This window comes from Cytobacillus sp. FSL R5-0569, from assembly GCF_038007265.1.
Lineage (GTDB): Bacteria > Bacillota > Bacilli > Bacillales > Cytobacillaceae > Cytobacillus > Cytobacillus kochii.
This window is the reverse complement of the sequence record NZ_JBBOWW010000001.1, coordinates 2710557-2825899: the sequence shown is the minus strand read 5'-3', so window position 1 is coordinate 2825899 and position 115343 is coordinate 2710557. Positions and strand designations below refer to the sequence as shown.

The 115343-nt window shown below is 36.3% G+C and carries 110 protein-coding genes, 2 pseudogenes, 3 riboswitches and 2 other annotated features (1 of these 117 only partly in view); of the genes and pseudogenes, 92 read left to right on the top strand and 20 right to left on the bottom strand.

Annotation, left to right across the window (positions count from 1 at the left end; genetic code table 11):
• Positions 1-140: 140 nt before the first annotated feature.
• Positions 141-626 (bottom strand): DinB family protein, encoded by a 486-nt coding sequence (locus tag MKX78_RS14310; RefSeq protein ID WP_095372926.1) that lies wholly within the window; start codon positions 624-626, stop codon positions 141-143.
• A 415-nt stretch (positions 627-1041) separates the two neighbouring features.
• Between MKX78_RS14310 and MKX78_RS14305 the strand changes: the two genes are divergently transcribed.
• The 4 genes from MKX78_RS14305 to MKX78_RS14290 all read left to right on the top strand — a co-directional run bounded on the left by MKX78_RS14305 (position 1042) and on the right by MKX78_RS14290 (position 3857).
• Positions 1042-1884: a patatin-like phospholipase family protein gene (locus MKX78_RS14305; protein WP_224937588.1), complete on the top strand. Its 843-nt coding sequence runs from the start codon at positions 1042-1044 to the stop codon at positions 1882-1884.
• Between the two features lie 164 nt (positions 1885-2048).
• Positions 2049-2819: a hypothetical protein gene (locus MKX78_RS14300; protein ID WP_341051439.1), complete on the top strand. Its 771-nt coding sequence runs from the start codon at positions 2049-2051 to the stop codon at positions 2817-2819.
• Between the two features lie 79 nt (positions 2820-2898).
• On the top strand, positions 2899-3471 hold the full coding sequence (locus MKX78_RS14295) for a TlpA disulfide reductase family protein (RefSeq protein ID WP_322909505.1): 573 nt from the start codon (positions 2899-2901) through the stop codon (positions 3469-3471).
• 74 nt (positions 3472-3545) lie between these two features.
• Complete coding sequence (locus tag MKX78_RS14290; RefSeq protein ID WP_341051437.1) at positions 3546-3857, top strand: hypothetical protein; 312 nt, start codon at positions 3546-3548, stop codon at positions 3855-3857.
• A 51-nt stretch (positions 3858-3908) separates the two neighbouring features.
• Here the strand turns inward: MKX78_RS14290 and MKX78_RS14285 are convergent, their stop codons facing one another.
• On the bottom strand, positions 3909-4655 hold the full coding sequence (locus MKX78_RS14285) for an SDR family NAD(P)-dependent oxidoreductase (RefSeq protein WP_341051435.1): 747 nt from the start codon (positions 4653-4655) through the stop codon (positions 3909-3911).
• A gap of 205 nt (positions 4656-4860) precedes the next feature.
• Here MKX78_RS14285 and MKX78_RS14280 point away from each other — a divergent pair, with 205 nt between their 5' ends.
• The 10 genes from MKX78_RS14280 (at position 4861) to MKX78_RS14235 (ending at position 12998) form a co-directional block, all read left to right on the top strand.
• The gene (locus MKX78_RS14280) at positions 4861-5481 is read left to right on the top strand and encodes a TetR/AcrR family transcriptional regulator (RefSeq protein ID WP_095372931.1); all 621 of its coding nucleotides are present in this window, start codon (positions 4861-4863) and stop codon (positions 5479-5481) included.
• 268 nt (positions 5482-5749) lie between these two features.
• Entirely contained in the window at positions 5750-6733 is a 984-nt protein-coding gene (locus tag MKX78_RS14275; protein ID WP_263624248.1) for a LacI family DNA-binding transcriptional regulator, read from the top strand.
• 23 nt (positions 6734-6756) lie between these two features.
• Complete coding sequence (gene rbsK / locus MKX78_RS14270; protein ID WP_095372932.1) at positions 6757-7665, top strand: ribokinase; 909 nt, start codon at positions 6757-6759, stop codon at positions 7663-7665.
• Entirely contained in the window at positions 7640-8029 is a 390-nt protein-coding gene (gene rbsD, locus MKX78_RS14265; RefSeq protein ID WP_307313342.1) for a D-ribose pyranase, read from the top strand. The genes rbsK and rbsD overlap by 26 nt, the downstream gene beginning before the upstream one ends.
• Positions 8029-9534: a sugar ABC transporter ATP-binding protein gene (locus MKX78_RS14260; RefSeq protein WP_307313344.1), complete on the top strand. Its 1506-nt coding sequence runs from the start codon at positions 8029-8031 to the stop codon at positions 9532-9534. Before rbsD ends, MKX78_RS14260 begins: the two co-directional genes overlap by 1 nt.
• A complete protein-coding gene (locus MKX78_RS14255) occupies positions 9521-10465 on the top strand; it encodes an ABC transporter permease subunit (protein WP_095372933.1) in 945 nt (314 codons plus the stop codon). Before MKX78_RS14260 ends, MKX78_RS14255 begins: the two co-directional genes overlap by 14 nt.
• A 39-nt stretch (positions 10466-10504) precedes the next feature.
• Positions 10505-11437: a ribose ABC transporter substrate-binding protein RbsB gene (rbsB, locus tag MKX78_RS14250; protein ID WP_341051433.1), complete on the top strand. Its 933-nt coding sequence runs from the start codon at positions 10505-10507 to the stop codon at positions 11435-11437.
• A 142-nt stretch (positions 11438-11579) separates the two neighbouring features.
• Positions 11580-12140 carry a hypothetical protein gene (locus MKX78_RS14245; RefSeq protein ID WP_341051431.1) on the top strand — a complete coding sequence of 187 codons (561 nt, stop codon included), beginning with the start codon at positions 11580-11582 and terminating at the stop codon, positions 12138-12140.
• A gap of 106 nt (positions 12141-12246) precedes the next feature.
• Complete coding sequence (locus tag MKX78_RS14240) at positions 12247-12444, top strand: hypothetical protein (protein WP_341051429.1); 198 nt, start codon at positions 12247-12249, stop codon at positions 12442-12444.
• Between the two features lie 89 nt (positions 12445-12533).
• Complete coding sequence (locus MKX78_RS14235; RefSeq protein ID WP_341051427.1) at positions 12534-12998, top strand: YxiG family protein; 465 nt, start codon at positions 12534-12536, stop codon at positions 12996-12998.
• 117 nt (positions 12999-13115) lie between these two features.
• Here the strand turns inward: MKX78_RS14235 and MKX78_RS14230 are convergent, their stop codons facing one another.
• Positions 13116-13538, bottom strand: coding sequence for a hypothetical protein (locus MKX78_RS14230; RefSeq protein WP_341051425.1), 423 nt, complete (start codon positions 13536-13538; stop codon positions 13116-13118).
• Between the two features lie 434 nt (positions 13539-13972).
• A riboswitch (FMN riboswitch) is annotated at positions 13973-14115 on the top strand.
• 260 nt (positions 14116-14375) lie between these two features.
• Between MKX78_RS14230 and ribE the strand changes: the two genes are divergently transcribed.
• The 4 genes and pseudogenes from ribE to dapF all read left to right on the top strand — a co-directional run bounded on the left by ribE (position 14376) and on the right by dapF (position 17250).
• Positions 14376-15017 (top strand): riboflavin synthase, encoded by a 642-nt coding sequence (gene ribE, locus MKX78_RS14225; protein WP_095373660.1) that lies wholly within the window; start codon positions 14376-14378, stop codon positions 15015-15017.
• A gap of 10 nt (positions 15018-15027) precedes the next feature.
• A pseudogene (gene ribB, locus MKX78_RS14220) lies at positions 15028-15618 on the top strand (3,4-dihydroxy-2-butanone-4-phosphate synthase); the annotation flags it as partial.
• Positions 15619-15664: 46 nt separating this feature from the next.
• Entirely contained in the window at positions 15665-16132 is a 468-nt protein-coding gene (gene ribH / locus MKX78_RS14215; protein ID WP_095372940.1) for a 6,7-dimethyl-8-ribityllumazine synthase, read from the top strand.
• A 128-nt stretch (positions 16133-16260) separates the two neighbouring features.
• A complete protein-coding gene (dapF, locus tag MKX78_RS14210) occupies positions 16261-17250 on the top strand; it encodes a diaminopimelate epimerase (protein ID WP_095372941.1) in 990 nt (329 codons plus the stop codon).
• A gap of 299 nt (positions 17251-17549) precedes the next feature.
• On the opposite strand, the gene ligD is transcribed toward dapF, so the two are convergent.
• The gene (ligD, locus tag MKX78_RS14205; protein ID WP_322909500.1) at positions 17550-18755 is read right to left on the bottom strand and encodes a DNA ligase D; all 1206 of its coding nucleotides are present in this window, start codon (positions 18753-18755) and stop codon (positions 17550-17552) included.
• A gap of 111 nt (positions 18756-18866) precedes the next feature.
• Between ligD and MKX78_RS14200 the strand changes: the two genes are divergently transcribed.
• From MKX78_RS14200 to MKX78_RS14155, 10 genes are all read left to right on the top strand, one after another.
• The gene (locus MKX78_RS14200; RefSeq protein ID WP_095372944.1) at positions 18867-19772 is read left to right on the top strand and encodes an ATP-dependent DNA ligase; all 906 of its coding nucleotides are present in this window, start codon (positions 18867-18869) and stop codon (positions 19770-19772) included.
• A 94-nt stretch (positions 19773-19866) separates the two neighbouring features.
• The gene (locus tag MKX78_RS14195; protein WP_233435229.1) at positions 19867-20121 is read left to right on the top strand and encodes a spore coat protein; all 255 of its coding nucleotides are present in this window, start codon (positions 19867-19869) and stop codon (positions 20119-20121) included.
• A gap of 195 nt (positions 20122-20316) precedes the next feature.
• Positions 20317-21177, top strand: a complete 861-nt coding sequence (ku, locus tag MKX78_RS14190) for a non-homologous end joining protein Ku (protein ID WP_095372946.1) — start codon at positions 20317-20319, stop codon at positions 21175-21177.
• A gap of 66 nt (positions 21178-21243) precedes the next feature.
• Complete coding sequence (locus tag MKX78_RS14185; RefSeq protein WP_095372947.1) at positions 21244-21885, top strand: phosphatase PAP2 family protein; 642 nt, start codon at positions 21244-21246, stop codon at positions 21883-21885.
• A gap of 15 nt (positions 21886-21900) precedes the next feature.
• Positions 21901-23391 (top strand): glycerol kinase GlpK, encoded by a 1491-nt coding sequence (gene glpK / locus MKX78_RS14180; protein WP_341051421.1) that lies wholly within the window; start codon positions 21901-21903, stop codon positions 23389-23391.
• Positions 23392-23428: 37 nt separating this feature from the next.
• Positions 23429-25075 carry a glycerol-3-phosphate dehydrogenase/oxidase gene (locus MKX78_RS14175; RefSeq protein WP_095372949.1) on the top strand — a complete coding sequence of 549 codons (1647 nt, stop codon included), beginning with the start codon at positions 23429-23431 and terminating at the stop codon, positions 25073-25075.
• Between the two features lie 729 nt (positions 25076-25804).
• A riboswitch (ZMP/ZTP riboswitch) is annotated at positions 25805-25887 on the top strand.
• A 39-nt stretch (positions 25888-25926) separates the two neighbouring features.
• Positions 25927-26769: a bifunctional 5,10-methylenetetrahydrofolate dehydrogenase/5,10-methenyltetrahydrofolate cyclohydrolase gene (locus MKX78_RS14170; protein WP_095372950.1), complete on the top strand. Its 843-nt coding sequence runs from the start codon at positions 25927-25929 to the stop codon at positions 26767-26769.
• A 241-nt stretch (positions 26770-27010) separates the two neighbouring features.
• Positions 27011-27211, top strand: coding sequence for a cold-shock protein (locus MKX78_RS14165; RefSeq protein WP_095372951.1), 201 nt, complete (start codon positions 27011-27013; stop codon positions 27209-27211).
• 183 nt (positions 27212-27394) lie between these two features.
• Complete coding sequence (locus MKX78_RS14160) at positions 27395-28858, top strand: DEAD/DEAH box helicase (RefSeq protein ID WP_095372952.1); 1464 nt, start codon at positions 27395-27397, stop codon at positions 28856-28858.
• 85 nt (positions 28859-28943) lie between these two features.
• Complete coding sequence (locus tag MKX78_RS14155) at positions 28944-29144, top strand: cold-shock protein (protein WP_095372953.1); 201 nt, start codon at positions 28944-28946, stop codon at positions 29142-29144.
• 140 nt (positions 29145-29284) lie between these two features.
• Here the strand turns inward: MKX78_RS14155 and MKX78_RS14150 are convergent, their stop codons facing one another.
• A complete protein-coding gene (locus tag MKX78_RS14150) occupies positions 29285-30103 on the bottom strand; it encodes a GNAT family N-acetyltransferase (RefSeq protein ID WP_341051416.1) in 819 nt (272 codons plus the stop codon).
• A gap of 131 nt (positions 30104-30234) precedes the next feature.
• Between MKX78_RS14150 and MKX78_RS14145 the strand changes: the two genes are divergently transcribed.
• Positions 30235-30630, top strand: a complete 396-nt coding sequence (locus MKX78_RS14145) for a cytosolic protein (RefSeq protein ID WP_095372955.1) — start codon at positions 30235-30237, stop codon at positions 30628-30630.
• A gap of 41 nt (positions 30631-30671) precedes the next feature.
• On the opposite strand, the gene MKX78_RS14140 is transcribed toward MKX78_RS14145, so the two are convergent.
• The gene (locus MKX78_RS14140; protein WP_095372956.1) at positions 30672-30965 is read right to left on the bottom strand and encodes a DUF6509 family protein; all 294 of its coding nucleotides are present in this window, start codon (positions 30963-30965) and stop codon (positions 30672-30674) included.
• A gap of 267 nt (positions 30966-31232) precedes the next feature.
• Between MKX78_RS14140 and MKX78_RS14135 the strand changes: the two genes are divergently transcribed.
• Positions 31233-31436 (top strand): cold-inducible protein YdjO-related protein, encoded by a 204-nt coding sequence (locus MKX78_RS14135; RefSeq protein WP_095372957.1) that lies wholly within the window; start codon positions 31233-31235, stop codon positions 31434-31436.
• A 224-nt stretch (positions 31437-31660) separates the two neighbouring features.
• A complete protein-coding gene (locus MKX78_RS14130) occupies positions 31661-33088 on the top strand; it encodes an alanine/glycine:cation symporter family protein (protein ID WP_322909498.1) in 1428 nt (475 codons plus the stop codon).
• 244 nt (positions 33089-33332) lie between these two features.
• Here the strand turns inward: MKX78_RS14130 and MKX78_RS14125 are convergent, their stop codons facing one another.
• Complete coding sequence (locus MKX78_RS14125; RefSeq protein WP_095372959.1) at positions 33333-33770, bottom strand: Rrf2 family transcriptional regulator; 438 nt, start codon at positions 33768-33770, stop codon at positions 33333-33335.
• Positions 33771-33943: 173 nt separating this feature from the next.
• Between MKX78_RS14125 and hmpA the strand changes: the two genes are divergently transcribed.
• The 11 genes from hmpA to MKX78_RS14070 all read left to right on the top strand — a co-directional run bounded on the left by hmpA (position 33944) and on the right by MKX78_RS14070 (position 46057).
• A complete protein-coding gene (hmpA, locus tag MKX78_RS14120) occupies positions 33944-35098 on the top strand; it encodes an NO-inducible flavohemoprotein (RefSeq protein WP_095372960.1) in 1155 nt (384 codons plus the stop codon).
• A gap of 263 nt (positions 35099-35361) precedes the next feature.
• Entirely contained in the window at positions 35362-35544 is a 183-nt protein-coding gene (locus MKX78_RS14115) for an H-type small acid-soluble spore protein (protein ID WP_095372961.1), read from the top strand.
• A gap of 143 nt (positions 35545-35687) precedes the next feature.
• The gene (locus MKX78_RS14110) at positions 35688-36023 is read left to right on the top strand and encodes a metal-sensitive transcriptional regulator (protein ID WP_095372962.1); all 336 of its coding nucleotides are present in this window, start codon (positions 35688-35690) and stop codon (positions 36021-36023) included.
• 13 nt (positions 36024-36036) lie between these two features.
• The gene (copZ, locus tag MKX78_RS14105) at positions 36037-36246 is read left to right on the top strand and encodes a copper chaperone CopZ (RefSeq protein ID WP_095372963.1); all 210 of its coding nucleotides are present in this window, start codon (positions 36037-36039) and stop codon (positions 36244-36246) included.
• Positions 36247-36329: 83 nt separating this feature from the next.
• On the top strand, positions 36330-38750 hold the full coding sequence (locus tag MKX78_RS14100) for a heavy metal translocating P-type ATPase (RefSeq protein WP_095372964.1): 2421 nt from the start codon (positions 36330-36332) through the stop codon (positions 38748-38750).
• 532 nt (positions 38751-39282) lie between these two features.
• Positions 39283-39460, top strand: a riboswitch (cobalamin riboswitch).
• A 164-nt stretch (positions 39461-39624) separates the two neighbouring features.
• Entirely contained in the window at positions 39625-41832 is a 2208-nt protein-coding gene (locus MKX78_RS14095; RefSeq protein WP_307313745.1) for a ribonucleoside-diphosphate reductase subunit alpha, read from the top strand.
• A 25-nt stretch (positions 41833-41857) separates the two neighbouring features.
• Positions 41858-42898, top strand: a complete 1041-nt coding sequence (locus MKX78_RS14090; protein ID WP_095372965.1) for a ribonucleotide-diphosphate reductase subunit beta — start codon at positions 41858-41860, stop codon at positions 42896-42898.
• Positions 42899-42993: 95 nt separating this feature from the next.
• Entirely contained in the window at positions 42994-43668 is a 675-nt protein-coding gene (locus MKX78_RS14085; protein WP_322909497.1) for a response regulator transcription factor, read from the top strand.
• The gene (locus MKX78_RS14080; RefSeq protein WP_341051411.1) at positions 43665-45047 is read left to right on the top strand and encodes a HAMP domain-containing sensor histidine kinase; all 1383 of its coding nucleotides are present in this window, start codon (positions 43665-43667) and stop codon (positions 45045-45047) included. Before MKX78_RS14085 ends, MKX78_RS14080 begins: the two co-directional genes overlap by 4 nt.
• Before the next feature lie 143 nt (positions 45048-45190).
• Positions 45191-45589: a hypothetical protein gene (locus MKX78_RS14075; RefSeq protein ID WP_341051409.1), complete on the top strand. Its 399-nt coding sequence runs from the start codon at positions 45191-45193 to the stop codon at positions 45587-45589.
• Between the two features lie 132 nt (positions 45590-45721).
• Positions 45722-46057 (top strand): hypothetical protein, encoded by a 336-nt coding sequence (locus tag MKX78_RS14070; RefSeq protein ID WP_095372968.1) that lies wholly within the window; start codon positions 45722-45724, stop codon positions 46055-46057.
• Between the two features lie 314 nt (positions 46058-46371).
• Here the strand turns inward: MKX78_RS14070 and MKX78_RS14065 are convergent, their stop codons facing one another.
• On the bottom strand, positions 46372-47367 hold the full coding sequence (locus tag MKX78_RS14065; protein WP_157733956.1) for an aromatic acid exporter family protein: 996 nt from the start codon (positions 47365-47367) through the stop codon (positions 46372-46374).
• A 305-nt stretch (positions 47368-47672) separates the two neighbouring features.
• Here MKX78_RS14065 and MKX78_RS14060 point away from each other — a divergent pair, with 305 nt between their 5' ends.
• The 8 genes and pseudogenes from MKX78_RS14060 (at position 47673) to MKX78_RS14025 (ending at position 58268) form a co-directional block, all read left to right on the top strand.
• The gene (locus MKX78_RS14060) at positions 47673-49481 is read left to right on the top strand and encodes a S9 family peptidase (RefSeq protein ID WP_341051407.1); all 1809 of its coding nucleotides are present in this window, start codon (positions 47673-47675) and stop codon (positions 49479-49481) included.
• Positions 49482-49560: 79 nt separating this feature from the next.
• Positions 49561-51237, top strand: coding sequence for a sigma-54 interaction domain-containing protein (locus MKX78_RS14055; RefSeq protein ID WP_340975274.1), 1677 nt, complete (start codon positions 49561-49563; stop codon positions 51235-51237).
• A 181-nt stretch (positions 51238-51418) separates the two neighbouring features.
• Positions 51419-52567, top strand: a complete 1149-nt coding sequence (locus tag MKX78_RS14050) for an acyl-CoA dehydrogenase family protein (RefSeq protein WP_095372972.1) — start codon at positions 51419-51421, stop codon at positions 52565-52567.
• Positions 52568-52588: 21 nt separating this feature from the next.
• On the top strand, positions 52589-54220 hold the full coding sequence (locus MKX78_RS14045) for a long-chain-fatty-acid--CoA ligase (protein WP_322909493.1): 1632 nt from the start codon (positions 52589-52591) through the stop codon (positions 54218-54220).
• Positions 54217-55107 (top strand): 3-hydroxyacyl-CoA dehydrogenase family protein, encoded by an 891-nt coding sequence (locus tag MKX78_RS14040; RefSeq protein WP_307313390.1) that lies wholly within the window; start codon positions 54217-54219, stop codon positions 55105-55107. The genes MKX78_RS14045 and MKX78_RS14040 overlap by 4 nt, the downstream gene beginning before the upstream one ends.
• A gap of 15 nt (positions 55108-55122) precedes the next feature.
• The gene (locus MKX78_RS14035; RefSeq protein WP_307313393.1) at positions 55123-56271 is read left to right on the top strand and encodes an acyl-CoA dehydrogenase family protein; all 1149 of its coding nucleotides are present in this window, start codon (positions 55123-55125) and stop codon (positions 56269-56271) included.
• Positions 56272-56282: 11 nt separating this feature from the next.
• Positions 56283-57476, top strand: a pseudogene (locus MKX78_RS14030) (thiolase family protein).
• A gap of 15 nt (positions 57477-57491) precedes the next feature.
• The gene (locus MKX78_RS14025; protein WP_095372977.1) at positions 57492-58268 is read left to right on the top strand and encodes an enoyl-CoA hydratase/isomerase family protein; all 777 of its coding nucleotides are present in this window, start codon (positions 57492-57494) and stop codon (positions 58266-58268) included.
• Between the two features lie 73 nt (positions 58269-58341).
• Here MKX78_RS14025 and guaC read toward each other — a convergent pair whose 3' ends face one another.
• On the bottom strand, positions 58342-59325 hold the full coding sequence (guaC, locus tag MKX78_RS14020) for a GMP reductase (protein WP_307313397.1): 984 nt from the start codon (positions 59323-59325) through the stop codon (positions 58342-58344).
• 339 nt (positions 59326-59664) lie between these two features.
• On the opposite strand from guaC, the gene MKX78_RS14015 reads away from it, so the two are divergent.
• Positions 59665-61650, top strand: a complete 1986-nt coding sequence (locus tag MKX78_RS14015) for an acetoacetate--CoA ligase (RefSeq protein ID WP_341051405.1) — start codon at positions 59665-59667, stop codon at positions 61648-61650.
• Between the two features lie 99 nt (positions 61651-61749).
• Positions 61750-62142, top strand: coding sequence for an acyl-CoA thioesterase (locus tag MKX78_RS14010; RefSeq protein ID WP_224938462.1), 393 nt, complete (start codon positions 61750-61752; stop codon positions 62140-62142).
• An 8-nt stretch (positions 62143-62150) separates the two neighbouring features.
• Here the strand turns inward: MKX78_RS14010 and MKX78_RS14005 are convergent, their stop codons facing one another.
• Positions 62151-62363 (bottom strand): hypothetical protein, encoded by a 213-nt coding sequence (locus MKX78_RS14005; RefSeq protein ID WP_095372981.1) that lies wholly within the window; start codon positions 62361-62363, stop codon positions 62151-62153.
• Between the two features lie 535 nt (positions 62364-62898).
• On the opposite strand from MKX78_RS14005, the gene MKX78_RS14000 reads away from it, so the two are divergent.
• Together MKX78_RS14000 and MKX78_RS24520 are read left to right on the top strand one after the other, a co-directional pair.
• Positions 62899-64734: a PTS fructose transporter subunit IIABC gene (locus MKX78_RS14000; protein ID WP_307313400.1), complete on the top strand. Its 1836-nt coding sequence runs from the start codon at positions 62899-62901 to the stop codon at positions 64732-64734.
• A gap of 127 nt (positions 64735-64861) precedes the next feature.
• A complete protein-coding gene (locus MKX78_RS24520; RefSeq protein ID WP_224938507.1) occupies positions 64862-64945 on the top strand; it encodes a putative holin-like toxin in 84 nt (27 codons plus the stop codon).
• 188 nt (positions 64946-65133) lie between these two features.
• Here the strand turns inward: MKX78_RS24520 and MKX78_RS13995 are convergent, their stop codons facing one another.
• On the bottom strand, positions 65134-66381 hold the full coding sequence (locus MKX78_RS13995; RefSeq protein ID WP_095372983.1) for an MFS transporter: 1248 nt from the start codon (positions 66379-66381) through the stop codon (positions 65134-65136).
• A 154-nt stretch (positions 66382-66535) separates the two neighbouring features.
• Between MKX78_RS13995 and MKX78_RS13990 the strand changes: the two genes are divergently transcribed.
• The 11 genes from MKX78_RS13990 (at position 66536) to MKX78_RS13940 (ending at position 77483) form a co-directional block, all read left to right on the top strand.
• Positions 66536-67189 (top strand): MOSC domain-containing protein, encoded by a 654-nt coding sequence (locus tag MKX78_RS13990; RefSeq protein WP_340975268.1) that lies wholly within the window; start codon positions 66536-66538, stop codon positions 67187-67189.
• Positions 67190-67221: 32 nt separating this feature from the next.
• Positions 67222-67468: a binding site (T-box leader), on the top strand.
• A 37-nt stretch (positions 67469-67505) separates the two neighbouring features.
• Positions 67506-67760 (top strand) — a binding site (T-box leader).
• Positions 67761-67842: 82 nt separating this feature from the next.
• Positions 67843-69228: an anthranilate synthase component I gene (gene trpE, locus MKX78_RS13985; protein ID WP_307313405.1), complete on the top strand. Its 1386-nt coding sequence runs from the start codon at positions 67843-67845 to the stop codon at positions 69226-69228.
• Positions 69225-69839: an anthranilate synthase component II gene (locus MKX78_RS13980; protein ID WP_095372985.1), complete on the top strand. Its 615-nt coding sequence runs from the start codon at positions 69225-69227 to the stop codon at positions 69837-69839. Before trpE ends, MKX78_RS13980 begins: the two co-directional genes overlap by 4 nt.
• Positions 69808-70833 (top strand): anthranilate phosphoribosyltransferase, encoded by a 1026-nt coding sequence (gene trpD / locus MKX78_RS13975; RefSeq protein ID WP_095372986.1) that lies wholly within the window; start codon positions 69808-69810, stop codon positions 70831-70833. Before MKX78_RS13980 ends, trpD begins: the two co-directional genes overlap by 32 nt.
• 4 nt (positions 70834-70837) lie before the next feature.
• On the top strand, positions 70838-71620 hold the full coding sequence (gene trpC, locus MKX78_RS13970; protein WP_095372987.1) for an indole-3-glycerol phosphate synthase TrpC: 783 nt from the start codon (positions 70838-70840) through the stop codon (positions 71618-71620).
• Positions 71617-72225, top strand: coding sequence for a phosphoribosylanthranilate isomerase (locus MKX78_RS13965; RefSeq protein WP_224938454.1), 609 nt, complete (start codon positions 71617-71619; stop codon positions 72223-72225). Before trpC ends, MKX78_RS13965 begins: the two co-directional genes overlap by 4 nt.
• A gap of 14 nt (positions 72226-72239) precedes the next feature.
• The gene (gene trpB, locus MKX78_RS13960; protein WP_341051403.1) at positions 72240-73442 is read left to right on the top strand and encodes a tryptophan synthase subunit beta; all 1203 of its coding nucleotides are present in this window, start codon (positions 72240-72242) and stop codon (positions 73440-73442) included.
• Positions 73439-74218, top strand: a complete 780-nt coding sequence (gene trpA / locus MKX78_RS13955; protein ID WP_328197855.1) for a tryptophan synthase subunit alpha — start codon at positions 73439-73441, stop codon at positions 74216-74218. The genes trpB and trpA overlap by 4 nt, the downstream gene beginning before the upstream one ends.
• 133 nt (positions 74219-74351) lie before the next feature.
• Entirely contained in the window at positions 74352-74951 is a 600-nt protein-coding gene (cdaS, locus tag MKX78_RS13950; RefSeq protein WP_095372991.1) for a sporulation-specific diadenylate cyclase CdaS, read from the top strand.
• 71 nt (positions 74952-75022) lie between these two features.
• Positions 75023-76624 carry a catalase gene (locus MKX78_RS13945; RefSeq protein WP_307313416.1) on the top strand — a complete coding sequence of 534 codons (1602 nt, stop codon included), beginning with the start codon at positions 75023-75025 and terminating at the stop codon, positions 76622-76624.
• 199 nt (positions 76625-76823) lie between these two features.
• Positions 76824-77483, top strand: a complete 660-nt coding sequence (locus MKX78_RS13940; protein WP_341051399.1) for an SOS response-associated peptidase — start codon at positions 76824-76826, stop codon at positions 77481-77483.
• A gap of 38 nt (positions 77484-77521) precedes the next feature.
• Here the strand turns inward: MKX78_RS13940 and MKX78_RS13935 are convergent, their stop codons facing one another.
• The 4 genes from MKX78_RS13935 to MKX78_RS13920 all read right to left on the bottom strand — a co-directional run bounded on the left by MKX78_RS13935 (position 77522) and on the right by MKX78_RS13920 (position 78589).
• Complete coding sequence (locus tag MKX78_RS13935) at positions 77522-77803, bottom strand: iron-sulfur cluster biosynthesis family protein (protein WP_341051397.1); 282 nt, start codon at positions 77801-77803, stop codon at positions 77522-77524.
• A 5-nt stretch (positions 77804-77808) separates the two neighbouring features.
• The gene (locus MKX78_RS13930; protein ID WP_157733958.1) at positions 77809-78003 is read right to left on the bottom strand and encodes a hypothetical protein; all 195 of its coding nucleotides are present in this window, start codon (positions 78001-78003) and stop codon (positions 77809-77811) included.
• 275 nt (positions 78004-78278) lie between these two features.
• Positions 78279-78416: a hypothetical protein gene (locus MKX78_RS13925; RefSeq protein WP_180316959.1), complete on the bottom strand. Its 138-nt coding sequence runs from the start codon at positions 78414-78416 to the stop codon at positions 78279-78281.
• Positions 78417-78442: 26 nt separating this feature from the next.
• Positions 78443-78589 (bottom strand): Fur-regulated basic protein FbpA, encoded by a 147-nt coding sequence (locus tag MKX78_RS13920; protein ID WP_224938446.1) that lies wholly within the window; start codon positions 78587-78589, stop codon positions 78443-78445.
• 182 nt (positions 78590-78771) lie between these two features.
• On the opposite strand from MKX78_RS13920, the gene MKX78_RS13915 reads away from it, so the two are divergent.
• The 7 genes from MKX78_RS13915 to MKX78_RS13885 all read left to right on the top strand — a co-directional run bounded on the left by MKX78_RS13915 (position 78772) and on the right by MKX78_RS13885 (position 85479).
• Positions 78772-79110, top strand: a complete 339-nt coding sequence (locus tag MKX78_RS13915) for a MerR family transcriptional regulator (RefSeq protein ID WP_095372996.1) — start codon at positions 78772-78774, stop codon at positions 79108-79110.
• Positions 79111-79422: 312 nt separating this feature from the next.
• Entirely contained in the window at positions 79423-80181 is a 759-nt protein-coding gene (locus MKX78_RS13910) for a threonine/serine exporter family protein (RefSeq protein WP_328197866.1), read from the top strand.
• A gap of 28 nt (positions 80182-80209) precedes the next feature.
• Positions 80210-80659 (top strand): threonine/serine exporter family protein, encoded by a 450-nt coding sequence (locus tag MKX78_RS13905; protein WP_095373663.1) that lies wholly within the window; start codon positions 80210-80212, stop codon positions 80657-80659.
• A 61-nt stretch (positions 80660-80720) separates the two neighbouring features.
• Positions 80721-82331, top strand: a complete 1611-nt coding sequence (locus tag MKX78_RS13900; protein ID WP_180316960.1) for a glycoside hydrolase family 3 protein — start codon at positions 80721-80723, stop codon at positions 82329-82331.
• Between the two features lie 73 nt (positions 82332-82404).
• A complete protein-coding gene (locus MKX78_RS13895; RefSeq protein ID WP_341051394.1) occupies positions 82405-84117 on the top strand; it encodes an ABC transporter ATP-binding protein in 1713 nt (570 codons plus the stop codon).
• A gap of 144 nt (positions 84118-84261) precedes the next feature.
• The gene (locus tag MKX78_RS13890) at positions 84262-85128 is read left to right on the top strand and encodes a carbon-nitrogen hydrolase family protein (protein ID WP_307313428.1); all 867 of its coding nucleotides are present in this window, start codon (positions 84262-84264) and stop codon (positions 85126-85128) included.
• 150 nt (positions 85129-85278) lie between these two features.
• Positions 85279-85479, top strand: a complete 201-nt coding sequence (locus MKX78_RS13885; protein ID WP_307313430.1) for a hypothetical protein — start codon at positions 85279-85281, stop codon at positions 85477-85479.
• Between the two features lie 180 nt (positions 85480-85659).
• On the opposite strand, the gene MKX78_RS13880 is transcribed toward MKX78_RS13885, so the two are convergent.
• Complete coding sequence (locus MKX78_RS13880; protein WP_307313432.1) at positions 85660-86136, bottom strand: hypothetical protein; 477 nt, start codon at positions 86134-86136, stop codon at positions 85660-85662.
• Positions 86137-86295: 159 nt separating this feature from the next.
• Here MKX78_RS13880 and MKX78_RS13875 point away from each other — a divergent pair, with 159 nt between their 5' ends.
• The 10 genes from MKX78_RS13875 (at position 86296) to MKX78_RS13830 (ending at position 102540) form a co-directional block, all read left to right on the top strand.
• A complete protein-coding gene (locus MKX78_RS13875; RefSeq protein ID WP_095373003.1) occupies positions 86296-89391 on the top strand; it encodes a DEAD/DEAH box helicase in 3096 nt (1031 codons plus the stop codon).
• 603 nt (positions 89392-89994) lie between these two features.
• Positions 89995-91257, top strand: coding sequence for a C40 family peptidase (locus tag MKX78_RS13870; RefSeq protein WP_095373004.1), 1263 nt, complete (start codon positions 89995-89997; stop codon positions 91255-91257).
• Positions 91258-91652: 395 nt separating this feature from the next.
• Positions 91653-92336 (top strand): FadR/GntR family transcriptional regulator, encoded by a 684-nt coding sequence (locus MKX78_RS13865; protein WP_307313439.1) that lies wholly within the window; start codon positions 91653-91655, stop codon positions 92334-92336.
• Between the two features lie 64 nt (positions 92337-92400).
• A complete protein-coding gene (locus tag MKX78_RS13860; RefSeq protein WP_233435389.1) occupies positions 92401-93720 on the top strand; it encodes an FAD-binding oxidoreductase in 1320 nt (439 codons plus the stop codon).
• Positions 93721-95061 carry a (Fe-S)-binding protein gene (locus tag MKX78_RS13855; protein WP_307313441.1) on the top strand — a complete coding sequence of 447 codons (1341 nt, stop codon included), beginning with the start codon at positions 93721-93723 and terminating at the stop codon, positions 95059-95061.
• Positions 95058-96515, top strand: a complete 1458-nt coding sequence (locus MKX78_RS13850; protein WP_307313442.1) for an FAD-linked oxidase C-terminal domain-containing protein — start codon at positions 95058-95060, stop codon at positions 96513-96515. The genes MKX78_RS13855 and MKX78_RS13850 overlap by 4 nt, the downstream gene beginning before the upstream one ends.
• Positions 96516-96624: 109 nt before the next feature.
• Positions 96625-98802: a malate synthase G gene (locus MKX78_RS13845; RefSeq protein ID WP_341051391.1), complete on the top strand. Its 2178-nt coding sequence runs from the start codon at positions 96625-96627 to the stop codon at positions 98800-98802.
• 116 nt (positions 98803-98918) lie between these two features.
• Positions 98919-99695 carry a fumarylacetoacetate hydrolase family protein gene (locus MKX78_RS13840; protein WP_095373010.1) on the top strand — a complete coding sequence of 259 codons (777 nt, stop codon included), beginning with the start codon at positions 98919-98921 and terminating at the stop codon, positions 99693-99695.
• 33 nt (positions 99696-99728) lie between these two features.
• Positions 99729-100499 carry an IclR family transcriptional regulator gene (locus tag MKX78_RS13835; protein ID WP_095373011.1) on the top strand — a complete coding sequence of 257 codons (771 nt, stop codon included), beginning with the start codon at positions 99729-99731 and terminating at the stop codon, positions 100497-100499.
• 265 nt (positions 100500-100764) lie between these two features.
• On the top strand, positions 100765-102540 hold the full coding sequence (locus MKX78_RS13830; RefSeq protein ID WP_095373012.1) for an L-lactate permease: 1776 nt from the start codon (positions 100765-100767) through the stop codon (positions 102538-102540).
• 50 nt (positions 102541-102590) lie between these two features.
• On the opposite strand, the gene MKX78_RS13825 is transcribed toward MKX78_RS13830, so the two are convergent.
• Positions 102591-102878 carry a hypothetical protein gene (locus MKX78_RS13825; protein WP_095373013.1) on the bottom strand — a complete coding sequence of 96 codons (288 nt, stop codon included), beginning with the start codon at positions 102876-102878 and terminating at the stop codon, positions 102591-102593.
• Positions 102879-103039: 161 nt separating this feature from the next.
• On the opposite strand from MKX78_RS13825, the gene MKX78_RS13820 reads away from it, so the two are divergent.
• Positions 103040-103768, top strand: a complete 729-nt coding sequence (locus MKX78_RS13820; protein ID WP_341051389.1) for a class I SAM-dependent methyltransferase — start codon at positions 103040-103042, stop codon at positions 103766-103768.
• Position 103769: 1 nt separating this feature from the next.
• On the opposite strand, the gene MKX78_RS13815 is transcribed toward MKX78_RS13820, so the two are convergent.
• Positions 103770-104198 (bottom strand): MarR family winged helix-turn-helix transcriptional regulator, encoded by a 429-nt coding sequence (locus tag MKX78_RS13815; RefSeq protein ID WP_095373015.1) that lies wholly within the window; start codon positions 104196-104198, stop codon positions 103770-103772.
• Between the two features lie 235 nt (positions 104199-104433).
• Here MKX78_RS13815 and MKX78_RS13810 point away from each other — a divergent pair, with 235 nt between their 5' ends.
• From MKX78_RS13810 to pssA, 5 genes are all read left to right on the top strand, one after another.
• Positions 104434-105579 carry an acyl-CoA dehydrogenase family protein gene (locus MKX78_RS13810; protein ID WP_307313453.1) on the top strand — a complete coding sequence of 382 codons (1146 nt, stop codon included), beginning with the start codon at positions 104434-104436 and terminating at the stop codon, positions 105577-105579.
• A 13-nt stretch (positions 105580-105592) separates the two neighbouring features.
• Positions 105593-106744, top strand: a complete 1152-nt coding sequence (locus MKX78_RS13805; protein ID WP_095373017.1) for a thiolase family protein — start codon at positions 105593-105595, stop codon at positions 106742-106744.
• 21 nt (positions 106745-106765) lie between these two features.
• A complete protein-coding gene (locus MKX78_RS13800) occupies positions 106766-108319 on the top strand; it encodes a fatty acid--CoA ligase (protein ID WP_341051387.1) in 1554 nt (517 codons plus the stop codon).
• Positions 108320-108345: 26 nt separating this feature from the next.
• Positions 108346-109380 (top strand): CaiB/BaiF CoA transferase family protein, encoded by a 1035-nt coding sequence (locus MKX78_RS13795; RefSeq protein ID WP_341051385.1) that lies wholly within the window; start codon positions 108346-108348, stop codon positions 109378-109380.
• 147 nt (positions 109381-109527) lie between these two features.
• Positions 109528-110223, top strand: a complete 696-nt coding sequence (pssA, locus tag MKX78_RS13790; RefSeq protein ID WP_095373020.1) for a CDP-diacylglycerol--serine O-phosphatidyltransferase — start codon at positions 109528-109530, stop codon at positions 110221-110223.
• A 144-nt stretch (positions 110224-110367) separates the two neighbouring features.
• On the opposite strand, the gene MKX78_RS13785 is transcribed toward pssA, so the two are convergent.
• Complete coding sequence (locus MKX78_RS13785; RefSeq protein WP_095373021.1) at positions 110368-110745, bottom strand: nucleotide excision repair endonuclease; 378 nt, start codon at positions 110743-110745, stop codon at positions 110368-110370.
• Between the two features lie 312 nt (positions 110746-111057).
• Between MKX78_RS13785 and MKX78_RS13780 the strand changes: the two genes are divergently transcribed.
• From MKX78_RS13780 to pstB, 4 genes are read left to right on the top strand one after another with little or no spacing between them, the layout of a single operon-like run.
• Positions 111058-111900, top strand: a complete 843-nt coding sequence (locus tag MKX78_RS13780) for a phosphate ABC transporter substrate-binding protein (RefSeq protein ID WP_095373022.1) — start codon at positions 111058-111060, stop codon at positions 111898-111900.
• Between the two features lie 43 nt (positions 111901-111943).
• Positions 111944-112849, top strand: a complete 906-nt coding sequence (gene pstC, locus MKX78_RS13775) for a phosphate ABC transporter permease subunit PstC (RefSeq protein WP_233435231.1) — start codon at positions 111944-111946, stop codon at positions 112847-112849.
• Position 112850: 1 nt separating this feature from the next.
• Positions 112851-113675, top strand: coding sequence for a phosphate ABC transporter permease PstA (gene pstA, locus MKX78_RS13770; protein ID WP_095373023.1), 825 nt, complete (start codon positions 112851-112853; stop codon positions 113673-113675).
• A 17-nt stretch (positions 113676-113692) separates the two neighbouring features.
• Positions 113693-114511: a phosphate ABC transporter ATP-binding protein PstB gene (gene pstB, locus MKX78_RS13765; RefSeq protein WP_095373024.1), complete on the top strand. Its 819-nt coding sequence runs from the start codon at positions 113693-113695 to the stop codon at positions 114509-114511.
• 380 nt (positions 114512-114891) lie between these two features.
• Here pstB and MKX78_RS13760 read toward each other — a convergent pair whose 3' ends face one another.
• Positions 114892-115343, bottom strand: the final stretch of a protein-coding gene (locus MKX78_RS13760) for a molybdopterin-containing oxidoreductase family protein (RefSeq protein WP_095373025.1). It continues 1594 nt past the right edge of the window; 452 of the gene's 2046 nt are visible here — the last part of the coding sequence; the start codon falls outside the window, past its right edge; it ends in the stop codon at positions 114892-114894.

Here is a 115343-nt window from a genome sequence, read left to right as displayed (position 1 = left end):
TCTTTTATCTGAAACAGTGACAAGAAAAAAGATCGACTTTAATGACGATCTTCTGATTCATTCGTATTCAATTAACCTGCCCCGTTTGTTAAACAAGAAAAAAAGAACGCTCCAGCAATCCTCATCTTTAACTCTTGCATCTATTTTGTCGAATGAGAGGAAAGTCCTCTCCCGATAAGGTTTGCAGAAACCGGTTTCCTTCCCAATTCTCTTGCCCAAATTGATAATTGTCCTATATGGTGAATTTCGTGAGCAATGGCATGGCGCATAACTTCACCCCAAGTATCTGTTACAATTCTTCCATCTGGTAGGGTATCGTAAAATAATTGATTTTCCATACTTGCATCCCAGTTGTTCACAAAGTTCTCTACTTCCATATGAAATTCTGCGTCCAATTTTCGAACCTTGTCCAAGCTGTTATAATAATCAAAACTCTCCTGAAAGTCCGCTTTTCCCTGTAATAGCCGTATCCAGCTCCACTCGACATCAACAATATGGAAAAGTGTATGTAATATACTGCCCATACCACCAGTTCGATTTTGCAAAAGCTCTTCCTCACTTAAATCTTCACACCAGTTATACCAATCTTTTCGTATCATCCAGTTATATTTAAAAAGTGTTTGCAATAAAACCCCTCCGCATTAAAAAATATTAACCTTAAAATATACGTTTGGAATATAAAAAAATTTACTTACTATATACTATTTCTTCAGTCATAGTTTAACTTCCTTGTTCAACTAACCTGCCCGGTAGTTCAAGAAGAACTGACAAGGTCACGATGTATGCTCTTCATTTTTAAATAACTTTATTATTTTTTAAATAACATTATTATTCGTGAACAGCTGACCGTGTGTAATAAAAGTTGTGGGATAGCTTCTTAGCAAACTTTTTTATATGCATTCACTAGGACAGAGCACACAATGCTATTTTCGTTTTTTCAGCATTTTTATCATTCATCGCGTACCTCTCTTTCGTAGAATAGACAACTCAAGCTTGTTATAATAGAACAAGGACTTTAATAAGAAAGGATTCGTTGTGAGAATGAATGTACATCAAACAGCCCTTGTATTAGAAGGTGGAGGAATGAGAGCGGCATACTCTGCTGGTGTAATGGAATTATTTTTAGATAAAGGTATTACTTTTCCATATGTAATTGGTGTTTCTGCAGGAGCCGCGAATGCTGCCTCATATTTATCGAAACAAAAGGGCCGTAACAAGAAGGTAAGTGTGGAGTATGTATCTGATCCTAGATACTTCTCCTTGCGAAATTATCGAAAATCTAAACAGTTATTTGGTATGGACTTTATTTTTGATGAAATTCCAAATAAGCTGGTTCCCTATGATTATGAAGCGTTCTCTCACGGGAAAAGTGAGTTTATTATTGGTACAACCGATTGTCTGAGTGGAGAAGCTGTTTATTATGGGAAGAAAGACTATGGGGAAAACTTGTTGCTTCTTTTAAAAGCGTCAAGTTCATTACCTTTTATTGCACCTGAAATTTCTTTTAATAATCGAATGTTACTTGATGGTGGTATTGCTGATTCCATACCAATAAGAAAAGCACAAGCAGATGGGTATGATAAAGCTGTTGTTGTTTTAACACGACCCAAAGGTTACCGAAAAAAACCATCAAGAATGAGTTTTTTATTGCGAAGAAAATATCCACAATATCCAGGGCTTCAAAGAGCAATGATGAATCGTTACAAAATGTATAATGAAACCGTTGAATATTTAGAGGAGCAAGAAAAAAAAGGACAAGTGATGATTATTAGACCTGAGAAGGTAGATGTGGGAAGAATGGAAAGAGATTTAAAAAAATTATCTGCCTTTTATGAGCAAGGCTATAAGGATGCAGAAGATAGTTTAACAAGGTTTATATTTTAATTGAAAGTTTGGTGAAAAAAGATCATTCTCTTCTCCCATAGAAGAGGAGAAATGTCTTTCTCTTTTGGTTTTTAGCGGTGAAAATGAATATTACTCATGATTTCCTTCGTTCTATAATAGATTGGTAGTAATACATTTATTGAGAGAATCGGGGTAGGAAGTTCATGAATATTCAGCAATATTATCAGCAATCAGCACAAGCCTCTCTTAATGGTAGTTTAGTTGCGTGTATACCACTATGGTTATTAGTCATATATCATAGTTTCTTTCAGGAGATTAGCGGGCTTCTTTGGTGGTGTTTACCCTTTGTTTTATATAGTGGGATGTCTTATCAAAGCTATGTGTTAGCAAATAATCAAGCAAAGATAAGTTCATATGCATCAACAAATAGCAAGCAAAAAAATATATTTTCACAAAGGGAATTTCTTATAGGTTTTTTACCAGCACCGAATTTAAGATTATTATTATTTAATAGAGATGGTAGAACGGCTGCTGAAATTCGTGATTTAGCTTTTCATAAGTGGCGCTGGTTTTTGCCTACATTTGTCGACCGCTGGATTTATAGAAATCGCTATGCTTTAGTTGTTGATCAAAGGGTGCTTGCAATAATTACAGTGCGAAAACACAATATCCAGATTGATTATAACAGTAATACGATTCTTCTCCACAATGACAATAATAAACGCTTTATTTGTCAAAAAGATAGCCGAGCTTATACGCTAAGGTATGAACGGACTTTTATGAATCTATTGGTTCAATCTGAGAATGGAAGGGAGCTTGGGAAATTACAAAAAGGATGGATTCCGAGAGAATGGATGGAATCGTTCAAGGTAAACAACACCCCCTTTTTAATGATGAATCAACCTTTGCCCGCTGATGAACAATTAATTTTTTATAGTTTATTGATCATGTATGTAAAAAACATTCAACATTGAAGTAAAAGATTCGCTAAAGTTGTCTCAACTATAGTATGATTAAGACAGTTTTGAAAAGTGTTCTAAGTTGAGGTGTTCTATGAGAAAGTTTTTAATCATTGCGGCTTCATTACTTATTATTTTATTAATCGTAGATCGGACCATTCTAAAGGACAAAGGTTTATTGTCACAAGTACAAATTGACCAATATGAGGAAATAGAAAACCCTGAAAATGTAGCTGTTGGCCTGGAAATTGGTCAGAAGGCACCTGAAATCCAGTTGGAAACACTGAATGGTGAGTCATTTCAACTAAGTGACTATGAAGGAAAGAAAATATTACTTAATTTTTGGGCAAGCTGGTGCGGACCTTGTGAAGAAGAAATGCCTTATATGGAAAAAGTTTATAAAGAATATAAAGATGACGGATTTGAAGTCATAGCTGTAAATATGACCAAAACGGAAAGAAACGAAACAAATGCCGCTGATTTCGTGAAAGCGAATGAACTATCCTTCATCATACCAATGGACCCTGAAGGCGTTGTCTTAGATAACTATGAGGTGATTGCCTACCCAACTAGTTACTTCATTGATTCGGATGGGATTATTCGAAATAAAGTATTAGGTGCGCTAAATGAAGACTTCTTGGAAAAGGAAATTTTACGTTTACCATAGAGGATGTTTTCTAAAACGAATGTGTGGGTATAAATGTATAATAATATTAGATTAAGCAATAAGGATGTGGCAAATTGAGTACATCAACAATACTAAAATGGATAACAGGTGCATGTGAAGCATTTCTTGGCATTCCTTTTCTAGGAGGAATTTTTATCCTCGCAAATGGATGGGTGCCACTTATTGTTATGTTTTTCCTTCATGTAATCACACTTGTACTATCCGTAAGAGCTGGAGAAAACAAGTACGGTAGTATCACAGGTATCATTACTTCTATTATTGGTTGGATTCCGGTAGTTGGAATGATTATGCATATTATTACAGCGGTGTTATTATTTGTAGATGCTGGTCTTAGTTCAAAACAAAATAAAACAAAAGTATATTAAATGAAACGAGCCGATGAAATCAGTCACGGCTCGTTTTTAGATTAGGCTTTATTATATGGCAGTCCAACCGCCGTCAATCACTAACTCTGTACCTGTAACAAATCTTGCCTCATCTGATGCTAAGAAAAGGACACCGTAAGCAACATCTTCAGGGTTGCCGAAATAAGGCAACTGCGTATAAGTTTGATAGAACGGTAAGGCAGATTCCATTGAAGGAGCTGTCATTGGGGTCGAAATAATCCCAGGATGTACAGAATTGACTCGAATATTTTCTTTTCCATATTCTATTGCTGCAGATTTGGATAATACTCGTAAAGCACCCTTAGCGGCTGTATATGGACTTGTCCCTGCCATGCCAACTATACCGCCGATGGAAGAAATATTGACAATGGAACCGCTGCCATTTTTCTTTAATTCGGGAATGACATATTTCATGCCGATTACACAACCATTTAAGTCGATATCTAAAATTTTATTCCATTCATCCATTGACATATCCTCTAGAGTTTTGGGAGAAGCGACACCAGCATTGTTAATCAGGATATCTAGTTTACCAAATTGTTCAATGGCTTCATTTATAACTGCTTGCCATTGTTCTTCAGACGTCACATTATGGGCAAGGGCAATCGCCTCACCACCTGCTTCTTTTATCTCTGCAACCACTTTATTTAAAGTTTCCATTTGTAAATCAGTCGCTACTACTTTAGCGCCTTCTTTCGCGAATAACTTTGCTTCTGCTGCACCCATCCCGTTAGCTGCTCCGGTAATAATGGCTACTTTTCCTTCTAACCTTTTCATGATATACCCCCATTTGGTAAAAACTTAGACAATATCGTACGATTTTTAATACAACTAGTTGCTTTATCAACAATCCGTTGATAATCTGATTATATCAACTGATGAAAAAATGAAGCAATGAACAAAAAAGTTGAGATCGTTGTATACTCAACAGTTCATACAAATTTGTTTAAAAATAAGAATAATTAATACAAGGAGCAGAAAAATGTCGAAAAAAGAAAAAGTCGATCCCCGTGTAGTAAGAACAAAGCGAATGTTAACTGACGCCCTTATTTCTTTAATAGAAGAACAAGGTTTTGAAAAAGTAACGGTGCAGGCAATTACAAAAAAAGCGATGCTGAACCGCGCTACTTTTTATCTCCATTTTACAGATAAATACGATTTGCTTGAGCAAAGTACAGATGACATGATTGATGAGTTAAAAGAAGCAATGAAGACTTCTTTTGTAGCAAGTAAAGGGACGTATGATACTGAATCACCAAATGAAAGCTTTATTCAATTATTTGCGCAAATTGGCACATATGATTACATATATAGAGTGTTGCTGTCTGAAAGTACAATGCCTCATTTTCGTGATAAACTAACAGCTGTGTTGAGCGAATTTATTGCAGATGGCATGACCGTTATGCAACCAGATGATGACTTATTGACTATACCAAGAGAAATGGCCATACGCTTCTACGCTTCTGCGTTTTTAGGTGTGATTATATGGTGGTTGAAAAATGATTGTCCGTATACCGCTAAATATATGGCTGCGCAACTCATGAAAGTTACCATTCAAGGACCGTATAAACAAGTGGTGATAGAACAGAAATCCTCTCTATAAAAAGGAGGGATAAAATAAAGTTGACAAAATTTTAATAGATGGTAAACTAAATTTGTGTAAACGGTTACAGATGAGTGTGTAACGCGTTACATATCAAATAAAATAGTAATTAATAGATTTTGTTTTTTTCTGAAATATGTAACCCGTTACATGCCTTTCCTAGTCATGAGAGAATAACGCTTCAGATAGTGAGTGTCTAATATGTAACGGGTTACATACTACCTTTTAATATAAGTTTAATAATAGCAGTATTAACAAATGTAAGGTGATGATTCATATAGCCACAATTAAAGAAGTAGCAAAGTATGCAAATGTTTCTGTTGCGACTGTATCGAGAGTGATAAATAAAAAAGGATATGTCCAAAAGGAAACGCAAACAAAAGTGGAAGAAGCGATCAAAGCACTTAACTACCGACCTAATAATGTAGCGCGTAGCCTATTTAAAAAGCAGTCAAAAATGATTGGGTACATTGTCCCTGATATTACAAACCCATTCTTCCCACAACTTGTCCGCGCTGTGGAAGATGTGACAGTAGCACAAGGGTATACTACTTTTCTATGTAATAGTGATGACAATTTAGAAAAGGAACTGATGTATTTAAATAAAATGGCGGAAAACTATATTGATGGCGTAATCATTGTATCCAATCATATGAATGAAAGCCATCTCGCCAATTTACAGATCCCGGTAGTTGCACTTGACCGTGTGTTCCATGAAAGTATTCCCTCAGTGACGATAGATAATTATCAGGAAGCGAGAAGGGCAGTTATGCATTTAGTTGAAAATGGCTGCGAGAAAATCGCCCATATTAGTGGACCAGAAAATATTATCAATTCCCAACTGAGGAAAAAAGCATACCAAGATGTCATGATGGCACTAGAAAGACCTGTGTATATAAGTGAAGGTCATTATCAAATGAAAACAGCCCAAGAAGCTACATTTCGTCTCCTGCACGAACAGAAGGACATTGATGCCATATTCACAGGTAATGATGTGATGGCAGTTGGTGCCCTAAAGGCATGCACAAAGCTCGGGATTAATGTACCGAAAGAACTTCAAATCATTGGTTTTGATGGAATTGAGTGGACGGAAACTGTTTCACCAGAAATTACAACCATCGCTCAACCAATATATGAGATGGGGAAAAAAGCAGCAACCATGCTTTTGAACCGTATCAACGGAAAGGAAGAAGGTCAGGATCATATTGTATTCCCGACCGAACTAAAAATAAGAGAAACAACAACGCATTAAAACAGAAGAAGGAGAGTGATTAGATGATTACAGTAATCGGAAGCATCAATATGGATCTAGTCACGGTAACAAGTATAGACCCGTCAATGGGTGAAACCGTGATGGGAGAATCATTTTTTACTGTGCCAGGTGGTAAAGGAGCAAACCAAGCAGTGGCTGCAGCTAAGCTTGGAGCGAATGTGAAAATGATTGGTAAAGTCGGCGATGACCCTTTTGGTCAAGAGTATATGAATTATTTTAATGACATGCATATCAATACGGAAAGTATCCAAATAGAAAAATCTGTACGTACTGGAACAGCAAGCATAACAGTGTATAACCATGATAATAAAATTATTGTTGTACCTGGTGCTAATCATTTAATGACAAGTGACGTTATAGAAGCATATCGCGATGATATTTTAGCGAGTGAATGGGTGCTTCTGCAATTAGAAATTCCATTGTCTGCCGTAGAAAAAGTACTAGAGATTGCGGCAGAGGGCAATGTCGGTGTCATTTTAAATCCAGCTCCCTTCCATCATATTCCTTCTCATTGGTTTGAGTTAGTAACTTACCTCACACCGAATGAATATGAAGCGAAACAGTTATTCGAAGCATATGCAAATGATACAGAGGCAACGGAACTACTGAAAAAAAAGCTTGTCATTACAAAAGGAAATGAAGGTGCCGCGTTCTTTAAAAACGGGGAACTTATGACCATTCCTGCTGTTAAGGTAAAGGCGGTTGATACGACTGGAGCAGGAGATACTTTTAATGGCGCTTTAGCGGTTGCCCTTGATGATGGCTTAACAATAGAACAGGCAATTACGTTCGCAATAAAGGCTGCAGGTTTATCTGTAACGAAAATGGGTGCACAAGTAGGAATGCCGACAAAAGCCGAAATTGAAAAAATGGAAGTGAATCATCATGAAGAAACAAGGAATGCTGAATAGTGATATAACAAAAGTCATCAGTGATATGGGACATACAGATACAATTGTTATTGCTGATTGTGGACTACCTATCCCAGATGGTGTAAAAAAAATTGACCTAGCTCTAAAGCTAGGGACACCTTCCTTTTTAGACGTCTTAAATGAGCTTGAAAAAGAATTAATGATAGAGAGTGTCACATTAGCAACTGAAATTAAAACAGATAATGAACCGTTATTTTTAGCAATTAAAGACAAGTTCTCTGATTGTAGCTATGTCTCGCATGAAACATTTAAGAAAAAAACGGAAAAAGCAAAGGCGATTATACGAACTGGAGAAGCTTCCCCTTACGCTAACATCATTTTAACGTCAGGAGTGATATTTTAATGAAGCAATCATCAATAATAGAAATGAAGAATATTCATAAATCCTTCTATTCGGTGGAAGTACTCAAAGGCGTTGATTTTGACTTGAGAGCTGGGGAGATCCATGCGCTTATGGGTGAGAATGGGGCAGGGAAATCGACCTTAATTAAAATCCTTACAGGCATTCATGAAAGCAATCAAGGTGAGATTTATTATAAAGGGAATAAGGCCGTATTTTCTTCACCGAAAGATGCAGAAAAAAATGGTATTGCTGTCATTCATCAAGAGTTAAATATTATTCCTTATTTAACAGTGGCTGAAAATATGTTCTTAGGTAAAGAATTAAGTACTTTCGGTTTATTAAAGACGAGAGAGATGAATGTAAAAGCAGAAAAGCATTTAAAGCGCTTAGGCATTGAAATGGATGTAAAACAGCCTGCTGGAGAACTTTCCGTTGGACAACAACAAATGATTGAAATTGCAAGAGCAATCGCTGCCAATTCTGAAGTTCTTATCATGGATGAACCAACAGCCGCTTTAACAGATAGAGAGATTGATACATTATTTTCCGTTATTGATCAATTGCGAAAAGAGAATGTGGCAATCATTTATATATCTCATCGCATGGAAGAGATTTTTAAAATGTGTGACCGTATTACGGTTTTACGAGATGGTCAATCAATAGGAACGAAATATACCACAGACACCTCATTCGATGAAATCGTGAAAATGATGGTTGGTAGAGAAATTGGTGAGCGTTACCCGGCTCGGACGGCAACAATTGGTGATGTTTTTTTCAAAGTCGAGAACTTAAGTGTGAAAGATCATTTTTCTAATATTTCATTTGATGTTAGAAAAGGTGAGATACTTGGCGTCGCCGGTTTAATGGGAGCTGGAAGAACGGAGATCATGGAAGCGATTTTTGGGTCACGAAAGAAATCGTCTGGGAAGATATTTTTGAATGGTCAAGAACTACACATTCGTGCACCAAAACAAGCAATTGCTGCCGGTATCGGTTTCATTACAGAAGACCGTAAAGATGAAGGTCTTATACTTGGATTAAGTGTAAGGGAGAATTTAGCCGTTCCTAATTTAAAAGCGCTTTCGCAAAGTGCCATTATGTCTACTAAAAAGGAAAAAGCTTTCTCCAAAGAAATGATAGACAAGTTAAAAATTAAAACAGCCGGTCCTGAACAAGAAGTTAAGAATTTAAGTGGTGGGAACCAACAAAAAGTGGTCTTTGGAAAATGGCTTGGAATCGATCCAACACTGTTAATTTTGGACGAACCTACTCGTGGTGTGGATGTAGGAGCAAAAAAAGAGATATATACGATTATGAATGAAGAAACAATGAAGGGCCATTCCATTATTATGGTCTCATCTGAGTTACCAGAGATACTAGGTATGTCAGATCGTATTATGGTGATTCATGAAGGGAAAGTAGCCGCCATTCTGGAAAAAACAGATGCGACTCAAGAAAAAATTATGGAAGCAGCAACAGGAGGGACAAAGCATGAACAAAATTAGTAAAGGCATCGGCTCCATTCAAAAGCTAGGACCGGTTTTAGGCTTACTGCTCATCATTATTATTTTATCGGTTATGAGTCCAAGCTTTACAACAGCTGACAATATACTGAACGTATTAAGACAAGTTTCAATCAATGCTTTAATTGCGTTTGGAATGACATTTGTTATCTTGACAGGGGGAATCGACTTATCTGTCGGTTCGATTTTAGCGCTATCTTCCGCACTTACTGCAGGTATGTTAGCTAGTGGTATGGATCCGGTAATTGCGGTTCTTCTCGGTTTATTAGCAGGTGCTTTAATGGGACTTGTCAACGGCGTAATTATTGCAAAAGGTAAAGTCGCTCCTTTTATTGCAACATTAGCGACAATGACAATTTTCAGAGGGTTAACACTTGTTTATACAGAAGGTCGACCAATAACTGGTCTATCTGATGCTTTTAGCTTTCAAATGATTGGTAAAGGTTATTTTCTCGGGGTACCATTTCCTGTTGTTACGATGCTGTTAGCTTATTTATTTTTATACTTCTTGCTAAAGAAAACAACTTTTGGTCGCGGTGTTTATGCGATTGGTGGGAATGAAGAAGCCGCTAAGCTCTCTGGTTTAAAAGTGGATCGCTTGAAAATGGGTGTTTATGCGATTTCAGGATTATTTGCTGCAGTTGCCGGAATTACGTTAACTTCTCGTCTTGACTCTGCACAGCCAACAGCTGGTACAAGCTACGAATTAGATGCCATTGCGGCAGTTGTTCTTGGTGGGACAAGTCTTTCAGGCGGACGCGGATGGATCTTTGGTACATTAATTGGTGCTTTGATTATTGGTGTACTTAATAATGGTTTGAATTTATTAAATGTATCATCTTTCTACCAACAAGTGGTGAAGGGCGGCGTCATTCTATTAGCTGTACTAATTGATAGAAAGAAAGCTGCTTAACATATATGATTTGCAAACCTATGAAGGAGGAATACTCAAATGAAAAAAATATGGAAGCTTCTTACTTTGGTTTTAGTAGTCGCTTTATTAGGTGCATGTTCATTAAATAATGGGGCTGATGATAATGAAGCAACTGATAATGATGAAAAAGCATCAGGAGAAAAAACAATTGGTCTATCGATTTCTACATTAAATAATCCTTTCTTTGTTACACTACGTGATAGTGCAGAGGCGAAGGCAAAAGAGCTTGGTTATGCGATTAAAACAGTAGATGCACAAGATGACCCAGCAACACAAGTAAGTGATATTGAGGATTTAATTCAACAAGGTGTTGACTTATTAATTATTAATCCAGCTGATTCAGCAGCGGTTGCTTCTGCCATTACATCAGCTAATAATGCAGATATCCCGGTTATTACTGTTGATAGAAGTGCAGAAGGTGGCGAAGTTGTCGCTCACGTAGCTTCTGATAATGCAGAAGGCGGTAAAATGGCAGGAGAATTTATCATTGAACAACTTGATGGCGAAGGAAAAGTAGTTGAACTTGAAGGGATCCCTGGTTCATCGGCAGCACGCGAAAGAGGTGCGGGTTTCAATGAAGCCATTGAAGCATCTGACAATGTGGAAGTAGCAACAAAACAATCTGCGAATTTTGATCGTGCAGAAGGCTTAACAGTAATGGAAAACATCATCCAAAGCAATAAAGATGTCCAAGCTGTATTTGCTCATAATGATGAAATGGCACTTGGTGCTTATCAAGCATTAACGGCTGCTGGATTGAAAGATGTCATTGTTGTCGGGTTCGACGCAACAGATGATGCCATTGCTGCAGTTGAAGGTGGCGATATGGCAGCAACAGTCGCTCAAAAACCAGACAGAATGGGCGAGCAAGCTGTAGAAACAGCCAAAAAAGTACTCGATGGTGAAACGGTGGAAGAATTTATCCCTGTTGAGTTAGAGTTAATTAAATAAGGAAATGATTGAATGAAGCACGTGTAGATTCTGCTTTAAGGTGGAATGAGCACGTGCTTTTTTATTTTCTAAGTGAACGCAGGTTAGGGAAAGAAGTGTGAAAGAAATATATAAGCGGTTAGTATGAAATGAGTGTATAATTATGGTAATCATTATATTTTGTGAAGAAGCGAGTGGTAGAATGATCCCTGCAAACACTTTCGGAGTTGATATGACGAACGCCGCAACGCCTTATTTTCAAGTAGTGAAAGACAATCGAATTCGGTTCGGTTTAGAGACATTCAGACAACATCCGGGTTTAGCGAAAAGCTTATTTCATCATCTATTTCCTATAGAGGAAAAGTTAGATATGACGTTTATTTCTGGTTATCAAGATATTGATAGCACAAGGGTAAGGAGAGAAAAGTTAAATTTACGACGGTTTTTTAAGATAAATAATTGGTCTAATGAAGTAGTTTGGGAAGAAGAAATGAGTGGTTATTTTGTCTTTTCAACAGTAAAGAACGTGAAATCATCTGCGTTTTTTCGCTATACCCTTAAAATGGTTGTTGGTCACACGTCACTCTATATTTGTTTTGTGCATCGTGATTTTTTATTTTATATTAGTTCTGATGTATTGGATATTGTTGCAAATGCGCATACGATAAGGAGATTAAAAGATCTATTCCCTGAAATGTATGATACTTTCTACGAAGATGAGTAATCTTCTGTAAGACGGATTAGCAAATAGTGTTACCGTCATCAAGAAATTACCGAAAAAACGGTAAATGTAATTCGATGTCTAACAATTAAAGGATAGGAGAAAAATGATGAATATAAACAGGAAAGATTTACTTAATGCTGCTTGGATTATTGGAATTTGCTTTATATTGGGATCCTGTACTATTGCTGGAGCGATTGAGAGTCTACTAGATAATAGTTTAGCGAATGATGGTCATTATGAACAACAAAGATTCAATGACAATTTTGAAAGGTATATTGAAATACTCGAAAACAAAGGGGAATAAACTGTCAAAAAGAAGATGTTTGACTGAAATATCGCCGGTAGATTGTGTGCTTTCCACAGGTAATAGAAAAAAGTAAACGGGGTGATCAGATGTCTAGCGGTCCAAATAGAATAAATACTTTGTTTGCCGAAAAAGCAGAATACTGGGATTTAGATGATTTACAGATTGATTATTTAAATGAATCCATTACATTAAAATTACTTAGTTGTCATAAACAACAAATTAAGAGAACCTACATCTTCATAAAGGAAGTGATGTCGTTCTTTGTTTATCAAGAGCCTAATATAGGAACGATACGCTTAAATGACCGTAGTTTTACTGATGCGAATTTATTAAGCGAAATTAGTTATCACAAGAATGGTTTTGGTCATATAAAAATTGAAAGTTTAGAATCAGATTTGAAAGAAATCGAAAAATTACATGCTAAAACTAATTTTTACTTTCAAGTAAATAATAAAGACACATTTTTTATTGAAGCCAATAGTGTGCAAATCAATGATGAACGGTTTGTAAACCTTCTTGCAGATAGTAGAACACTGAAATATTGTGAATGAAGCAAACTTTATGGAGTGTGATGAATTTACAATAGAAAGAATTGGAGCTATTTTCAGATAAAAATACTGTCAGCAATATTAATAGCGCTATTAGCTTTATGCATAATGTTAATATTGTTAAAACGGTAAGATGAAAAAGCGTTTCTTTCTTTCTAGTTTTATTTCCTCATCAAATTCCTTGTTTTCGTATGTCCATTTTATTTGTAAAGAGTAATTAGCATCTAACGGGGCGTCTACAATACTGACAAATTCAATAACATCTCCCTGAGGAAAATCATTTGGCTTATCGTATAAAGTGACCATTTCCTCTCCAGATTTAAATACCAAAAAATTCAGAGTAGGGAGATTGGTCCCTCCTAACCAAGTTGCCTCTCCTTTCCAAATCCCTTTAGGGTTAGGAGAATGATGAGGGCTATATTCCGCTCTCCAATTTCCATCGGAGCTCTTTCCTTTTAGTACAATTGGTTGTTTATAAGAATAAATCATCCAAGACACTAAAATTAAAGGAAAGATGAAAATAATAATTAATTTTCTATTCATAGATGGGCTTCCTTTTATAGTTGGATTTTGTAATTTTTATGTTATCTTTATGTCCTGATGAATAGTTATTTACAAAAACACACCTTCTTTTCTATGTAATTTAATAGAAATAATGTATTTAACTGTATTTAACTGTATTTTATATCATACATAGATGAATTGACAACTTTAAGGAGTAAAGAAAAAATTGAGGTAGGGTTTTGAAATATAATATTAGATATATAACTATTATCCTTTTTCTGTCTCAAATGTTAGGGTGATGGTTTATTTTAGTTTTCTTTATGTATAATCTCCTATTTAACACTCTTTCTATTGATTAATTACTTATTTACATTTATCCTATATTTAGATACTGTAATAAGAGCAGGGGAATCTTTATTTATTTTAAAAGTATTAGATACTGTCTGTTCTCTATAGTATCAACAATTTAATAGAATATCCTTCGGGGCAGGGTGAAATTCCCAACCGGCGGTGATGAGGGTGACCTCTTAGTCCGTGACCCGGGCTCAGGAATGAGAACGGTGGATTTGGTGCAATTCCAAAGCCGACAGTATAGTCTGGATGGGAGAAGGATGCGTGTGTGTAAAAACGTTCAAAAACAGTTGATTTTGACGTTTATTTGGCCATGATTACTTTTCCCGTATACGTATTCGTATACGGGTTTATTTATTCATGAGTATTTTAAAAAGGGTGGTGATGATATGGGATAACGATAAGTGTGAGTCCAACTCTTTTTGTAATTTTCAACAAACTCTCCCGATACCGCGTATTTGCCCCGAGCGGAAAATTTCAACTTTTACTTAAACGAATAAATCTTATGCAGAGAGGTTGATCATTCTGTTTACAGGTATTATCGAAGAAATCGGTACTGTACAAAGAACGATTCATCGTGGATCTACTATTCAATTAGTGTTCAATGCTACAAAGATTATGGATGATATCCATATCGGTGATAGCATCGCTGTGAACGGTGTTTGTTTAACAGTGACCGAATTCCAACAAAGAAGTTTTACAGCAGATGTGATGCCAGAAACTTTTCATGCGACATCGCTTTCCTCTTTAAAAGTAGGAAGCAATGTGAATTTAGAAAGAGCGATGTTAGCAGGAGGAAGATTTGGCGGCCATTATGTAAGTGGTCATGTGGATGAAACGAGAAAAATTTTAAAAAAACAAAGACAAGAAAATGCGATTTATCTTTCAATTTCACTATCAGAGAAGTATCAGCATCTAATTCTACCTAAAGGATCTGTTGCTATTGATGGCACTTCATTAACAGTGATGGAGGTAGGGGATGGTTATTTTACGATTGCGTTAATTCCTCATACAGCTGAAGAAACGGTGATTAGTGAAAAAAAGCCAAATGATACTGTCAATATCGAATATGATTTATTTGCTAAATATGTATTTGCCTTTTCAGACACATCGAAACGTGAAAGAAATTTCGAACAGTTATTAGAGAATAATGGATTCTTAAGTTAGGAGGGAATATATGAGTCACTCAATTGAAGAAGCGATTGCTGACTTGAAAATGGGAAAAGTGATTATCGTTTGTGATGATGAGAATCGTGAGAATGAGGGTGATTTTATCGCTGTTGCCGAGTATGCTTCAGCTGAAACAATCAATTTTATGGCGACAGTGGGAAGAGGGCTTATTTGCGTGCCGATTGAGCAGTCAATCGCCAAAAAATTAGACTTGCATCCGATGGTAACTAATAATACAGACAGCCATCAAACTGCTTTTACTGTAAGTATTGATTATAAAGAGACAACGACTGGTATAAGTGCATTTGAACGGTTTTTAACCGTAGAAAAAATGTTAGACGACAAAACACAAGCATCAGACTTCAATCGTCCAGGTCATATTTTCCCCCTTATAGCGAAGGATGGTGGCGTCCTTGAGCGTTCAGGCCATACGGAAGCGGCAGTAGATTTAGCAAAATTGGCTGAGGCAAGTCCGGTCGGGATTATATGCGAGATTATGAAAGAAAATGGTGAAATGGCTAGAGTAGCAGAGTTAGAGAAAGTAGCAGAAAAATATGATTTGAAGATGATTACGATTGAACAATTAATATCTTATAAGCAATCACAATTATTATTAAACTAATCTAATTTAGGAGTGAAGTAGAATGAATACAATACTAGAAGGACATTTAATTGGAACGGGAATAAAGGTAGCTGTTGTTGTATCACGTTTCAATGAGTTTATTACAAAAAAATTATTAGATGGTGCATTAGATAGCTTCAAGCGTCACGATGTGGCTGAAGAGGATATTACGGTAGCTTGGGTACCAGGAGCGTTTGAAATTCCTCTAGCTGCGAAAAAACTTGCGGAAAGTGGCGAATACGATGCGGTTGTTGCCCTTGGAACAGTTATTAGAGGGGCAACACCACATTTTGATTATGTGAATGCAGAGGTAGCCAAAGGAGTGGCAGCAACTTCATTACAAACTGGCATTCCAGTAATTTTTGGTGTGTTAACAACTGATTCTATTGAACAAGCGGTTGAGAGAGCGGGTACAAAAGCAGGCAACAAAGGCTGGGATGCAGCTGTTAATGCGATTGAAATGAGTAATTTTAATAAACATTTTCGTTAAAAATTAATTTTCTTTGCTCCCTCTTTCTTTTTCTCGTTATAATAATATTACGTTTATATTCACATGAACAATGGTAAAAACATGTATAGAAGATAAATGAAGAGCCTAAAAGAGAAAGAGGGTTTATGATGAAATTAGAATTAATTAAATGTCACGGTTCGGGAAATGACTTTTTTATTATTGATGAAATGGAGCAGTCCTTCGGGTGGAGTGATGAAGAACGAGCGAAATTAACGATTAGTCTTTGTAATCGTGGCAGTGAGCTCGGTGCGGATGGGATTTTATTTATATTAGCCAGTGAAGTTGCTGATGCAAAAATGCGCGTATTTAATGCAGATGGTTCAGAAGCTTCCATGTGTGGTAACGGTCTTCGTTGTGTCGCGAGGTATGTTTGTGAGAAACTGAAAATCAAAGAGGCGACAATTGATACGATGAAAGTAACCCTTCATGTTAGTAAAGAAAGCGATATTTATAAAGATATCCCTACTTACAAGGTAGAAATTTCACCGGTGTCATTTGATGTTGCTACTTTACCACTTCACATCAATCAGCACCAATTAGTCAATGAAAAGATGGAAGACCTTTCGGAAGATATCGCTTTTACTGCTCTTTCTGTACCTAATCCCCATCTTGTTGCTATTGTCGAAAAAGAACAGATGCAATCAGATATTCAAGAAGAAATAAGTTTGTATGTCAACGGAGAAAATGATTACTTTCCTGATGGTGTAAATGTGAGTTTCGTCAAACCACTACCAGAAGGTGGGATTTTTGTTCGTACGTATGAAAGAGGGGTGGGCTTTACGAATGCATGTGGGACAGCGATGTCGGCTTCAAGTTTAGTCACATGTCTGCAAAGTATCAATACCTATGAGCAGCCGATTGAGGTTTATAACAATGGTGGTAAGGTCCGTTGCATTGTTCATAAGCAAAATGATAGCTTTACAATCGACCTTATTGGTAATGCTAGCTTTGTCTATCAATGTACAATTGAGATAGATATAAATCATCCAGGGACATTTACCGTCGATAATAGCGAAGAATATATTGAAGAAATGATGCAATATGCGAAGTTGCAACAAGAAGCTTCTGCTTTTTTAACCAAGCAATTAAATGCTTAAGAAATGTTTAAGAAAAAAGGGTTTTGGACCGAAACGGCACTATGAGTAAATAGTGTTGGTTCGGTTTTTTGTTTTTTCATCTGAATAACGCGCAGGAATTGCATTAGCAGGTCGTTTCATATGTGTTTTCGCTCCTTGATGTCGTGCATGCTGAATGAGCAAAACGTTAGCTTTTGAGTGATACGTAAACTGAAAAGGCAATCGTTTAAATGCGTTTTGGCTTTGGATAACGTGCATATCAGATTTGCTTAGCTTTCACTTCCTAAAACACAAAAAATCGCATATGCTTGCGTATAGTTTTATCCTTTTAATGAATCTATAATTTTTGCAATCGTGTCATTTTTTGTTTCGAAAAAGGTTGCCATTGGGCAGCGATCAGTTAAACGATACTTGCGAATGTTGTCTAGTGAAAAATTCTTTCGTTGCAGTTGTTTATTTACTTCATCCCAATAGAGTGGGGCTGCTATTATCGCACCTTCTCTGCCTCTAGGAGAGTAAGGAGCAATCATCGTTTTTCCTTCTGCATGCTGTATATAATCGATATATAACTTTTTCCCGCGATTCTTTTTCATTCTTTCTGTCGTAAATAAATCTGGGTTTTTTTCAACTAAATAGGAAGCTATGAACGAAGTAAACAGTCTGGTATCTTCATAAGAAAAATGATGATGCATAATTGGGATATGTACTTGTATACCCTTACCACCAGTTAATTTTGGGAAGCCGATAATATTTAATTCTTCGAAAATCTTGTTTAGTTTCTGTGCAGCATCAACAGCTAGTAGAAAGTGTGTTTCATCTGGTGGGTCAAGGTCGAACACAATATCAAGCGGATGGTCGCTACCAATTGTTTCAAAAGGGGTATGATACTCTAGTGCTAATTGATTACCTAGCCAAACAAGAGTAGATAAATCATTACAAAGGATATAGTCGATTTCGTCTTTTGTAAAAGAATTCACAAATGACGGTGCATAATCAGGTTTATTCTTCTGATAGAAACATTCTTTCCCTATATAGCCATGTGGATAGCGAATGGTTGTTAACAATCTATTCTTCACAAACGGTAACAACCGTGGAGCGACGCAAACAAGATATGCAATGAGCTGCTCTTTATTGATTTTTGGGTTGTCCCATAACGGTTTTTCTGGGTGGGTCACTTCTATAGAAGAGTCGATATTTGCATTTTCTATCAGTAATCTCTCCCAAGTACATGTTTCCCATTGCTCAGTCGGTAAGAATTGCATAAATTGAGGGTGGATCAAGGTATCCTCAATTATGTCGCGAAAGCAAAGTTGAATACAAATGCTTGGGGAGATGCTGTATTTTACTTGACTTACTTTTTTTCCATTCTTTTGAATCAAGCTGACTAAAATAGCCAATTCTTGTTCATTTAGACCTTCGGAAAATTCGCCCATTGCCTTTACTTTATTTTGATATACGATACTATATTCAAACTGATTAGTTGTAACATTCCAGCCAGTAATAAAGAAACGACCTTTTTTCCTCATATGACCTTCAACCATCCTTTGACTAGATTTTGGTTTACATTCATAAAACCTATTACACATGGTCATAGTATGGTTAGATTAAAAAAAGACATACAAGTGAGGATCGATCCAATGAAGCCAATTATTCCTTTTGAACCAAAAATGACAAATGAGATTCCAAATGGCGATCAATGGATAGCGCAAGTAAAGTGGGATGGTACAAGGATATTGACTTATTATGAAAAAGAGAATTTAAGGATTTTTAATCGAAAAGGAAATGAGCGCACCATCCAATATCCGGAATTACATCAATTACCCTCATTAATTAAGGGGAATTCCTTCATTTTAGATGGAGAGGTAATCGCTTTTCAAGACGGTGTTCCCTCTTTTTATGATGTGATGAGAAGAGATCGGCGGAAGAATACGGTAACAATCAATCATTTACAGACAGAAATTCCTATTACTTATATGATATTTGACCTCTTATATTTTAACGGTAAATGGCTGATTGAAACCCCATTATATAGACGCCAGGAGATGTTGATGGAAATCATCCAGCCAACAAATGAGATTCAAATCGTCCAAAGTTTTAGAGACTGTCAATCATTATATGATGCTGTCATAGAGCAAGGATTAGAGGGTATTGTTTGTAAGGATTTATATAGTGCTTATATATTAGGAGGAAAAGATGAACGCTGGTTAAAAAAGAAAAAAGAACAGGACCTTATTGCTATTGTTGGAGGGGTAACTTATAATGGAGCACTTATTCGTTCAATTGATTTAGGTGTATATAATGAAAAGGGTGAGCTTATTTATATCGGCAGTGCAGGCTCGAGCAAGCTTACTTTAAAGGATTGGCGTGAAGTGACTGAAGTGACTAACCAAATACTTCAGGGAGCAAGTCCGTTTCATAATTATAGCGGATTATTGAAAAATCATGAATGGCTTTCTCCAATTTTAAAAGTGAAGGTTACTTTCTTAGAGTGGACAAAAGATCATACAATGAGGCAACCAGTCATTCAGTCGTTTGTTTTTTAAATCGTTTTCGGATAGGTTTTTGCCTACAGCAAATTTAGGTGTTTTACATAGTTTATAAGGAGTATATAAAGAGAACGACAGAGGAGGTTAAATGGTGAATCAACACTTTTACCCGGCATATACACAGACTCACTTATATAGAAGGCCTTATGGTGGTCGTCCTGGTTTTGGGGGAGGGCCAGGCTTTGGAGGCCCCGGCTTTGGGAGACCTGGTTTTGGTTTTGGTGGTCCATTTTTAGGTGGTGTAGCGGCAGGTTTATTAGGTGGCGCATTATTAGCACCTCTGGTGTACCCGCCTTATCCACCATATCCTGTATACCCACCATACCCACCTTATCCGGTTTATTAAAAAAATGGCTCAGATTTCACAAACACCACAGATTCAGCTGTGGTGTTTATTGCTTTTATTGCTTGTTTTTTTTGTAAAGACAGTGTTAGATGAAGACATATAAAAGAGATGTAGCTAATCTTACCAACATTGTACGTGTATATGAATAATCCTCAGAGAAAAAATACAATTAATAAGAATGGAGGAGGTTTTCTGATGCACACAATGTGGAAAGGAAGCATTAGTTTCGGTTTAGTCAATATCCCGATCAAATTGCATGCGGCAACTGAAGATAAAGATATTAAATTGCGTAATTTGCATAGTAAATGTCATTCGCCTATTAAGTATGAGAAAGTTTGTCCTGTATGTGATGAACCTGTGGAACAAAGTGATATAGTGAAAGCATATGAGTACACGAAAGGGAAATTTATCGTACTTGATGAAGAGGAATTACAAGCGTTAAAAAAAGAAAATGAAGATAAAGCAGTGGAGATTTTAGATTTTGTCAAAATCAATGAAGTAGATCCGATATATTTTTCTCGATCTTATTATATATCTCCAGGAGATAGTGGATCGAAAGCGTATGCCTTATTAAGGGAAGCTTTGAAGGAGTCTGAAAAAGTGGGGATAGCGAAAATTATCATTCGCGCAAAAGAACAGCTAGCTCTTCTTAGAGTTTTTCACAATACTTTAGTAATGGAAACCATCCACTTTCCTGATGAGGTGAGAAATTTTGCAGATGTGCCTAATATTCCTGCAGAAGAAAAAATAGCCAAAAAAGAATTAGACACCGCATTGTTATTGATAGACCAACTAACGACAACATTTGAACCTGAGAAATATACAGATGAATATCGCCAAGCACTTCTAGAGTTGATTGAAACAAAGAAAAATGGGGAAGAGGTAGTAATAACAAATCAACAGCAACCAAAGACATCCAATGTTACTGATCTTATGGCTGCATTGCAAGCATCCATCGATCAAACAAAACCACCACAACCGAAAAAAGAAAAAGCGACGACGAAGTCAAAAAAGAAAAAATCAACGAGTGCTGCAAAGACAAAGAAGGAAGCATAGTTTTGTTTATTCAATTGGAGAAGTCTAGACTTCTCCAACTTCCTAAAAAATATAAAGGAATGGGCAATGAAAAAATCAACCTTATACATAACGACAAACATCATACTATTCATTCTATTTTTAGGTATGTTTTTGTTTATCGTTTTCGATTACACAAACAATGATCTTGCTTGGTTTGATATGGAGGTCATTCATATTGTCCAGCAAAATGTAACTCCTGCATTAACCACATTTATCGATCGTTTTACTTTCCTAGGTTCTGTGCTGTGGTTTGTCATAGCCACAGTTGTTGTAATAGTCCTTCTTGTCTTAAAAAAGAAGTATGCATTAGCTATTTATATTTGTTTGACATCGGGAGTAGGGGCTCTTTTAAATTGGACTCTTAAGCACTATTTTAAAAGGGAAAGGCCAGATATCCTTCCATTAATTGAAGAAACTGGCTATGCCTTTCCAAGTGGACATTCAATGGGCTCGTTTATATTCTACGGATCGCTTGCTTTTGTCATCATTCATGTAGCTAAAAAGACAAGTATGAAATGGGCTGTAGCAATCATCATGGGGTTACTGATTTTGTCGATTGGGTTAAGTAGGATATATTTAGGTGTCCATTACCCTAGTGACGTAGCGGCTGGTTTTTTGGTCGGAGCGATTTGGTTAATGCTTTCAATTATGGTTTTTCATATGTATGAGCATATATTTAATAAATAAAAGGAGAGGAAAAGGTTGGAAAAATATATTCTTTCATTAGATCAAGGAACAACGAGCTCTCGAGCAATTTTATTCAATCATGAAGGGGAACCAGTACATAGTGCGCAAAAAGAGATTAAACAGTATTTTCCGAAACCTGGATGGGTGGAACATAATGCGAATGAAATTTGGGGAAGTGTACTGTCAGTGATTGCTAGTGTTTTATCAGAGGCAAATGTTACTCCCATTCAAATTGCCGGTATAGGTATTACGAACCAACGAGAAACAACAGTTTTATGGGACAAAGAAACGGGAGACCCCATCTACCATGCCATTGTTTGGCAATCTAGACAAACGAACGACATCTGTAAAGAGCTTAAGAAAAACGGAATGGAAGAGAAGGTGCGTCAAAAGACTGGTCTATTAATTGACCCTTACTTTTCTGGAACAAAGGTGAAGTGGATCCTAGATCATGTGGAAGGTGCACGTGAAAAGGTGAAAAAAGGGGAAGTATTATTTGGGACCATTGATACATGGCTTATATGGAAATTATCCGGTGGTAAAGCTCATGTCACGGACTATACAAATGCGGCAAGAACTCTAATGTTTAATATTTTTGACCTGAAATGGGATGAAGAACTGTTAGATTTATTTGGGGCAAACCATTCTATGATGCCTGAAGTGAAAAGTTCTTCAGAGATATATGCAGAAACGGCTCCTTATCATTTTTTCGGTCAGTCAGTTCCTATAGCCGGCGCAGCAGGTGATCAACAAGCTGCATTATTTGGTCAAGCATGTTTTACTGAAGGTATGGCAAAAAATACGTACGGTACGGGCTGTTTTATGCTCATGAATACAGGTGAAAAAGCAGTACATTCAGATAATGGTCTCTTAACAACGATAGCATGGGGGATAGATGGTAAAATCACCTATGCGCTTGAGGGGAGTATTTTCGTAGCCGGTTCTGCTCTTGGATGGTTACGAGATGGTTTGAGGATGTTAAAGCATGCGGAGGATAGTGAAGATTACGCAACAAAAGTACAATCAACAGAAGGTGTGTATATGGTACCTGCATTTGTTGGTTTAGGTACACCTTATTGGGATAGTGAGGTAAGGGGAGCTATGTTTGGATTAACTCGTGGAACGGAAAAGGAACATTTTATAAGAGCCACTTTGGAGTCACTTGCCTATCAAACGAAGGATGTATTACAAGCGATGATTGAGGATTCGGGGATTGATATCACTTCTTTACGGACGGACGGCGGTGCAGCAAAAAATAACTTTCTCATGCAATTCCAAGCAGATTTACTGGATACAGTTGTTGAACGGGCAAAGATTAATGAAACGACAGCTTTAGGAGCAGCATATTTAGCAGGCTTGGCTGTTGGTTTTTGGGAAAACAAAAAGCAACTTACCAAGAAGTGGGATCTAGATAAAGAATTTCAACCAGAAATGGATGAAAAAGTAAGAGATAAACTGTATCAAGGCTGGCAAACAGCAATCAACGCAACAATGGCATTTAAGTAAGGTACTTCACCATTTGAAAAAACAGGAGGGTACGAAAATGAAATTTTCTGTGAAAAATCGTTCTACTACCATTCAGCATTTAACTAACAATGAGTATGATCTCGTTGTTATCGGTGGAGGTATTACAGGAGCTGGAATTGCCCTTGATGCTGTGACAAGAGGGATGAAAGTAGCTTTAATTGAAATGCAGGACTTTGCTGCAGGAACGTCAAGTCGCTCAACTAAACTTGTGCATGGTGGTCTACGTTATTTAAAACAATTAGAATTTCATGTCGTTTCTGAAGTCGGAAAAGAACGGGCGATTGTGTATGAAAACGGCCCTCATATTACAAAACCAGAATGGATGGTCTTACCTTTTTATCAAAAAGGAACTTTCGGGAAGTTCACAACATCAATTGGGTTGAAGGTCTATGATTTCCTTGCGGGAGTTAAAAGAGATGAAAGAAGAGAAATGTTAAATAAAGAAGAGGTGCTAATAAAAGAACCATTATTGAAAGAAGAAGGTTTACTTGGTGGTGGTCATTATGTGGAATACCGGACTGATGATGCACGGTTAACTATTGAAGTGATGAAAGAAGCCGCTCATCGAGGAGCAGATGTGATTAATTATGCTAAAGTAACTGATTTTGTTTATAGGGATGGAACGATTATTGGTGTTGAGGTGCAAGACCAACTAAGTAATGAGTCTTTTCAAGTTTTCGGAAAAAAATGCGTGAATGCAACCGGTCCTTGGGTGGAACAGCTTTTAGATAAAGATGAGCAAATGAAAAATAAATCTTTAAAACTAACAAAAGGTGTTCATATTGTCATCGATCATTCTATTTTCCCATTAGAGCAAGCTATTTACTTTGACAGTGAAGATGGTCGAATGATTTTTGCTATTCCAAGGGAAGGGAAAACCTATGTTGGAACGACCGATACCTTTTATAAAGGTGATCCTGTGCATCCTTCGATAACAGATGAAGATAGACAATATTTACTGAACGCAATTAAAGGGATTTTTCCAAACGTGAAGGTGACAGAAGCAGATATCGAATCTAGTTGGTCAGGTGTGCGTCCACTTATTCATGAAGAAGGAAAGTCACCGTCAGAAATTTCGAGAAAAGATGAAATCTGGGTGTCAGAGCACGGTTTAATTACGATTGCTGGTGGTAAATTAACAGGTTACCGGAAAATGGCCGAGACAATTGTAGACAAAGTTTCGTTTATGTTAAAAGAAGAATATCAACTATTGTTTTCAAAAAGTATGACAAAACATCTACCGTTGTCAGGTGGAAGAGTAGGCGGAGCAAAATATTTCCCTACTTTTATTGAATCAAAGAAACAGGAAGGGATAAAAGCTGGATTAAATGGAGAAGAGTCTCTTTATCTCTTAAGGCGTTACGGTTCAAATGCGCCGGTTTTATTCTCTTTGGTTAAGCAATATCATAAAGGAGAGCATCTAATCCCACGAGTCTTATGGTTAGAGCTAAAATATGCAATTGAATATGAAATGGTTGTTTCGCCTGTAGACTTTTTTTTCCGCCGGACAGGCGCATTGTTGTTTAACATTAAGTGTGTGTTCACATATAAAAAGGCTATCATTGAGATCATGGAAGATGAGCTTGACTGGACAGTTGAACAAACACGATCATATACGAACGAACTAAATGAAGTAATTAAATGGGCGACAAACAAAGGGTGAAAAGATCGTGGGTGACGACGGGATATAGTGAGCCTCTCTCATATCCTGTCGTATAAAACCAATGAATTTGACATATATCTACCAAAGTACTATAATAGATTGTGGTATTTGAGATAGAAAGATAGTCGGTAGTCATACGGCTTTTCTTGATGTGAAAGTTACTCTTTAGAGTAAAGTTCGCTAAGCAAGGTTTATAATTAAGAACTATTTTGTGGACAACTTCATAAGTAAGTTGAAATTCTTCTTAAATCATCTTCTATTTACCCATAAATGAACTTTATATGGTTACTTCAATAATTAAACCCCAATATACAATTCAACAAAGAGTTACTTTTCTCAAGAACAAATGAAGATTTAACCTGATTCTCACTGGCGCAGCTTCGGGGTTGCAAGGATGGAAGAGAGGTAGGGCTTTCGTTGTTTTAGGTAAAGAACTTATTGAAATTTAATAATCTCAAATATAACCAGCGAACCGTCATTGAAGCGGTTCGCTTTTGATTTATTCTTTATAATAGAGATAAAGTCGTGTAGCGTTAATTAAGATAAATTCCCTTCATTTATGTAGTTCTCAGCATTACCTTTGATTCTCAACAAAAATTATGCAATAATCAACCAATAATCAAATGTAAAGTAATAAAATAGCCTATGACGTAAATTCAAAAAGGCGAACAATAAGCGTATTTTTTATTGAAACATATGTGTTTTCTGTTATAATAAAGAGGAAGCTGAAGAAATCGCAGTAACTGACGACATTGCGGAAATAACCGCTGGGGAGCTGCGTCTATGTTTAGCCGGTCGTCTGGGCAGAGGTAAGTTTTCCTTATCTCTTTTTTATTTCGGAGGGAATAGACATGGAAGAAAAAACGATACTAGACGGACAAAAAGTTTCGAAAGATGTAAAAGAAAACTTAAAAGAAAGAGTATTAAAATTATCGGCACAAGGAGTAACGCCTTGCCTAGCTACTATTTTAGTGGGAGATGATCCATCTTCTGCTACGTATGTACGTATGAAAGGTAACGCCTGTGAAAAACTGGGTATTTTATCAAAGAGAATACATCTAGATGCAAGTATTTCTACTGAAACACTCATAGAAACGATTCAGGATTTGAATAATGATAAAAATGTACATGGGATCCTATTGCAACATCCAGTACCTGCACATATAGATGAAAGAAAAGCATTTGAAGCGATTGACATCGAAAAGGATGTGGATGGTGTCACCAGTCTTGGCTATGGTCAAACAGCACTTGGTTTTGGTGTTTACCCATCTTGTACACCTGCTGCTATTATGGAAATTATTGATTTTTATGATATTCCTGTTGAAGGGAAAAATGCAGTTGTGGTTGGAAGAAGTCCTATTTTAGGTAAGCCTGTTTCTGCATTACTACTCAATCGTAATGCAACTGTAACGACTTGTCATTCTAAAACAAAGGATTTAAGTGAACATTTAAGCAAAGCTGATATTGTTGTTGCAGCTGTTGGGAAACCTAATTTTATTCAAGGAAGCTGGCTAAAAGAAGGGGCTGTTGTGTTAGACGCGGGATACAACCCAGGAAATATTGGCGATGCTCATTATGATAGCTGTTATGAAAAAGCATCTGCCATTACACCTGTCCCTGGTGGAGTGGGCCCTGTAACGATTTCTATGTTATTAAAACACACTGTAGCTTCCGCAGAGAAAACGGTTCAGTGAGAAATAACTATTGACATTTAGCGATAAAACAATGTATTATAAAATATACGCTGTAAAGTTCGTTATATATTATTTGGATAAGTGGTCGTAACTGCAAGAAATGTAGGCGATTGTACTCTTCATTTCTTTCAGTTACGGCCTTTTTAACTTCATAAGAAAATTAAAGTACGAGGCATTCCACTTTTCTCTATAAGCTTATATAATTATGACTTTTTAGTGATTATTTTTTGGAGGTATTATCATGAATAACGGTAAAGTAAAATGGTTTAACGCAGAAAAAGGTTTTGGTTTCATCGAGTCTCAAGAAGGACAAGACGTATTCGTACATTTCAGTGCGATTCAATCTGAAGGTTTCAAAACTCTTGAAGAAGGTCAAGAAGTTACTTTTGAAATCGTTGATGGCGACCGTGGCCCTCAAGCTGCAAACGTTGTAAAAGCATAATAATGCGGTGATGCATGGCCTTTCATGCATCACCTTTTTATGTGAACTACTCCCCAACCGTTCTTATACCGTTACAATGATTTTACTTTTATTGCTTATAAATTGATAAAAATTAATGGAAACTGGATACACTCATACTATAGATTATTTTGAAGTATGTTTGAAATACAAGGAGGATTTATCTTGGTAAAATTTTCGGATTTTGGTTTAAGTACAGAGCTAGAAAAAGCTCTTTCTAATATGGGTTTTGAAGAGCCAACACCTATTCAAGCACAATCACTACCAATCGCATTAGCTGGTGCGGATATGATTGGTCAAGCCCAAACAGGTACTGGTAAAACAACGGCATTTGGTGTCCCAATGTTAGAGAAAGTAACGAAAGAAGATGGCATTCAAGGTTTGGTTCTTGCTCCAACAAGGGAACTAGCTGTGCAAGTGGCTGAAGAATTAAATCGTATTGGACAAGTGAAAGGAATCAGAACTTTACCGATATATGGTGGTCAAGATATTGGTAGACAAATTCGCGCACTTAAAAATCGTCCGCAAATAATCGCTGCCACACCAGGCCGTCTAATTGATCATATTGAAAGAAGAACGATTCGTCTAAACAATATTAAATCAGTTGTTCTAGATGAAGCGGATGAAATGCTAAATATGGGCTTCATTGAAGATATTGAAAGAATTCTTGGTGAAATTGAGCATGAACGTCAAACGCTTCTTTTCTCAGCAACAATGCCTAGACGTATTCAAACTCTAGCTGAGAAGTTTATGAATGACCCACAAATTGTTCGTGTAAAAGCAAAAGAGTTAACAGTAAAAAATATTGAACAATCTTATATCGAAGTGCATGAAAAACAAAAATTTGATGTATTATGCAGCTTATTGGATATTCAATCTCCTGAACTTGCGATTGTATTTGGTAGAACGAAAAAACGCGTAGATGAAGTGGTAGAAGGATTAATTAAACGTGGATATTCTGCAGAAGGTATTCATGGTGATATTCCACAAGCGAAACGTGATCAAGTTATTCGTCGTTTTAAAGATCAAACAATCGATATTATGGTAGCAACAGATGTTGCCGCACGTGGACTAGATATTTCAGGCGTTTCACATGTCTATAACTTTGATATTCCTCAAGATCCTGAAAGCTATGTGCACCGTATTGGACGTACTGGGAGAGCTGGGAATAAAGGTTTAGCTGTTACATTTGTTTCTCCACGAGAAATCGATCACTTGAAAATTATTGAAAATGTAACAAAGACAAAAATGAAAAAAGAACCAGTGCCAACGTTTAAAGATGTTGTGGCAGGTAACCAACGTGTGACAATTAATCGTTTAATGAATACGATTGATAAGAATGACTACGATGAGTATAAGCGTATTGCAGAATCATTGTTAGAAGATACAGATTCAGTGACAGTATTGGCAGCAGCATTAAAATTATTAACAAAAGATCCAGATGTCACACCTGTAAAAATTACAGCTGTAGAGCCACTTCGTTCGAAAAAACCTAAAAATAGAGATGGACGTAACCGCAGTCGCTTTGGTGATCGTCCGAGATCTGGTGGAAGAGATCGTAAAGGGGGCGGACGTGACTATAAAGGTCGCGAAAGACGTCGTGTAAAAAATAATAAGGGCCGCGATTGATTAAAATAAAGTAAATTGTGGTATATTAGGAAATGCAGGAGATTATTCCTGTGAGTTTTTCAAATGTTTAGGAGGAAAAGAAAAAATGGCAACAGGTAAAGTAAAATGGTTTAACGCAGAAAAAGGATTTGGCTTCATTGAACAAGAAAGTGGAGATGACGTATTCGTACATTTCTCTGCAATTCAAACAGAAGGCTTTAAAACATTAGATGAAGGACAAGAAGTGTCTTTTGATATAGAAGAGGGGCAACGTGGACCTCAAGCTGTAAATGTGACAAAGCTATAATACAAATGTTCAATCAAAGAAAAAAGATCACTTCCATTGGGGAGTGATCTTTTTCTTTGATTCATGGTTATTAGTACTCCACCGCTGTATTTGAAGAGATTTATATAGAAACCCATTCAGATGGAAACGAATGTGATTGCCTATCTATGGTTTTTATTGAAATGATAATAATCCTGACTGCCACACTCTTTAAATCCGCACTTTTTATAAAGCATGAGTGCCCGGTTATTCTGAACCTCAACCTCTAGGTGAATGGAATAATGCCCTTCGTATTGTTCAATGATTTGACGCAATACTTCACTTCCTAACCCTTTACCTTGTTCATCGGGATGAATGGCGAAACCGTATATCCATAAATGATGATTCCTTATTTGAAGACGTATCTTACCGACTCTCTGATTGCCATCGCAAATGACTAGTAATTGATTATCTTGTTTATGTAAATTGAAATCACCATTGATCGCTTTAGCATCCTCTTCTGAAAGGTTAAAACATAGTTGATCGATTCGGTTGCAGAAAGTAGAGTCTGCTAATTCTGCGATTTTGAGATGAATATTTCGCTGCTCTTTTTTTGTCGGTTGGTCTCCTTCATAGACCATTTGATATTCTGTGTAAGCATACGGTTGTTTCCATGCAGACATAACGGTAGTACCCGTATGTGATTGACCTGGTATATTAATTAGTACTTCTTGATAGTGGTTAATCATCGGCAAAGCTTCTGTAAATAATGAAGAGAATATTCCTTTTCTACGATAATTAGGATGAACCATACCACATATTTCAAGTTTTGACCCGAATGGATAAAGTGCAACAAAACCGATAAGTTGACCATCAATAGAGTGCTTGTACAAAGGTGTTTCGGTTTGGGAATTTTCTATCATATCAAAGTTTAATTTAAGAATGATATCATCATGTTGTTCACAAATTTTTTGCAACTGATAGATCTCGTGAATATTCATATTCTTCACACTCCTTTAAGCTATTATATCTGTAAAAATTAAAATGAGAAGTTTCTTTTTTATTACGAAGGTAATAATAGGATAATACAGGTGTTTATGCTATCATCATATAGAGAAAGTGAGGGAGATGTATGCAATCATTTAGAGTACAATTCCATAAAGAAGATCAAGTAGATGAAATGAATGTAAACAAACTATCAGAGGAAGATTTTAATCGAATGACAGAAGGTGGAACAAGACACCTGTTTGAGTTAGATACGAATATTGGCTTTTTTGTTTACTTTGATGGTCTTAATAAGGATGGACAAGAGTCGTATATGGTTCTTCATTATGAAGGCGAAGAAGAAGAGCCAACCGCTTGTTACAGTTTTTCATTGCCGGATTTTTACCAGTTTGTTGCCTTGCATTTAAATGATCTAGAATTTAACGAAGAAGAGCAAGAGGATGAAGAAGTGTATGGTCCAATACATCACCTTGCCCATTTAATGTATCATATCATTGAAGAAGGTAAAGAAGTAGAGGAATAATCATAAAAATGCCTAGGAGCTAATCCTAGGCATTTTATGATTTATTCTTCATTTGCATTGAGATGTTGACTACAGAATTTAGTGATTAATATTTCTTCTTCTTCCTCTAATCCAAATTCCAAAATCTCTTCATTATTATTCTCTTGGAAGTGATAATTAAGTATCTTCATTTCGTCCTCACCTTTATAAAATAACACGCGCAAGCGAATACCTTGTTCTGAATATAATTCATCATCTTCATCAACATCAATATCTAAAAAGAATTCGTACCTCTCTCCAGACAGTATACCAGTTGGATCATTGATCTCTTCCACCGTATAACTAGAAATATGCAAATGTCTTCATCCTTTCTTTAAAGCAATCAGCGTCTCTATTATACACTTTTTCCACTATAATTCATACATAAAGGTTGTTTTTTATAGGACAACATGTTAAAGTGGAAGTTTCCTTGTTTTGACACGGATAAAAAAATGTGCTATACTAATATTTGTTAAGTAAAAAATATCACACACACTTGTTATAAAGGACCATACTGGTTTGGCATAGCGAGTGATTTTTATTTTTTTCGGATGATATGTTCTACCTTTAGGAGGTGCCTGATAATGGCAATGGGATTTGGAAGAAAGAACATGGAAGAAGTGAAGACTGAAGAGATTAAAATTTGGGAATGTTCCTCAGAAACATGTAATGCTTGGGTGAGAGACAACTTTAAAAGTACACCAAAATGCCCAATTTGTGAGAGTGAAATGGTAGCAACAACAAAAGAATTACAAGTAGTTAATAACAATAGTCTTTATAACAAATAATATTCTTCTGTTATTTTTTTGGCTTCCGTTAAGTCAAGGGTAATTGAATGAACAGGATAAGACGAGTGGTTGTTTGATAACCACTCTTTTTTATTTTATTTAAAAACTTTATCAATATAGGTTTATTTATTGTAAGAACGGGTATGTAGATATCTTAAGGGGGTGAAAAGACAGAATTTTTTAATAAATACAGTAAGTATTCATTTATATTAAAGGGGGATTTGATGGAGTTTATTGAAAACATTGTGAATATGAGTAATGAGGTATTATGGGGTTATGTTCTTATATTTGTGTTAGTGATTGCAGGGATGTTTTTTAGTATAAGAACAAAGTTTGTTCAAGTCAGGCATATTGGTGAGATGGTTAGGTTACTGTTTGTTAAAGAAACCGTTACAACAGAATCTAAAAAAACTATTTCGCCTTTACAAGCGTTTTTTGTTGGTGCAGGAACGAGAATAGGTACAGGTAATATCGCCGGAGTAGCTATTGCGATGGTATTAGGTGGTCCTGGAGCAATCTTTTGGATGTGGTTAATTGCAGTAATTGGTAGTGCTAGCTCATTTGTCGAAAATACGTTAGCGCAAACTTATAAGGTTAAGTCTAATGTAGGCTTCAAAGGCGGTCCAGCATATTATATCAAGAAGCAATTAAAACGTCCTTGGATGGCTGTGTTATTTTCCATTATGATTATCTTATCGTATGGTACGACATTCAACGCTGTACAAAGTAATACGATAGCTGTTGCAATGGAGAACTCATTTGGGATTCAGCCTGTTTATATTGGTATCATTCTTGTTTTCTTAACAGGATTAGTAGTATTTGGAGGAATTAAGCGAATAGCAGATATTTCTTCTTTAATCGTGCCGTTTATGGCTTTTGGTTATATTCTGTTAGCTTTATTCGCAGTTGCTTCAAATATTACTGAGTTACCAGCAATGTTTGCTCTTATTTTTAAAAGTGCATTCGGATTTGAGCAGGCTATTGGTGGAGGGATAGCTGCTGCTATTGTTAATGGCATTAAGCGCGGATTATTCTCCAATGGTGCAGGTATGGGGGGAGATCCGATTGCAGCTGCAACAGCGACTGTATCTCATCCAGTAAAACAAGGCTTTGTTCAGGCTTTAGGGGTATTATTTGATACTTTATTGGTTTGTTCTGCTACTGCTTTTATCATTTTATCCTCCGAAAGCTATGCTTCAGGCTTAACAGGTATCGAATTGACTCAAGCTGCGATGTCGGAACACTTTGGTACAATAGGTGGAATCTTTCTCGGTGTTGCTATTTTTTTATTTGCTTTTACTTCTATTATCGGATCATATTATTATGGTGAAGCAAACTTAAATTTCATTCATAAGAGTAAAGTATTTCATCATGCTTATAAGGTAGCCGCATTAGGAATGGTCATGTTTGGTGCAATTGCTAATTTAGAAATTGTTTGGGGAATGGCAGATTTAACAATGGGTATCATGGCGCTTGTCAATTTAACCGCCATTACGATGTTATCGCCTATCGTAGTTAAGCTGTTGAAAAACTATATGCAGCAACGGAAAGCGGGCTTGGAACCACAATTTTATCAAGAGGATATCCCTGGTCTAACAGGAGTAGAAGCTTGGCCTGTCAGAGAAAAGGAGAAAAGAAAGAAAGCAATGTAATCGAAATGAGCGAATCCTAATTTTTAGTGGTTCGCTCATTTTTTGCGTAAGTCAGCTAGTGGAGGAGGTGAGCCGATAATTGCGAATGTGCCTCGGACGCAATATGATTGAAATTGCTATCAATGTTAATTTCGCTTCAATTTAGCGTTAGGTTCTCGATTGTAATAAAAATAGCGGACTAAAGTCCGCTATCTTATTATTTCATCTCCCTACTTGGTAGGAAAGAATGCATTGCTATCTAAAATTAACTTTTAAACAAAAAGTCTGCTAATGCCGCTTGATTCTTCGTTAGATCAGCTAATGTATATTGATCTAGTACTTCTAAATACGCTTTTAATGCTTTATTTAATACATGTCTTAGACCACAAACAGGTGAAATGACACAATGATTGTTATTAGTATCAAAGCATTCAACTAAATGAAAATCTTCTTCGGTTTTTCTGACCACTTCACCAATATTAATTTCTTTAGGTGACATCGCTAAACGAATGCCGCCATTTCTTCCTCTTATCGTCTCAACATATTGATTTTTCCCTAATTGATAGATGACTTTCATCAGATGATTCTTAGAGATTTGATATGTGTCTGCAATTTCTTTAATATTTGTAAGCTGGTCTTTTTCAATTGTTGCTAAATATATGAGAACTCTTAATGAATAATCCGTGTAGTTGGTAAGACGCATTATGAATCACACCTTTTTTCTATTAATAGTTCTATTATACATATTGCTTGTTATGGAACCAATTGTGACAACTTTTTAAAAGATGTATTTAAAATATTGCTTTAAATTTGGAAACGGTATATTTTAAAGATGTATTTAAAATATTGCTTTAAAATTGAAGGGTGGAGATATTAATGTTAAAACAAGAGACGATTAAAATCATCAAATCAACCATACCCGTATTAGAAATTCATGGAACCGCTATCACCACGCATTTTTATAAACGATTATTTGCTGAACATCCTGAACTACTTAACATTTTCAATCATGCTAATCAAGAGAAGGGAAGACAGCCTAAAGCACTCGCTAATGTATTATTTCAAGCAGCTAACCATATTGAACATTTAGAAAATTTAGCGCCGGCAGTTGCTACAATTGCTCATAAGCATCGAAGCTTAGGGGTTAAGAAGGAGCACTACCCAATCGTCGGGGAACATCTATTAGCAGCGATAAAAGAAGTTCTAGGTGATGCAGCAACAGAAGACATTATTACGGCATGGGCAGAGGCTTATGGAGTGATTGCCGCTATCTTTATTTCCACAGAAGAAGAGCTATACAATGCATCAGCATGGGCTGGATTTAAATCTTTTAAAGTAGTAAATAAGGTACCTGAAAGTGATCTTATCACTTCTTTTTATATTGAGCCAAATGATGGTATTACTTTACCAACCCACCAACCTGGCCAGTATGTAACGATTCGGGTAAATATAGCTGGCGAAAAATACGACCATAACCGTCAATATAGCTTATCAGGAAAACCATCAGAAAAGACGTATCGTATATCTGTTAAAAGAGAAGAACATGGTAAAGTCTCTAACTGGTTACATGACCATGTGCAAATAGGAGACAGTTTGGATGTTAGTGCACCAGCTGGTGAATTTGTATTATCATCCCAAGCAGAGACACCAGTGGTATTCATCAGTGGTGGTGTTGGAACCACACCATTATTGAGTATGCTTCATACATTAGAAGGGACAAAGCGAGAAGTAAGTTTCCTTCATAGTTGTAAGAACAAAAACTTACATGCGTTTGGAGATGAAGTGAGGCCGTTGATAGCAGGAATTGAAAATGGGCGTTTCCTAGTAAAATATAGTGATGACGAGGGCAGATTAGATAGTGAGGATTTAAAGCAACATATTAGTGAGGAAGCAGAGTACTATCTATGTGGTCCTATCAATTTTATGGAAAATATGAAGGAACAATTATTGATGTTAGGTGTGGAAAATTCGCATATTCATCTTGAACTGTTTGGTCCAGCCGTTCCTCTAAAAGAAAAGATCAATATGTAAAAGAAGAGCTTTTGAAATATTTCAGTAGAAAAGAGATGAAAACTCATCTCTTTTCTGTTTATTCAATTTTGCCTTTTCCCTTTCAACTTACACGATATAAATGAATAAATTAAAATCAATCCATTGTTAAGACCTTTCATCTCTTAGTAACCTTAATTGTATATTGTCGAGAAGTCCTTCATCAACAAATGAGTTCCTTTCGAAATGTATAAAAAGGCTAAAATGTTAAAGAATATATTTATCAATTATGAGAGGTGAATCATATGGAAACAAAGAGGATAAAACAAATACTTTCATCATCGAGTGATGTAGAAGTTCAATACAATGGAACTTCTGTATGGATAGATAAGTTACATGAAGATGATAAAACAGTTACTGTTCATTTAAGAGGAATTCCTTTAGAAGAAAGAACAGAAGTAGATATTTCAGACCTTAATGAAGTGTAATTACAATTCAACATGTTAGAGTGTAGGTAGATACTGCTACCTACCTTTTTATTTATAGTGGAGAAATGAACCATATTTAAAATTTCTTTCACTTTACATAGGGTACCGGGGTATAATATAATATGTGTAAGGGAGGCGATTCAATGGGATATGAAGAAGATCAGGTAAGAGAAGAAACAATGTGCCTAGAGCATGCAGATAGACGAAGTCATCATTCAGATAAAGTAAAAAAGAATTTAGTCACTCGATTGAATCGTATCGAAGGACAAATTCGAGGTATTAAAGGTCTAATTGAAAAAGATACGTATTGTGATGATGTGATTACACAAATATCCGCAACACAATCTGCCTTAAATAGTGTCGCTAAGATTTTACTTGAAGGTCATTTAAAAGGGTGTGTCATTGATCGGATAAATGAAGGTGACGAAGAAGTGTTAGATGAATTTCTTATTACAATTCAAAAATTAATGAAAAAATAGGAGGATTTTAAACATGGAAAACGTAATTTTACATGTAGAAGGAATGTCTTGTGGTCACTGTGTGAAAGCGGTGGAAAGTAGTGTTGGTGAACTTAAAGGAGTAGACACGGTTAAAGTAGATTTAAATAGAAAAGAAGTCAAAGTTGCTTTTGATGCTTCATCTGTAAAGCTTGATCAAATTAAAGAAACAATTGATGATCAAGGTTATGAAGTTAAATCTTAATCGTGCAGCTTTGCACGATTTATTTTAAATGTTTATATAGGGTAGTAGGGTATAGTATTTAAAGAAAGGTGTGGTAGGAGCATATGTCTAATCAAGACGATTCTCACCAAAAAATTCATTTGCCAATTACGGGAATGACTTGTGCTGCCTGTTCTGCGCGAATCGAAAAAGGGTTAAGTAAAATGGATGGTGTAAACGAAGCGAATGTGAATCTCACTTCTGAAATAGCAACCATTTCCTATAACCCTCAAATAGTAGGAGAACATGCATTTCAGCAGAAGATTAAAGATCTAGGCTACGAAGTTGTTTTAGAGAAAGCTGAGTTTGATATTTCAGGAATGACTTGTGCTGCTTGTTCTGCGCGAATCGAAAAAGTTTTAAATAAACAGTCCGGTATTGCGCAGGCAAACGTGAACTTAGCTTTAGAAACAGGTACTGTAGAATACAATCCTGAACAGGTTTCAGTTGAAGAAATTATTGCAAAGGTAGATAAGATTGGGTATAGCGCTTCGCTAAAAACAACAGCCAGTGCAAATGATGTGAGGGAACAGCATATTAAAAAGCAGCAAAAGAAATTTATCGCTGCTGCTATCCTTTCTCTACCATTACTTTGGACGATGGTTGGGCATTTTGAATTCACTTCATTCATTTTTCTACCAGATTTTTTAATGAACCCTTGGATACAGTTAATTTTGGCGACACCTGTACAATTTATTATCGGTTGGCAATTTTATACTGGTGCATATAAATCATTGAAATCTGGTAGCGCGAATATGGATGTACTTGTTGTATTAGGTACTTCTGCAGCTTACTTTTATAGTTTGTTTCTAACATTACAATCGATGAATGCAACACATGGTCATCATGTTGAGCTCTATTATGAAACGAGTGCGATTATTATTACCCTTATTTTGTTAGGGAAATTATTTGAAGCACGTGCAAAAGGAAGATCATCAGAAGCAATAAAAAAATTAATGAATTTAAAGGCTAAAAAAGCCGTTGTATTAAAAGAAGGGAAGGAAACCATTGTCCCTGTTGAGCAAGTAATGCAAGGCGATATGGTTATCATTAAGCCTGGTGACAGAATTCCTGTAGATGCAGTAATCATTGAAGGGCATTCAGCAGTTGACGAATCAATGTTAACAGGAGAAAGCGTGCCAGTTGATAAGAAAGCTGGTGATGAAGTAATAGGAGCAACTGTAAACAAAAATGGCCATTTAACAGTTGAAGCAACAAAGGTTGGAAAAGATTCAGCGCTTGCGCAAATTATTAAAGTAGTCGAGCAAGCACAAGGGTCAAAAGCACCTATTCAGCGGTTAGCCGATAAGATTTCGGGCATCTTTGTTCCCATTGTGGTAGCTATTGCCCTTGTTACCTTCTGTATATGGTTTCTTTTCTTGCAACCGGGTGATGTAGCTAGTGCGTTAGAAAAAATGATTGCTGTACTCGTCATTGCTTGTCCTTGTGCACTAGGATTAGCGACGCCTACTTCAATTATGGCAGGGTCTGGCCGTTCAGCCGAGATGGGTGTTTTATTTAAAGGTGGAGAGCATCTCGAGATGACACATGAAATTACAACTGTTGTGGTTGATAAAACAGGTACTGTTACAAATGGTCAGCCTGTATTAACCGATATCATAGTCGAGCCTGGAACAAATGAGGCCCATTTCCTTTCCATTGTTGCTGCGAGTGAGAAGTCATCTGAACACCCTCTTGCTGAAGCCATTGTGAAAGGGTTAGAGGAGAGAAATATAGAAAAAGTAAAAAGTGAATATTTCGAAGCGCTACCGGGTTATGGTATCTCTGCGAAAGTTACAGGAAAAGATGTACTGATTGGTACAGTTAGATTAATGGTAGAGAATGGGATAGACTCCTCTTGGTTCTCGAAACAAATGAAAGAATTAGAAGGTGAAGGAAAAACAGCTATGCTTGTGGCTATTAACGGTAGAGCAAAAGGCCTCCTTGCTGTAGCTGATACGATAAAAGATTCATCAAACGAAGCGATTCAAAGGCTACATGATATGGGGTTAGAAGTTATTATGATGACTGGAGATAACCAGTTAACCGCACAAGCCATTGCTAAAGAAGTAGGTATATCAAAAGTCATTGCAGAAGTCTTACCAGAAACGAAAGCAGAAGAAGTAAGAAAGCTACAAAGTCAAGGGAAAAAGGTAGCGATGGTAGGAGATGGTATTAACGATGCCCCAGCATTAGCAACTGCCGATATCGGCATGGCTATCGGTACAGGTACAGATATTGCCATGGAAGCAGGAGACATTACACTTATGCGTGGTGATCTAAATAGTATTGCTGATGCAATCATGATGAGTAAAAAAACCATTCGTAATATTAAACAGAATCTTTTTTGGGCGTTTGGCTATAATACAATCGGTATTCCTATTGCAGCTGCAGGTTTCTTAGCACCATGGTTAGCAGGTGCTGCGATGGCGTTTAGCTCTGTGTCCGTTGTATTAAATGCACTTCGTTTGCAACGTGTAAGATAAAAATAACAAGTTCCGTATGAATTTCTATAAAACATTCTATACAATAAACTGAATGAGAAAAACAAGCTAATTTAAATAGTTAGTTTGTTTTTCTATTTTTATAGAAGACATGAAGAAGATTGGTAAAAAAATTTTGTCCTTTAAGATAAATTATTTTCTTTTAATATGGAATATACCTTTAATTAATTTTTGCCCCACAACTTTAACACCATTGATTTATTTCAACAATTCTATGATTTTTTAATTTATTTACCAAAAAACTATTACTTTTCTGGTTTAAGCATACTCGTTTGAAGGTAAAAAAGTAGAGTTGGTCAGCTTGAACAATTTTTAATGGATTTCAAGACTTTTTTACACAAATAAGAAATGCTATTATTTATTATGGTCTTAAATTTACCGCTAAAAGAACGAAATGTATATTTTAGATTTAGATAAAAGAAATAAATTGTATTCTATGAAATGATGTGATATGATTACTCATACAATCTCAGATACAATATATAGTTATTTTTTTACTTCTTAACAACTACATATAGTAATTGGTTGAAGGAGTCCAAATGGACTTAAAATGGGAATCCGGATAAGCCGGAGCTGTACCCGCAACTGTAAGTGTGACGAAAAGAGGAAACCACTGTTCTTTTGAAAGAATGGGAAGGCTCTTAGTAGATTGATACACAAGCCAGGATACCTGCCTTCTTAATCAAAAGTTTCAATTCTTCGGGGCTTGAGAAGATGAAACGACAGTTGATGAAAAGAGTGTATTGTACACTTGTATTTATACTGTCGTTTGATCCGCTCAAGGTGTAACTGGGGCGGTTTTTTTTATGCCTAAATTTGATAGAAATAGTTTGAAGGAGGAAGGAATTTGAAAACAATGATTGATACGACAGTCAATTTTGAACAATTATATCAACAATTCAACAACTTACCAATTAGTGCGTTAGAAAAGCGTGCAGATCAATTAAATCACTTAGAGTTAGATAGTTTCTACGATCAGTTAATACTAGAATGTCTTTCTTACATAAATGTTAATGAACCTGATTGGACATATGTGGCTGCCCATTTATATTTAAAGAAGATTTATCAACAAGCAGCTGAGAACCGAGGGTACAGTGGTCAGGCTTATGGTGATTTTCATTCTTTAATTCAACAATTAAGTGATATTGATATTTATAGTCCTATTTTATTATCTAGTTATACAAAAGAAGAAATTGATGAATTAGGCAAAGAAATTGTCCCTGAAAGAGATCAGCTCTTTACTTATCTCGGGATCAAAATGCTTACGGATCGTTATGTAGCAAAAGATCGCCAAAAGAGGATTTTTGAATTGCCTCAAGAACGCTGGATGGTTATTGCAATGATTCTTATGCATCAAGAAGAAAAAAATCGGCTGCAATTAGTAAAAGAAGCTTACTGGGCAATGAGTAACTTATTTATGACCGTAGCTACACCAACTTTATCTAATGCAGGTAAGAATTGGGGACAACTATCTAGCTGCTTTATCGAAACAGTTGATGATAGTCTAGATTCAATTTATGACAGTAATACAGACATTGCTGCACTATCTAAAAATGGTGGTGGAATCGGCGTTTATTTAGGTAAGATTCGTAGTAGAGGTAGTATGATTAAAGGGTTCAAAGGCGCTTCATCTGGGGTGCTTCCATGGATGAAACAACTAAATAATACAGCTGTAAGTGTCGATCAACTTGGACAAAGACAAGGGGCAATTAGCGTTTATTTAGACGTTTGGCACAAGGATATCTTCTCTTTCCTTGATGCAAAGTTAAATAATGGTGATGAAAGATTGCGTACACATGATTTATTTACCGGTGTATGTCTACCTGATTTATTCATGGAAAAAGTAGAAGAGCGTAGTAACTGGTATTTATTTGACCCACATGAGGTTCGACAAAAAATGGGCTTCTCACTAGAAGATTATTATGATGAAGAAGTTGGTGCAGGTACTTTTAGAATGAAATATCTAGAATGTGTCAATAATGAAGAGCTATCGAAGAAGGAAATTCCTGCTATCGATATTATGAAGTCTATCATGCGTAGTCAATTAGAAACTGGAACACCATTTATGTTCTATCGGGATGAAGTGAACCGTATGAATGCAAACGCACATGCAGGTATGATCTATTGTACAAATCTTTGTACTGAAATCGTTCAAAATCAAAGTGTAACAACAAGAGAAGAAGAGTATACAAAAGATGGTAAAATTGTCATCGAGAAAACACCTGGAGATTTCGTCGTATGTAACCTGTCTTCTATTAACCTTGCCAAAGCAGTGAATGAAGCAGTCATAGAACGATTGATTCCTATTCAAGTAAGAATGCTGGACAATGTAATTGATATTAATAAAATCCCTGTTATCCAAGGGCAGTTAACGAATAAAAAGTATCGCGCGATCGGCTTAGGTACTTTCGGCTGGCATCATTTATTAGCTACTAATAAGGTCGTTTGGGAAAGCCCTGAATCATTAGAATTTGCAGACCGACTTTACGAGAAAATTGCTTACTTAACAATTGAAAGTTCTATGAATCTAGCTGAGGAAAAGGGAGCCTACCCCGCATTCAATGGTTCAGATTGGCAAACAGGTGCCTATTTCGAAAAAAGAGATTACCTGAATGCTGATAGCGAACTTGATTGGCAAGGACTAATGGAAAAAGTGAGAGCAAAAGGAATTAGAAACGGCTATTTACAAGCGGTAGCACCAAATGCGTCAACTGCATTAATTGCAGGTAGTACACCGAGTATTGATCCAATCTTCAACAAGCAATACTCAGAGGAGAAAAAAGACTATCGTATTCCTGTAACTGCACCAGACCTAAACGCTCAAACTACGTGGTACTATAAATCTGCTTACCATATCGATCAAAAATGGAGCATTGCTCAAAATGCGAAACGTCAAAAGCATATTGACCAAGCAGTGTCATTTAATCTTTATATTAAAAATACGATTAAAGCAAAGGAATTATTAGATCTTCACGTATCGGCATGGAAAAACAGGCTGAAAACAACGTATTATTTACGTTCTACTTCCACAGATATTGAAGATTGTGAATCATGCTCTAGCTGATTTCACCGAGAGGAGAATGAAATAAATGAACACTTTAAATAAACGTCCCATTATGAATCATGAAGCACCAAACCGTTCAACAGGTATTATTAATGGAGAATGTTCGAACGTTTTAAACTGGGATGATGTAAGATTTTCCTGGGCTTACCCTAAATATAAAAAGATGTTATCTAATTTCTGGACACCATTTGAAATTAATATGTCTCAAGATATTAAGCAATTCCCTGAGTTATCTGAGGACGCACAAGAAGCCTTTTTAAAGATTATCGGTTTACTAGCGTTACTAGATAGCATTCAAACTGACTATGCTGGGAAGACAGCAGATTATTTAACAGATTCTAGTCTTTCAGCGTTAATGATTATTCTTGCACAACAAGAAGTTATTCATAATCACTCGTATTCTTATATTCTTTCTTCGATCGTTTCAAAAAGTAAGCAAGATGAGGTCTTCGATTATTGGCGTACAGAACCAACATTAAGAGAACGAAATGATTTTATTACAAATGGTTATAAAGATTTTGTAAAAGAACCGACGGCGGAAAATATGTTAAAATCAATCGTTTATGATGTAGTATTAGAAGGCTTATTCTTCTATTCCGGTTTCGCTTTCTTCTATTATTTAGCGAGAAATCAAAAAATGGTATCTACATCAACGATGATTAACTATATTAATCGTGATGAACAAATTCACGTTGATTTGTTTGTAAAAATCTTTAAAGAAATCTTAAACGAGCATCCTGAATTAAACACACCAGAATTGCAACAATTTGTAAAAGATACCTTTAGAAAAGCTGCAGATCTCGAAATTGAATGGGCACGTGAGGTAATCGGTGATAAAATGGATGGTATTCTTATTACTGACCTTGAAGCATACATCAAATTTTATGCCAATGTCCGCAGTAATCAATTAGGATTTGAACGACCGTTTGAAGGATTCCGTAAAAATCCACTCCGTTGGATTGTTGCTTATGAAGAGGTAGATCAAGGCAAATCTGATTTCTTCGAACAAAAATCAAGACAATATACAAAAGTGAATCAAGTCGATAATGGATTTGATGAATTATAAGTTTTATAATAAACCTTGCATATCATATGCAAGGTTTATTATTTCTTCTTAATAATTGAAGAAATGATAAGCTTTAAGAAGAAGAGGTGTTTCTTGTGAGAAAAATTTTAATTGTTGATGATGATCAACATGTTCGCTATTTAATGAAGGATAGTTTACAAAAAGAAGGCTATCACACCACTGAGGCAAAAGATGGACAGGATGCGATGGCAATATTAGAAACGGAAGTAGTCGATCTTGTTATTGCGGATATAATGATGCCGAACATGGATGGCTATCAACTAACAAAAACGATTCGTAGGGATTTTGACCTCCCGATTATCCTGCTTACGGCAAAGGGACAATTAGATGATAAAGCAAAGGGATTTTCAGTCGGTACAGATGATTATGTGGTAAAGCCATTTGAGCCGAAAGAGTTATTATTCCGTGTCAATGCTTTATTACGAAGATATGGTAAGGTAGGAACAACGAGTATCAAGCTCGACCGATTATATATCAATAAAAAAAGCTATGAAATTGAAGTGAGCAATAAAACCTATCTATTACCACTGAAGGAATTTGAGTTATTATATTTTCTGGCCGCTAACCAAAATAGAGTGTACAGTAGACAGCAATTAATTGAACAAATCTGGGGCATTGATTTTTCTGGGGATGAAAGGACCGTTGATGTACATATTAAACGTTTACGTAGCCGCTTATCTAAGTTAGAGGTGGATGTAATAATAAAAACGATTCGTGGTATCGGTTATTCATTGGAGATAGCCAAATGAAAACACTTTACTCAAAAATTGCTCTCACAACCATTTGTATTATGCTTCTAAGCAGTGTCATTTCATTTATTTTGAGCAATGCATATTATCAACAAACATTAAAGCCCAAAAACGATGCCAAAGTGACAGAAATGGCGAAAGCTACTATTACCTTCATGGAGGAGAATCCACAAATCAATAAGGAACTATATCTTACGCATATCAGCTCTTTTGGTTATCAAATATTTGTAACTGATGGTCTTGGAGAGGAATCTTTTTATGGAGCGGAGTATCGCGAACATAATTTAAGTAGTGCTGCTGTTCAACAAGTCTTGAATGGTCGGATTTATCACGGTATTAATCTCTTTCCACATGCTACATTTGTGACCGGTTTTTTTGCTAACGAACTTAAAAATACTGTCGGTGTACCATTTACTTATCAAGGAAGGGAGTATGCTCTTTTTCTCAGACCTGACATTTCCCTTTTATTTAGCGAAATGCACATTATGTTTGCTTGGTTATTGATTGGTATCCTCTTATTAAGTATTTTATTCGTGTTCATCAGTACAAAGTATATTGTAAAGCCGATTAGAAAGTTAAATGAAGCAACAACAGTAATTGCTAATGAAGAGTACAGTATTGAGTTACATACTAATAGAAAAGATGAAATTGGTTCTCTTACTCAAAGTTTTATGAAAATGACGAAAAAATTAGAAGCAGCAAATGAAATGCGCAAAGAATTTATTACAAATATCTCACATGATATTCAATCGCCTTTATCAAATATAAAAGGTTACTTACATCTTTTTAAGGAAAAGAAAAGAACAGATGAAGAAATGAATCAAATGACTATGATGGAAGAAGAAGTAACCCGTTTGTCTGTTTTAACAAATCAATTGTTATTATTATCTTCTATCGACTATAGGAAAGATATGGTGAATATCGTTTTATTTAATATGAGTGAACAAATAAAGTTAGTGATTAAACAATATCAGTGGCATTTAGAAGACAAAGGCATGATGCTAAGTTATTCATTGCCTGAATGTATGATCGAAGGGGACCCCTCCTTGCTTTATTCTGTTTGGGAAAATTTACTCACAAATAGCATTAAATATGGAAAGGAAAATGGGGATATTTCCATTATTCTTAAAGAAGAAGGGGGCTGGATAAAAGTACAATTTCAGGATAATGGTATTGGGATGAATCAGGAGGAAATGAAAAAGGTTTTCAATCGTTTTTATCGTTCCGACCTTTCTAGAAATCGTTCCATTGCTGGTTCTGGCTTAGGACTTTCCATTGTTTATTCAATCGTAGATCTTCACCAAGGAGAAGTGCGAGTTGAAAGTGAAGAAGGAGAAGGAACGATTTTTACAATTATGCTACCAAAACAATCGAATTAGTAAAACATTTCTATTGTAAACCATTGTTCATACTCCGTTCATATTCATTCTATAACCTTATTTTGTCAGTCATAAAAGGTGAGATAGGACATATGATGACAAAATAAAATCAAATGAATGAAGATGAAAAGGGTGAGTGTCAATTGAATAAATTTAGCAAAATATTACTCAGGTTTTCTGCTATCTTTGCAGTGATAGGTGCTTTTCTAGGATCACATATGGCCGGAGCAGGTAGTTATGCTTTCAAACCCATCCATGCTCATAGTTTAGTTGTTGGCTGGCTATCACTTTTCGCATGGGCGGTATATTATCAATTATTTACTCCAAAGATAAGATTCCTTGCAAAATTACATGTCACTAGTGCCATTATCGGCACCATTGGTTTAACAGCTGGAATGGCTATGTTTATCTTTAAGCCAGGTTTTATGCCAGAGATGATTAATACGGTTTTTTATATTGTTGGAGGAAGTATCCTATTGATTAGCTTTGTTCTTTTCTTATTACTTACTTTTACAAAACATGAAAGTGATATTAAAAAATAGCTTTCAGCTGTAGGTTTTAGAAAAAATAAATGACGCTTAGAAATTGATAGGTGGATGGTGAGTTCTTCTTGTTGACTTCATACCGATAGGGGTATAGAATATGAGGGTGAATATAACATCCTAGGGGGAAAAATGCTTACGTTTATTAGTATACTCTTAATCATTTTACTTTTGACTTTTATATATAGTAGATATTTGCCGGTATTAGGTGTGAAGGCACAAGTGTTACAAGACAATCATGATAGTGATGTTCGGATTGTTGATGTGAGAGACTATAATGAAAAAGTAGATCAGGCTCATCATCGTCTCCATATTCCAATTGCTTATCTCCATCGCTTTTATCATGAAATCGATGGAAAGAGCGTACACGTTATTGCTTCATCAAAAATAGAAAAAAACATGAGCATTCGATTTCTTAGAAGAAAAGGATATAAGGTGTCAGGATACACACTATGCAATGAATGTTGAACAATATAAATATAGAAAAGTAGTGCCACAGATTAAGTGATCTGTGGTTTTTTGTTGAAATGTAATTTCATTTGTTTCTAAAACTGTAAGAAGAGTGATATAAGGGCGAATTCTTGCTTTTAGAAAAAGCCCCCAGAATAAAAATATCCTAAATGAGAGAAACGCTGCTCTCAGACGAAACCCCAAGAATGAGAGCGCCGTATAAGTAATAGTTCCTTTGCAAAACAGAAAATAACAGTTAATAACCACAGCTCAAATTTTGAATAACGCTGCAAAATAAAATCCTCTTCTACACACTACGCTCAAAAAAATACTTAAATACTCGTATTTTCTACATTAATTATTCTCTCATTTAGTTTTCTTAACTTTTCTTCATTCATTTGATACTGCATGATGAGTTGTTGTATGGCGAGCATATTTTCTTCAATTTTAAGGTGGTTGTCATTCAATGTATATTGTGTTCTTAAATGAAAATAGTCCTCTTCATTAGGTTGCTTTGATGGCTGTTTCAGATGCAGTATAGTATCTTGCAATAATCTCATTAAGTAAGGTGATGGTGTAAGCTCTTTCAAAGAAAGGTTTACAAGCTGGAATAAGTGGATGAACGCTTGTTTTAGGATATTTAAATGCCTTTCTTTCTGCCTTAGGTAAAATACATCCTTCCTAGAAAATTTATGAAAGCGCCATTCATCTTTTTGATATTGTATCAGCTGTTGGTAATGTGCTATTTCTTCCTCAATCTTTGCAATGACTTGTTTGATCTCGTTTCTGCTGCTATTTCCTTGTTTGATGTTGTTCGTCACATATACAAGAATATTTTCCATACGATTCATTAACTGAGTAGACGTTTTGCTTATTTTTAGTAAATAATTCGGGGGTAAAATAAATATATTTACACAAGTTGAAATTAATAAACCAAGTGTTGTACCTCCAAGTCTCATTAACAATGTTGCCATATAAGCTTCTTGGACAATTGATATCATGGCCATACCGGTTAAAGCGGCAACAAGTAGGCCATCTTCTAGTTTTAACTTCGTACATATCATCAAAGTGAAAACGGCTGTTAGAGCGTAAGCCAACGAACTATCTGAAAAGATAAAGGTAAATAAAACGGCGAAAGAAGCTGCAATAGAAGAAGCTTGAAATCTAGCTGGTGCTTTGCGAATGGATTCTTTCGCCGTAGGCTCAATCGTAACGAGAGCGGTAATGACTGCAAAGGTTGGTGGCCATGTAAATAGCTGACATAGAAATGCAGTAATAAAGACAGAAATGCCTGTTTTGAAAATTCGTCCTCCAAATAGTCTGATCATAGTTAGTATCCTCTTTCTATTTGCCTTACATTTATAATGAAGGAAGTTTAAGTAAACACGCTGCATTAACAGAATGACCAATTGAACCTTTTTCAATCACAAGAAAGAAAAAAATATAAAAAAGAGAAGGCTCATTTGTAATTCCTCCTATCGGTATTTTGGGCAGTTATAGAGAAATTATTGCAAACAAGTAGATTTGAAATAAAAATGTCATACTATGTTCGCTTTTGTTTGGTTTTAATTGGTAAAACAGAGTATGGTATACTGAATAATAAGAATACTCTATTAATAGGGAGGGCAACTCTATGATTCAATTTCCAAAACCTGAGATGGATCAGTTTTTAAAAACGTTAAGCATTAATGATTTTGTCGTCAATTCCGATGAGTCCCAAGTTGTGTTTAGTACAAATTTAAATGGCTACTATAATTTATGGGCAATGAATTTGCCGCAACAATTTCCAGTTCAGTTAACATTCAAAAATCAAGTGTGCATGGGTCTCCTCTATGATAAAAATAGCAAGTTTATACTTGCGGGTTTTGATCATGATGGGGATGAGTGTGCGCAATATTATGCAGTCCATCCAAGTGGTGGGAAATTGAAACAACTAATCAATAATGAAAAAACGAGGAATTTTAATCCCTTATTATCAAAAGATAGCCAATATTTATATTATAGTTCGGGTAAAGATAATCCAACTTATTTAAATGTTTATAGATATCATATAGAAACGGAGAAAGAAGAACTTTTCCTAGAGGGTAAAGAAGGTATGACCTTTCTAGATAGTTGGAGTCCAAATGAAGAGAGTTATATTTCATCTACTGTATATGCCAATACGCATTCTCTCTCTTATGTACATACGGAAAGTGAAAAGCTTTGTTTAACTGAAAAAGAGGAAGAGGCGCATACTGTAACTGGATCTTTGTTTACTACGGAAGACACGATTTATTTGATCACCAACTTTAAAGAAAATTTCACTTATTTGGCCGAATTTAATATCATGACAAAGCAATTTCGTAAAGTCATCGGGCTTGACCATGAAAGTTTCTCTTCCATTCATTATGATAAGCGTAATCACATCATCTATTTAACTTCCGAAAAAGGAGTGGAGGATTTTCTTTATGCTTATTCACTAGATCATAATACCTTACAAAAGATAGAAATCCCTTGTGATATCATTGAAAAATTAGTTGTTCATGACTCAGGAAATTTATATCTTTTAGGAAGAAGCGCTATTAAACCGCATAATATTTATCAATTCAAAAAGGGTGAAAAGTGGAAGCAGTTAACTGAATATCACGTACCAGGTGTGGAAGAATCAGAGCTTGTCGAGCCGACAACGATTTACTATCCTTCATTTGATGGTTTAGAAATTGAAGCATTATGGTTTGAAGCAAATAAAGAGGTAAATAATGGCGAAGTTATATTTTGGCCACATGGTGGACCCCAAGCAGCAGAGAGAAAATCTTTTCGTTCCTATTTTCAGTTCTTTATCAATCATGGATATAGCATCTTTGCCCCTAATTTTAGAGGGTCAACGGGTTATGGGCTGTCCTTTATGAAAATGGTAGAGGGTGATTGGGGAGATGGTCCTAGGTTAGATAATATAGCTGGTATAGAGTGGCTCATTGAAAAAGGTTATACAAAGAAAGGTGACATTCTATTAATGGGCGGAAGCTACGGCGGATATATGGCACTACTTTTACATGGTAGACATCCAGATTATTTTAAAGTGGTGGTCGATATCTTCGGACCTTCTAATTTATTTTCGTTTATAGAATCAGTTCCAGAAGATTGGAAACCGATTATGGATCAATGGGTTGGAAATCCCATAAAAGATAAGGAAAAACTCACTGAATATTCCCCTATTACTTATTTGGAAGCTATGACTAAACCGATGCTCGTTATTCAAGGAGCAAATGATCCCCGTGTAGTGAAAGAGGAATCTGATCAAATTGTGCAAGCATTGAGGGAAAAAGGACGTGAAGTTAAGTATATTTTATTACAAGATGAGGGACATGGATTTTCTAAAAAAGAAAATGAGCAGCTTGTGTTTGAAGAAGTTCTCTCTTTTTTTGATCAGCACACAAAGAAAACCGCCGATACGAATAGTTAATCCACGTTCCAAGCTAGGAGGAAATATAGTGAAATTATTTCCTCTATTTTCTTACCATGTGAAGAGGTGAAGATAGTAGATGATTGTAAAGAATCGTAATCTTTTATTGACAGTAGAGACAACGCTCACTGGTGAGATTATTTCGATGAGCGAATCATTACGTATCTTGATAAAAGGGAAGCCTTCTACATATATTGACGACCTATTTCCTAGATGGAATGCGTATGGTAATGAAAAGATAAAGGTTGCCTTTTTAACGGATGAAGATTTTCTTCTGTTTATCAGAAGTCAATCAGGACAACATCACTACTTATATATAGGGATTCTATCTTCCGAATTGTCTCAATTAATGAATAAAGTAAGTGACTTGATGAAGGCAAATACGCTACTAGAAGCAATAATAGAAAACTCTTACGATGGTATTTATTTAACCGATCGAAACGGTAATACCATTTTAACCAATTCCGCAATGGAGAGAATTACAGGGATACCAAAAGACTATTATATGAACAAAAAGGTCGATGCTTTAATTGAAAGAGGAATTCTCGAGAGTTCGTTAACGAAAAGGGTGATAGAAAAGAAAGAAACGATTTCACATGTCCAATTTAATCGAGCTGGCAATGAGTCGTTGCTTCTTACAGGAAGTCCAGTTTTTGACGATACGGGTGAAGTAGAAAGTGTTGTCACAAATATTAGAGATTTATCACAGTTGATAGAACTACAAAATGCTCTAAAAGAAGCGAATAAATTAAACCTCTCTTACCGTCAAGAAATTGAAAGGTTAAAACAAAACATTAACATACATCAGCAATCGATTGTCATAGAAAGTGAAAAAATGAAGCATGTATACGAAACCGCTGAAAGGATTGTTAATGTGGATGCCACAGTTCTTCTTCTTGGTGATACAGGCGTAGGAAAAGATGTTCTTGCTAAATATATTTACGAAACAAGCAATAGAAGAATGAAGGGCAAATATATTAAATTAAACTGTGGTGCGATTCCAGAAGAATTAATTGAATCTGAGTTATTCGGTTATGAAAAAGGTGCTTTTACAGGTGCAGATAAACAAGGGAAACCAGGGATGTTTGAACTAGCCGATGAAGGGGTTTTATTTTTAGATGAGATTGGGGAATTACCGTTGGCTTCACAAGTCAAATTGTTAAGAGTTATTCAGGAAAAGGAAATCCAACGGGTAGGCGGAACGAAGACGAAGAATGTAAATGTAAGGCTCATTGCTGCGACCAATAGAGATTTAAAAGAGATGGTGAATAAAGGTCTTTTTCGCGAAGATCTATATTATCGATTAAATGTGATTACCATTGAAATCCCTTCTTTAAAGGATCGGCGGGAGGATATTTATCCTCTAATCGAATATTTCTTAAAACAGACGAACGAAAAGTATCATTTCAACAAGGATCTACATAATGATGTAAAAAAATTTTTATATCATTATCAATGGCCAGGCAATATTCGTGAATTAGCCAACCTAATTGAGAGATTGGTTATTGTCTCACAAGAGTCTATCATTACAATGAATGATCTTCCACCAGAATATCAGCGAGAAATAGATTTTCCATATGAAAATGAAAAAATAGAGACATTAAAGGATGTAGTAGAAGCAGCAGAAAAAAAAGCTATTATGAAAGCTTTAAAAAAATGTACAACAACCTATGAGCTCGCATCCGCTTTGCATACAAGCCAGCCGACAATTTCAAGAAAGCTTAAAAAGTATGGAATAGAGTTGATTCATTTGTGAATCAACTCTATTCTTTTTTGAATCAAAAAAGTAAGCGTTTACTTTTTTGCTGATTTAAATAATGCGGAAAAAATAACTATATAACTTGTGTTAAAGCTATTCATTAACGATTTATCATGAGTTAAAAATGATGGCATGGTTTTTGCATCTATATTAATAAAGCAAACAAAGGAGTGATCTTATGTTCACAGTTCAAAACCAAGAAATCGATCAAATCGTGCAGATGGTTCACCAATTTGTCGAGAAGGAAGTAGAGCCTTTAGCACAACAAATTGAAGATGAGGACCGTATACCAGATTCTTTGGTTCAGCAAGTGAAGGAACTTGGATTATTTGGGATGAGTATACCAGAAGAGTATGGGGGTATTGGTCTTGGCATGGTTGGGAAAACCGCTGTATTAGAACAATTAGGTCGCACGCATAATGGTTTTGTTAGTTTAATTAGTGCACACACAGGTATTGGTAGTACAGGTTTAGTAAGGCTTGGCTCTCCTTACTTGAAAGAAAAATACTTACCTGCTTTAGCATCAGGAGAAAAAATTGCTTGTTTTGCCCTTTCAGAGCCTGGGGCAGGTTCTGATGCTACTAATCTTGCGACAAAAGCAGAAAAAAAGGGAGATAAGTGGATTCTTAATGGGTCAAAACATTTCATCACGAATGCGCCTGTAGCAGATGTATTTACGGTCTTTGCTGTTACAGATAAAGACAAAGGCGCAAAGGGGATTACTGCCTTCTTAATAGAAAAAGATTTTCCTGGATTTACAGTAGGAAAAAAGGATAAAAAAATGGGTTTAAAAGGTTCATATACTGCACAATTATTATTTGATCAATGTGAAGTGCCAGAAGAAAATGTTATAGGAGAAGTGGGTCTCGGATATGTAGCTGCACTAACTATTTTAAGTGAAGGACGGATTGGGTTAGCGGCAAGGGCAGTTGGATCTTGTGATAAACTCATTGAATTATCAGCGAAATATGCGAATGAACGTATTCAGTTCGGTAAACCAATTGCAAAGAATCAAGCAATACAATGGATGTTAGCTGATATGGCAACAGAAACAGAAGCAGCAAGAACATTAACATTAAAAGCCGCCCATTTAGTCGATCAAGGCAAGAAAGTTGTGAAAGAATCCTCAATGGCTAAACTTTACGCGTCTGAAGTGTTTAATCGAGTGGCTGACAAAGCAGTGCAAATTCATGGTGGCATGGGCTACGTCGCTGATTATCCTGTTGAAAGGTATTATCGTGATGCAAGAATAACGAAAATCTATGAAGGCACAAATGAAATCCAACGGCTAATTATCGCAAGAGATATATTAAAAGACTATATGTGACACATAAAGGAGGAATGTGTCTTGAGTAATCTCTCATTAAAAAGAGTATGGGAAAAATATTATGAAGATCGGTTACCAAATTTCCACATACCTCATATTGGCCTATATGAAATGCTAAAGGAAACTGCGCAGTCTTATCGAGATCATGTGGCTATCATTTTTAATTACGAAACACTTACCTATGAGGAACTGAAGAAACGAACGGACGCACTTGCTTCGTATTGGCAGAGTTGTGGGTTAAAAAAAGGGGATAGAATCGGGTTATGGCTCGGAAACCATCCAGATTATATCACTGCCTATTATGCTAGTCTTGCACTTGGTCTTATCATCGTGCCAATTAACCCAGCCTATACATCAAGAGAGGTATTGCAAGTGTTTCATGATACAGCATTACGCGCACTAGTGGTTGGTGAAAAATCAGTCACTGCACTGCAGAAAATTAGAGAAGTGTATGATTTAGAACATATTATGTATGCCACAAATGTCAGTATTAATAGGGAAGTATCTTCAATCGTTCATCATATGATAGATATTTTTAAAAATGGAAGTATCAAATTTACTGAAGCGTCTATAGATCCTAAAAACGATTTAGCCGTTATACAATACACAGGCGGAACAACGGGAACGATAAAAGGAGCCATGCTTACACATCATAATTTAATTGCGAATGTTTACCAAAGTTATGTGATGTATCGACAAAAAGTGGCTTTTGGAAATGAAACGATATTAGCGGCAACCCCGCTTTATCATGTGTATGCGATGACAAGTGCTATGAATGTAGGCATCTTTTTAGGAGCGCGAATCTTGCTCTTTGAACGATTTGACGTTGATGAGGTTTTAAATCAAGTGAAGAAATATGCACCAACCATGTTTCCAGGTGTCCCTAAAATGTATCTCTCTTTTATCCATCATCCAAATGTACGATTCGCAGGACTAAACTCTCTTAAAATATGTTCATCCGGTTCAGCGCCATTGCCAGTAGAGGTTATTAAACAATTCAAGCAATTAACTGGTTGTACCATCTTAGAAGGGTTTGGTATGTCGGAAACATCTCCAACGACTCACCGTACGCCAATAAATGGCACACATAAACATGGGAGCATCGGTATTCCTGTTCCTGATGTAGATTGTCGTATCGTTGATCAAAAACAGGAGGATTTGGGGATCAATCAGGTCGGTGAATTGGTCATTAAAGGTCCACAAGTGATGAAGGGTTATTGGAACAATGAGAAAGATACAGCCTCTACGTTACAAGATGGCTGGTTGTTTACAGGTGATTTAGCCACAGTAGACGAAGATGGGTATTTCTATATTGTCGGTCGTAAAAAAGAAATGATTCTTTTCTCGGGGTTTAATATTTATCCTCAAGAAGTGGAAAATGTCCTTTATGAACATCAAGGTATTGCTGAAGTTGCCGTAGTCGGTATCCCTGATTCTGAAAATGGAGAGATTCCGAAAGCATTTCTTGTCGCTAAAGAAGGTTATACGCTTCATCTTGAAGAAATTAAAGCATTTTGTTATACGAAACTAACACCTTATAAAGTACCGAGAGTTTTCGAAGAAAGAAGTCATCTACCAAGAAACGGTGTTGGTAAATTATTGAAAAGATTACTTGTGAAAGAAGAATTAGAAAGGAGAAATAAACGAGAATGACAAATATAAAAAAAGTTGGTGTGATTGGAGCGGGAGCAATGGGTGCACAAATTGCTGTTGTAGCAGCGCTTCATCAATATGATGTCGTGTTACAAGATATATCTAACGATCGTTTAATAAAAGCGAAAGAAGTGTTAGAAACACAGTTAGAAAAGAGGGTGAGAAAAGGAAGATTTTCGCGTGATGAGGTGGATAAAGCTTTCGAACATTTAACATTTACTACTGAAATTAATCAGTTACATGATGTAGATATTATCATAGAAGCTATTATTGAAGATTTAGAGGCAAAACAAACATTATTTCAATCCTTAGAAAAGATTGTCTCGGAAAATTGTATCATTGCGACGAATAGCTCCACTATAGTGAGTTCTAAATTGATAGATAAGTTAACCTATCAAAATCGTGTATGTAATATCCATTTCTTTAACCCCGTACTTGTGATGGAGCTTGTCGAAGTTGTTCAAGGTCCGCATACTTCAAAGGAAGTTGCACAGCAAGCGATGACATTCATTCAAAGTATCGGAAAAAAACCAGTACTTCTACAAAAAGAAATTTCAGGTTTCATCGCCAATCGTATCTTAGCGAGACTCATGGATGAGGCGATTTATTTATATGAACATGGATATGCCAGTTATGAAGAAATCGATTTCGTAGTCGAAAAGGCTTTAGGTCATCCTATTGGCCCATTTGCATTAATGGATTTAACTGGTCTTGATGTGAATTATGCTGTAAGGAAGCAAAGATATGCAGAAACAGGGCTAGAGGTGGATCGCCCGAAACAGTCGGTAGTAGAAAAAGTGGAAAAAGGTGAATTAGGTAGAAAAACAGGTAAAGGATGGTACGCATACGATCAACATGGTAAGAAAATAGAGAATATTCAAAAATAAAGGGAGGCCGATGATATGAGTTATACAGTAAGTGAAGATATCGAAGTGTTGAAAAAAGGTGTTAGAGAGTTTGTGCAAAATGAAGTGGAAGCGGTTGCGATGCAGATCGAAAAAGAGGATCACATCCCAGATAAAATTGTAGAAATGGCAAAAGAGCTCGGCTTATTTGGTTTAAGTATTCCAGAAGAATATGGTGGGTTAGGCATTGGGATGGTAGGCAAATGTGCATTGTATGAAGAAATTGGTGCCACGCATAATGGATTCACAACTTTGATTGGTGGTCATACGGGTATCGGATCAGTGGGCATTGTGGAAATGGGAAATGAATATCAAAAACAGAAGTACTTACCTGATATGGCTACAGGAAAGAAAATAGGCGCCTTCGCATTAACAGAGCCTCAGGCTGGTTCGAATGCCACTAATTTAAAAACGACGGCAGTACGTAAAGGCGATAAATATATTTTAAATGGGTTAAAACACTATATTACAAATGCACCTCAAGCAGATGTTTTTACGGTTATGGCTGTCACAGATCCATCTAAAGGTGCAAAAGGGATTACTTCTTTTATTGTAGAAAAAAGTTTTCCTGGTTTTCAAGTAGGAGCGATTGAACATAAAATGGGCCTTCGTGGTTCACATTCAGCAGAAATAATTATGGAAGACTGTGAAGTCCCAGTAGAAAATGTCCTGGGTGAAGAAGGGAGAGGCTATGTGAATGCATTAACGATTCTTGCCAACGGACGTGCAGGTTTGGCCGCCAGAAACTTAGGTTCCGCCCAAAAATTATTAGATCTTTCAATGACGTATGCAAAAGAACGGGTGCAGTTCAATGTGCCAATTATTGAGCATCAGGCCGTTGCTCATATGTTAGCGGAAATGGCTGTCGATATAGAAGCATTACGATCTTTTACGTACCGAGTAGCTACGATGGTTGATGAAGGGAAGAAAGTAATTAAGGAAGCAGCGATGATTAAATTATTCGGCTCAGAGGTATATAACCGTGTGGCTGATAAAGCCGTACAAGTCCATGGCGGGATTGGATACATTTCAGATTTTCCTATTGAACGGTTTTATCGTGATGCGAGAATTACGAGGATTTATGAAGGAACATCAGAAATCCAAAAAAATATCATCGCTGCTCAATTAAATAAAGAATATAACTAAGGGGGAAGAAAATGGACCTAAACAAAATCGTCATTGTAGATGGCGTAAGAACAGCGATTGGAAGGTATGGAGGAACATTACGTAATATATCTTCTAGCTACTTAGCATCCGATGTTATATCTGGCTTACTTAAACGTGTCAATGTGAGCCCATCGACTATTGAAGAAGTCGTATTAGGAGAAGTGAGACAATCTTCGCAATCATCCAACGTGGCAAGAGTAGCTGCTTTAAGAGCGGGCATTCCTGAAACTTCCCCCGCTTTTACTGTGAATCGATTATGTGCATCAGGGATGCAAGCCATCGCTTCAGGTATGCAACAAATCTATTCCAAACAGGCAAATGTTGTTATCGCAGGTGGTACGGAAAGTATGAGTAATTCCCCCATTTTTATTAGAGGCTCACGCTTTGGAGGTGACTAAACAATACTAGTGGATGCCAATAAAGAGAATGGTCAACAACCGCAAGAAATTTATGGCGCTCATTTAGGGATGGGGATGACAGCAGAAAATGTTGCCGAGCGATACAATATTGCTAGGGAAGATCAAGACCAGTTTGCATATGAAAGTCAGCAAAAGTATAAAAGGGCGCAAGAAATGAACGCATTTCAACAAGAAATCATCCCAGTAACAATACAAAACAAAAGAGAACAAATCACTTTCGCTCAGGACGAACATCCAAGACCGGAGACAAAACGAGAAAAGCTTGCCAGCTTAAAGCCGGTATTTAAAGAAGGTGGTAGCGTAACTGCAGGAAATGCGTGTGGAAGAAATGATGGCGCCTCAGCACTCTTGCTTATGACAGCACAAGAAGCTGATAAAAGGGGATTATCAGCAAGAGCAATGATTCATGATTGGACATCTGTCGGTGTTTCACCTGAAGTCATGGGGATTGGACCTGTACCGGCAATACGGAAGTTATTGGCAAGAACAAAGCTTAGTATCGCAGACATAGATTTATTTGAAATAAATGAAGCGTTCGCTTCTCAAGCCATTGCAGTACAAAGAGAGTTGATGCTACCACCTGAACGAATAAATATTAATGGCGGAGCAATTGCTCTCGGACATCCACTTGGATCAACCGGATCTAGAATTGTCGTTACTTTAATGCATGCACTAGCAAAAAAGAAGGGAAGATTTGGCATTGCCTCTCTCTGTGTCGGTGGCGGCCAAGGAATGGCTATGTTGATTGAAAACCTTCAAAAATAAGAAGGAGGAAATCTGATGTATGAAAACATTATTGTAAAAAAAGAAGGTCAACTTGCCTATATATATATTAATCTACCAGAAGTAAGAAATAGATTAAGTAAAGAAACGCTTAGTGAGATAAGGGATGCTCTTGTAGAAATTAAACATGATGGAGTGTCCCAGCTTGTTGTATTTACAGGAGAAGGAGACAAGGCATTTGCAGCAGGTGCAGACATTACCCAACTAAATGAGAAGGAAATGTTAGATGTTTTTGCAACAGGTAGTATGCAAGAAATTTATGATGAAATTGAAGCTTATGACATGCCGACAATTGCCATGATTAATGGTCTTGCTCTTGGTGGAGGATGTGAACTGGCATTAGCATGTGATATACGAGTGATGGCGGATCATGCCAAGATTGGTTTGCCAGAATTAAATTTGTCAATTATCCCAGGTGCAGGTGGTACGCAAAGGCTATCGCGAATTGTTGGAAAAGGAAAGGCGTTAGAAATGATTCTATTAGGAAAATTTCTTTCTGCTGAGGAAGCAATGACACATGGCTTAGTAACAGAAGTTGTCCCATTGCAATTTTTGAAGGATAAAGTAGATGAGATAGCAGAGCAAATTTTAGCTAAAGGTCCATTAGCGGTTAAGCTCGCTAAAATGGCTGTACAATATGGTGCAGAAACCGATCAAAAAACAGGACAAATAATTGAGAAATTAGCACAAGCAGTTTTATTTGCAACAGCGGATAAAAAGGAAGGAACAAAGGCCTTTATGGAGAAAAGAAAACCTGTTTTCACTTCAAAATAAACGCACTCATCCTGCCGGGGGTCAAATCCCTGGCAGGATGAAATAAATGATTTTCTTGGCTTAATCGGGTTGTTTAATAAACTTTATCACCATTAAAGATTGAGTTTTTTACTACTACATAATCTACATTGCGGATACTCTCAAGCCTATTTCCACCAGCATAAGAAATAGAAGATTGTAAATCTTGTTCCATTTCTTTTAATGTATCCACAAGAGAACCTTTATGCTCGACGTACATTTTTTTGCCTTCAACATTTTTACGTTCGCCTTTTTGGAATTCAGAGGCTGAACCGAAATATTCTTTGTAGAGCTTACCATCTTTTTCAATTGTTTCACCAGGTGATTCTTCATGACCAGCAAACAATGAACCGATCATGACCATTGATGCGCCAAAACGGATAGACTTTGCAATATCGCCATGTGTTCTAATCCCACCATCAGCAATAATAGGTTTGCTTGCTGCTTTTGCGCACCAACGAAGTGCAGCTAATTGCCAGCCACCTGTACCAAAACCAGTTTTTATCTTTGTGATACAAACTTTTCCTGGCCCAATGCCTACTTTTGTTGCGTCTGCACCGGCATTCTCTAATTCGCGGACAGCTTCAGGTGTACCTACATTACCAGCAATAACAAAAGCATCAGGCAAATGTAATTTAATATGTTGAATCATTTGAATGACTGCATTGGAATGCCCGTGAGCAATATCGATTGTAATATAATCAGGTACAATTTTTTCATAAGCTAATTCTTCAATAAAACCATATTCTTCTTCTTTTACACCAACACTAATAGAAGCAATGAGTTCACGTGCATGCATATCCTTAATAAAGTTTTTACGCGTCTCAGGTTGGAAGCGGTGCATGACATAAAAATAACCGTTTTCAGCAAGATAAGTAGCAATTTTTTCATCGATAATTGTTTGCATATTTGCAGGGACAACTGGGAGTTTGAATTTATGTTTTCCGAGCGTTACAGCTGTATCACACTCAGAACGACTAGTCACAATACATTTAGCAGGAATTAATTGAATGTCTTCATAATCAAATACGTTTTCCATAGCTAGCACCTCAAAATACGAATATTATATTGGGTTAACATATTAATTGTTCGCCCATTACGTAATTTACATCATTTTATCCAACTTGTCAAAGGTTATCTCTAGAAAAAAGCTAAATGTTAGAATTTATTAAAATTTTAGAAGTCAAGGGAAGAGACAGGAAGATAAACAAATAGAATTATTTTTAATAATAATAATCGTAGTAGCCACTTATACTAGGAGAATATATATTAAATAGTATGATAATAACGATTTTTTTGATAATATATATAAAATGGAAAATCATTTCATCTCAGATTCCCCTCCATTTTACAAAAGAGAATGAAGGTGGCGAAGGAAATGGAAGCGGTTTCAAAAGGTCAACTTTTATGGCAACCGAGCGAAAGGGAGATAGAGAAAGCAGGGGTAACAAAATTTCTTCATTGGATCAGAAACGAAAAGAAGCTCGAATTAAATGATGTCCATCATTTGTGGAAATGGTCAGTTGATGAATTAGAATTATTCTGGGGATATGTATGGGAATATTGTCAAATCATTTCATATACGCCAAACTCACATGTTTTACAATCTCGAAAAATGCCAGGAACTAGATGGTTTGAAGGCTCCTCATTGAATTATGCTGAGCATGTGTTCAGAAATGATAGAGGTGATGAAACAGCACTTATTTTCCGATCAGAAATGGAAGATATAAAGGAAATTTCCTGGAAAGAATTAAGGGGAAAAACGGCTTCACTAGCAGGTTATTTAAAAGAGATAGGTGTAAAAAAAGGAGATCGTATCGTTGGTTATATGCCTAATATTCCTGAGACGATTATTGCTTTTTTAGCATGTGCGAGTATTGGAGCAGTATGGTCTTGTTGTTCACCTGATTTCGGTATGGAAAGTGTGGTGGAACGGTTCAAACAGATTGAGCCGAATGTACTCATTGCAGTGGACGGTTATGTATATAATGGCAAAACATCAGACCGAGTTGATCAAGTGGCTCACTTACAGAATGCACTACCAACTTTGAAGCGAACCGTGTTGTTTAAGAGCATAAATAGTGATTATAAACGGTTAAATCCACAGAAAACGATCGACTGGCAAGAAGTAATGAAAAGAAAGAGTGAACTTGTTTTCGAACCAGTGCCTTTTAATCATCCTTTATGGATTTTATTTTCATCTGGAACGACAGGACTGCCTAAACCAATTGTACACAGTCAAGGAGGCATTGTACTTGAACATTTAAAAGTATTAGTCATTGAAGAAGGGGTTACAAACGAAGATGTATTTTTTTGGTTTACGACAACGGGTTGGATGATGTGGAATTTACTTGTTGGTGCCCTTTTAACAGGTGGAAAGATTGTTTTATATGATGGTAGCCCAATGTACCCAAAACCCGATGTTTTATGGGAATTAGCCGAAAAAACAAAAGTAAGTTTCTTTGGAACGAGTGCTGCTTTTATACAGGCAAGTTTAAAATTAGGAATTAAACCGAAAGAAAAGTATACATTCCCCCATTTAAAAGCCATTTGTTCCACAGGATCTCCCCTAAGCATAGACGGTTTTAAATGGGTATATAACGAGGTTAAACAGGATGTATGGTTAGCCTCCGTAAGTGGAGGTACAGATGTATGCACAGCTTTTATTGGAGGGTCCCCCGTTTTGCCCGTTCGTGCTGGAGAAATTCAAACAAAGGCTTTAGGAGTAAACGCTCAAGCTTTTAATGACGATGGAAAGCTCGTACTTAATGAGGTAGGAGAATTAGTGATTCTTAATCCAATGCCATCGATGCCAATTTATTTTTGGAATGATGAAGGTGACAAGCGTTACAAAGAAAGTTATTTTAGTACTTTTCCGGGAATTTGGCGTCATGGAGATTGGATTCAGTTTGATGATAAAGGGAGATCCATTATCTTTGGCAGGTCAGACTCAACCATTAATAAACAAGGCGTTCGCATAGGTACTAGTGAAATTTATCGAGCAGTCGAAAGTATAGAGATTGTAAGCGATAGCTTAGTAGTTGATTTAGAAGCACTAGAAGAAGATTCATATATGGCTTTATTTGTAGTGTTAAAGCAAGATCAACTACTCGAAGATGGACTCATTTCACATATTAAAGATGTCATACGACAACAAGTTTCACCACGGTTTGTTCCAAATGAAATTATTGCTGTGGAGCAGGTGCCGAGAACGTTGACCGGTAAGAAGATGGAAGTACCGATTAAAAGGATATTATTAGGTCATCAGCCAGAAAAAGTGATTAATGTTGGTTCAATGGCTAATCCAGAAATACTTAAAACGTATATTGAGTTTGCTCATAAAAGAAGGGCAATCAATCATTAGGTTTTCAATTGGTGAAAGGAATGGATAGTACTTTTCTTTCACCATTTTTATCAATATTGTTCAGAGGAAATAGCATACAAAAAGGAGGACTGGCTTAAATTGAAAAAAATTAAAACAAGTATTGTTGTTCGTGAGAGTGATATAGATGAACTTGGTCATATGAACTATTTGAAATATTTCAACTACTTCGAATGTGGTATTGATGACTGGTTTTTAGCGCTTGGTCTAACGAATCAATATTTACAATCAAGACATATCGGTTGCGTTGTAAAGAAAGTGGAAAGTGAGTATATAAAAGAGGCATTAGTGGGAGAACTGTTAGAGATTACGACAACATTAAAGAGAGTTGGTCATACGAGTTTTGTCATTTCTCAACAAATGGCAACTAGAGATCAAAAAATCATAGCAACAAGTGAAAAAGTTTTTGTTATGTTCCATTTGCAAACAAGAAAAGCAATTCCAGTAATCAAAACGATTACCTCTGCCTGTTAGTGAATTATTTATGTGTCACTTTGTTTTTCAAGTTCTAACTCAAAATCACATAAAGCGGTTACTGCAAAACTAACGAGCATAATAATCCATAGCTCTGCACCATTGAGGGTTTGTGATTGATAACATTCTGTTAATAAAAAAGTAATTCCACCAATTGATAATACAGTGAAAATACTTCCTGCAATATAAAAGATGACTGTTTCACTAGATGGCTTTGCCATGATCCATACTCCTCTAAATTTTAATCACTTCGTTATAATTGAATCAAAACAATAGTAATATATTGCATTTTTCATATTGTAACATGTAACCGGACTATATGGAGTTATTTTATTTACCTATTTTAAAAATAATGATTTCTTTAATTAATGATACAATGGTCACAGAATAGTCATAAAAATAGTAAGAAATGCATACGTAAACATCTATAGTTATACAGGAACTTTAGATATACTGGAAGTATCATTTTATTTCCAATCGTTGGGTGATGATATAGTCAATAGGAAAAAGATAAACAGAAAAAAGCCGTTTCTTATCAAGAAACGGAAAATGAGACTATGGATGAGGATAATCTTGCAAAATACAATATATAGTGATTAGCGAAGTTGAATTTAACTATATATTGTTATTTCGATTCTAGCATACATGAACAATTTCAGCAATTATCATTTGCTAGAAAAAATGATTGATTTTCTTATTATTTTTTGTATGATTGAAAGATAAAAAGACTTTTTGTTAGTGGAAAGGAGAGAGGTATTGAATATTACTGATTTATTAAGTGAAGAATCAATTCTTCTCTCACTTGAGGAAGTGACAAAAGTAGAAGCGATTACTGCGTTAGTCGATACGCTGTACAATGATGGTGGTATAAAGGAAAAAGGGCTTTTCCTTGCTGATGTGCTTAAACGAGAAGCGCAAAGTACTACAGGTATAGGCAACGGCGTTGCGATTCCACATGCAAAATCTAGGGCAGTCACACAAGTTGGTATTGCTTTAGCAAGGAGTCATGGAGGGATAGAGTTTAACTCTTTAGATGGTGAAAAAGCCCATCTTATCTTCCTTATTGCTGTTCCGGAAAACGCCGATGAACTTCATTTGGATATATTAGCTAAGTTATCAACCATTTTAATGAACAAAGAAACTCATTTCAAACTAATGACGGCAGAGTCAAAGAGTGATTTACTCTCGATTATTAGTGAATTGGATAAAGATGATACTAGAAATGAAACTTATGAAACGAATGAAGAGACTCCATTTATTTTAGCAGTTACAGGTTGTCCAACAGGGATTGCTCATACTTATATGGCGGCTCATTCCTTAGAGTCAGCTGCCGCCACTTTGCATATTCCTCTAAAAGTCGAAACAAATGGCGCTGCTGGGGTTAAGCAACATATTACAAAAGCTGAAATAGAAAAAGCAACTGCCATTATTATTGCAGCCGATACAAAAGTAGAGTTGGAGCGATTTAGTGGCAAACATATGGTGCAAGCCTCTGTTGCAGATGGTATGAGTAAACCTTTTCAGTTATTAGAAAAAGCTGTTTCACAAGATTGTGACATATATGACCATAATCATGTAAATAAAAATAGTAAAACTTGGTCAAGAGAGCTTTATCAACATGTGATGAATGGGTTATCTAATATGCTCCCCCTTGCCATTGCAGCTGGATTTTTATTGTCATTAACGATTTTTAGTTCAGATTTCCGTCATCAATTTTGGGAGATTCTCTCTTTTTTCGGTGATCAAACAATTATTGTTTTATTAATGCCTATATTTGCTGGCTATATTGGTAAAAGCATTAGTGATCGCCCAGGATTTGCGCCAGGAGCAATTGGTGGTTTATTCGCTGCAATGAATGGTTCAGGCTTGATTGGTGGGATATGTGCAGGTTTAATCGGTGGGTTCATTATTAATCGTTTAAAGAAATGGACGAATTATTTACCATCCTCTATCACAGCGATGTCGAACATTATCATTTATCCTGTCATCGGCATTTTGATGACTTTATTGGCGATGTTTGTATTATTACAACCATTAACCTGGTTAACACAATCCATTACAACATTATTCCAAACGATGACGACACCTTTGTCTATCTTGATTGGTGCGATGTTCGGACTATTAATGGCCATTGACCTAGGTGGTCCTATTAATAAAATGACTTATTTGGTTGGTATTGGATTTATGTTAAATGGTGTATACGAACCATTAGCTGCTATTATGGTTGGTGGAATGGTTCCCCCACTTGCCATTGCTTTTGCGACGAGTATTTTTTATTGGAAGTTCTCTAAAAATGAACGTTTATATTATCGTACAAATTATGTAAAAGGGTTTTTGTTTATGACTGAAGGAGCGATCCCTTTTGTCGAGCGGAATAAGAAGGCGTATATACCACCAATTCTCCTTGGTTCTGCAACTGCGGGTGCGTTGTCGATGGCAACACATACAGGGATTGCGATTCCTCATGGAGGAGTATTAGTTACACCTTTTGTGTTCGGTTCTTCTCTTTCCTTTTTGTTGGCCATTGCGGTAGGTAGTCTTTTTGCTGCACTGTTGCTAGGAACCATCAAAAGAAAACCTAATGTAGAATAGGTGGATAGGCTCAATTTTTAAAAACAGAACATGTGTTCTTATATTTTTGTGAAAATATGTTATAATGGAAGAGCGATAGTGTTCACAAGGGTGGTCGGCTAACCCCGTAGAAAGGGGGTGAGGCCTTTTGACAGTATTTGAATCTCTAATGTTGATGATTTCATTTACAACACTGATTATGGCGGTCTTAGCTTTTAATCATAAAAAATAGACCCCCCTTGAGCCTTTAAACTTTTAGGGTGAGGTCTACGTCAAACTTATTTGGCCGTCCCCTTTTAGGACGAACCTATTGCAGATGGCCACAGGTGCTGCAACACTTGTGGTCATTTTTATACGAAATATATAATAAAATCATATCATATGAGTGTTCAGTTGTCACGGGTTTATCTTCTGTGTTCCTTATGATTTCGGCTTAATTGCTAAGAAGGTTGCTAATGCAGCTATCAGTAAAATAAGACTAAAGATATAGAACATCCAATTTTCTGCATGCTTTAACAATAATGCCGTAATAGGTGGTCCTGCTGCGACACCAATAAAACGCATAGAGCTATAAATAGAAGATATCGTCCCTCTTTGCTCTTTTTCAATGCCTTCAGTAATCATTGCATCCAAACAGGGCAACGCCGCTCCGATACCAATTCCGCATAACAGAAACAGCATAATCATAAACCAGAGCTGGTCATTTAAGCTTAGTAATGCTACAGAGATCATTGCTCCTAAACAACTGACAAATATCATCCACTTCATCAATATTTTGTTTTGCTTAATTAACTTTCCTGTAATATAGGAAGATGCACAGAGTGAACATAAAGGTAATGCCAGGAGCAGACCTTTTTTTATATTTTTTATATGATAGCTTTTCTCTAATAAATCGGATAAATAAAATAATATCCCGAATAGAACAAGCATGAGGATTGCACCAATAAGAAAAATGGCATATAACCATTTTCCTTTTTGTGTAAATATGTCTTTTATATGCTGAAAAAACTCCTTAAAAGGAATAGGTTCTTCTCGCTTATTGGGTGTTTTTACGAGAAAAAGCATTAAGATAATCGAACATAAACAAAAAACAGGAATTGAAAAGAAAGGTAAAAACCAAATTACTCCGGCAAGCAAAGCTCCTAAAATGGGACTTAATACTTTTCCGAAAGTATTGGAGGTCTCGATTAAACCTAACGAACTACTTACATCATCATCATTTTTAAACATATCACCAACTAATGGCATGACTATTGGTTGAGCTCCGGCAGCTCCTACCCCTTGAAGGGCTCTTCCAATCAAGATGACCGTATAGGGATTTTCCAACTTCCATGCAGCCCAACCAGAAACAATTCCACCAATTCCTGCAATCAACAGACTAGGGATAATGACTTTTTTTCTTCCAATATGGTCAGAAAGATAACCGGCAATCGGGATGAGAAAGATGGCGACAATGGAATATATTGTGATAATCATACTTACTTGGAAAGAATTAATTGATAGTTTTTTTTCCATAACTGGTAAGACAGGTATGAGCATAGAATTTCCAAGGGTCATGACAAGCGGAATGGAAGAAATAGATAAAATAGCCCATTTTTGGTTATTCTTTTTATTTTGTTTTTTATTTTTACTCGTCTTTTTTTGTATGGCTTGTTCAATATGGTCCATGGTTAACTCACTTTCAATTGTTTTTACCCTCACAAACACTATTTATTAATATAAACGAAATGAACAGAAAGTATGGCTACAATTTTGTTTTTTCCTAACTAGTAAAAATTAGTAATAAAAGCTAAAATGAAAGGTAGATAAAGGGGGCAGGAAATTGAGAATTGTATCTTTAAGTAAAGGTAAACCTAGAGATTATCAATGGAAAGAAAAGCATGAAACATCTGCTATCGGTAAAACACCTGTAAAAGAACTCTTTTTAAAAAAAGATGCGATTGAAGGCGACGGAGTAGCTAATACAGATTTTCATGGTGGGATTGACAGAGCATTATGTCTTTATCCGTACGAACATTATGAAAAATGGCAAAAGGCATTTAGCCGTACTTTTATGCTTCCTTCTTTTGGTGAAAATATTAGTACAACAAATATGACTGAGAAGGAAATATATATTGGTGATGTGTTTGCAATTGGTGAAACGATTGTTGAAGTGACACAAGGGAGAGTTCCTTGTTCAACCATCTCAAAATTTAATGGTGAAGATCAATTATTAAAAAAGGTTTTTCAGACGAATCATACAGGTTATTTTTTCCGTGTGTTAAAAGAGGGAACGATTAACCTTCAGTCAGAAATTCAATTAGTCGAAAGAAAGCAATCGGAACTGTCTGTATGGGATGCGACTGATATTATACTACATAAACTAAAAGATATTGTAGCAATGGAAAAATTGTTGAATGTATCTGGGTTATCGCAAGAGTGGACAGAAATATTAGAAAAAAGATTAAAAATTAAACGAAAACCTATTGACAATTAAAAGAATCAGGCATATCATATGTAACAAATAAGACGTAAGCAATGACGAAGAGTAGTATCTTATATATGCTCATTTTAGAGAGCTGATGGTTGGTGGGAATCAGTGGGTGATATAAGTGAATGGACTTCCGAGCTTCCAGACCGAACCTTTTATAACTAGTAGGCTCTGGCGAATGTCTCATCGTTAAAAGAGATAAATACGAATTTGTTATTCGTATTTGTTAAGTGAGTTGTAATTTACAGCTAATAAAGGTGGCACCACGGGTCTCTCGTCCTTTTTAATAAGGAGAGAGGCCCTTTTTCGTTTAATTTCATAAAACAAATCGTTGATCAAGAGTAGTATATTTATCGTTAATCACATAAGAGAGCTGGTGTTGGTGGGAATCCGGTGTGATCGATAAATGGAATGGACTTGTGAGAGGTACCCTGAAAAATGTAAGTAAGGGACACGGGATTCCGCCGTTAAAAGGATAGAGTATCGATTTTGACATCTGTACTTGAAAAAGAGAATGTCCCCATGGACATTCTGAACTTGAGGTGGCACCACGCATCTATATAGATACGTCCTCTATACCTAAAGCTATTGAGCGTTTATGGTATAGGGGATTTTTTGCGTTTAAATTCGATTTATTATTGATAAGGAGAAGTGAGAACATGAATCAGACTTTAGAAACCCTGGTTATTTTAGAAGTCAATGATGGTGATTTATTAACACCAATTGCCATTTATCAAAAGCTTTCAGGTAAAAAGAAATTTTTGTTTGAAAGCTCTTTAAAACATGAAGACGCTGGTAGATTTTCTTTTATCGGCTGCAATCCCGTTTTAGAAGTGCAAGGAAGTGCAAGATCTACGATTATACTCTCAGAAAATGAAAGAGAAGAAGTAAAAAATAAACCGTTAGAAGTAGTCAAAGAGCAAATGAAAAAAATTGGCATTCACAATTCTCAACAATTCCCGTTTATCGGTGGTGCCGTGGGGTTTGCTGGTTATGATGTTATTAGACAATATGAAGAAATAGGAATTGAAATACAGGATGATTTGCAAATTCCCGAAGTACATTTCATGTTCTTTGAAGAAGTGATTGTTTTTGACCATCTAAAGCAAAAATTATTTTTAGTAGGAGTACCAATCGTATCAAATAAAAGGCAACTAGAAGAAAAATTAAGTAAGCGTAAGGCAGAGCTATTTTCTATGGAGCAAAAAACGGGTGAAAAAGCGCGAATCAGTCAATATAGACCACTAATGAGCGAAGATGCATTTATCTCAAAAGTAGAAAAAGCAAAAGAATATATAAAGGCGGGAGATATTTTTCAAGTAGTATTATCCCAGCGGTTACAAGCAGAAATAAGTGGAGATCCTTTTGATTTTTATAGAAAACTCAGAATTGATAACCCTTCTCCATATATGTATTACTTGGACTTTGGTGATTACAAAGTAGCGGGGGCTTCGCCAGAGAGTTTAGTAAAGGTGAATCAGCACAAAGTAATGACCAATCCAATTGCCGGCACAAGGCCTAGAGGGAGAAACAATTTAGAAGATGATTTGTTAGCAAAAGAGCTCAAGCAAGATGAAAAAGAGGTGGCAGAGCATCGAATGCTTCTTGATCTTGGGAGAAATGATTTAGGTAGAGTATGTGAATTTGGGACGATTAGCATTCGGAAATATATGAATATTGAAAAATATAAACATGTGATGCATCTTGTTTCTGAAGTAGAGGGGCAGTTAAAGAATGAATGTACAAATATTGATGCACTTATTTCTTGCCTGCCAGCTGGTACAGTATCAGGTGCACCAAAAATAAGAGCGATGGAAATTATCAATGAATTAGAGGAAACAAAAAGAGGTATCTATTCCGGAGCCATTGGTTATTTATCCACAAACGGTAATATGGATTTTGCTCTTGCTATTCGAACGATGGTAGCAAAGGATGGGAACGCATATATTCAGGCTGGTGCAGGAATTGTTTATGATTCGATTCCTAAAAAAGAATATGAAGAAACGATTCATAAATTAAAGGCATTTCTGGAGGCAAACAAATGATTTTATTAATTGATAATTATGATTCATTTACTTATAACTTGTATCAATATTTAGGAGAACTAGGGCAAACGGTCGTAGTGAAACGAAATAACCAAATAACTGTCGAAGAAATTCGTTTATTAGATCCGACTCATATCATTTTGTCACCTGGCCCTGGGCGCCCAGAGAATGCAGGTATATGTGTGGAATTAATTCAACAATTACATCAAGAATATCCCATTTTAGGTGTTTGTTTAGGTCATCAAGCAATTGGATATGCATTCGGAGGTGAAATCACTGAAGCGAAGAAAATTATGCATGGAAAAACCTCAAACATGATGCATACAGGTGGGGGGGTATTTCAATATATGAGTCAACCGCTGGTAGTGATGAGGTATCACTCATTAGTCATCAAATCAGGTAGCCTTCCAGGGTACTTCAACATTTCAGCACGTTCACTAGAGGACGGCGAAATAATGGCTATTAAGCATGAAGCATTTGATTTATATGGATTTCAATTTCACCCTGAATCGATTGGTACATTACAAGGCCAAAAGATGTTGAGACATTTTATTGAAAACACTAAAAGGAGAGAGAATGATGAAAGAAATTCTGCTGCAATTAACCAATAGCATTTCATTAACAGAAGAAGAAATGATAGAAGCTGTACAATATCTGTTTTCGCCAGATATTACGGATAGTGAAATTGCTGCCTTTCTTGTTAGCTTAAAAGCAAAAGGAGAGACGGTTAATGAAATCGCAACATTTGTAAAAGCATTAAGAGCTCATGCGTTAACCTTTGATACATCTATTCCTCATTTAATGGATAATTGTGGTACTGGAGGAGATGGTTCAAAAAGCTTTAATATTAGTACTACTTCTGCTTTTGTTATAGCTGCAAGCGGTATTCCTGTAGCGAAGCATGGAAATAGGAGCGTATCAAGTAAAACGGGCAGTGCAGATGTCTTGGAACATTTAGGGATTCGTCTTGATTTATCACCACGACAAATTGAAGGAATATTAGAAAAGATTGGCATCGCATTTTTATTTGCACCTAATGTTCATCCGCAAATCAAGAGGATTATGAAAGTAAGACAAGATTTAAGAATTCCGACAACATTCAATCTATTAGGTCCGCTAATTAATCCAATGAATTTAGAAAATCAATTATTAGGCATTTATAAAAGAGATGCTGTTGAAATGTTTGCTGAAGTCCTTCAAAAGCTAGGGCGAAAAAGAGCGGTCGTTATCAATGGAGCAGGGTATATGGACGAAGCTTCTTTACAAGGTGAAAACTATTTAGCTATTTTAAAAGACGGAAACATTCAAACCACTATGCTTCATCCTGAAGAAGTGGGTTTACATGTGTATGCGAATGAAAAAATTCGTGGTGGTTATGCAAAAGAAAATGCAGCAATTTTACTTCGGGTCTTAGAAGGAGAAAAAGGGGCGTATCGAGAAACCGTTGCGCTTAATGCTGGGATAGGTATTTTTGTTGGTGGAAGAACTGAATCAATTAAGGAAGGCGTGCAACTTGCTTTAGAAATCATTGATTCAGGCGCAGCAATGGAAAAGTTAGAGCAACTAAAAACATTAAGTGTTCAATCTACAGAAAAGGTGATATAGACTCATGACAATCTTAGATCGTATCATTTCAGAAAAAAGACGAACTTTATCAAATTTAGCCTATTCCGGAAATAGTCGAAGGAACGGAACTACACGCTCTTTATTAAAACAATTAGAAAAAAATAAACCTGTGATTATCGCTGAATTTAAACGAGCATCTCCTTCTAAAGGAATCATAAATAATCTATTACAACCTGACGAGCAAGCCTGTTTATATGAGCGCTTTGGTGCTGATGCGATGTCTGTTCTGACCGATACCCCATTTTTTAAAGGAAATTTTACAGATTTAACAACTGTTTTTGATGCGGTATCGCTACCTTTATTATGTAAAGACTTTATTATCGATGAAAGGCAAATCGTTTATGCCAAAAATCATGGGGCAACAGTTATTTTATTGATTGTTGCAGCATTAACGAAAGATCAGTTAAAACAACTCTTTCATTTTGCAATCAATGAGGGTCTTGAGGTTTTGGTCGAAGTACACAATAAAGCTGAAGCAGAAAGGGCAATAGAATTAGGAGCTGAAATCATTGGTGTGAATAATCGTGATCTTCATACATTTGGTGTGGATTTGCAGGTAACGGAATCACTCGCTCCACTTATAAAAGAATCAGGAGCGTTCTTAATTAGTGAGAGTGGTTTAAAAACAGGGGAAGATGTAGCAAGAGTAATTAATGCTGGAGCAGACGGTATTTTAGTCGGGGAAGCATTGATGAAATCTGAAAACTTAGAATTATTGATGAGACAAATGAAAAAGACGCAAAATTTGGCTGGTGGATCGAAATGAAAGTGAAAATTTGTGGAATTGTTAGTGAGGAAATTGCACAGCAAGCAATAGTCTATGGGGCTGATGCCCTCGGATTTGTTTTTGCTGTAAGTAAACGTAGAATTTCTACCGAGAAGGCGAAAAAGATTATTAAAGGTTTGCCTATAAATGTATGGAAGGTCGGAGTCTTTGTTGATGAGCCAATAGAATCGCTTCTTCTTATAGCAAAAGAAGTAGGCTTAACACATGTGCAATTACACGGTGATGAATCGAAAACCTATTGCACAGAAATCAAATCCCAAGGTTTTGAGGTAATTAAAGCGATACAAATGAAAAGCGAAAAAGATATCGACCTTATCTATGAATACGATGATGATTACATTCTTGTTGATAGTCCAAGAGGTAAATACCATGGCGGTAATGGAACGAGCTTTGATTGGACATTGCTGCAAGAAATGCAAAGAAAACACCCGAAATTGATCCTCGCTGGCGGTTTAACAGCAGAAAATGTTAAAGTCGCCATTTCACAATGTGCTCCCTTTATGGTTGATGTAAGTTCAGGTGTTGAAATAGATGGAAAAAAAAGTCCGAGTAAAATTAGAAGATTTATAGAAGCAACAAATTAAGAGGAGGAATAAAAATGACAACAACTACCCTACCAGATGAAAAAGGACATTTTGGCACGTATGGAGGAAGATATGTACCAGAAACTCTTATGCAGGCCATCCTAGAATTAGAAAAAGAATATGAAAAAGCAAAAGTCGATCCTGCATTTCAAAATGAGCTAAATAATTTATTAAGAGATTATGTTGGAAGAGAAACACCACTCTATTACGCGAAAAATTTGACAAAATACGCTGGGGGTGGAAAAATCTATCTCAAGCGCGAAGATTTAAATCATACTGGTGCCCATAAAATAAATAACTCTCTTGGGCAAGCATTATTGACTAAAAGAATGGGAAAATCAAAGGTTGTTGCAGAAACAGGGGCTGGTCAGCATGGTGTAGCAACTGCGACGGCTTGTGCGCTTCTTAATTTAGAATGTGTGATTTTTATGGGAGAAGAAGATATATTGCGTCAGCAATTGAATGTATTTCGGATGGAAATACTCGGTGCAAAGGTCATCAGTGTAAAGTCTGGAAGTGCAACTTTAAAAGATGCAGTTAATGAAGCATTAAGATATTGGGTGTCAAATGTAGAAGATACGCATTATATACTGGGCTCTGCTATGGGACCACATCCCTTCCCTAAAATTGTTAGAGATTTTCAAAGTGTGATTGGCCAGGAAACGAAAAAACAATTTATCGAAAAAGAAGCTAAACTTCCAGAAGCGATAGTGGCATGTATCGGCGGAGGGAGTAATGCAATTGGGATGTTTTATCCGTTTTTAGAAGATCGTGAAGTAAAACTTTATGGCGTAGAGGCTGCTGGCTTAGGACTTCATAGTGAAAAGCATGCAGCATCATTAGCGAAAGGCAAACCTGGTATTCTTCACGGAGCCTATATGTATCTCCTCCAAAATCAAGATGGTCAAATTCAAGAAGCCCATTCAATATCAGCAGGTCTAGATTATCCAGGGATCGGGCCTGAACATTGCTATTTACATGATATTGAACGAGTGCAATATGATGCCATTACCGATGATGAAGCACTGGAAGCGTTACAGGTGCTCTCGAAAACTGAAGGAATTATTCCGGCATTAGAAAGTGCCCATGCAATTAGTTATGCGATAAAACTTGCAAAAGAAATGGAGCCAACAGAACATATCGTTGTTTGTCTTTCGGGTAGAGGAGATAAGGATATGGAGGCTGTTAGATCGAAAATAGGGGGAGTAAAAGCATGAACCGCATCGAAAAAGTGTTCCAAACAATGAAAAAAGAAGGAAAAAAAGCATTTGTACCTTATGTAATGGCTGGGGACGGTGGCTTACCATCTTTGAAAGAAAAGTTAGTGTTTTTACAAGAAGCAGGAGCAACTGCCATTGAGATAGGTATCCCATTTTCTGATCCAGTAGCTGATGGTCCCGTTATTCAAGAGGCTGGTATTAGAGCTTTAAATACGGGTGTAACATTAAAAGAAATTGTTGATTGTATTAGAGAAATACGACCAATTATCCATATTCCATTGATCTTTATGACGTATATGAACCCATTATTATCTTATGGGCTGGAGGGGTTCTCGAGAGATATTCAAACATCCGGTATCGATGGATTAATCATTCCTGATTTACCTATTGAAGAAGAAGAGATTATCACTTCTTACTTAGAAGAAGTTAAGATCGAATTGATTCGTTTAGTGACATTACAAAGTCCAATCGAAAGAATTGAGGAAATAACCAAGCGAGGTAAAGGTTTCGTCTACGCTGTTACCGTAAATGGCATTACTGGTACGAGAGCACAATTTGCTTCTCAGCTCTCAAGTCATTTAGAGAAAATAAAAAGTATAAGTCCACTACCCGTCTTAGCTGGATTTGGAATCTCCACACCAGAACATGTAGAAGAAATTCTTCAGTATTGTGATGGTGTCATTGTCGGATCAAAAATTATAGAGCTAATGGAAGCTGATAATTATGAACAGATCCGCGCTTTGATTAACGCAACCAAGCTACCTATTGCTTGAAAAATGGAGTACGAAAAAGAGCCGATTGGCTCTTTTTTTTACCTAAAACTAACAACAGAAAAAGAACATAATTAACGACTGATAAATCAAAATATGATATAGAGAAAAAATATCCCCGCGAAAGGAGAAAAAAATGCAATATGGTTTAGAAGACTACCAGAGCACACTTGAACAATATATAAAGGATATCGAGGCTCAGCTTTCTCACTTATCAAATATTAATATTGGCGTTGATTGTTGCATTTTAACCGAGTTTGAACAGCTCCAACAAATCGTGTCTGATGCCCATAATCTAACTGCGACTTATTACTTGCAGCATTATTTATCACCGTTTACAAACCATTTTTCTAGCATATCATTAGCGGGGCAAACACTATCGAACAAAGGTCACGGTGGCTTAATCATTATCGAGCGCGAAGTGGATGTTACGCCTTTTATCCATAATGGCATTCAAATCGATGCAAGGGTGAGTCAAGCTTTAATAGAAACGATTTTTTATCCAGGTGGTCCTGTACATGATGGAGGAACATTAATTCGTGGTGATATAATCATTTCAGCTGGAAATATTCTTCCTTTAACCAATATGGAAGTAGATGGGCGCGTTCTAGGTACACGACATCGGGCGGCCCTTGGTTTATCGGAACTTACAGATGCGGTTATCTTAGTTGTATCAGAAGAGTCTGGCCGTATTTCTTTTGCTTATAAAGGAGAGTTATTTGTTGTTCGTCCATAAATTTATACATAGAAAAGGTCTAACTTGCACATATTACTCAAGGAAAGATATGTAAAAGGAGGCTTTTTTCTATGAATAATGATCATAATGGTGAAAATGAAAAATTCGAACAAGAAGAAACCTTGACTAACCGCCAAGGACATCCGGTTACTAATAATCAAAACATACGAACAGTAAGTAACAGAGGACCAGCGACACTAGAAAATTATGATTTTATTGAAAAAATTAGTCACTTCGACCGTGAGCGTATTCCAGAAAGGGTCGTGCATGCAAGAGGTGCTGGCGCTCATGGTTATTTTGAAGCGACAGGCATGGCAGGTGACGAACCAGTATCTAAATATACAAGGGCAAAACTTTTCCAAGAAAAAGGAAAGAAGACACCCGTGTTTGTTCGTTTTTCATCTGTTATCCATGGTGGTCACTCACCGGAAACACTTCGAGATCCGAGAGGGTTTGCAACAAAATTTTATACAGAAGATGGGAATTGGGACTTAGTAGGTAATAATTTAAAAGTATTTTTTATTCGGGATGCGATGAAGTTTCCTGACATGGTGCATGCATTTAAACCAGACCCATTAACCAATATTCAGGATGCAGAGAGGTTTTTTGATTTTTGTGCTAATTCACCTGAAAGTTTCCATATGGTCACATTTCTTTATTCACCTTGGGGAATACCGGCAAACTATCGCCAAATGCAAGGCTCGGGTGTGAATACATATAAATGGGTTAACGAAGAAGGGGAAGCGGTACTTGTAAAGTATCATTGGGAACCGAAGCAAGGGATTAAAAATTTAACACAAGAGGAAGCAGAACAGATTCAAGCAAAGAATTTTAATCATGCTACACAAGACTTATATGACGAAATTGAAAAAGAGAATTATCCTGAATGGGATTTTTTCGTTCAAATCATGAGTGATGATGCGCATCCAGAATTAGATTTTGACCCCTTGGATGATACAAAATTATGGCCGGAGGATCAATTTCCATGGCTTCATATTGGTAAGATGGTGTTAAATAAGAATCCGGAAGATTATTTTAATGAGGTCGAACAAGTTGCCTTCGGAACAGGGGTACTCGTTGATGGTCTTGATTTTTCTGATGATAAAATGTTGCAAGGTCGGACATTTTCTTATTCAGATACGCAAAGGTATCGTGTTGGACCTAACTACTTGCAATTACCTATTAATAAGCCGAAAACAAATCAAGCGACAAATCAGCGTGGAGGACAGATGTCTTATTATGTCGATAAAGCACCTGGTCAAAATCCGCATGTTAACTATGAACCTTCTAGTTTAGGTGGTTTAAAAGAATCAGAGCAATCCGGTAAAGAGCATACACCAAAAATCAGTGGTGAGCTCGTTCGAGAATCGATTGATCGTAATGATAATACAAAACAGGCTGGACATACCTTCCGTGAATTTGAGGACTGGGAAAAAGATGAATTGATATCAAACTTAGTGAATGATCTTTCCACATGTGCTAAGGTGTTACAAGATAAAATGATTACATTAGCTGAATCAGCGGATGATGAATATGGCAAGAGGCTAAGGGAAGGTTTAGCGAATGCTCGGAAAGAGGAAGGGATGCATAAAGGTCGTCCACTTGGTGATAAAGATGGCGATGACGCACCCGGACATGCTGAACAGATGGGGCATGATGCAGATCGTTATTAATGAAAGGAGGGCTTGTTGCCCTTCTTTTTATTTTATTGGAATTAAAAAGTAACTATGAGCGTTACTACTCACGTAATTAAGGTCATGAAAAAAGGTTATTAGGGTAGAAAATAGATTTCTTTGGATTGCTCAGGCAGCTATATTTTTACGGTTTTGAATATGAGTGGTATATGCTTTTAATAAGAAAAGGGTTGTCATCATGTGTGGTCGATTTACCTTATCTGAAGAAGTGTTCAATCTACAAAAAACATTTGAGTTTTATTATCATGATGAAGCGGATTTACCCAGGTATAATATTGCACCGGGGCAAAAAATTTTAACTATAGTAGAGGAGCAAGGAGAGAAAATTGGGAGGAAAATGACATGGGGTTTCATACCACCGTGGGCAAAAGCAAAACGTAATAGCACTTCATTAATTAATGCACGTGCAGAAACAGTGGATGAGAAACCTAGCTTTAAGCACTCTTTCCATACAAGGCGCTGTTTAGTCTTAGCTGATGGCTTTTATGAATGGAAGAAAATGGAAGGTGGTAAAAGCCAGCCTTTTCATTTTACATTGCTTGAAAATAAGCCGTTTGCGATGGCGGGAATCTGGAGCGAATATAGACAAGGGGACGAACTTTTTACATCATGTTGTATTTTAACCACAACCGCAAATGAGATCATGTCGTCTGTTCATCATCGTATGCCGGTCATGTTAACAGGTAATGAAGGTGATAAGTGGATGTATAGCAAAGATAAACAACAGCTGAAATCATTATGCAAACCTTTTCAAAGTGAAGAAATGCAAATGGTTAAAGTCTCAGAATTGGTGAATTCTGTGCATAATGATTATCCTGAGCTACTGAATAGTTTATAATCTAAAAAAATTGTTCAAGAGCTCCTTCTTGAACAATTTTAGAATGGTTGTACGAGAGGATGTGGATGGCGTATAAAGAATCCACCATCGTTATAATCAATCATTGTATCCCGTAGATAAGGTAAATCTGTAGGGTGGTATATGACTTGCACTGAATCATGTGTATAGATAGCGTCTTGTGTTGTGATTGTATCGGTTAGTGTAAGATCATATTTTCGTTGGTTACAACAAGGGGTCGTAATTCGAAAGCGAATCATTACGTTGTCTTGACCGCTCCATTCTAAGAGTGCCTGTGTGGCATCTTTTGTAATTGCAAACAAGTTACTCAACTCCTGTTTTTTTGCGCCCTGAATTTTATTAATTTCTCTTTGAAATGAGACCATCTCTTGATTCGAGTTGTGTTTTCATCATTTTCACGGGTTTGATAAAAAAGTGAACGATGAACTACATAATGTATAACTTCTTCAATGATAATTAATCCTACTAAAATACTTAAGGCAATAGTTAACCAAATTGGCAATTATAACCCTCCTAATAGTGGGAATATATTAATCAGTATGAGGAAAATCTGAGATGACTTTAATATTCATTTTATCATATTTTTCGTACAACATGGTTGTATATAAACAGAATGGCTGGATAAATAAAAAAAGAAACGAGCTCAATCGAAGACTATTACTAGAAATTGAGTTCGTTTCTTTATATATAAATGGTTACGTAAATAGGAATAAAATAATTAACATGTTCCATAATCTCTACATAATTAGTTAGAGAATTTAACAAAATAGCCCGATTTTAACTGTTTTGTACAAGGCGAAGAAGTTTATGAGCATCATCTCCTGTAAGAGCCGCATAATACTCCCATATCTCGTCTCTTAATAAGTCGAGTTCAATAATTTTTTTCGCTAATTGAACTGCTTCTTCATTTTCCATTTGTTAAATCCCCCAATTAATTTTGATTATTTAATTGATAAATGTTTTTTTGATAATCCCTCAAGTTCAGAGAGTGTTAAGCTTTGAAGTTTCTGATCGTGCAAACCGTATTCTTGTAATAACTTAATCAAATAATTTCGTTTCTTTTCTACCGCTTTACGTAAATATTGCATTTTTATCTGCTCCTTTAAATTGATGATGATGTCATTCTAAAACGTTTGTTATAAAAAATCATCTGAATTGTTAGATAATCTAACATGGTTTATTTTATGTTATTTTTTTTAACATAACTAGTGAAATTTTTTAACAATTCTGTATAATAGAAATAAAACCTTAAAAATAGGGTGGTCTGCAGATGGAAAATGAATGGTCATATAAGGAAAGAAAAGTCATTTCAATTGGCGCTGTTAGTGAACTTACTGGATTAAGCGAAAGACAAATTAGATACTATGAAGAACGGAAATTGATATTTCCTTCAAGGTCTGATCGTGGTAATCGCAAATATTCTTTTTCGGATGTAGAAAGGTTAATAGATATTGCAAATAAACGAGAAGAAGGTGTGAGAACAGATGAAATTCGCATGGAATATAAAAAAGAAAAGGTGAAAGAAGATCGCGAAACAAGAAAGAAAATGATACAAGGACAGCTCAATGCGAGATTTATGGGGCAAAATAATGGAAAGAGATTTAATTGATATTTGAAAAGAATAGATGGTGACAGGGTTCTTTTAAACAGGATGACGAAAGTAGTCTCCGTTTTTAAAGCCCTTTTTTTATATCGTAAGTTACAGAATAGGATGTTAATGGTATTCTGTTATATATGATGACATAAATACATATTCTATGAGAAATGAAGGCTGTCCCTCTATATTGCTTTTAGAAGGGATTATTAAAATAATTCTGTATTTCTGCTCAATACTTCCTTATTTTAACGAATTCGTATACGATGGATAAGCGTAATTGTGGACCTTCAGAATAAGGTTTTGACGACATGGAGGGATATTTCTTTGAGTAAAAATAATGAACATGTGTTTGAAGTAATTGAGCTTTGTTTATTAGCGGGTAAAATTATGCTGCAATCCGGAGCAGAGACATATCGAGTGGAAGACACAATGACGAGAATAGCGGAAGCATTAGGTATTCCTAATTCACATAGTTATGTTACTCCTACAGGAATTGTTTTTTCGACTGATGACACCAACCCAGCGAAATTAATCAGAATCTCAGAACGTTCTACAGATCTATATAAGGTGACATTAGTAAATGGTGTATCGAGAAAAGTAAGTAATGGCGAACTGACAAGACAAGAAGCATTTGAAAAGTTAATGGAAATTGAAAAGGCAAATTATACATTTCCAATTTATCAACAGGTACTTGCAGCGTCTATTGCTAGTGCTTGTTTTATGATTATGTTTTTAGGCCAGTGGCATGATTTTTTTCCTGCCTTTATTACTGGTGGTGTTGGTTTCCTTTCTTTTATTTTTTTGCAGAGAGTAGTGCAAATTCGCTTCTTTTCTGAATTTCTTGCTTCTCTAATTATTGGTGTGATCTCGATGCTTTTTGTCAAAATCGGAATAGGCGAACAACTGGATAAAATCATTATTGGCTCGGTCATGCCACTCGTACCTGGATTACTGATTACTAATGCTGTGAGAGATTTGATGGCGGGGCATCTTGTTTCAGGGTTATCCAAGGGCGCAGAAGCGTTTTTAACGGCATTTGCTATAGGTGCTGGGGTGGCCGTTGTCTTTGCAACAATGAGTTAAATGAAAGTGAGGTGCGAAATACATGACAATGGTTATTACACATTTGTTTACAAGTTTTATTGCGGCAGCATCGTTCGGTGTCATTTTTAATGCGCCAAGAAAATCATTATTGCGTTGTGGGTTTGTTGGTATGATTGGCTGGATCATCTATATAATTCTTGTGAACAATCATTATGATGCGATCCCCGCTTCGTTAATTTCTGCAGTGTTCATTTCAGCAATTAGTCATATTTTCGCAAAAATCTATCGCACGCCAATAATTATCTTTAGTGTTGCTGGTATAATTCCATTGGTTCCAGGTGGTATTTCCTATGATGCAATGAGACATTTTGTGTTAAATGATTATAATATGGCCATCCAATTGGCAGCGAAGGCATTTATGATATCAGGTGCGATTGCGGTGGGACTTGTCATTGCAGAAGTGTTTTTTCAATTGTTTATGAAAGCAAAACATAAAATAACGTCCAGAAACACATAATAGATAGGAGGTGCGCATAGCACCTCTTTTCTATTAATTAATGAAAAGATGTGAATGCAGGATGAGACGTGTCATAATTTGTATTTGTTTTATGTTTCTATTGCAAAATGCATTGGGGGTTCAAGCTTTAACTATAGAAAAAGCGAACGTACCACAGCAACTCCATGAAATGAGTTTAGAGGAAAAAATAGGGCAAATGTTGATGATAGATTTTAATCAAACAGTCGGGAGCGGACAAATAGGTGTAAATGATTCAATTATTCGGGTAATAGACCAAATCCAACCTGGTGGGATCATTTTTTTTAAGGAAAATATTCAATCGATGGAACAAACAAAGCGATTTACAATGGAATTACAGCATCGCAATCGTGGAATTCCTTTCTTAATAGGTGTAGATCAAGAAGGTGGGGAAATTGTGAATAGACTCCCTTTCTTAACAGAAATGCCAGGAAATATGGCATTAGGAGCTAGTAGTGATCTTGGACTTACCAAGCGTGTCGCCTCAGTATTAGGACAGGAGTTGGATTCACTAGGGTTTAATATGAACTTCGCACCTGTGGTTGATATGAATAGTAATCCTTTAAATCCGATCGTAGGTGTCCGCTCTTTTGGGGAAAATCCATACTTAGTTGCAAAAATGAGTGCAGCTTTTATGGAGGGGCTCCATGAAGCAGGAATATTTGCTGTAGCAAAGCATTTCCCGGGTCATGGTGATGTAACGGTTGATTCTCATAAAGGGTTACCCACTGTGTCTAAATCTATCGAGCAATTAAAGAAAAATGAGCTCATACCTTATCGATTTTTAATAGATAATGGTATTCAATCCATTATGACTGCTCATATTGCTTTTCCAGCTATTGAGAAGTCAATATATCCAGCATCACTATCTCACGCTATAACAACGAATCTTCTGCGGCAAAGTCTTGGGTTTAATGGAGTAGTTATAACAGATGCCCTAAATATGCAAGCGGTAGCGAGCACTTTTACAGCAGCTGATGCCGCTATTTCAGCTGTTAATGCTGGTGCAGATATATTATTAATGCCAACGGAAGCATTAACTGTTAAGCGGGCACTAATAAATGCCGTCAAAACAGAGGTTATTAGTGAGGAAAGAATTGATTTATCTGTGCTAAGGATTCTAAAATTGAAAGCACAGTTATTTAAAGAGCATAACACGATTGATGTCATACGATCTAAAGAACATCTTAAGGTAGAAAAAGAAGCGGCTGAAAAAGGGATTACAATTATAAAACGCGATGAAACGCTCCCGATTCAAAAAAATGAGAGGGTAGCATTCATAGATGATGGCAGTAATCATCAATCGAACAAACTGTTAACAGAAATGTTAGTTAATGCGGGAATCACCGTTACAACAGAAGAAGAGGCAGAACGACTCATTTATATTTTACATCATAAAAAAGACGCGTTATTGAATAACAACCTACAAAAAGAAAAGAAGCCAATAATAGTGATTTCGACTACAACTCCTTATCACTATGAACAATGGGAATTTGTACAAGGATTTATTTCTACATTTAGTCAATCGAGAGCTAGTATACAGGCAGTAAGTGATTATCTTATAGGGGAATTGTTAGCAACAGGATGTTTACCAGTTTCAATATACGATTCAACAGGAAAAGTGATTGTAATGAGCGAACAGGAATGTAAATAAAGGAAAAAGGTATTGTAACTTTTATCTTCGAAGCATATAATCCAAGATATATTTTGAAAGTTAGGAGAATAGCATGTTTAGAAGATTTTTCACTTATTATTTACCTCATAAAAGACTATTTATTATTGATTTTAGTTGTGCAATTATCGTTGCTCTACTAGAATTAGCTTTTCCATTAGCTGTTAGTTGGTTTGTAGATGAATTACTACCAACCAACAATTGGTCGATGATTGTTGCGGTTAGTGCGGGTTTGTTTGCTCTTTATTTTACGAGTACTGGGCTACAGTTTGTTGTTAACTACTGGGGACATAAACTTGGTATTAATATTGAAACAGATATGAGACAGCAACTATTTACACATGTGCAGAAGCAATCTTTTCGTTTCTTTGATAATACGAAAACCGGTCATATTATGAGCCGGACAACCAACGACTTAATGGATATTGGTGAGTTAGCCCACCATGGACCAGAAGACCTTTTTATTGCAGCGATGACTTTTGTCGGCGCTTTTTGGATCATGTTAACAATTAATGTGAAGCTTGCGCTAGTAGCAATATTTATTGTACCGTTCCTTGTATGGCTCATTGCATATTGTAATATTTCTATGAATAAAGCTTGGAGAAGAATGTATACAGAAATTGCCGAAGTGAATGGTAGGGTTGAAGATAGTGTTTCTGGTGCCCGTGTTGTTCAGTCTTTTACGAATGAAGCTTTTGAAATTGAAAGATTTACAAAGGATAATAGAAGGTTTCGTTCGGCTAAACTTCGTGGCTATAAAGTCATGGGGATCACATTATCTGGCGTCTATTTCCTCACGAGAGTGTTAATTCTGTCTGTTTTAGTTTTTGGTGCTTGGTTAGCTTTCAATAATCAGTTAGCACCAGGAGAGTTGGTCGCTTTTGTATTGTATGCTAATCTTTTATTAAAGCCGATTGATAAAATTAGTGCGTTAATGGAGCTCTATCCAAAAGGAATGGCAGGGTTCAAGCGTTTCACCGAAATGATTGATCAAGAACCAGATATAAATGATAAGCCTAATGCAATAGAAGTTGATTCGTTACAAGGGAATATTACCTTTAACGATGTCACATTCGGGTACAATGATACTCAAAAAGTTTTACAAGAGTTGAATTTTTATATTCAATCTGGACAAACGGTTGCCTTTGTTGGTCCTTCAGGCGCTGGGAAGTCTACGATTTGTTCATTAATACCTAGATTTTATGATGTTGATAAAGGAGCCATCACGATTGATGGTATCAACATTCAAGATATGACGAAAAACTCTTTAAGAAATCAAATTGGTATCGTTCAACAAGATGTCTTTTTGTTTACAGGCACTATTAAAGAGAATATTGCTTATGGCAAGTTGGATGCAACGGAAGAGGAAATCATATTAGCAGCAAGTAAAGCCCACCTAACGCAATGGATTGATACGTTACCTGATGGTTTCGAGACACAAGTTGGCGAGAGAGGGTTGAAACTTTCTGGGGGACAAAAGCAACGTTTAGCCATTGCGAGAATGTTTTTGAAAAATCCACCGATTTTAATCTTAGATGAAGCCACTTCAGCACTTGATACCGAAACTGAAAAACTCATCCAGTCGGCCTTAACTGAGTTATCTAAAGACAGAACGACACTTGTTATAGCCCATAGATTTGCCACGATTAAAAATGCCGATAAAATTATGGTTGTAACTGAAGATGGTATAACCGAAGAAGGAACTGAAGAAGAGTTACTCGCTCTTGAAGGGATATTTGCGAACCTACATCATGTGCAGTACCAATAAATAAAGGTTGTCAAAGTGAAAAATATTTATCATAATAAAAGTTATGAGAAAATTAAAGAAAGACTTGACTTGTTTACCCGGTAGAAAGAATGCGGCTTTTCTTTCTCTGGGTTTTATTATGCCCAAAAGATAAGGAGGATGACAATGAAGATGAGAGTTTCTAGTGTGCAGTATCATTTGCATACGATTCGTTCGTTTGAGGATTTTGCTCGACAATGCAAACACTATATTCTTACTGCAAAAGAGTTTGATTCTGAGTTTGTATTGTTTCCAGAATTTTTTACTACTCAATTACTATCAATTGGTAGTGAAACGGGTGAGAGTTTATCCATTGCAGAATTACCAGGTTTTACGAAACAATATCAATCGCTGTTTACTCAATTAGCTGCTGAAACAAATATGCATATTATTGCAGGGACTCACGTAATCAGGCGAAATAATCGTCTTTATAATATGGCCCATCTTTTTTACCCGGATGGAAGGATAGAAGAACAAGCAAAGCTTCATTTGACACCCACTGAAATATATGAATGGGGCATAACAAAGGGTGAGGACTTAAGAGTTTTCGATACAGAAAAAGGTAGGATTGCGATTCTTACATGTTATGACATAGAATTTCCTGAGATTGTCCGTATGGCAGTAGCGAAAGGGGCAGATGTTATTTTTTGCCCATCGTGTACAGATGACCGCCATGGTTTTCATCGCGTCAGATATACTTCTCACGCAAGAGCAATCGAAAATCAAATCTATGTAGTAGGTGCAGGGACGGTGGGATCACTTCCCACAGTTGATTTTATGCGTGCAAATTTTGGACAAGCAGCTATCATGACACCAAACGATATACCCTTTCCTCCGCAAGGTGTTTTAGCAGAGGGGGAATTAAATAATGATATGATTATTACAGCAGACATCGATCTTCATTTATTGGATGAAGTAAGAAAAAAAGGATCTGTTACAACTTGGCGTGACCGGAGAACGGATTTATATTATGATTGGGAAAAGGCAAGATAGGATTATTGAACATGTCATTGGTTTTCCACTAAGAACTGTGAGTATGTGTCCATATTTAGGGAGAACCTTGAGATAAACAAACGAGTTAAAACTCAGTAACAGATAAAAATAGGATTGGATTAAATTATGGTTTCGATAGGCGGTGTTGTGGTGAAAAAATATCCTGGCTTTCTTCTTATATTTATAGGTATTGTTTTACTCTATTTTTCCTTTAAACTAGATGTTTCGCCAATCGTAGCGATTCTATTATTGCTTTCAAGTTTAATCGCTAATATCGTAGGTACGGTTGTATTAATAAAGCTAATTATTACAATTCAAAGGAAAGCAGCCGAATTGAATAAAGAAGAATGATTAGAAGGGTTCGCTCTATGTTCGAACTACCTTACGAGTGTGGTGCTGAGAAATCAATTAAGGGCAAACACTTAATGAATATATATGAGTGCCAAAGGATAGAAAAAGTCAGTCCCGTATATGAGTGTTAACGGGACTGACTTTTTCTTTTTATCTATCGTCTTTATAAGTTTATCTCTACTATTCAATCTCCATCTTTTTTTCTGTACCATCAGCAAATATACGGTATTCTTCAATTTTCTGCTCATCGTTTACATAATAGAGTGCTGCACTTCTAATATTTTTGTTATCATCAAAATCAAAGTATATAATGGCCTCTAATTGTTTATTTTTTAACGCATCCATATCGACGAGCTGATAATCAGCATCTAATGAATAATGTTCATCATGTTTAAAATCATAGCGAAAAGAGGGTAAGCCGTACATATCATCATTCATTTTTTGATCAGGCTGACCAAACTGATCGATTACGTCTTGTTCTGTCAGGTCGCTATGTAGTTTTTCTTTTAATGTCGAAACGATATTTGCTTGTTCTTGAGTAGTCACATTTTCAACTGTAGTATCCTTTGCTGCCACCGGTTCCCCATTTGGTACCGCAGTTAAGTTCAGAAATAGGACGAATGTTAGGACGGATAAGGAAAGTATAAACTTAAACATTTAATCTCCTCCGTTTATATTTTCTGTTGCTACTATTCATATTTCCTTTTATACACTTTCAAAACATCAATTCAACAATTAATAGAAAGTTTTTGCTATACAATCTTTATGTATAGGTTTGTTATAATAGAAGAACATTTGAAAAAAGGAGCATGATTTGTGGAATTGAACCTCACTGACAAGATGATTATTGAAAGATGTGGAGCTGTTTCTTATAAGCGCGGTAAAGCTTTTTTCTCTGCAGGGAAAGTCAACTTTATAATAGAAGAAGAAAACAAAATCTATGCAGTTGTTAAAAGCGGAGAACACTTCAATGTAGAAGTAGAACGGATAGATGGTGAGATACAATCAAAGTGTAGTTGCCCTCAACTCTCTTCTTATCGTAAAGAATGTCAGCATCTAGCAGCTGTTTATATTGCCTGTCAAAAAAAGAACAGAGTGAGAGCGGACTCAGATGCGAATCAACTATTCTCCTTATTTGCAAAAGAGATTCCGGAAGTAAATGAACAAGCCCATTTTGAGTATAGAAAAAAATTAGATATACATATACAATGCTGTACGGTGACATGGAAAAATGAAGCAAGGCTAGCGATATCATTTATCTATCAAGGTCTACCTATTTCGTCCCCTCTCGATTGGTTCCGTTCCTTTATGGAAGGAAGGGTTTACAAAGAAAGTAATGGATTTCTATTGGATGCTACTAAACATTATTTAGCCGAGCCAATCGTCAATATTATGCAACTATTAGAGAATGCAGAAAGAAAGCACGAATGGTTATTCATTCCTTCATTAACTTGGGAAAAAGTAATGGAGAACATCATTCAGTTAGAAAATAGTCACTTTAAAGAAGAGAACAAACAGTTACAAACGATGAGATTAACAGATCAACCTTTACCCATCATTTTTGAACTCTCTTATAACGAAGAAGAAAATATGGCTATTTTATCTTACAATCATAATGATTCTTTTCAGCTTTTACCATATTATCAAGCTGTATATAAAGAGGGATGCTTTTATCATTGGCCTAAACATGACTTTAGACGTTTAACTGAATTGTTAAAGATGATGCAGGAAGATAAAAAATTGATGATTGCTGATGAACAAATCTCATTTTTCTTAAATAAAGTAGTGCCTGGGTTAAAGAGGCTTGCGACCATAACCATAGCTGATACGATTAAAAAGCAATATATGCAAGCCCCCTTAGTGGCAAAGCTTTATTTAGATCGCTTAAATCATAAATTATTAGCTAGTCTGGAGTTTCATTACGGCAAATTAAGTTTTAATCCATTAGATGACGAAAAAGCTAAAAAGGTTCTATTTAGAAATAAAGAAGACGAGGAGCAAATCCTCTCTTTAATGGAACAGGCCTCTTTTACAAAAACGGATGAAGGTTATTATATTCAAAATGAAGAATTGGAATATCATTTTTTAATGCATATTTTACCTGATTTACAAGAGCATGTACGTATATACACGACTACAGCCATAAAGATGAGGATTGATAAAGGTAAAACGCGTCCAGTTATTAGAGTGAAAATGAAAAAAGATCGAATGAATTGGCTGCAATTTAAATTTGATATTGAAGGAATTCCTGAGCAAGAAATTAAAGAAATCCTAACTGCAATTGAACATAAAAGAAAATACTATCGCCTCAAGAACGGGGCATTATTATCATTAGAAACAGAAGATTATCAACAAATTAAGGCTTTTTTGAACGAAGTACCTCTGCAAGCTGAAAATTGGAGTGAAACGACACTTGTACGTGGCTTACAGCTTATTGCAAAAACGAAGGAAGAAACGATTGCCTTTGAAGCATCTATAAGAAATTTTCTTCAAGATTTTAAAAATCTTAACGAAGATGACTACCCTCTACCAGGGAATTTTTCGTCCATATTAAGGCCTTATCAAATAGAAGGTTATCAGTGGATGAGAAAGCTGGCAGAAAACCAATTTGGTGGAATTTTAGCAGACGATATGGGGCTTGGGAAAACGGTACAAGCGATTACTTTCATCTATTCTTATATAGATGAAATAAGACATAAACAGTCACCTGCTCTTATTGTATGCCCCTCATCCGTACTTTACAATTGGTTACAAGAATGGATGAAGTTTGTACCGGATATGAAAGTTGTGATTTTAGATGGCAAACAGAGCGAAAGACAATTAATACGTAAAGATATTCATGTAGCAGACGTAGTTATTACATCATATACGTTAATAAGGAAAGACATTCATTGGTTGAAAAATGAACGTTTCCACACGATTATCTTTGATGAAGCACAAAGTTTTAAAAACCCATTAACAGAAACACATAAATCTGTAAAACAATTATCATCACAATATAAGTTTGCACTAACAGGTACACCGATAGAAAATGCAATCGAGGACTTATGGTCTGTCTTTCATATTATCTTCCCAGATTTATTTCTCGGCTTACAACAATTTAGTGAACTAAATAACGCTGCGATTGCCCGAATAATTCAACCTTTTGTTTTACGAAGAATGAAAACAGAGGTATTGGAAGAGCTTCCAGTTAAGGAAGAAAAAATCGAAAGAATAGATTTATATAAAGAACAACAAAAAATTTACTTAGCGTATCTAGCCAAATTGAAAGAAGATACATTAAAGCATTTAGATAAACGGACGTTAAGGAAAAATCGTATTAGAATTTTAGCAGGACTAACGAGGTTAAGACAGTTATGTTGTCACCCGGCATTATTTGTAGAAGGCTATCAGGGACGCTCAGCTAAACTAGATCATTTATTGACTTTATTACAAGAAGCAAAACAGGCGAATCGCCGTGTGCTCATTTTCTCTCAATTTACGAGCATGCTTGAAATTATCAGTAGTGAACTCTCCTTTCAAGGGAAAGAATTCTTTTATTTAGATGGTCATACAACCGCAAAGGAAAGAGTAGAAATGTGTGAACGGTTCAATAGCGGGGAAAAGAATCTTTTTCTGTTATCATTAAAAGCTGGTGGTACTGGTTTGAATTTAACAGGTGCAGACACTGTTATTTTATATGACACATGGTGGAATCCAGCAGTTGAAAGCCAGGCAGCGGACCGTGCCTACCGCATCGGTCAAAAAAAAGATGTCGTTGTCGTGAAATTAATTGCTAAAGGTACGATTGAGGAAAGAATGGAAGAAATGCAGTATCGCAAAAAAGATTTAATTCATACAATTCTTGACCGGGAAACAGAAGACTTTCTTACGGAAGAGGATCTATTACATCTTTTAGATATAAGAGACTAATGGGTCTCTTTTTTTTGTTTCTGGTCTCTTGCTTAGGTGTTATAAAGGCAAGTAATATTCCTAGTTCATCCACTTAATGTTGTTCATCATACAAATATTTCACTTTTGTATATAAAGAAGAAAGTCTACCAATTTTAAATTGGAATTCTATAGTTTTCGCTAGCTAGCTCACTCAATAATATAACTCAATACCTTTACGTATTTATTTAACCTGTGTCTATTCTAAAGGAGTTAATCATTGAAATGTTGAAGTGAATATGTTTTCATGGAGACTGAATTAAATAATTGAAATAACTAGATTTTTACAGATGAAGCATCCGTCTTTATTAGGCCAAAGAGATTAGGAGAAAGGTGCAAAAAAATACAAGTTTTTAGGAAAAAGTTTCAGTTTGTAATAAAAAAATGATGAAATATGTCGGATTAGTAATATATTTGTAACATTGCTATTACCTGAATGTCAAAAAGGGATGATATAATGCATTTTGTACTAGATAATATACCGACATATAAAAGTGAACTATAGTAAAAAAAACATAGAAAAATAGACAATATAGATAAAACATACATAAAAAGGAAAAATGTTAAAAAGGCAGGGGAAAATGAGTGAAGAAAAAGATTATCGCATTAAACACAACAATTATGTTAGGCCTTGGAGCCTTCGCACTTCCAGCAGTGAACGCAGAATCTCTGGATGACATTAAAAAAGAACGCTCTGATGTCAAATCTGATCTTTCTAAAGCAGAAAAAGAACTTGCAGCAGTATTAACAGAATTAAATGGTTTAGAAGAGAAAATCGCAAAAGTAGACCAAGCAGTAGCCGATAACGAGAAAATTGTTAAAGAAACAGAAAAAGAAATTGAAGAAGCTAAAGCAAAAATAAAAAAACTTGAAGAAGAAATTAAAGTCATTCAAGAAAGAATTGACAAAAGAAGTGAAATCTTAAAAGAGCGTGCAGTGGCTATCCAAAATAGTGGTGGTTCTAACGTTAACTATATTGAAGTCCTTCTAGGTTCTACTAGCTTCAGTGATTTTGTTGATCGTGTTGGTGCGATTTCTAAAATTGTCGATGCAGACGAAGAATTATTAATTCAACATGATAAAGACAAAAAAGAAGTAGAAGAAAAGAAAGCAACAGTAGATAAAGAGTTAACTACACTAAATGAAAAAATGACTGATCTTGAAGGTATGCGCGAGCAACTAAAAGAACAGGAAGCACAAAATGATAAGCTAAAAGCTGAATTAAAAGAAAAAGAAGAAGTTGCAGCTGAAAAAAAATCTAAGTTACAAGCTAAAGATGTTGATCTAGCAGCAATGCAAGCTGAAATTGAGAGTAGCATGGCGAGACAAGCTCCTGTAGAAGCAAGTGTTACAAATAATGAATCAACTTCAACTTCAACAAATACTACAAACTCTAATAGTAGTTCTAAATCTAAGTCTTCAGCAAAAGCATCTTCTGCACCAGCATCTACAACTGTTGGTAGCGGTATGCAAGCAGTTATTTCAGCAGGTAATAAATACATCGGAAATTCAGTTTATGTATTTGGCGGTGGTCGCTCAGCATCTGATATCGCTGCAGGTCGTTTTGATTGTTCTGGGTTCGTACATTGGGCATTTGCTCAAGGTGGCTATAGTGTAGGTGCTAGTACGGATGCATTGAAAAATCAAGGTACACCAGTTCCAGCAAGCCAAATGCAACCTGGGGATATGGTATTCTTTAATACGTATAAAACAGATGGTCATGTTGGTATTTATATCGGTGGCGGTAAATTCATCGGTTCACAAAGCAGCACAGGTGTAGCCATTGCTGATATGTCAAGTGGTTATTGGGCAAAAGCATTTAACGGCCGCGTTAACCGCATCAACTAATCTATCATTTGAATTTTTGAAAGAGCGTCTTGTTACGAATGTAATAGGGCGCTTATTTATTTTATACCCAATTCTGTTCTCGTCTTAAACATGGATCTTGAAACCTAATCATAATCGGTAAAGGAGAACAAGCTAGTACTAAGTTGTATTATCCCATCAAATAATAGATCAGCACTTAAATGATTGTGGTGTTTTTCAAACTTCCTGTTTTATTCTCCTCAGCTATCGTATTCTCTATGTAAATAGGTTCCAAGTAAAATTGTAAATCTGACTTATCTTCTATAAGTAGTTATAAAATTATCAGTTAATTCTAAAAATAGTTGCAATTATTCTTATTAGGTGTTTTAATAAAATTAACTTATCTGATATGTGATATATAACAGGATGTGATGATTTTGGCAATTGAAAAGATTGAGACGAAGAAAGTCTCACATATTATTGAAGAGAAGTTAGAGGAAATGATTCTCGATGGTCAATATCAAATCGGTGAAAAACTTCCATCAGTCCGCATGCTTTGTGAGTCTTTTGGTGTCGGGAGATCAGCGATTCGAGATGCAATCACTGCATTGAAAGGGAAGGGATTAGTTGAGGTAAAACAAGGAGAAGGTACTTATGTGAAGGCGTTTGATGTTCATACATTGCTGGGGAGTAAGTATTGGAATTTGTATGAAAAGGATATACAAGAACTCTTTCAAGCACGTAAGATCGTCGAGGTAGGTTTAGCGGAATTAGCTGCCAATCACAGATCAGAAAAGGATGTAGAGGATTTACATTATATACTTACAGCAAAAAAGGGGTGGGAATCGGATTTTTTATTTCACCAAAAGCTTGCTTGTATTGGAGGTAACACAGTTTTAATGCAATTTATAGACTTCATATCAGCACCATTGAAGCAAACGCTAGTAAAGTTCCATCAATATATACAGAACAGTACAGAAAAAGGTTCAATCATTGAAGCCCAACATAGGAACATTTTCCAAGCAATTAAGGAACGAAATAGCAAAAAAGCTTCAGAAGAAATGCTGGTGCATTTGACCACAGTCGAAGATATGTTACAAGAGACATCTACTATGGAGTAAAAATTTTTCGCTATTTAAAAAACGGTGTTTTGTAATAGCGAACAATAAGGAGGTAAGGAAATTGATGAATGAGGTGCTTTCTATAGCGGAGTATTTAACAACTTATAAACTAGACTATGAAATGTCTCAAGCTGATTTGTATGGTAATAGTGGACAATACACCGTATATCCAACCTCAGAAGAAGAGTTAAGTGCAATATTCGCTTTTGTTCATAAACATCAATTCACGGTCAATATCCAAGGTGCTGGATCTAAAAGGGGTTACGGTGGATTAATTGATCAAGCTGATTTACTTATTTCAATGGAAAAATTTACGGGAATCGTTGAACATCATAGTGGAGATATGACTTTAACCGTTAAAGCAGGAACGAAACTTGAGGATGTTCAACGTTATTTAGAGGATTTTAATCAAAAGTTAGCACTAGATCCCTTTATGCCTCACGTAAGTACAATTGGTGGAGTGATAGCAAGTAATGATAGTGGACCGAAGAGACTAAATTATGGATCCGCCAGAGACGCAGTCATCGGTTTAAGAGTAGTATACCCAGATGGTAAGGTGATTCGTACAGGTGGTAAAGTAGTAAAGAATGTTGCCGGCTATGACATGAATAAGTTGTTTATTTCTTCAATGGGGACACTTGGAGTGATAACAGAAGTCACGGTTAAATTACGTCCACTGGCAAAGAGTACAGCCACTTGCATCATATCTTTTCAAGGTGAAGATAGAAATACGATTTATTCTTTTACTAGAAATTTATTAAATAATAGTATTGAACCAATTAGTTGTGAGTTACTTGATCCTATTGTTTCATATAATATTAGCGGCATAAATAAACTTTCCTTACTCGTAAGCTTCGAAGATGTAGAAAAATCGGTGGAATATCAAATAAAGTATATTCAAAGTTTGATAGAAGAAGAAATGAAACTGACTATTCTTAGAAATAGTGAGGAAAAACAGTTATGGGACCGACTTTATCATCTACCTATTGATAAAGAGGATGAGTATAACAACGGTGAAAAAATCTTTGCTGTTGCTAAAATAGGTACAATCAATCTAAACGTTATAGACATTCTCCTAAAAGTAATGGAGATTAGAAGAAATACCAACATTGATATTTATACGCATGGAGGAGTCGGTCATGGCTTGATGCAACTATATATCAAGGGGAAAGAAAGTGAAATGATTGAAGCGCTTACAAAAATGAGAGAAGTAACAAATGAAAATGGTGGTTATTGTATCATAAAACATTTACCGCTAGCTCAAAGGTTAGTGTTTGATACATGGGGAGAAACGAAAGGTGCTCATTATTTACTAGAAGGAATTAAAACGAAGGTCGATCCAAAAAAAATCTTAAACCGTAAACGTTATGTAGGGGGGATATAGGTGACAGTCTCACAACAAAAATCAAAGCAACCAGCTTGCAAAGACGGGGTGAGCAATTATTTGTGGAATGATGCGCCTGATGAAACGAAATGGGCAGATTGTGTGCATTGCGGAATGTGTTTAGAATCTTGTCCAACCTATGAACAAACAGGTCAGGAACAGCATTCGCCAAGGGGAAGAGTTTATTTAATTAAGTCTGTGGCAGAAGGGAAATTAATGGTAAACGAAGAGTTTATGGATCCTGTATTTGCATGTTTAGATTGTCGAGCTTGTACAACAGCATGTCCGGCTGATGTTGATGTTGGTGGATTAATTGAAGAAGCACGTGGGCAAGTAAGGCAAGCTATTCCTCTAAAAGGATGGAAAAAGTCTGTAAACAAGTTATTTTTACATGGGATATTTCCACATGAAAATCGTCTGCAAACTTTAGGTGGACTGCTGAAGTTCTATCAAAAAAGTGGAATGCAAACATTGGTTAGAAAAACGAAACTCATTCAAATAATGCCTAAACATTTAGTTGATATGGAAGGGGTCATGCCAAAGATTCATTCATCAGTAAAGAAAAAACATCGTAACGGATCAGTAATTAAAGCGAAACAAGAAACTAAACGTGAAGTGGCGATGTTAACTGGTTGTGTAATGGATGTTATGTTTAGTGATGTCAATGAATCTACTATAAACGTGTTAACACGTAATGGTAATGATGTCCATATTCCTCAAAATCAAACCTGTTGCGGGGCTTTACATGTTCATGCAGGTGATCGAGATATGGGTAGAAAACTGGCAAAACAAAATATTCTTGCCTTTGAGAACGACGATACAGTAATTGTCAATGCAGCGGGATGTGGCTGTATGATGAAAGAATATGGTGAATTATTTAAAGAGGAGCCAGAGTGGCGAGAAAAAGCAGAAGCGTTAGCAGATAAAGTGGAGGACATCTCGAAGTTCCTTTATGATACAGGTTATGAAAAGCCAAAAGCTTCCTTGAATAAAAGAATTACTTATCACGATGCCTGCCATCTTGCTCATGGTCAAGGTGTGAGAGAGGAACCACGAGATTTGTTATTAAATATTCCTGGAGTAGAGATGGTCCATATGCCGAATGCAGATCGTTGTTGTGGGAGTGCAGGTATTTATAATATTACCAACCCTGAAATGGCGGGAGCTGTATTAGCAAGTAAAATGGAAAACGTGCCAGATGATGTCGAGATGATTTCCATGGGGAACCCCGGCTGTATGTTGCAAATGGCCATTGGTGTGAAAAATCATGGGCGCAGTCAAAAGGTTGTTCATACCGTTCAACTATTAGATTGGGCTTATCAAAAGGAGAGTAGAGGATGAAGAAATGGAAATTAAAAACAAAAGATCGACATATTCATGGACTCTCTCAATTGTTAAATGATAAACAGGCTATTCTTTATCATAAAGAAGATTTAATCAGTTATGATTGTGATGGGTTTACGATTCATAAATCATTACCAAGAGCGGTTGTTTTTCCTCATTCAACCGACGAAGTGGCACGTATTGTCAAGTATTGTCATGATCATTCCTTACCTTTTTTAGCGAGAGGTGCGGGTACAGGGTTGAGTGGTGGAGCGATTCCCCTTAATAATGAGGTCATTATTAGCATGGTTAAAATGAAAAGATTAATTGACATTGACCTTGATAACAGGAGAGCAGTTGTCGAGCCTGGTTATGTGAATTTGAAACTCACAAATCAAATTATTGAACGCGGATATTACTATGCACCAGATCCATCGAGTCAATATTGCTGTACCATTGGTGGGAATGTGGCAGAGAATGCTGGAGGTGCCCATTGTTTAAAATACGGTGTGACAACAAACCACATTTTAGGGTTAGAATTAGTTCTACCAAATGGAGAAATAGTTGAAATCGGTAGAAACGGTATTTTAGATGAACCTGGTTATGACCTATTAGGCCTTATTACAGGTTCAGAGGGTACATTAGGTATTGTAACAAAAATCATCGTCAGAATATTAAAAAATCCAGAAGGAAAACAAACCGTGTTAGCCTATTTTGATGATATTGAAGACGGTAGTCAAGCAGTATCGGATATCATTTCAGCAGGTATTGTTCCGGCAGCACTTGAAATGATGGATAAGACAGCTATTGAAGGAGTAGAAGCAGCGGCCTTTCCGGTTGGTCATCCGAAAGATATAGCAGCTGTTTTATTAATCGAAGTAGATGGTATTGCAGCAGGAATCGATGAACAAATTGAGCAAATTTTATCGGTTTGTCGCCATCGTAATGTTAGAGAAGTAAGAGCAGCAAAGGATGAAAAAGAACGGGCAGCATGGTGGGCTAATAGAAAAACAGGATTTGGTGCAATGGGGGCAATATCACCTGATTATCTTGTTCAAGATGGCGTTATCCCACGTAGTAAATTACCTGAAGTTCTTCGAAGAATTAATAAGATCAGTGAAGAATATGACTTGCGAATTGCCAACATATTTCATGCTGGGGATGGGAACTTACACCCGCTCGTTTTATTTGACGCGAGAGTTCCTGGCGAAACAGAGAAAGCGCTGGCAGCTGGTAGTGCATGTCTAAAAGTGTGTGCAGATGTTGGTGGAACAATTACAGGTGAACATGGAGTAGGTATTGAAAAGAGGGAAGAAATGCGGTTCGTTTTCACTGATGAAGAAATTGCAGCACAAACGGATATTCGATCTGTGTTTAATACGGATAATCTTTTGAATGCTGGCAAGTTATTTCCGTCTCCAAGTAGATGTGCAGAAGTGAAAAAAGAAATAAAAGAGAAAATTATTGGATAAATAATCGTAAGAATAATCTAAAAATCATTGAAGCGATCAGTCAATCATGGTATATTTTTTTTAGAATAATAGAAACAGTGTTTTGTAATAACAAACAAGGAGGATTATCATGACGCAATATGTAGAAAAAGGCAGTCTTAAAATCGCGGAGGAATTATTTCATTTTATTGAAAAAGAGGCATTACCAGGAGCAGAGGTAGATTCAGAACAATTTTGGCAAGGATTTGAAAAGTTAATTGCCGATTTAACTCCGAAGAATAAACAGTTACTACAAAAAAGAGAAGACATACAAACAAAGATTAATGAATGGCATACAACACAAAAAACGTTTGATGCGAAACAGTATAAGCAGTTTTTAGAAGATATAGGCTACTTGCTCCCAGAAGCTGATGATTTTGAAATTACTACTCAAAATATTGACGATGAGATTGCCATTCAAGCAGGACCACAATTAGTTGTTCCAATTAATAATGGGCGCTATGCAATTAATGCTGCCAATGCGAGATGGGGCAGTCTATATGATGCTTTGTACGGCACAGATGCGGTTAGTACTGAAGATGGGGCAACGAAAGAAGGTGCATACAACCCTATTCGTGGAGAGAAAGTAATTGCTTTTAGTAGAAACTTTTTAGATGAAGTAATCCCATTACAAGAAGGCAGTCATAAAGACGCGATTGCTTATACTGTTGAAGCCAGTGAACTAGTTATTACATTGAATAGTGGGACAAAAGAATCTCTTCGTAATAAAGCATTATTTATCGGTTATCGCGGGACAGAAACAGAACCAACGGCCATTCTTTTGAAAAACAATCAACTACATTTTGAGATTCAAATTGATCGTCAACATCCAATTGGAAAAACCGATGATGCCGGAATTAAAGATATTTTATTAGAAGCTGCAGTTACAACAATTATGGATTGTGAAGATTCAGTTGCAGCAGTTGATGCTGAAGATAAAGTACTTGTATATCGTAATTGGTTAGGATTGATGAAAGGAGATTTAACTTCTACATTTAAAAAAGGTGACCGATCGATCACAAGGGCTATGAATGATGATCGTGAATATTTGGCACCTAATGGAGATACCTTTTCGCTTAATGGACGCTCACTCATGTTTGTCAGAAATGTGGGTCACTTAATGACAAATGAGGCGATATTAACAGAAAATGGTGAGGAAATTCAAGAAGGAATTTTGGATAGTGTGATTACTTCACTAGCAGCAAAACATACATTACTTGGAAATGGAAAATATCAAAATAGTAAAAATAATTCTATCTATATCGTAAAACCTAAAATGCATGGTCCAGAAGAAGTGGCTTTTGCCAATGAGCTTTTTAACCGAACAGAAGATTTATTGGGACTCGATCGTTATACATTGAAGATAGGTGTAATGGATGAAGAAAGAAGAACTTCTTTAAACTTGAAATCTTGTATTAAAGAAGTAAAAGAGAGAGTTGTATTTATTAATACAGGATTTTTAGATCGTACCGGAGATGAAATGCATACCTCAATTGAAATGGGCGCAATGATTCGTAAAAATGATATGAAGTCAACAAAATGGCTGCAAGCATATGAAACATCTAATGTGTTAACAGGGCTTTCTACCGGTTTTAAAGGGAAGGCGCAAATAGGAAAAGGTATGTGGGCGATGCCTGATTTAATGGCAGCCATGCTCGAACAAAAGGTGGCCCACCCTAAAGCTGGTGCAAATACAGCTTGGGTTCCTTCACCGACTGCAGCTACACTTCATGCCCTTCATTATCATCAAGTAGATGTGGCTAAAGTACAGCAATCATTATCAGTGAAAAAGACTGACTTAAGAGACGAGATACTTGCCATACCAGTGGCAAAGGATACTAATTGGACTGGGGAAGAAATCCAAGCAGAGTTGGATAATAATGCACAAGGGATATTAGGATATGTCGTTAGATGGGTTGATCAAGGCATCGGTTGCTCAAAAGTCCCAGATATCAATAATATTGATTTAATGGAGGACCGAGCGACTTTAAGAATTTCGAGCCAACATATGGCGAATTGGTTGCATCATGGTATTGTATCAAAGGACCAAGTGATGACTACTCTAAAAAGAATGGCGAAAGTAGTGGATGAACAAAATGCGGATGATCCATTGTATTATCCGATGGCACCGAACTTTGAGGAATCTGTTGCTTTTCAAGCTGCATGTGAACTAGTTTTTGAAGGAGTTAAACAGCCAAGTGGATATACCGAACCAATTTTACACCGTCGTAGAATTGAGGCAAAAGCGAAGTTTGCTGTAAAACAGTAAAAAAATAATGAATAAAAGAGTGGTTCGTTTGTGGCCACTCTTTCTAAATATAGTAAGAAGAGTGGGACTTGAAATTGTAATTTAAAACTTAAATGATTGTAGTAGGAGGATTTTAAATGAAATTTGTAAGATTTACGATTAATAATCAATTATTACAAGGTATCATTGAAAATGGGGAGATCAAAGAAATCTCAGGTGATATATTCAATAAGTGGGAAGAGACAGGCACCTATTATGATCAAAGTGATGTTAAACTTGTTTCTCCTATTGTTCCCACCCAAATTATCGGAATCGGTGCAAACTTTGTTAGTGATAAACAAGAACTACCAGAGGAATTACCAGCAGTTCCAGTGTTTTTCTTTAAACCGGTATCATCCGTAATCGGTCCGAATGAAGAGATAATCATTCCTAAAGGGATTGATCAAGTTAAATTTGAATCAGAATTGGCAGTAGTGATTGGTAAAGAAACAAAAGATGTCGCTGAAGAAGATGTGTTTGATCATATTTTTGGTTATACGATTGGTAATGATGTAACAGCTCCTCAATTTTTCCATCAAGACGGTCATTGGACGGTCGGTAAAGCATTTGATACTTTTACTCCTCTTGGGCCAGTTATAGAAACAGAGCTTAAGCTAGAAGAAACTCGCATTAGAGCCAATCTGAATGGTCAATTAAAGCAAGATAGCCCACCTGAGTTAATGATTATTTCTATACAAAAGATGATTGCTTTTCTATCGAAGGTAATGACTTTGAGGGCTGGAGATGTTATCCTTACTGGAAGCCCTGTAGGCGCCGAATTGATTGGTGAAGGTGATATAATTGAATGTGAGATTGAATCAATCGGTCAGTTAACAAATACAGTCGTAAGAAGTAAAGCGGAAGTAAAGTCATAAATGATTTTTGTAGGTTTTGATTGAGGTGAAGGTATGGAAAGAGATAATATGGTGAAATCGGTAAGTAGAGCGCTTGATATTATTGATATGATCAGTTTAAGAAAGTACGGTATGGGTGTGACTGAAATTGCAAATGAAATGGATATCAATAAAAGCTCCGTACACCGCATATTATCAACTCTTGTGAAGTATGGTTATATCGAGCAAGTAAAAGATTCAGGCAAATATAAAGTAGGTTACAAAATATTAAATATTAGTACTAGATTGCTTGATTCAATAGATATCCGCTCAGAAGCGAAGCTTTATTTACAGGATTTGGAGCAAAAGACGAATGAAGTCATTCATCTAGTGGTACCAGATAATGACGAGGTAGTTTATATCGAAAAACTCGATGGGAATGAAGCATTGAGAATGCACTCATCTGTTGGCAAACGTGCGCCTATGCATTGTACATCTGTTGGTAAAGCGATATTAGCACATCAACCAGTACAAGTAGTCAAAGATATTATACAGAGAAAAGGGTTGAAACCTCATACAGAGCATACAATTACAGATGAAATGGCATTGTTAGAAAATTTAAAGATGATTAAGACAAAAGGTTTTGCCCTTGACTTAGAGGAAAATGAAAACGGAATTGTGTGTATTGCTGTTCCAATATTTGACTATCAAAACAATGTATGTGCTGCGATCAGTGTATCCGGTCCATTAATAAGAATGTCACAAGAGCGTTTGCAGGAACTCGCTCCCTTTATGGTTGATATTGGAAAGAGTGTTTCTATACGGTTAGGGTATTTAGATGAATAGTCATCTTTCAATTAGTAAAAACGCTCCCTTATAAAAAAGGGAGCGTTTTTACTTTTTTAGACGAATAACACTTGTTATTACCTCATCTGTTGATCAATCATTCTACTTCTTAAAAACTTTAATTATAAATAAAAAATATCAATTTATAATTTTCAAAATATTGTTGTAATTGCATAATAAATTAGTATAATTAATATATATAATATTTGTTGTATAACAAAATATTTTAGTTATATAACAACAAAGATAATAAGGGGGAGTGTGTGTGAGTACAGGCGTTTTAGCAGTTATTTCATTATTACCGATTATTGCTGTTGCCATTTTTCTTGTAGGACTTAAATGGCCGGCAAGTAAAGCAATGCCGATTTCCTTTCTAATTGCTGCCGCATTAGCATTATTTGTATGGAAGGTTCCATTCAATACTGTAGCTGCAGCAAGTGTAAATGGTTTAGTTGTGGCCATTACACTGTTATATATTATTTTTGGTGCAATATTATTATTAAATACTGTACAAGAAAGTGGAGCCATGAGAACCATTCGCCAAGGCTTCATAGATATTTCGCCAGATCGAAGAATTCAAGTGATTATTATTGCTTGGCTCTTTGGCTCATTTATTGAAGGGGCATCAGGTTTTGGTACACCTGCTGCGGTAGCAGTTCCGTTAATGGTTGGTTTAGGATTTCCTGCAATGGCAGCTGTTGTGGCTGGCATGGTCATACAAAGTACACCAGTTACTTTTGGAGCTGTGGGTACACCTGTATTAGTAGGTGTACAAACAGGTTTATCTGCTAACCAAAGTATAACTGACAATCTCTTAAATGTTGTAACAACGATTGGTGGTCATGCCGCAATCTTGCATATGATCGCCGGTACCTTTATTCCATTATTTGTTGTTGCTTTAATGACTCGCTTTTTTGGTAAAAATAAATCTTTTGCAGAAGGAATTAAAGTATGGAAATTTGCGCTGTTTGCAGCTTTTGCAATGACGATTCCATACGTTATTGTTGCAAATACACTTGGACCAGAATTCCCATCTATGACAGGGGGACTAGTTGGTTTACTGATAGTTGTACTTGCAGCTAGAAAAGGTTTTCTCCTTCCAAAAGATGAAACGTGGGACTTTGAAGAGAAATCAAAATGGGATCCTGAGTGGACAGGTAGAATCGAAGTACAACTAAATAACAATGGGAAAAAAATGGGGTTACTAAAAGCATGGTCACCGTATATCCTAGTGGGAGTCTTTTTAGTTTTAACTAGATTGAAAACGCTTCCTTTAAAAGAGTGGTTACAATCTATTGTTATTAAATTGGAAAATATATTCGGCTCAAGTATTACTGCAAGCTTTGAGATTCTTTATTCACCTGGAACAGTTCTTATTTTAGTATCAATTATTACATTTTTCATCCATGGAATGAATTTTAGCTCCTATAAAAAAGCATGGAGTAGTTCGGCAAAAACAACAGCTGCAGCATCAGTTGCACTTGTATTCACTGTTCCAATGGTTCAAGTATTCATCAATACTGGTGGTGGAGCCGCCGGTTATGAACAAATGCCAATCGAATTAGCAAATGGGGCAGCGGCATTAGCTGGAGAATTCTGGCCATTCTTTGCTACCTTTATTGGTGGGATTGGTGCATTTATCGCTGGTAGTAATACGGTTAGTAATATGATGTTTTCCCTTTTCCAGTATGATGTCGGTAGCCAAATTGGGGTGAACCCGAGCTGGATTGTAGCTTTACAAGCAGTTGGTGGAGCAGCGGGTAACATGATTTGTGTCCATAATGTTGTTGCTGCTTCTGCAGTAGTAGGACTCGTCGGTAAAGAGGGAGAAGTTATTCGTAAAACACTCTTGCCATTTGTTTATTACGCTTTATTTGCAGGTGCTATAGGGTACTCTATTGTATGGTATTCAAGTAAAGGCTTATTTAACCTCGGCACACTGATTGCTGTTCTTATCATTTTGGCTGCATTTTATATTATAGCCACGAACAATAAAAGGCTTAATACGTTGCATCAATATAATCAAACAATTTCAAAGTAATAACAAAAAAAGTAACCGCACTATATTTAGCGGTTACTTTTTTGTTGGAATTACCAGAAAAATAAAGGAAGAAAGACTAAGGCAGCAATAGCACCTAAAGCAATCCCTGCGCCGAATCCCCAGCCCCAACCGCCGCGACCGCAACCACCACGACCGCAACCACCTCTGCGGTATCCGCCTGCATAACCGTAACCACCATAATTTTTGTTCATTGGACGTAAATACACTCTGTCGTTAGATACTCTTTCAATAATTCCACGATGAATTCTACCATCATTCATTTTGATTTCTACAGGCTTTCCTATTCCGTTATAACAGCGATGATAATAACCACTCATTAAAATAACACCTCCGGGAAATAAAAATGCTTTCTCTCCTTATGGTATGTCCACCTTTCTTTTTTGAATAGGTACATGTCCTATATGAAGAGCGGAGTTTTTATCCAGTGTCAACAACTAGAAAGTTAGAATAATATAGATAGTATACAAGGAGGGGAACAATGAAATATTCTTATGAAGATGCTTTAGCCTATTTTCAGGTCCCATTTGCTCACCCTGGAGGGAAGCAACTTACGAGCGAGTTACTAATTAATGAGCCTATTACAACAGAAACGACTATTCTCGACGCAGGCTGTGGAACAGGAAGTACATCTTATCTTTTAAGTGATATATATAGTGCGAGAATAGAAGCAATAGACAAACATGCAGAAATGGTACAGGCCGCAAGAAGAAAGGCGAGCTTGTTAACAAAACCCTTTCACGTATCGGTAGGTAATGTGGAGAAGTTATCTTTTTCTGATCAACAATTTGATCTGATCCTATCTGAATCTGTTATCGTCTTTACTAACGTGGCAAATACTTTAAAGGAATTTGCACGTGTATTAAAAGACAAAGGGAGACTCTATTTAATAGAGATGACAAAAGAATCATCAATGACTAGTGAAATGGAAGAAGAAATGAAGGCTTTTTATCAATTAGAAAAACTGTTAAGTGAAAAAGATTGGACGAAGGCTTTAGACACTGCCGGCTTTAAAAAGGTCGAGGTTTTAAAGGCAAGTACGATTGCAGAGATGATTGCAGAAGGAGTGAAGATGGGAGACGATAGTTCCCATCAACATATTAAGTTATTAAAAGAAGATTTATCACAAGTGTTAATTGATCATTACCAACTTAACTTACAATTAAGTAACCATCTAGGCTACCGAGTGATACGAGCGATGAAAACGTAGCTCACATTTGATCGAGGGTAAGATTTAACTTTTGATAGATTGCTAATAGTTGTTTTATTTCTTCATTTGTGAGCTGTGCAAATGTATTTTTTTGCAGTTGATGTCCGTCTTCAGCTGCCTTTTTTAATACTTCTAAGCCTTCATCAGTGATTTCTAAATATGAAATCCTTTTATCATTTAAATCAGGTATTCGTTTAATATAATACCGTTTGGATAACTTCTGAATAAGATGCGAAATAGAAGATGGTGCGATACCAAGGCTTTCTGCCAGATCGATAGGTTTCATTTTTCCATCGCGCTTTAAATGACTAAGCAGAAGAATATGAGAAATACCTAATCCCTCATTAAAAGATTGATTCCATTTAATAATCATGCGGTTGGTTACTTGTTCCATCGCATGAATAAGTTCAAAAACAGTTTGATCATTCATTTTATGCCAGGTCCTTCCCTACGTTCATACAGTAATCATATCAAAAAAAAATAATCATGCAACAAGCGTTAGTAGCTTTATGATGTTATTTCTAATAAATGGATATTATCTGTAGAAATCAACTTCACGAAATCCATTTCATAATTGCATATTGCTTATGTGTGGGATTTATATTAATAATATTCGAAAAAATAAGAAAAATATAATAAAATATAGAAAAGGAGGAAAGGTAAATATGAATGATACATATATAACAGAAGAGCACGAACTCTTTAGAAAGTCTTTACGGAAATTTTTAGATAAAGAAGCTTATCCCTATTATTCACAATGGGAAAAAGATGGTATGATTCCTAGAGCTTTCTGGAGGAAAATGGGTGAGCAAGGCTTCTTATGCCCAAACATCGACGAGGAATATGGTGGAAGTGGTGTTGATTTTGGCTACTCTGTCGTTATAAATGAAGAATTAGAAAGGGTCGGATCCGGAACGATTGGTATCGGCCTTCATAATGATATTGTTATCCCTTATATCACAACATATGGTACAGAAGAACAAAAGAAGCGATGGTTACCAAAGTGTGCGACAGGCGAATTCATTTCGGCGATTGCCATGACTGAGCCGGGCGCAGGTTCTGATTTGGCATCGATTAGGACGACAGCTATAAAAGTTGATGACCATTATGTACTGAATGGTGAAAAAACCTTCATTACAAATGGAATGAATGCAGATTTGGTTATTGTGGCAGTAAAAACAGATACGAAGGTGACCCCTCCATATAGAGGAATCAGCTTAGTTATAGTAGAGAAAGGAATGAAAGGGTTTACAAGAGGAAGGCAACTAAACAAGGTTGGCTTACATTGTCAGGATACAGCAGAGCTTATATTTGATGATTGTGTCGTATCTAGTGAAAATCTACTCGGTGAGGAGGGTAAAGGGTTCTACTATTTAATGGAAAAGCTTCAACAAGAACGGTTAATTGTTGCTATTGCTGCCCAAATTGCTGCCGAAGAAATGATTAGAATGACAATGGCTTTCATCAAAGAAAGAAAAGCGTTTGGAAAGGCTATTAGCTCTTTTCAAAATACGCAGTTTAAAATGGCAGAGATGGTAACAGATGTAGAGATGAGCCGTGCCTTTCTTCAAAAGTTAATTTATGACCATATGAAACAAAAGGATATTGTCACTCAAGTTTCAATGGCTAAATGGAAATGCACAGAGAATGCGAGAAGAATTGCGACAGAATGCATGCAACTTCATGGTGGATACGGATATATGGAAGAATATGAAATAGCAAGAAGGTATAGAGACATACCTGTTGCCAGTATTTACGCAGGAACCAATGAAATGATGAAATCAATTATTGCTAAAAACTTAGGATTATAGGGGAGGATTTCTTTTGCGCGAAGTAGTTATTATTGATGGGATAAGAAGTGCAGTCGGAAAAAGGAACGGTTCTTTAAGAAATACACGTCCTGATGACTTAGCTGGTGCAGTCATTAAAAGTTTAGTAGAAAAAACAGGGTTAAATCCAACACTAGTAGATGATGTTATTTTAGGATGTGTATCACAAATAGGTGAACAAACAGGAGATATTGCTCGTGTGGCGGCTCTTATCTCTGGATTGCCAATTACAGTACCAGGAACAACGATTGACCGACAATGTGGGTCGAGTCAACAGGCGGTTCATTTTGCCGCCCAGGCGATTTCATCAGGTGATATGGATATCGTTATTGCCGGTGGCGTTGAAAGTATGTCGAGAATACCAATTGGTTCAAGTTATCAGGGTGTAAAACCGAGTGAGCAATTGACAAAGCAATATGAGATTATCCATCAAGGGTTATCGGCGGAAAGAATAGCAGAAAAATATCAGTTCACTCGTGCTCAACTAGATGAGTATGCATATCACAGTCAAGAAAAGGCACTACTTGCTCAAGCAGAAAATCGCTTTAAAAATGAAATTATGCCACTGGAGTTAGTTGACGATAGTGGGGCAACATTCAATTTTGATCAAGATGAGGGGCCAAGAAAAGGAACGAGTATAGAGAAGTTAGGCGGATTGAAACCTTCATTTAAAGAGAATGGCATCATACATGCTGGAAATGCAAGTCAAATAAGTGATGGAGCAGGTGCTTTGCTCATTATGTCAGGTGAGAAAGCACGTGAATTAGGATTGAAACCAAGATTTAAGATAATTACCCGCGTCGTTATTGGGTCAGACCCTACCTTGATGCTTACAGGTCCGATAGCTGCAACTGAAAAAGCATTGCACAAGTCTGGATTAACCTTGGCAGATATGGATGTATTTGAAGTGAATGAGGCCTTTGCTTCTGTGCCATTAGCGTGGTTGAAAGAAACAGGAGCAAATGCGAATAAACTGAATCCAAATGGAGGTGCTATTGCCTTAGGCCATCCACTGGGTGCAAGTGGAGCTCGCTTATTATTAACGATGATGAGTGAATTAGACCGTACAGAAGGTAGATATGGGTTACAAACAATGTGTGAAGGTATGGGTATGGCAAACGCAACAATTATAGAAAAAATCTTTTAATAAAAAAGGGAGGAATAATAGATGACAATGACGATTGCAGAAATCTTTGATTTAACGGTAAGTAAGTTTCCAGAGAAGGAGGCGTTATATGATGTCAGAAAAGATTTGAGGTTTACTTATCGTGAGTGGGCAGACGAAGTCAATAGATTAGCACAGGCGTTACATGTAGCAGGAGTAAAAAAAGGAGACCGAATTTCTACCTATTTATATAATACAGAAGAATTAGCAACGACGTTTTTTGCCTGTGCAAAAATAGGTGCAGTATTTAATCCTATTAATTTCCGGCTGATGTCAGAAGAATTGTCATTTATTATTTCTGATGCTGAACCAAAGGTGTTTATTTTTGAAGAAACTCTACAGACAGCTGTTGAAAAAGTGGCCAATAGTTTCCCCACAGTTCAATTTTGGTCAATTGATGGCAACCATCCTCCTTTTGCCAAAAGTTATCATGAGCAAATCACAGCTGTTAATAGAGAGAACGTAGAAGTGAAACTATCATCTGATGATCTATATGCGATTATGTATACGAGTGGGACAACTGGGAGACCAAAAGGCGTGCTGCATCGCCATAAAGATATGACAGAACAAAGTCTGATTGTTATCCATGCACTAAATTATCATCAGAATGATAATGGTTTAGTTGCTGCGCCTATGTTTCATTGTGCAGAGTTACATTGTGCTTTTTTACCAAGAGTTCATATTGGAGCGAAGAGTACCATTCTCCACCAGTTTGATGCAAAAAAAGCATTATCACTGATTGATTCAGAAAAAATTACCGCTTTCTTTGCAGCACCAACAATGTGGAATATGATGCTTCAAGAAGATTTACAGGCGTATAATCTTTCAACATTAGAAAAAGGTTTATATGGTGCAGCTCCAATGGCCCCTAGTCTCGTATTTGCTTGTCGGGAGAAATTGGGTGTTAAGTTAACTCAAGCATATGGGATGACTGAAATGGGACCAGCAATTACGTTCCTTAGTGATGAAGACCAGATTCGTAAAGCAGGCTCGGCGGGGCAAGCTTGCTTGAACCATGAGATAAGAATTGTTACACCTAATGATGATGGTCATTCATATGATGATCAAGTCGTTCCAACTGGTACAGTAGGTGAGATCATTGTGAGAGGACCAAGTATGATGCAAGGTTATTATAAAAGAGAGGAAGCAACTAAAAAGGCACTCCATAACGGCTGGTATCACTCAGGAGATATGGGCTATCTCGATGATGAAGGCTTTCTTTATGTGAAAGACCGTGTTGATGATATGGTGATTTCAGGGGGAGAGAATATTTATCCACGGGAAGTAGAAGATGTTATCCATGCACATCCTTCCGTGTTAGATGTAGCTGTATTAGGTGTACCAGATGAGCATTGGGGAGAAGTTGTTATTGCTTACGTTGTCAAAAAAGAGGAGAATATTACTGCTGAAATTTTAGATGCATTTTGTAAGCAAAGTGAAAGCCTTGCAAATTATAAAAGACCAAGAAGATATGAATTTGTGGACAGTCTACCGAGGAATGCTAGTGGGAAAATCCAAAAATTTGTATTAAGAAATCAGGAACTATTGCAAAAATAACCGCCAGTAAATGAAAGGGATAATATATGTTAACAGGTGTGAAAATAATTGATTTTACAAACTATTTACCAGGTCCTTTTGCCACGCTTAGATTGGCAGAACTTGGAGCAGAAGTAATTAAAATAGAAGGACCGAATGGTGATCCTGCACGACATTTAGAGCCGATGGGCAAAGGCCAAGGTGTCATATTTACGAGTAATAATCGCGGTAAAAACAGTCATTTCCTCAATTTAAAAGATACAACACATTTAAATAAGGTGAAGGAACTAATACTAGAAGCAGACGTAATCATTGAAAGTTTTCGACCGGGTGTGATGAAGCGTTTAACATTAGACTATGAAACGATCCAAACATACCATCCCACAATTGTCTATTGTTCATTGGTTGGGTATGGTGAAAATACTTTTTATTCTACCTTTGGAAGTCATGATCTGAATTATATGGCCATTAGCGGGATGTTAGCACAATGGAAGGATGATAAGGGACGTCCCATTCATCCTTCTCAACAAATAGCTGATTTAGTCGGAGGGATTGTGGCAAGCGAAAGAGTTTTAGCAGGTCTTGTTCAAAGAGGGATAAATGCAAAGGGTAGCTACCATCAAGTAAGTATGGCAGATACAATGACGGCTTTGATGGGTAACCACCATCTCGTTCATCAAGTGACAGAAATGAAACAAGGTGTAGAGGTTTTAGCAGGGACCATTGTTAACTATTGTTTATACGAAACAAGTGATGGTCGCTATATGGCATTAGGCGCATTAGAGAAGAAGTTCTGGCAATCTTTTTGTTTAGCTGTTGAACATCCCGAATGGATAGCATGTCATATGATGAAGGTAAGTGATCCTGTTTATAAACAAGTTTGTGCAGTTTTTAAGGAGCGATCATTTACTGATTGGATAGGTGTTAGCGAGCAAGTCGATTGTTGCTTAACACCTGTGTTAGAAATCGATGAAGTACCCAAAAGTAATTATCATCAACAAAGAGGGAGTTTCGTTTATGATGATAACTGGTCTTGTATTCAACAATATTCTGACTTGAGAAATCCTCAAAAAAAGAAATAGGGACAAAAGAACTTAATAATCGTCAAACATATATAGTAACAACTTAGAATATAGTGTTATAATAGATAAACCTTAAAAAGTGATTTGTGTTTAAATGAAGGTTTATTTTTGCAACGTAGATCACAAAAAAGTGAGTGATGATTGTAAGTGAAATTTATTAAGATGATACCAAATATGCTTACTTTAGGCAATTTATATTGTGGATTTTTGTCTATTGGATTTGCTGCTCATGGCCAATATAATAATGCGGCGATATTGATTATTATCGGTATGATGCTTGATAGTATGGATGGTCGTGCAGCGAGAATGTTAAAAGCAGATAGTACGCTAGGCAAAGAATTAGATTCATTAGCGGATGTTGTAACTTTTGGGGTTGCACCGTCATTTCTCGTATATTATACATACTTTTACCAATTTGGTTCTATTGGATTATTAGTTTCTGGGTTATTCCCGCTATTCGGTGCATATCGCTTAGCACGATTCAATATTGGTACTAGTAAGCAGTCCATGCATTATTTTATCGGTGTTCCGATTACTGCCGCTGGTGGTATTTTAGCTATTTTAACATTGTTTGGTCACTGGGTGCCCAGTATTATTACGACAGTTGTATTTACCGCGCTATGTTTTTTAATGGTCAGTCGTATTCGTATTCCGAGTTTAAAAGATATCCCATTACCAAAGTACGGGACAATTGTGACAATCTTTTTAGGCTGTATGCTTTTTGTTCTTTATAAAGGGACATATGGTTCCTATCCTTATTTAATTTATATTGCCACTCCATTATACATTGCCTATTTAGCGTACCGCTTTAAAAAGAACCAAAATAATAAGACTTCCGACTAGTAAGAATTTTACAGTTTGGGAGTCTTTTTTTTGTTGTTAGGAAACCATAAAGTCAGGAATTTAATTGAGTCTTTCGGAGAGAAAAATCATTTTATAAAAAAAGGATGAAGGAGGTTTCTCCTTCATCCCATAACTAAAATAAAATTAGCTTGAAAAGAAAACTTTTTCAGTATTATATTTTGCTTTTAACTTATTAATAATGTAGGTTTCGTATATTTCACGCTCAACAGGATCATCAACATACATACATGCAATTTTAGACACTTGTTCACGGTGATTTTTAATGGGAGACACTTGGTCGTCGAAATGTTTTTTTACACGTTGTCTTAGTTTACGTGCTTTCCCAACAAAAAGAAGGTTCTCTTTTTTGTCAAAGAATAAAATCATTCCACCTCTATCTCTTGGAATCTTTGTAAAGTCCGTAAAACCATATAAATGGCTGATGGCCGTTGTTCCTTGTTCCCCGCCAGGCTTCTTTTTAGTGATAACTAAGTCTGGATGAGGTATTTCAATATTAATCATCAATAATCACTTCCTATTCTAGCAATCATCGTACCACAACCTACATAAAAAAGCCCATACTTCCGCGTATTTTTCTTTAAATGTTTTTAAATCATATAATGGAGAGATAATAAACGTATTCTAAAAAATGAAAGTTTGAAAAATTAATAATATTATTAGGTTGATTTTTACAATTTCTCCATAAATTTATGGGTATATTGATGAAATTTACAAAGGCTTTACAAAAGGTTAATAGAGAATTAAATATGATTCGTTATATTGGGATTAACACAAACAAAATAGCTAAAAGCAATCTAAAGTGGAGGTTTTTCTATGTTAAAACTTCGAAAATGGAAGAGTATTTTGTTACTTTTGTCACTTACTTTAATTTTGACTGCATGCAATGGTGGTGAAGAAGAAGGAGAGGGACAAGCTAGTACAGGTAACGGAAGCACGATATCCATTTCTGGTTCTACGTCAGTTGGTCCGCTAGCAGAAAAGCTAGCTGCTAAATATATGGAAAATGCAGATGTGAACATTGAAATCAATCAAATTGGTTCCTCAGCAGGAATTACAAATGCAATAAATGGAGTTTCCGAAATTGGCATGTCTTCTCGTAACTTAGAGTCAGGAGAAGAAGAAGAAGTATCACCTACAATCATTGCTTTTGACGGAATTGTAGTCGTTACACACGCAAACAATAAAGTAAAAGATTTAACAATGGAAGAAGTGAAAAAGATCTTTACTGGTGAAATAACAAACTGGAAAGAGGTAGGCGGTAAAGATATGGAGATTGTTGTCGTTTCACGTGAAGACGGGTCAGGTTCGAGAGATGCTTTTCAGGAAATTGTTGACTACTCTTCTGGTGAGTTAGTACGGAGCTCAATTATCGCTAGTGGAAACGGAAATATAAAAACGACAGTTGCAACAAATGAACATGCTATTGGGTTTATCTCTTTTGAATATATAGATGATACAATTTCAACGATTAATATTAATGGGGTAGAACCAACCGCTAAAAATGTAATTGAAGAGAAATATCCATTATCTCGTCCTTTCCTTTTCGTGCATAAAGACTTATCAGAGGAAAGCCAAGCGTTTATTGACTTCATTTTAAGTGAAGCTGGGCAGGAAATCGCTGCAGAAGCAGGGGCTATACCAATTATAGAAGAATAACGCTACATCAAACAATTAGCAAGTGACTTTGGAGGTATGTGTTTTGCCAAATCCATCAGAAGTAAAACAAACAAATAAATCAAATCGATTAAAATATATTATGGAGTTCATTTCAGAGAAATTGTTTTTAATCTGTGCGTTAATCTCTGTGCTTAGTTTATTTCTCATTATTGGATTCGTCTTCTTTAAAGGATCAAACCCATTCATTGCAGACGGGTATAGTTTTATTGATTTTATCTTCGGGTCTGATTGGGTACCGAGTGAAGATAAGTACGGCATTTTTCCGATGATTGTCGCTTCCATTTATGCAACGATTGGGGCGCTTGTCATTGGAGTACCAATTGGGTTATTAACGGCGATCTTTTTATCGGAAATAGCCCCGAAACCAATTGCAAAAATTATTTCACCAGCTGTACAATTGTTAGCGGGTATCCCATCTGTATTATATGGTGTATTCGGCTTAGCGATTATTGTTCCTTTCTTACAAAATAATCTTGGCTTAGTAAAAGGGCAAAGTTTAATAGCGGTTATTCTCGTATTAGCGATCATGATGTTACCTACAATTGTAACCGTTGCTGAAACAGCCATTAGGGCAGTACCGAAAACGTATAGAGAAGGTTCCTTAGCATTAGGTGCCTCGCCAATCGGAACCATATTTAAAGTCGTTGTTCCAGCAGCAAAATCAGGTATTATGGCAGCCATTGTATTAGGGCTAGGACGAGCAATCGGAGAGACGATGGCAGTCATTCTTGTTGCTGGTAATAGTTTGATTATACCAACAAGCTTAACTGATAGTGTAAGACCACTTACAACGAATATTGCCCTTGAAATGGGTTACGCTTATGGTACACATCAAGAAATGTTATTTGCGACAGGAATTGTATTATTCTCATTCATTCTAATATTGAATTTCGTATTAGCAAAAATAAGTTCGAAAGGTGGGAAGTAAAGTGAGAAAGTTTAAAGATAATTTATTATTAGGCTTATTGTGGTTTGGCGCTTTCTTAACTGTAGCTATCCTACTTATTATCGTTGGTTATATTTTTTATAAAGGTATCGGATTAATTAATCTTGATTTTATCTTTGGTGACTATTCACCTGTCGGCGGCGGTGGAATTTGGCCAATGATTATTACTACCATTTATACAATTGTGATATCGCTAGTCATTGCCACTCCAATTGGGATTTTAGCAGCAGTTTATTTACAGGAGTACGCGAAACAAGGAAAGCTCGTTCGAATGATCCGGTTTGCAACAGAGAGTTTAACGGGTATTCCATCTATTATATACGGATTATTCGGTGCTGTATTTTTTGTTACCACATTGGCGATGGGGATGTCTATTATTTCAGCATCCTTGACCTTAACAATTATTGTTTTACCAGTGATCATCCGTACAACAGAAGAAGCTTTAAAAACAGTACCAGCTAGTTATAGAGAAGGTTCCCTTGCATTAGGTTCAACAAAGTTACAAACACTATATAAAGTCATTTTACCTAGCGCTATGCCCGGGATTTTATCAGGGATTATCCTCTCTATGGGACGTATCATTGGTGAATCAGCAGCGATCTTTTTAACAGCAGGTACAGTAGCTGCAATGCCTGAAGGGATTTTCTCCTCAGCGAGAACATTAACGGTTCACTCGTATCTTGTTACACAAGAATCTGGTGATATTGAATTAGCAGCAGCAATTGGTATTGTGTTAATTGTAATGATTCTTGCTCTAAACTTTGCTGCAACATTTATTTCTAAAAAGCTTAATAAAGCTGACTATTAAAAAGGAGTGTTCTATTCATGAATACAACACTAGAACGTAAAGAAGTAAAAGAGTCTGCAAATGTTGAAAATCAAAATGATCAGCGTTCAGTGAAAATTAGTGTAAGAGACTTAGATTTATTCTACGGTGATAACCAAGCGCTTTATCAAGTGTCATTAGATATTCGTGAAAAAGAGGTAACAGCATTAATTGGTCCTTCTGGATGTGGAAAATCGACTTTTTTAAGAACATTGAATCGTATGAATGATTTAATTGATAGTGTGAGAATTAATGGAGATATCCACATTAATGGCAATAATATATATCAATCAAAAGATGTTATTGAACTTAGAACAAAAGTCGGTATGGTTTTCCAAAAGCCAAATCTATTCCCAATGAGCATCTATGATAATGTAGCCTATGGGCCTAGAATGCAAGGGATTAAAAATAAAAAAGAATTGAATAAAATTGTTGAAGAAAGTTTACGTGGAGCGGCGATTTGGGACGAAGTAAAGGATCGTTTGAAATCTTCGGCACTTGGTTTATCAGGTGGTCAACAACAACGTGTTTGTATTGCCAGAGCAATTGCCATGAAACCAGACGTCATATTAATGGATGAGCCAACTTCAGCACTTGACCCCATTTCAACACTTAAAGTGGAAGAACTTATTGCTCATTTGAAGAAAGATTATACGATCGTCATCGTTACTCATAATATGCAACAAGCTGCTCGTGTATCCGATAAGACAGCGTTCTTCCTTAACGGAGAAGTCATTGAATTTGAACAAACCGATCAAATCTTCTCCATGCCAAAAGATAGCCGTACAGAAGATTATGTGACTGGCAGATTCGGCTAAAAAAAATAAACGTTAGGTGCCGAACAAATTTCCATTATTAAATAGGGATTTGTTCGGCTCTTTTCTTTGGGAAAAATGTATGATGGAAGAAGTAAATGCATAGCTACCAAACTAATGAGATGTGAGATTAGCGCAAAAGGGGAGAAACAGGCAACAGGTGAGCAATTTCGGACATGGGCAATGTAAATAGCTAAACATAAATAACAATAGGTCACCTTCCAATTTAGTTGATGCAAAACGGAAACTAATCTAAAGAAGTAAACCTAATCATTGGTCTTCTTCCCTTAAGAACCATAAAAAGACTAGAACAAACGTTCAATGATAACAGTTTGTCCTAGCCATTCTGTAATTTTTGACATTTGTCCAATTTCTCAAAAGGATTAATTACTAATGACTTTCTCAATATACACTCTGCCAGAAAAGAAAGTCGCCCCGCCTCCCATATCAGCGACTCTATCAGGTGTGAGGGTATTAACGAGTTGTTTCTTACCTGGCTCATCAGCCCAAAGACCTTGACTAACAACAACCCCAGGAAGTACGTTTTCTCCGACAGCAGCGGTTAACTCACATTCTCCCCGATCATTAAAGATTTTTACTGGATCTCCATCTTCAATTTGATAAGCTTGTGCGTCCTTGTTATGCAAGTGGAGTTTTGGTTGTTTTTCTAATTTAATATGCTTGTCATTATTTGAAAAAGTACTATTTAAAAAATTATGGTTTGGTGCTGGAACGAATAAAAATGGCGCATCGCCTTCTTCTACAATTGGATTGTAGGTCGGCAGTGGATTTAAACCGTCCTTCTCCATTAATTCAGAATAAAGTTCGATTTTTC

Excerpts from the sequence above, each read along its gene's own strand:
- MKX78_RS14165 (WP_095372951.1), top strand. The coding sequence starts at position 27,011 with ATGAATAACGGTAAAGTAAAATGGTTTAACGCAGAAAAAGGTTTTGGT.
- MKX78_RS13895 (WP_341051394.1), top strand. The coding sequence starts at position 82,405 with ATGTTTAGAAGATTTTTCACTTATTATTTACCTCATAAAAGACTATTT.
- MKX78_RS14090 (WP_095372965.1), top strand. The coding sequence starts at position 41,858 with ATGAACACTTTAAATAAACGTCCCATTATGAATCATGAAGCACCAAAC.
- MKX78_RS14050 (WP_095372972.1), top strand. The coding sequence starts at position 51,419 with ATGTTCACAGTTCAAAACCAAGAAATCGATCAAATCGTGCAGATGGTT.
- trpA (WP_328197855.1), top strand. The coding sequence starts at position 73,439 with ATGAACCGCATCGAAAAAGTGTTCCAAACAATGAAAAAAGAAGGAAAA.
- MKX78_RS14255 (WP_095372933.1), top strand. The coding sequence starts at position 9,521 with ATGAACAAAATTAGTAAAGGCATCGGCTCCATTCAAAAGCTAGGACCG.
- ku (WP_095372946.1), top strand. The coding sequence starts at position 20,317 with ATGCACACAATGTGGAAAGGAAGCATTAGTTTCGGTTTAGTCAATATC.
- MKX78_RS13995 (WP_095372983.1), bottom strand. The coding sequence starts at position 66,381 with ATGGACCATATTGAACAAGCCATACAAAAAAAGACGAGTAAAAATAAA.
- guaC (WP_307313397.1), bottom strand. The coding sequence starts at position 59,325 with ATGGAAAACGTATTTGATTATGAAGACATTCAATTAATTCCTGCTAAA.
- MKX78_RS13810 (WP_307313453.1), top strand. The coding sequence starts at position 104,434 with ATGAATGATACATATATAACAGAAGAGCACGAACTCTTTAGAAAGTCT.
- MKX78_RS14070 (WP_095372968.1), top strand. The coding sequence starts at position 45,722 with ATGCTTACGTTTATTAGTATACTCTTAATCATTTTACTTTTGACTTTT.
- MKX78_RS13965 (WP_224938454.1), top strand. The coding sequence starts at position 71,617 with ATGAAAGTGAAAATTTGTGGAATTGTTAGTGAGGAAATTGCACAGCAA.
- MKX78_RS13880 (WP_307313432.1), bottom strand. The coding sequence starts at position 86,136 with ATGTTTAAGTTTATACTTTCCTTATCCGTCCTAACATTCGTCCTATTT.
- MKX78_RS13850 (WP_307313442.1), top strand. The coding sequence starts at position 95,058 with ATGAAGAAATGGAAATTAAAAACAAAAGATCGACATATTCATGGACTC.
- MKX78_RS14260 (WP_307313344.1), top strand. The coding sequence starts at position 8,029 with ATGAAGCAATCATCAATAATAGAAATGAAGAATATTCATAAATCCTTC.
- hmpA (WP_095372960.1), top strand. The coding sequence starts at position 33,944 with ATGTTAAAACAAGAGACGATTAAAATCATCAAATCAACCATACCCGTA.
- MKX78_RS14095 (WP_307313745.1), top strand. The coding sequence starts at position 39,625 with ATGATTGATACGACAGTCAATTTTGAACAATTATATCAACAATTCAAC.
- MKX78_RS13835 (WP_095373011.1), top strand. The coding sequence starts at position 99,729 with ATGGAAAGAGATAATATGGTGAAATCGGTAAGTAGAGCGCTTGATATT.
- ligD (WP_322909500.1), bottom strand. The coding sequence starts at position 18,755 with ATGAGGAAAAAAGGTCGTTTCTTTATTACTGGCTGGAATGTTACAACT.
- MKX78_RS14145 (WP_095372955.1), top strand. The coding sequence starts at position 30,235 with ATGCAATCATTTAGAGTACAATTCCATAAAGAAGATCAAGTAGATGAA.
- MKX78_RS13820 (WP_341051389.1), top strand. The coding sequence starts at position 103,040 with ATGAAATATTCTTATGAAGATGCTTTAGCCTATTTTCAGGTCCCATTT.
- MKX78_RS14295 (WP_322909505.1), top strand. The coding sequence starts at position 2,899 with ATGAGAAAGTTTTTAATCATTGCGGCTTCATTACTTATTATTTTATTA.
- MKX78_RS13780 (WP_095373022.1), top strand. The coding sequence starts at position 111,058 with ATGTTAAAACTTCGAAAATGGAAGAGTATTTTGTTACTTTTGTCACTT.
- MKX78_RS13905 (WP_095373663.1), top strand. The coding sequence starts at position 80,210 with ATGGTTATTACACATTTGTTTACAAGTTTTATTGCGGCAGCATCGTTC.
- pstB (WP_095373024.1), top strand. The coding sequence starts at position 113,693 with ATGAATACAACACTAGAACGTAAAGAAGTAAAAGAGTCTGCAAATGTT.
- MKX78_RS13860 (WP_233435389.1), top strand. The coding sequence starts at position 92,401 with ATGAATGAGGTGCTTTCTATAGCGGAGTATTTAACAACTTATAAACTA.
- MKX78_RS14005 (WP_095372981.1), bottom strand. The coding sequence starts at position 62,363 with ATGGCAAAGCCATCTAGTGAAACAGTCATCTTTTATATTGCAGGAAGT.
- MKX78_RS14175 (WP_095372949.1), top strand. The coding sequence starts at position 23,429 with ATGAAATTTTCTGTGAAAAATCGTTCTACTACCATTCAGCATTTAACT.
- MKX78_RS14060 (WP_341051407.1), top strand. The coding sequence starts at position 47,673 with ATGATTCAATTTCCAAAACCTGAGATGGATCAGTTTTTAAAAACGTTA.
- MKX78_RS14035 (WP_307313393.1), top strand. The coding sequence starts at position 55,123 with ATGAGTTATACAGTAAGTGAAGATATCGAAGTGTTGAAAAAAGGTGTT.
- MKX78_RS14025 (WP_095372977.1), top strand. The coding sequence starts at position 57,492 with ATGTATGAAAACATTATTGTAAAAAAAGAAGGTCAACTTGCCTATATA.
- MKX78_RS13815 (WP_095373015.1), bottom strand. The coding sequence starts at position 104,198 with ATGAATGATCAAACTGTTTTTGAACTTATTCATGCGATGGAACAAGTA.
- MKX78_RS14245 (WP_341051431.1), top strand. The coding sequence starts at position 11,580 with ATGGTAATCATTATATTTTGTGAAGAAGCGAGTGGTAGAATGATCCCT.
- MKX78_RS14125 (WP_095372959.1), bottom strand. The coding sequence starts at position 33,770 with ATGCGTCTTACCAACTACACGGATTATTCATTAAGAGTTCTCATATAT.
- MKX78_RS14235 (WP_341051427.1), top strand. The coding sequence starts at position 12,534 with ATGTCTAGCGGTCCAAATAGAATAAATACTTTGTTTGCCGAAAAAGCA.
- MKX78_RS14155 (WP_095372953.1), top strand. The coding sequence starts at position 28,944 with ATGGCAACAGGTAAAGTAAAATGGTTTAACGCAGAAAAAGGATTTGGC.
- MKX78_RS14135 (WP_095372957.1), top strand. The coding sequence starts at position 31,233 with ATGGCAATGGGATTTGGAAGAAAGAACATGGAAGAAGTGAAGACTGAA.
- MKX78_RS14130 (WP_322909498.1), top strand. The coding sequence starts at position 31,661 with ATGGAGTTTATTGAAAACATTGTGAATATGAGTAATGAGGTATTATGG.
- rbsD (WP_307313342.1), top strand. The coding sequence starts at position 7,640 with ATGAAGAAACAAGGAATGCTGAATAGTGATATAACAAAAGTCATCAGT.
- trpE (WP_307313405.1), top strand. The coding sequence starts at position 67,843 with ATGAATCAGACTTTAGAAACCCTGGTTATTTTAGAAGTCAATGATGGT.
- MKX78_RS14065 (WP_157733956.1), bottom strand. The coding sequence starts at position 47,367 with ATGATCAGACTATTTGGAGGACGAATTTTCAAAACAGGCATTTCTGTC.
- MKX78_RS13940 (WP_341051399.1), top strand. The coding sequence starts at position 76,824 with ATGTGTGGTCGATTTACCTTATCTGAAGAAGTGTTCAATCTACAAAAA.
- MKX78_RS14280 (WP_095372931.1), top strand. The coding sequence starts at position 4,861 with ATGTCGAAAAAAGAAAAAGTCGATCCCCGTGTAGTAAGAACAAAGCGA.
- rbsB (WP_341051433.1), top strand. The coding sequence starts at position 10,505 with ATGAAAAAAATATGGAAGCTTCTTACTTTGGTTTTAGTAGTCGCTTTA.
- ribH (WP_095372940.1), top strand. The coding sequence starts at position 15,665 with ATGAATACAATACTAGAAGGACATTTAATTGGAACGGGAATAAAGGTA.
- MKX78_RS14240 (WP_341051429.1), top strand. The coding sequence starts at position 12,247 with ATGAATATAAACAGGAAAGATTTACTTAATGCTGCTTGGATTATTGGA.
- MKX78_RS14230 (WP_341051425.1), bottom strand. The coding sequence starts at position 13,538 with ATGAATAGAAAATTAATTATTATTTTCATCTTTCCTTTAATTTTAGTG.
- MKX78_RS14040 (WP_307313390.1), top strand. The coding sequence starts at position 54,217 with ATGACAAATATAAAAAAAGTTGGTGTGATTGGAGCGGGAGCAATGGGT.
- MKX78_RS14055 (WP_340975274.1), top strand. The coding sequence starts at position 49,561 with ATGATTGTAAAGAATCGTAATCTTTTATTGACAGTAGAGACAACGCTC.
- MKX78_RS13980 (WP_095372985.1), top strand. The coding sequence starts at position 69,225 with ATGATTTTATTAATTGATAATTATGATTCATTTACTTATAACTTGTAT.
- MKX78_RS14015 (WP_341051405.1), top strand. The coding sequence starts at position 59,665 with ATGGAAGCGGTTTCAAAAGGTCAACTTTTATGGCAACCGAGCGAAAGG.
- MKX78_RS13945 (WP_307313416.1), top strand. The coding sequence starts at position 75,023 with ATGAATAATGATCATAATGGTGAAAATGAAAAATTCGAACAAGAAGAA.
- MKX78_RS14200 (WP_095372944.1), top strand. The coding sequence starts at position 18,867 with ATGAAGCCAATTATTCCTTTTGAACCAAAAATGACAAATGAGATTCCA.
- MKX78_RS13900 (WP_180316960.1), top strand. The coding sequence starts at position 80,721 with ATGAGACGTGTCATAATTTGTATTTGTTTTATGTTTCTATTGCAAAAT.
- MKX78_RS13925 (WP_180316959.1), bottom strand. The coding sequence starts at position 78,416 with ATGGAAAATGAAGAAGCAGTTCAATTAGCGAAAAAAATTATTGAACTC.
- trpD (WP_095372986.1), top strand. The coding sequence starts at position 69,808 with ATGAAAGAAATTCTGCTGCAATTAACCAATAGCATTTCATTAACAGAA.
- MKX78_RS14080 (WP_341051411.1), top strand. The coding sequence starts at position 43,665 with ATGAAAACACTTTACTCAAAAATTGCTCTCACAACCATTTGTATTATG.
- MKX78_RS14115 (WP_095372961.1), top strand. The coding sequence starts at position 35,362 with ATGGAAACAAAGAGGATAAAACAAATACTTTCATCATCGAGTGATGTA.
- MKX78_RS13915 (WP_095372996.1), top strand. The coding sequence starts at position 78,772 with ATGGAAAATGAATGGTCATATAAGGAAAGAAAAGTCATTTCAATTGGC.
- MKX78_RS14100 (WP_095372964.1), top strand. The coding sequence starts at position 36,330 with ATGTCTAATCAAGACGATTCTCACCAAAAAATTCATTTGCCAATTACG.
- MKX78_RS13890 (WP_307313428.1), top strand. The coding sequence starts at position 84,262 with ATGAAGATGAGAGTTTCTAGTGTGCAGTATCATTTGCATACGATTCGT.
- copZ (WP_095372963.1), top strand. The coding sequence starts at position 36,037 with ATGGAAAACGTAATTTTACATGTAGAAGGAATGTCTTGTGGTCACTGT.
- MKX78_RS13800 (WP_341051387.1), top strand. The coding sequence starts at position 106,766 with ATGACAATGACGATTGCAGAAATCTTTGATTTAACGGTAAGTAAGTTT.
- MKX78_RS13795 (WP_341051385.1), top strand. The coding sequence starts at position 108,346 with ATGTTAACAGGTGTGAAAATAATTGATTTTACAAACTATTTACCAGGT.
- trpC (WP_095372987.1), top strand. The coding sequence starts at position 70,838 with ATGACAATCTTAGATCGTATCATTTCAGAAAAAAGACGAACTTTATCA.
- MKX78_RS14110 (WP_095372962.1), top strand. The coding sequence starts at position 35,688 with ATGGGATATGAAGAAGATCAGGTAAGAGAAGAAACAATGTGCCTAGAG.
- MKX78_RS14185 (WP_095372947.1), top strand. The coding sequence starts at position 21,244 with ATGAAAAAATCAACCTTATACATAACGACAAACATCATACTATTCATT.
- trpB (WP_341051403.1), top strand. The coding sequence starts at position 72,240 with ATGACAACAACTACCCTACCAGATGAAAAAGGACATTTTGGCACGTAT.
- MKX78_RS13825 (WP_095373013.1), bottom strand. The coding sequence starts at position 102,878 with ATGAGTGGTTATTATCATCGCTGTTATAACGGAATAGGAAAGCCTGTA.
- cdaS (WP_095372991.1), top strand. The coding sequence starts at position 74,352 with ATGCAATATGGTTTAGAAGACTACCAGAGCACACTTGAACAATATATA.
- MKX78_RS14305 (WP_224937588.1), top strand. The coding sequence starts at position 1,042 with ATGAATGTACATCAAACAGCCCTTGTATTAGAAGGTGGAGGAATGAGA.
- dapF (WP_095372941.1), top strand. The coding sequence starts at position 16,261 with ATGAAATTAGAATTAATTAAATGTCACGGTTCGGGAAATGACTTTTTT.
- MKX78_RS14285 (WP_341051435.1), bottom strand. The coding sequence starts at position 4,655 with ATGAAAAGGTTAGAAGGAAAAGTAGCCATTATTACCGGAGCAGCTAAC.
- MKX78_RS14150 (WP_341051416.1), bottom strand. The coding sequence starts at position 30,103 with ATGAATATTCACGAGATCTATCAGTTGCAAAAAATTTGTGAACAACAT.
- MKX78_RS14275 (WP_263624248.1), top strand. The coding sequence starts at position 5,750 with ATGATTCATATAGCCACAATTAAAGAAGTAGCAAAGTATGCAAATGTT.
- rbsK (WP_095372932.1), top strand. The coding sequence starts at position 6,757 with ATGATTACAGTAATCGGAAGCATCAATATGGATCTAGTCACGGTAACA.
- MKX78_RS13840 (WP_095373010.1), top strand. The coding sequence starts at position 98,919 with ATGAAATTTGTAAGATTTACGATTAATAATCAATTATTACAAGGTATC.
- MKX78_RS14170 (WP_095372950.1), top strand. The coding sequence starts at position 25,927 with ATGGAAGAAAAAACGATACTAGACGGACAAAAAGTTTCGAAAGATGTA.
- MKX78_RS13920 (WP_224938446.1), bottom strand. The coding sequence starts at position 78,589 with ATGCAATATTTACGTAAAGCGGTAGAAAAGAAACGAAATTATTTGATT.
- MKX78_RS14300 (WP_341051439.1), top strand. The coding sequence starts at position 2,049 with ATGAATATTCAGCAATATTATCAGCAATCAGCACAAGCCTCTCTTAAT.
- MKX78_RS13845 (WP_341051391.1), top strand. The coding sequence starts at position 96,625 with ATGACGCAATATGTAGAAAAAGGCAGTCTTAAAATCGCGGAGGAATTA.
- MKX78_RS13785 (WP_095373021.1), bottom strand. The coding sequence starts at position 110,745 with ATGATTAATATTGAAATACCTCATCCAGACTTAGTTATCACTAAAAAG.